Below are 115,343 nucleotides of genomic sequence, written 5' to 3'. Positions count from 1 at the left end.
CTATTAAGTGACATCGGGCGATTATCTGCATACCAGGCACACATGAATCCGGCTTTCTTGGCACCTAAAACGTCCTTTTCTAGGTTATCCCCCACATGCAATATGGATTCACCGGGCAGGTTTAACAGCTTCTTAGCTGCATCGAACATAGCGCTGTTGGGCTTCATGGGAAACGCTAAACTAGCATGAAAGCTCTTTTGAAAGTAATCCGCGATACCGATTTGCTCTAAGTTTACATTGCCATTGGTGATAGCGACTAACGGCCAGCGCTCCCCTAGCTTGCTCAAAATATCAGTGACTTCACTACTCACTTGAAAATTGCTGCGTTCAAAATAGAAAAAGTCGAAGGCTTCATCCACCGCGCTCTTAAGCGCATGGCCGCTGTGACCGAATGCTTGAATGCCGCTGGTAAGCACTTCTCGGCGCAACATGCCCATGTCACTGTGAAGCTCAGGCTTTTGTTTTAATGTGGCGCGTCTATGGTCACGCCAATAGGCTGGATGGCTGTGGGATGGGTCATCTGCAAAGCTACCCAAAAACTCAATCAAGGCGTGTTCAGCGCGGATGATGTAAGGGTAATTGTCGTAAAGGGTGTCATCGAGATCGAACGTCATGGCCTTAATTTGGCCGATATTACGGTAATAAATCATGTTGTCGATTCTGTCCTCTTTTCTTGCATTAATGATCCGCCGAAATGCTATTTTCGACGCTTGGCTCTGGGGTGCGCTGTATCGTATACGCTAGCCAAATGCTGAAAGTTCAGATGAGTATACACTTGCGTAGTGGATAAATTCGCATGGCCGAGTAGTTCTTGCACTCCGCGTAAATCACCGCTTGATTCTAAAATGTGGGTGGCGAATGAATGGCGTAATTTGTGTGGGTTGATATCTTGATCTAAATGCTGCTGCTTGGCCCACAACTGCATCCGTTTCGCAATTTGCCTATGACTGATACGCCTTCTGTGTTTACTTAAAAACAATGCCGGCTCATCACCGTCAGCTAAAACACCGCGCACTTTCAACCATTCGCCAAGGCATTTTAACGCCGTTTTACCAACGGGCAGTATGCGCTCTTTACTGCCTTTACCAATGACCCTTAATTGGCCGTCGTCTTGTAGGCTTTTCAGGTTTAAATCGGCCAGCTCAGCTAAACGTAAGCCGCAGCTGTAGGTCAGCTCGAGCATGGCTTTATCTCGAACCCCAAGGAGAGAGTCATCATCGAAGTCTAGCAGCTGATGCATTTCATCTACATTAAGCTGTTTAGGTAATGGACTGCCTTGTTTAGGCGCTTGTACCGCCTTGGCTGGGTTACTAGATAACACTTCGAGCTCAACCAGATAAGCGCAATAGCCACGTAGTGCAGATAGTCGAAGGGCGATACTACGTGGGCTCAACCCTTGACGACGAGCCTGATTCAGCACTTGGCGCACATGATCGACCGTTAGCTCTGGCCATGCGGTAATGGTGAGGGCTTGGCAGATGCTGGCGAGTTGACGCTGATAATTTTCAATGGATTTAGCGGCCAGATTACGTTCGTACTTAAGATAATCAAAGTACTTGCCGAGTAAGGGTTGCAGACTTGGCTGTTCGCTCATTCGTCAGCCAGGATGTCAGTAAGCCAGTAATTTAGGCAGTAGAATGCTTAAAAACTGTTGTAACTGAGTGATAAGCAAGGTGTCCATGTCAGGGTTAAAGTGCCCAGGATCGTTGCTGCCAATGGCTAAAATACCCAGCTCGCCATTATCACCTAAGCGCAATAAGGCAACAGATTCAGCTTGTTGGTCATTAAATAACAGCTTTTTTTCGTGTTCGCTCAAGCGGCCGAAGAAAAACGCCTCGTCTTTAAAGCGCTTTTCGGCAAACAATTTGCGCTGAATTTCTGGTAATGCAAAGGCACCCTTGTAAGGTTTCAAAGCGACAGATGAAAGGTTTAACTGCTCTTGCATCACGTCTTCGAGCACATATTGCACTGAACTTATGTCAGAGCATTTCAATACGCGTAGGTTTAGATCTGCATAAATACGGTATATGGCTTCGTTTTGTTTAGCGATGCTGATCAGCTGAGTCAGTTTGGAATTGAGTAAGCGTACTTTTTGGCGTAGCTGTTCACTTTGGCGCTCGACCAGAGAGACACTGCCTTTTTGGGCATGGGGCAATTGCAGTTGCTCAAGTAACGCTGGGTGTTTAACGAAGAACTCAGGGTGCTTGGCAAGATAGATAGCCACCTGCTGTTCAGTTAACCCATCCGGTTCAGCAAAGGAAGAGGTGTCGTCTAATGGACTTTTTTGCTGACCAGATGCTTCATTCATAACGTGATATTTCCATCAAAGACATGTTCCGCTGTCCCTGTCATTTTTAAGATTGACCCTGGCCCTTGCCAACGAATTTTCAAGGTACCACCTGGTAAATCGACAGTGACTTCCTTGTTTAACTTTTTCTGCATTTGCCCTACGGCGACGGCTGCACACGCGCCGCTACCACATGCGAGGGTTTCACCCACGCCGCGCTCATAAACACGAAGTTTAATATGACCGCTGTTTAAAATCTGCATAAAGCCGATGTTGGCACCCTCAGGAAAGCGTTCGTGGGCAACTAACGTTTTACCTATGCCTTCTACATCAGCTGTTTCAACATCATCCACTAATAATACACAATGGGGGTTACCCATGGAAACTGCGCCGCAAAAGAAGGTGTGGTCATTCTCGCGGATGATATAAATGTTTTCTTGCTTGTTGGCCTTTAACGGGATTTTAGCCGGTTCAAATATAGGCTCGCCCATGTTGACGGTAATTTGCCCGTCACGCTCATGATATAACACGATACGACCAGCCTTGGTGCTTACCACGATTTTGTTGCGGTTGGTTAGGCCTTTCATCTTAACAAAGCGAGCGAAACAACGAGCACCGTTGCCGCACTGGGAAACCTCAGAGCCGTCTGAGTTAAAAATACGATAATGAAAGTCTTGTTCCGGGTCGTACGGAGGCTCTACGACCAATAATTGGTCGAAGCCGATACCGAAATTGCGATCCGCCAACTGGGAAATCTTTTCTTTACTGAAAAAAACGTTTTGGGTTACGTTGTCAATAACGACAAAGTCATTGCCTAAACCGTGCATCTTTGAAAACTGAACTTGCATGTTTGCCACTTACGTAAAAATCACTTAATCAGACGACGATCGCCCTTGTATCAAGTACCTATAATGATGGTTATATCATTTCAAAGCACGGCTGACTATGGGTTTGCATCGTCTTGGCTAAGGGACGATGCAACTTACAGTGCATTCTATTGTGCAATAGGTAACGCTATAGGTGGAGCGATACTTTTACAGTACGCTTTCACCACGCCACAAGTCTTCAAGGGTTTCTCGTTCACGAACAACCATTACCTGGTCCTTGTCGACCATGATTTCAGCGGCCTTACAGCGACTGTTGTAATTGGACGCCATGACAAACCCATAAGCACCCGCGCTGCGTACCGCGAGGTAATCGCCCGCATCGATCGCCAATTCACGCTCTTTTCCAATGAAATCGCCTGTCTCGCAAATGGGCCCAACAACATCATAAACCGCACTGTCACGCGTCAAAGACGTATCAAGTGGAATGATGCTTTGCCAAGCTGAGTATAATGCCGGGCGAATTAAATCATTCATAGCGGCATCAACAATCGCAAAGTTCTTTTCAGCCCCTTGTTTTAAGAACTCAACCTTGGTCAGTAGCACACCGGCATTGGCCATAATGGCGCGGCCCGGTTCAAAGATGAGCTGTAAATCTTCACGCCCTTGCATGCGCTGCGCGATTGCTTGGGTGTACTCATCAGGATGAGGAGGCGTTTCATCTTTATACGTTACGCCTAAGCCACCGCCTACATCTAAATGCGCCAATGTAATGCCATTTTCGGCAAGCTCATCAATAAGAACCAACAGTTTATCCAGGGCATCAACAAAGGGCGCAATTTCAGTTAATTGCGAGCCTATGTGGCAATCTATTCCTTTGATCTCAAGATTCGGTAAGGACGCAGCGTGGCGATACACTTCTACTGCTTGCTCACGCTCAATACCGAACTTATTGGCTTTCAAGCCGGTAGAAATATATGGATGGGTTTTCGCGTCAACATCTGGGTTTACGCGGATTGAAATCGGTGCAATTTTGTTTTCAGCAACAGCCACTTGGCTGATGCGCTCTAGCTCTGCTGGGGATTCGACATTAAAACACTTGATGTTGTGCTGTAAGCCTAATGCAATCTCTTCAGGCGTTTTTCCCACACCTGAAAACACCACTTTGGTTGGGTCACCGCCCGCTTTAAGTACGCGTAAAAGTTCGCCACCGGATACAATATCAAAGCCAGAGCCGAGCTTAGCAAGCACGCTTAACACGCCTAAATTTGAGTTGGCTTTCACTGCATAGCAAACCAAATGTGGGTGGGCACCAGCTGCTTTATCAAATGCTAACCAGTGACGCTCTATTGTCGCTTTTGAATAAACATAACATGGGGTGCCGTGAGTTTGGGCTATGTCGTGCAGCGATACATCTTCTGCATAGAGTTTTTTATTGTTGTAGCCAAAAAAATCCATATTACTGCTTACCTTCTTGGGAATCTTGAGATGGGGTAGGGGTTGTCTGAGATGACGTATTCTGTTGTGGTTTTTCTGGCAGGATCAAGGGTTTCTTTTGCCCACAGCCTTGCAGCGTTAACAGAGTAAACGCGCTTATCAGCGCTAACAAAAAAGTAGTTTTACGTCGCATCTCAGGCCTCAACTGATAGTGTAGCCGCGTATGATGGCACTCCCAGCGTAAAATGCAACGTGTTAACAGTGCTTTAAGCGTTATATTCTATATTCATTTTAACCAAGGCTAATCTGCCCCACTGCTGTGAAAAAACCGTGTGATCGACCATGTCTTATGAGGTTAGCGACTGGCTTTTGGCAGTTTATCTAACTGAGTGAGGACTGACTGGGGGAAGCGTACTTTACTCCAGAGTTGTTCGCACAACGTGTTAACGGCTTGCCAGTCACGCTTGACCAACCAATCAATAAGAATGTCGGGGTTTTGCGGGTAGGCGATACGCTCGATAGCAGGCTTAGTTAACCATTCCTCTACGATGTCGCTGTCAAGCGTCGGCATGCTTTGAGCTAAACCGAGTTGTTCTAGGGTTTTGGCATTGGATAGTTGTTCAAATTGACCGCTAAGAGGTTTGATCAACAGTTTCTTGCCGAAATGGAGACATTCACTGGCCAGTTCGAAACCCGCGTTAGCTATCACCCCTGAGCAGCTTTGTAAAATACGCACAAAATCGACTTTAGATGGGCGACGCCACTGAATATTCCCTAGGTGTTTGTCTTGCTCTATTTTAGGGTGAAAGCAGATAAAATCATGCTCTGAGAAAGGGTCAAGCAAAGCATTAATGTCGTCTATTTCTTCAAAGGGCAAATACACCAGATAGGTGCGCGAAGGTGGCGATTGGCTGTCGTCTGCTTCAATGAAAGGCGGCATGATCGGATGGCCAAAATGATACCAGTGCACACCTAGGTGCAAATCGGTGGGGGCAAAGTAGCGGGTGATGAATTTATCGAACAGGGTGCCTGGCTGTTGAGGCACAGGGTGCATGAATGCCGCCTGATGACTGATAGATATAGACGGGATGTTATTGAGTTTGGCCGCCCAAGCGCTAATTGGCTCAAAATCATTGATCACTAAATCGTAATCCCTAGCGCGAATGCTCTTGATGTCTTGGTGTAATTCACGCAACTTGGCTGATTTGAAAGTCGCAGACTTACTGATTTTTCCACCCTTGGTTTCAAACGTTAAGCCGCGATAACTGGCAAAGTCGCCGAAGACGTCCATATCAAAGTATTTGTCTTTGTCTCGACCAGAAAATAGGTAGTCGACTTGAATATCGCTGCGCTGATTGAAGGCTTTTGCCATGACTCGGGCGCGCGTAGTGTGTCCATTACCGGTGCCTTGTACACCGTACAATATCTTCAAAGGTGAGTACTCTCTTAGGTTAAGACATGCGTTTTGGTTAAGGTAAACCTTTAGTCAAAGTTAATTTTTCAAGTAAGGGCTGTTTATAGCAAAGACAAACTGAAATAAGACATGCTTAGGCCTAATGCGGCGCCAGCTAGAATATCACTGGGATAATGAACACCCAATAACACGCGAGATAAACCAATGATGCTCGCCCAGCAATAAACCAAAATCAGCATGGATGGGTAAAAACTGGCGATCAACGATGCCATTAAAAATGCGGCTGCTGTATGACCCGAGGGTAAGCTGAATTTGTCGGATGGGGTAATATGGGCGCTGAAATTCTGCAATAAGTCGCAGGGACGTTGTCGGCGTAGGAATTTTTTCAAAATTAAATACACTGGCAATTCAAGGCTGTAAGCGAGTAATGCGCTGTATAGAAACAATGCACCATGCTCTGCTTCAAATAACCAAAGGAATAAGCCTAAGATGAGATACAGGTGACCGTCACCAGTGCGAGACATCCAGATTATCCAGCGACAGTCACGCTTAGCGGTCAGTCCAAAAAGCCAATGAAAAAGCTGGGTATCTGTCTGAGTCAGTGTTTTCATCGTGACACTCCATCAACTCGCATTCTATTCAGTGTTGATGATGTTATTTTTTCTGTGTGAAGCTTAGGTGACAGATTAAAGAACAGTTTATGAAATAAATTTCCCGTACTAGGTTTCATCAAAAAACCGTGTAAAAGCTTGATTAGTGGTAGCATTGCCACTACCTAGCAGTATACTGGTGGTAATTCGTCTGAAGGGGATTAGCAATGGAATATAATACGTCTGCATTATGTGATTTATTTGCTGACAGTGTTGATGTGGTAGAACCCATGTTTGTTAGCTTTGGTGGCCGCGCTTCTTTTGGAGGTGAAATTACCACCATCAAATGTTTCGAAGACAAAGGCGTTATTCTCAAAGCGCTGGAAAAGCCTGGGCTAGGAAAAGTATTGCTAATCGACGGCGGTGGCTCTATGCGCCGAGCGTTAATAGATTCTGCCGCAGCGCAAATCGCTTTAGATAACGGCTGGGAAGGTATTATTTGTTATGGCAGTGTGCGCGAGGTCGATGATTTAGAAGAGATCAACGTGGGTGTGCATGCTATCGCCTCGATACCGGTCAGTGCTGACGACCAAGGCGTGGGTGAAGTTGATGTTGCGGTGAATTTTGGTGGCGTGACGTTTCTGCCAGAAGATCATGTGTATGCCGACCGCACAGGGATTATTCTCTCCCCTGAACCTTTAGACGTCGAGTAAGCTCTGAGCGGTCTTATACCAATTCCATTAAATTTTCGCTAAGTGGCTAATTGTTTAATGGCGTTGGTATTAACTGCAAGTTTAAAAAGCAACAGACATAAAAAAAGCCATCATATGATGGCTTTTTTCGTATTTGATGCAGTCGTTAGTAACGAATAAGTTACTTACCTACTAAAACAGAAACGTTGGCGATGCCAGCTTCTTTAGCTTGGTTAATGACTTCAGTTACAACACCGTGCTTCGCTTTAGGGTGAGCTTGAACAGCAGCAGAATCTGTGTTGTTCTCAGCTAAGAAGCTTTGAATGTTCGCTACGATACGGCGGATATCCACTTCACGACTGTTCATCATGATAGTGCCATCTTCGTTAACGCGGATAGCTAGAGATTTAACATTCGTTTTCGGCGGCGGTGAATTTGAGTCTTTTGGACGCAAAACATCTAAACCTTTTTCTTTTACGAAAGAGGTGGTAACAATGAAGAAAATCAACATGATGAACACGATGTCCAACATGGGGGTCATATCTATTGCTGCTTCGTCATCAGAAGAGCCGTGCTTCTTTCTTTTCATCTGTACTTGTCGCCAAATTGTTGAAATTGAATTCGCCTAGTATAAAGGCACTTTTAGTTGAGAGCATCCACTAATTACATAAATTTATGCAATTGTATTAACGAAATTGTATTGTTTTTCACATTAGCGGTATAAAAAACACCCTTAAAGATTCATCAGCTGACAAATCAAAAGAGGTGAATGGCGTTTTTCATACAACAAACTGTTTATTCAACAAACCGTTTGCTCTCTTTATTGACATATTCCCACGACCAAAACCAAGATAAGAGTGACTCAGATCAACCTGAGGATCTCGCAGATCATTTTTCGGCACGCGCACTATTTGTATCGTAGAACGCTATGTTTTGCAAACCTAGTGCATTTTTTGAGCGCTTGAGGAAATCATAACATTGACTGCTAAGTACTTTTATTCTCTAGCGCTTGACCGAGATAAACAAAGTAATCTAAGAAATGATCCTGCACGTTTTGACGATGTTGGTCCTTAGGGTACACCCCTAACAGTGCTTCTGGACTCTTCTTGGTGCCTTGCACTAGGAATGCGTTACGTATGCCATGATCTTGGATGATCGCTTCAAATGCTCGCGCCGCTAATTCTTGAGGGCGAGCGAAATAATACAATTTCATTTCTTTATCCACTAGGGCGCTGGCCAATACATATTGATTAGGCTCTTCTTTATCAGGCGATAAAAAAATACTCTCGAAGCACAGGCTCAGCTTTTTGTTAAGCGGGTGGGGATGCATCTCATGATCATCTAACCACAGTTCTGAGGCGAAATTATGCGGCTGACAAACAACAAAAAGTTTGTCGCAAATATAATGGTCGAAGGCGTGAAACCATTCGTGAGCCAAGGACCCGCCACCTGCATTTTTGGCTAATGCAAGGCGTTTAGTTTGGGACTCATAATGGGCGCAACTGTGTTTTCGCCCGCCCGTACCAAACGCTAATGACAAGGTGCCATTTAATGAAATAACCGACTCTGGCACCTGCAAAATATCCATTAAGTCGCAAAAGGCATCAAAAAATAGGTTAGCGGCGATTTGCTGTTCTTCCGGGGTGACCCATTTGCCAATATTTACGGTGCGAAAACCGAAGATTTTTACGATGTCTTGGAAGCTGACGTCGGCGCCGCCTCGATGTTCATCACCATTGCGATAATACGGTCGATGCAGTCTTGATTGGCCAGCTGTGGGGATCACTGATCGTCGTTATCCAGTTCTAGTAGTAATTGTTCTGCCCAGCTATCGATACGCTGCTCAGTTCTATCGTACTGGTTTTCATCATCTAGGGATAACCCAACAAAATGTGAGCCATCTTCGGTTAATCCTTTCGATTCAGTGAATTCATAGCCTTCATTTGGCCAATAACCGACCATTTTGCAGCCCAGTATAATGAGCTCATCGTGAAGCATACCAAGGGCATCTTGGAACCACTGGGCATAACCAAGCTGATCACCGAGGCCAAACAAAGCCACTGTTTTGTTTTCAAGGTTAAGTTGACTGATGTCTTGCCAGCAGGATTCCCAGTCTTCTTGTAGTTCCCCAAAATCCCATGTGGAAATTCCGAAAATCAGCACATCGAACTGTTCTGCTTGGCTAAGCGGTACCTCTTTTATATTGAAAATATCCACTACATGAGCATCAAACAACCGGTTAAACGCGGTTTGAATTTTCTCTGCGGCCATTTCGGTGTAGCAAGTAGTTGAACCGTAAAATAAACCAATTTTAAAAGCCGTATCTGACATGGGTACCTTTTAATGCCGCTATTAAGTTGCGCTATTGTCCTTGTTTGCCGTGCAATGGTCTAGGCTTGATGAACTTTCTTCATGCACTTTTACTGCTCTACACCTTTACTGCTTTAACTGGGGGCGTTTTAACACTCAGCCGCTGCATAATAGGTGATACTTGCAATCAAGCCATCGGCTAATTGATAAATAGACATAGCGCATTGAGAGGTTGTTATTTCACCGCGAACAATAAATGCTTCTTCTACGACCGCCACGGTGTTACCTAATTCTATGCTGTTCTTAATGCGTGAGCGGGCATTTGGTTGTGCCTCAAAATGCGCCAGCATCGCCTGCTGCAATTGCTTTTTATCTGCTGTCTCTACGACTAGCTGGTTGTTAGCCACACCCAGCCATTTTACATCGTCTTTCATATTCAACAGCATGCCATCTATATCATGCTCATTGTAAGCAGCCATAAAACTAGCGATGCGGTCAATGTTAGCTGACTGTTGTTGTGCGATGGTTTGCGCGGTAAACACGCTGAGACAAGAAACTAGGACAATGCCGGAGACGAATAAAGAGGTTATCTTGCGTATTCTAGATTTCATATTGATCGCCCTCAAAGGAATTTCGCTAAATACTGAGTCGCAGTATTTCACTGTTTGACCTTCTAGAGCAAGATGTGGAGCAAGGCGATTTAATTGCGCAAATGGGTCGTTAATGTAATGTTTAATATGTAGTATTAATATGATTTTATTCTGTTGGGTGATGTCTTGTTAGGGCATGCCTATACGCGCAGCTTCAACTACTGAGGCATACCCATGAATGCGCTGATAACACAGTTTTTTAAATTTCCGTTAAGTAACTATTTTTGAGCGTTTGATATTGGAGCCGCTTTTATGACATATCCTCAATCTTCTACTGTGCCTGATTGGCAAAACCCCGAAGTATTCGCCATTAACAAAGAGCCAGCGCGTAGCTCATTTTATGGCTTTTCAGATGACCCACAGGGGTACGTAGATTCGCCGTTTATGTCTCAAGACTATTTGAGTCTTAATGGTGAGTGGGATTTTCATTGGGTGAAGGCCCCAAACTTGCGACCATTAGACTTTTACACTCCTGAATTTGACTCCAGTCAGTGGGATAAAATAGCCGTCCCGGGTAATTGGCAATTGTTGGGCTATGGTGCGGCGAACTACATCAATACAGCAGTGGATTTCGCTAAGCACCCGATTGCAGGTGATGTGCCTGAGGACAATAACCCAGTAGGCTCTTATCGGCGTCACTTTGCCTTGCCTGATAATTGGCAAGATAAGCACGTTTTCGTCTATTTAGGGGCAGTGAAATCGGCGTTTTATATTTGGGTAAATGGCCATAAAGTCGGTTACTCACAAGATTCCAAAACCCCTGCAGAATTTGATATTACCCAGTACGTGCAAGCGGGTGATAACGTGATTGCACTGGAGGTGTACCGCTGGTCTGACGGCACTTATCTAGAATTACAAGATATGTGGCGTTTATCGGGCATTGAGCGTGACGTGTATGTATATAGTACACCTAAGGTACGCATACGCGACTTTCATGCTTTGAGCACCCTTGATAACCAATACCTGCATGGGGAGTTTTCATTAGCAGTCAATATACATTCGCATGTAGGGGGCCAAGAAAGTGCGGGAAAAGACTATCAGTTACAGGCGCGCTTATTTGACTCTGATTTAACTCCCGTTTTTGAGCAAACCGTTACATTAGAGAATTGGGAGTCACAATGTACTGACTTGCTTTTGACCGGTAAGATAAAAAATGTGGCCAAGTGGAGCGCCGAAACACCGCACTTATATCAACTAAAACTGACCTTGCTTAACGAAAAGCGTGAACCTTTGCAGTACATATACTCCCGCGTTGGTTTTCGAACTAGTGAGTTGAAAAATGGCAATGTGTTGATCAACGGTCAGCCCGTGCTATTCAAAGGGGTTAACCGCCATGATCACGACCCTGTTACGGGACACGTGATAAGTCGCGATTCCATGCGCCGAGATATGCAGCTGCTCAAGCAGTTTAATATTAATGCGGTACGAACTTCTCATTACCCAAATGATCCTTATTGGTATGCGCTGGCGGACGAATATGGAATGTATCTGGTGGATGAAGCCAATATTGAGTCCCATGGCATAGGCGCAGCGAACCAAGCGATATCTTACGAGCCTAAAGACCATATGGGTAACATGCCTAACTGGAAAGGCGCGTATCTTGATCGAGTCTCCAATATGTACGAGCGAGACAAGAATCACCCGAGTATTGTTATTTGGTCAATCGGTAATGAAACGGGCGATGGGCCGAATATGGAAGCGTTATATGATTGGCTGAAAACCAAAACCAGCATGCCCGTGATGTCAGAGCAAGCCCAATTGCGTCGTCATACAGATATGTATAGCCAGATGTATGCGCCCATCCCTGTGCTTGAGCACTACGCGGAGCTCGGCGAAACCCGCCCGCTCATTTTATGCGAGTACGAGCACGCTATGGGTAACTCCATGGGCAACTTAGCTGATTATTGGCGGGTGATTGAGCACTATCCTCTTTTGCAAGGGGGATTCATATGGGATTGGGTAGACCAAACCTTTGCACTGACGTCAGAAGACGGCACGCCGTACTGGGGATACGGTGGTGACATGGAAGAGCCGGGTATGTATCACGATGGTAACTTCAGTGCTAATGGGGTGATGGCGGCAGACAGAACTCCTAACCCTCATGCATTTGAAGTTCAAGCGGTTTATCAGCACATGAATATTGAGCGGGTTGATTTCGAAAAGCACACCATTGCCGTTAGAAATAAGCGCTACTTTACTGATTTATCTGACGTCTCGCTGCATTGGCGCATCGAGGAAAACGGCCATGTTGTCGAAAGTGGGGTGATTGAGGAATTGGAGATTCCAGCACAATCCACTCGTGAGCTTTCTTTGAGTGTGGCTGTAAAACCAACAGCGGGTGCTGAGTACTTCGCTAACTTTGAGTTTGTTAGTCGGTTTGGCAGCGATATGATCCCAGCTGGGTTTACTGTGGCTCGCAGTCAAATCCCGTTGACGCATTTATCTGAAGCTGTGCATAAATCACAAGACATCACAAAAGAAGCTTGTGCAAAGCACGATATGTTCAGGGCTAATGAAACTGATGCCCAACTGCAATGCAGCGGAGATGATTTCTCGATTGAATTTGATTTAGCAACAGGGCTGTTATGTGCTTACCAATTGCAAAACGAATCAATGTTGCTTGAAGCAATCCGCCCTGAATTTTGGCGAGCACCTACGGACAATGACTTTGGTGAAGGCTTTCCTGAGAAAGCCAAAGATTGGCAGTACGGCGGGCAACATATCGAATTAAGCGCATTTAATTGGCAATCACTAAAGAATGATCAAGGGCAAATTCAGGCTATTGAGGTTTCCACAGAGCACTATTTAACAGACGTACAAAGCCGTTATTTAAGCAAATACACCATTGATGCTGATGGCTGTGTCACCTTTGATATTTGGCTTTATGCTGCACCTCATCAATTTCACAGTGCCTTGCCGCGAATAGGAAGTTTGCTACAAATGCCTAGCCAGTTCGACCAAGTAAGTTGGTTTGGACGCGGCCCGCACGAAAACTATTGGGACCGCAAGACTTCGGCTTTTGTAGGGCGCTACGCTAAATCGGTTGATGAATTGTATTTCCCTTATGTTCGGCCCCAAGAAAATGGTTATCGCAGTGATGTGCGTAGCGTGACCTTCAGTAATGACAATGGACTAGGTTTGACCTTTGATGGATTACCGCAAATCGGTTTTGGCGCACAACGGTATGACGTGCACGAATATGATCAATTCGACAAGCGCGGTTTGCACCCACATGAACTTACAAAACACGATCGCCTGTTTATCAATATTGATTACAAACAGCGTGGTGTGGCAGGTACTGATTCTTGGGGAACTGCGCCATTGTTTAAATACACTTTGCCATGGCGTGATTATCACTATGGATTTATCATGAAGCCGTGTCGAGCATAAAAGACAAAGCTAGTTCAGATTGAACGAGATCAGCATGTTGGCTGATTTTCAACCAATCACTTGTTTTTATTATGAGAACTATTGACCGAGACCCTTTATCTACTTATAAAACATAGCAAAACGGTGAATTCGGAATGTGCATAATGCTTAAGCGTATGGTTTTGGGCCTGGTCATAATGCTGTTGGCCGGCTGTGATCAAATACAGCAGGCCCCAGATGTGACGCCTGTTGTACTAGGTAAAAATGCTGGGATCGCCGGTGGAACCATGACCGTAAAAGGGCAATGGATCACTGAGGTCAATGGGGACGTCATGCTTGATCCGCAAACTTCTGGCTTAACGGTATGGAATGACAAACTCATCTCGTTAAGCGATAGAAGTGCAGATGTATCACAGCGTATGCAATTGCATGTTATTTCGCCGGAAACGGCTCAGCTTGCACCCGACACGATGGTGTTTTCGTTAAGTGACAATTTAAAAGACAGTTGCTTTGCCGCCTATATTCAGGGTAATCCTGATTTAGAAGCACTGGTGGCGGTTCCTGATGAGTCAGGCGTGTTTTTAACCATTACCGAAGATGCGAGTGATCACAAGGGGCTTAGTGGGAAATGCGCCGCACAATATGGTGAGTCAGGCTCCGTGAAATATCCCTTTGTGCTTATTCGCCTAGAAGTACAAGACGATAACTCAGTGACAATGACCCATGCTCGACCTTTAACGTTTGCCACTTCGTTTAATTTGGGTAATTTTCCTAATGACGGCATTGAAGGCTTAGCACTTAGCCGCGATGGACAGCTGTATTTCGGCCTTGAAAAAGATGCCGCGGGTCAGGCACGTATCTTTACTACAAGGATTACTGCCGAAACTTGGCTGCAAGAGGGGTTTATCGCTGTCGAAGATACTCAGGTTAAACTGCCTCTCTTTAAACACGGTAATCACCCTATCAATGCACTGGCGATATATGAGCGCGAAGGCAAGGAATATCTATTTGCTGCAGCGCGAAACGATGAGCAGCTCTGGTTAGTCGATCCTGCCGGTCAACTCGAAACGCTGATCATAGACCTAGGCTTTTATGCGCCAGTGGCGCAGCCTGACGAAAAATGCCCGCCGTGGGAGCCGATGGATAATGGTTCAATCGAGGGATTGGCCATCATTGACGAAACATTGTGGATGGTGAATGACCCTTGGAAGAAGGTGTATTTAAACAATATAAGCTGTGACCAAAATAGCGCCAAATTCGAAAAGATGGCGCCTTTACTGTTTAGTCTGCCCATTCAAGATGCATGGTTTACCCAAGGCAGGGAAGCCAACTAAACGCTTTTTAAGCGGCTGGCGAATGTTTTCTTAAATTTCGCGAGTTTGGGGGCAACCACCATATTGCAATACTGATTTTGCGGATTATTGCTGAAGTAATCTTGATGATAATCTTCTGCTTGGTGATAGTTATTTAGCTCGATAACTTCGGTCACAACTGGGTCGGGCCAAATTTTCTCGTCGCTAATCTCTTGCAATATTTGTTCTGCTGCCTGTTTTTGTTGCTCATCATGATAGAAAATTGCGCTGCGATACTGAGTACCCACATCATTACCTTGGCGATTTAGTTGTGTAGGGTTATGCAAAGCGAAGAAAATTTCTAACACTTCACGATAGCTTAATTTGTCAGCATCAAAATTGACACGCACCACTTCGGCATGGCCGGTTTCGCCACTACATACAGACTCATAGGTCGGGTTCTGGCTTTGGCCTCCAGCGTAGGCACTGACTGCCAGTTCAACGCCCTCGACTGTATTAAATGCTGATTCTAAACACCAGAAACAGCCGCCGCCTAATGTAGCTTGTTGAATGTTCGCCATGACTTATCTCACTTAATTTTGTAGATCATCTTTATTAATCATTAATGTGGTTACATTGTTCTGCGTGTTCAAGGTCTACTGAGTAAACTATTTTTTTACGGCGCGCGTAATAGAACGTATGCATGGCAAAACATAGCCCACAGGTAATTATTAATAGTAGAGGTGAGCATGGCAATTCGTATTTTCTATGATGGCTTTTGTCCTTTGTGCTTAGCCGAAATGAATAAGCTAAAAGCTTATGACGAAGGGCATAATATTCAGTTTGTAGACATACAGATGGCGAGTTTTTCCAAGGACTATCCAAACGTAAACTGGCATGATTTGAATGCGCGTATTCATGTACAAAAAATGAATGGCGAAATGGTGACAGGACTAGATGCAACTTATCTGGCATGGGATACGATTGGCAAAGGTTGGTTGTATGGCTGGATGCGCTGGCCGATTATTCGCTGGTTTGCTGATGGGTTCTACGCATTCTTTGCCCGTCATCGGTACACTATCTCCTATCTGCTTACCGGTAAGAAGCGGTGCGAGACCTGTACTGTTCCGGAAACTATGAGAGACGATTTAAAGGGTAAAGGCGAAGATAAATGACAGCAAGATGCAATGCATTGGTTATTGGTGCGTCGGGCGGGTTGGGTCGTGAGGTCTTCAGGCAACTACTGGCGTCAGGTAAATACGACACCGTGTACGGCGTTTCGCGTCAGATAACCCAAAAGCCCGATGCTGATATTTCACATTTTGTGAAAGGCGCCAAATTAATCCAGCTCGATTACACCAAAGAGTCAGTGGTGGCTGATTTTTGTCACGGTCTTGCACAACAAGGGCAGTTTACGAGAGTTATTTGTTGTAGCGGGGTGCTACATGGCGTGAGTGATAACGATGTTAGCCTGCACCCAGAGAAACGATTAGAAGAGTTATCAGCCGATACATTAAGTGCGTATTTTTCCACAAACACAGTGCTTCCTGCACTGTGGCTGCGATACCTTTTGCCTTTATTTAGAGGTCCGTTGTCTGTCGATGTGAGTTTTTTCAGCGCGCGGGTAGGCAGTATTAAAGATAATAACTTAGGTGGCTGGTACGGTTATCGCGCGAGTAAAGCAGCGCTTAACATGTTGATAAAAACTGCTCAGGTAGAATATCAACGGCGTGCAAAAAATGTCACGCTGGTCTGTTATCACCCTGGAACGGTCGACACGCCCTTATCTAAGCCTTTTCAAAGCAACGTTAGACCGGAAAAACTGTTCACCAGCGAATTCAGCGTATCTCGCTTGTTGATGCATTTATCTACTGTTCAACCAGATAAAGGCCCTTATTTCATCGATTGGGACGGCAAAGAGATCCCGTGGTGAGCAGGGCAATTACCTACTTGTAAATATTTTGTGCACCTCAGACGTTTTGCGAATACATCTGAGCGAAGACTTTTCAATTATCTGCTGTTAACATCCGTGCATTATTATAAAAACATATAACAACAATAAAGGATGTCTTTATGGGCGCACCTCGCGAACAGTTTGGCTCTCGTTTAGGTTTTATTCTCGCGGCTGCAGGCTCTGCAGTTGGTATCGGAAATATGGTTGGTTTTCCGGTTGCGGCAACAAAAAACGGTGGTGGTGCTTTTTTGCTAATGTACGCCATTTTCGTCGCATTTATTTGTTTACCTGTGATGTTAGCCGAGATGTCGGTAGGCCGAGCTAGCCGTAAAGATCCGCTTGGGGCATACAATGTATTATCGGGCGGACAGCGTCACTGGAAGATAGCAGGCTGGCTAGCCACGATTACTCCTTTTATGATTGCCATATTCTACTTGGTACTCACGGTGTGGATTTTCGGCTATTTGGTGCAGTGTCTATTGGGTAACCTTGATGTATTGGCTGACCCTAGCACCTTCGGGGTATTCATTAACGGCTACGAGCTGTTTTACTACATGATCGGTGTGCTGATTATTGTGTACATGATCTTACAGGGTGGGGTGAAACAGGGCATTGAGAAAGCCGCTAAGTTAATGATGCCGACTTTGTTTGTGATGCTAATTGGCTTGGTAATCTTTGTTTTAACCCTAGACAACGCATTTGAGGGAGTGAAGTACTACCTTATCCCTGACTTCAACAAAATTGATGCTGCTGTGGTCAGTGCTGCTTTATCTCAAGCGTTCTTTTCGCTATCGCTGGGGATGGGAATAATGCTGACGTACGGCTCATATCTTGATAAACACGCCGACGTGCCGGGCTCTGCAAAGCTTGTTGCTTTAATGGATACGGCAGTGGCGTTTATTGCTGGTTTATTGATTTTACCGGCTGTGTTTTCATTTAATCCCAATACCGATACACAAAGTTTAAGCGATTCATCCGTGGGCATGATTTTTACTTTCCTACCGAAAATCTTCTTGGCCTTACAAGGCACTATTGGCTACGCAGGCGCGAGTATTGTCGCTAGCTTGTTTTTCTTGTTAGTGTTTTTTGCTGCAATTACGTCTTTGGTCTCTATTTTTGAAGTGCCGGTTTCAGCCTTGATGGAAGATAAAGGCTATAGCCGTAAAAAGTCACTGGCGATCTTAGGCGGATTACTTGTGGTGATGTCGATTGCAGCCGCCACTTCTTTCGGTATTTCTACTTTCTTCACAGAGTTTCTGACCTACGCAGGCCAAACTAAATCTGTGTTTGATGTGATCATTGATGTGTTCTACGACACGATATTGCCGTTTAATGGTCTGTTAGTGTGCCTGTTTGTAATTTACCGCTGGAAGAAAAGTAACTTGAACACTGAGTTAGATTTAGGTGCGCCACAATTCGCCAATAGCTGGTTCGAAAAATACGTTAACTTTTCTTTGGGTACCTTTATTCCGGTTATTTTACTCTTGGTCTTTATTAATACCGTGGCGCTTAAGTATTTTGGCAATGCGTTAATCGGTTAAGCAAGGCAGCCAAACACGTACTCAATATTTCATTCTTTAAAAGCTATAGCACTCGCCGATTGGCGAGTGTTATAGCATGTCGTAAGGACTAGGATAGTTCAGCTGCATATCGAGTTTTCGCAGAGTATATTCTGGGTTGAGTCGCTTTCCTGAGCATGCTTTTTGTTCCTCTGAAAACACCGGTGGTGTTAGCGCTAGCTGCTTTGAAGCCCAGCTGTAATACTCTTTTCGGGTGGGGTGTGCTTGCGCTGACAGATGCAGTATCTCTCCCCATATCTCACGATTAATGATGTGCTCAATAGCGTGGATCACGTCCTGCTGATGGACCAGATTTACTACTTGGCTTGCTCCGCTTAAATCTAATTTACCCGCTAAAAACTTGGCTGGATGCCGTTTTGGGCCAACCAATCCTGCTAGGCGTAATATAGTCGCGGCTTGAGGTATGTTTTGTTGTATAAATTGCTCTATCGCGCAATGGGCGCGCGCCGATTCAGTACTCGGGTTTAGCTGGCTGTTTTCCGTTATTTCCCCTTCAACATCGCCGTAAACAGCACTGGTGCTAATGAAAATAAGCTTAGCGCTTTGTTCAATGCAGGTTTGACGGATGAGGGCAGACATGTCGCTGACAAACTGTTCGCTGGCTTGTGGATTGTTCGCTAGATTTCTGCGCCCAGGAGGAATGTTTATTACGACTATATCACTATGCAGTAGAGGGCTGCCGGCAGCTTTATCTTGTAAAGAGCCGCCTAGAATAAACTGACGGGCTTGCAGTCCTTGGGCGCGGATGGTTGCCATGGATGCTTCGCTGCGACAGGTGACTTGAACCTCAGGAGCAGTTTCGTTGGCATTTGCAGAATTTTTGCTTAGCGCGACAGCGAGCGGCTGGCCTAACCAACCGCCACCAAAAATGGTTATTTTCATAGTGCTCTTTGTTCTTCGTTTTTGTGTTTGCCTTTGCGGCCTAGCCTATACGAATTCGTCTCGAAATATATACCAACTTGGTAAATTTACATTGCGTAGCCTCTTACCTGAAGTACGTCCATGTCTGCAAGTTGCGGTACTTCATTTTGCAGTTTTTCTTCCAAGCGGTCGATGTTGGCTAAACTAGCACAAAGTATCTCGGTGCGAGCTTCTAATGCTCCACCATCTTTATCAAACTTGTTCTCGATATTGTGTGCAAAACTTTCCATGCGTTGCTCAAAGTCATCGACATCGCCACCATTGAACATTAACTCACTGCCAATTGTGATCATGATTTGGCCTATCGAGTGGGCAACAATGGTTTCTATCGCTTGCTCAAACTTTTCTTCAAACCCCTCGCTTAAAAACTGGCCATCGTTAAAGTGGGCTGAATTTAAACGTACTGAACCATCATCGGCATAAAAGCTTTGGTCGAGTTCATGCTTTAGCGCGTCGAGTTGTGCGGTAATGTCCGCTACAACGGAGTTGTTCTCACCGAGTAACTGGGTGAATGTCTCGTTAAGGGCGTAACTTGCGAGCTCGATAGCATCTGATGCGATATTGGCGGCCATGGGAACGGCGGATGCAATGCCGTCGTAAAATTCGTCCAACTGTTGTTGTTGGTCGTCAGAAAGGTGGGTTTGCGTGCCATTGACATAAAGCTGCTTGCTGTGATCGATGACTATCGTATTTTCTTGCTCAGTGGTTAATGTCAGCACTTGGTTTTCTAACTGTAAACCACCGTTAAACTCAACATCACACTGTTGCTCTGCAGCAACCGCACTACCACCAACCAACATTGCTGTACAAAAAATAAGATTACGCATCGCTTTGTTCCTTTTATTTACATTCGGCTTTTTAAATGGATTAATTAGCATCCTTCTTGGCATGGGTACAGCAAAGGCCGCGCCAGTTTATAAAATACTAATTTAAACAATTAGTTATGTAATTCACCGAACTCTTACTTGCTTGGCATTTGTTATTTTATAAGTGAAAACACTAATAGTTAGGCAATTTCACCAGCCTATGTTTTCTGTCGTAATTTGGTATATAATTCCGCCATTATTGGTGTGGGCTTTTAGATTGATTTTATTATTTTGAGGAAGAGTAATGGGTAATTGGACTGATGCAATCTTGTTTGGTTTTGGTTTGGTGGCGTTTGTATTGGGTGTTACCAGCATTATTATGGGCTTTATTGCCCAGCCAGTTGACCAAGGTGATGTGATGAAATCACGTGTTGAATATGGTTTTTTCGGTGTATCTGGTGTGGTGTTGTTCTTACTATTCTTATACGCATTGACCGTAGGTTAATTACCTACAGTCAATGTAGATTGATACCTTACGTCAACTTAGGTAAACACGAAAACTTAGTGAGGCCTATCACTTATACGCTGATAGGCTCTTAATCCAAAGACTGGCAGCATCGCCAGGGCATGATCAAATATATCCCCTTGAATACCTTCGTAGGCTATCCAATCTTTGTTAGCGCTAAAGCAATATATCTCTAATGGTAAGCCTAATTCAGTGGGCGGCAATTGACGCACCATTAATGTCATATCCTGATTAACGCTAGGGTGATGGCGTAAGTAGGAAACCAAATAAGCGCGCAAGGTACCTATGTTGGTTAAACGGCGGCTGTTTAGTAAGTCTTGAATATCAATTTTTTGCTCTTGATTATAGGCGTCTAATTCGGCACGTTTCTTTTCTATATACTGATTGATGTAGCGAATTTTACGGAAGTCGTCGAGCATTTCTTGATCGCAAAATTTAATGCTGTTTACGTCTATGTATATGGAGCGTTTGATCCTGCGACCTGCAGACTCTGACATGCCGCGCCAGTTCTTCATTGAATCTGTTATCAAACTGTAAGTCGGGACGGTGGAAATCGTCTTGTCCCAGTTTTGTACCTTTACTGTAGTAAGGCCGACCTGTAAAACCGTTCCGTCAGCACCATATTTAGGCAGTTCTACCCAGTCTCCGTTATTTACCATGCGGTTGGCCGCAATCTGAATACCCGCTACAAAGCCTAAAATGGTGTCTTTAAATAACAGCAACAGGATCGCGGTGACAGCACCTAAACCGGAAAGCAGTAATAGCGGTGACTTATCCAGCAAGTTAGAGATAATAAGCAAACCGGCAACAATAACCACGAACAACTTACCTACCTGAATAAAACCGGTAACAGGAGCTCGCTTTGCTAATTCAGAGGCGTTGTAGATGTCTTCAACTGTGTTAAGTAATGCACTGCTCGCCGCTACGGCTGCAATAAGCATATAAATAATAGCGATTTTTTGTAACGCAGAAAACAGAATGGGATCCTCTACCAACATGCTGCTGCATAAGTAAATCACCATGGCTGGGACGATATGGGCGATACGTCTGAACACACCGTGTTCGTGAAGCTCATCGTCAATAGTATTTTTGCTGTTAAAAACCAAGCGCGTTAACCGGCCTGTTAAGGCTATACGTACTAATCTGAAACTGAGCCAAGCTAAGCACATCAACAGTGTGACTGCGGTAATCGCAAATATCGCACCATCGTTTTTCACAGAGAGGCCAAGATATTGATAACCTTGAATGATGTATTCACTTAATTGCGCGCTTCTCTCCACTTACTTACCTCCAGATAACAGGTTTATTTGTGTGTCTTTGTGCGTCCATCGTGCATTCAACCAGGTTTGAAAACCTTGCTTAAAGTCTTCGTCATTGAAGTAGTCGCCGATAATGTCTGCTTGTACAGGAGCAACAGTTACGCGAAGTATTACTCTTCCTAGGCGCCCGGTAAGCATGTCGAGCATGGGCTTTTGGGGATTATCCGGGTACATAAGCGTGACATCTAAAATCCCGGTAAATAACTCCCCCATAGCGGCAAGAGTAAAAGCGATCCCTCCGGCTTTTGGCGGTAACAGATGGGTGAAAGGACTTTTTCGGTACAGGTGCTTTTGTTGAGTAAAGCGACTGCCCTCTACAAAATTAATCACAGTGGTGGGGCAGCTTCTGAATTTCTCACATGAACGCTTAGTCGTTTGAATGTCTTTGCCTTTTAGGTGCGGGTTTTTCTCCACAAATTCTCGACTGTATCTTTGCATAAAGGGCATGTCTAACGCCCACGCGCCTAAGCCGACAAAAGGTAACCAAATTAACTCTTTCTTCAGGAAAAATTTAGGTGCAGGGATTTTGTCCGCGGCGAAGTCGACCAGTAAGATAATATCTAGCCAACTTAAGTGATTTGGCATCATTAAATACCAATGCTCTTTACTTAGCTCTCCGTCGATTTGGACATCGAATTGTACAGGATTGAATAAGCGGATTAGGCGCACACTGATAACGCCAAAGGCGCATAACATGAAATCGAGCACAGGATTAAAAGCGCGTGATATGAATGCAAATGGTAAAACGAATTTGAGCAGCCCTAAGCAGATGATCAGTATCGCCCAGAAAGACAAATTAATAAGCTGAAGGCTAAGGTGAAGCGGAAAAACAAGCATTCCGCGCAGTATAGAAAACATCCTTTACTGCTCCGTCGATAATTGTTCGATTCGTTTGTCTTTTTCTATCCACACACTGTTAAGCCAGCGCTGGAATATGACGCGTTGCGCGGGATTGTCAAAATAGTCTTGTGCGAACGCGTCACTTTGCAATAAGTCGCTTATAGGGGTAACTGAAACATGAACCTTAATGGTTTTAACCTTGCCGCTCACAAAGTCCCAAAACGTTGGGATGCCTTGGGGATAGTAAATAGTGACGTCTAACAATTTGTGTAGTTGGCTACCCATAGCGCTTAACACAAATGCCATTCCACCCGCTTTTGGCTTCAATAAATGTTGAAACGAGGGAGACTGGCGCTGGTATTTCTGTGGGGTGAAGCGTGTGCCTTCAACGAAGTTCATGATACTGACAGGCTTAGTGCGAAATTTTTCACAGGCTTTTTGTGTGGTTTCTAGATCTTTCCCTTTAAGGTGAGGGTTTTTCGCTAGAAATGATTTGGTGTAGCGGCGCATAAAGGGGAAATCGAGCGCCCACCAAGCAATCCCTAGAAAGGGTACCCAGATTAATTCTTGCTTCAAAAAGAATTTAAGAAACGGGATTTTTCGGTTGAATACCCTTTGCAGAATGAGAATATCCACCCATGACTGATGGTTCGCTATGACTAGGTACCAATCATTTCGAGTAAGGGTTTCAACACCGGACACTTCGACTTTGGTACGACTGAATATGTTTTGGTTAACATTGTTGATTGTGATCCAAGATGTGGCACAGCCATCGAGCAGATAAGAGAGCCCAGTGCGCCATATTCTGATTGGGATCAGCTTTAGAAATGACAGTAATACAATGGGAATAACCCAAAATACTGTGTTGATAAAATACAAAATAACCGACAGAACACCCATCAAATTGCCAAACAACAACGTCACAACCTTTACTCCAACCCAACGCAATATCAAACAAAGGAGTAGTGTAAACTAAAGTAGAAGTAACCTAATAGTGAAGTATCACTATTTTGCTTAATTTGTGCCTTAAGTCTGGCTAAATAAGCGCTATTTCGCTGTTATCTGTCGTTTCCCAAGCACGGTTTTTTGAAAAGTGACTGCCTAGAAAAGCCATTTGGTCGGTCAGAATACGTCGGTTCATCAGGTAGAATCGCTCATATATATTTGGTGTAAAGGGCACGGCGATAAGAGAAAGCCCGGCTTCTTCTGGGGTACGATCCGCCTTGAAACAATTACAGCGATTACAGGCTGAAGCGCAATTGGTCCAAATGTCACGACCGCCTTTTGAGCGCGGAATAATGTGATCACGGGTGAGTTCAGGTATACGAAATTTTTGTCCGCAGTACATGCACAAGTTATTGTCTCTGCGAAATAAGTAGCGATTATTTAGGGGTACCTTACCGGAAGGAGGGGTGACTTTTCCGTCGCAGCCAATAATTGAAGACAAGGTTAAGCGGCTCTGCAGGCCATGCTTATTCCAGCCACCGCGCAGCACTCGCTTGCTGTCACCTAACTCAAATAAAACGCGATCTTGGGTATAGTACTTAGCCGCTTCTTCTAAAGTGATCCATGCCTGAGGTAGGCCAGATTTGTTCAATCTTAATACCAACATACACTTGCCTCGCTAAAGGTAGAGATAATAGATTTAACTGGGTAACCCTATATGAGCAGCGTTAACCCATAGAAATCTATCCTACTGCTCTACTGTGTACTTATTTTGACCAACTGTCATTAATTGTTGATTTTTTGACTAATCCCCTTGAAACATGCTTGCTCAACTTTGGCAGGTCGTTTTTACGGTACAGCAGCTTCTGCTTGCCAATTTTCGCTAGCGTCTAGGTGGTAAATAACACGTAAGTGAGGCAGGGGAGCAAGGCGTAAATAATCCACTCGGGTGATGTGTAGGATCAGCAAAACAAAATTCTCATCAGGTTGGGCAATATCATAGTTTGGCCCATAACTTTCTCGTAGCGCGTCACTCAGCTTTTGCCAATGCGCAAGACGTAAATGCTGGGCTTTTGGCGAACCGCTCGTCGTTTCTGACTTTTCGCTTTGGCCGATACACTCTATGTGACCGCTGAAGCGAAACTGTTCTCGGGTTTCGCTAAAGTACCAACACGCTTCTACATGTTTTTGTATCTCAAGTTGCGACATTTTCTCGCTTCGATTATCTGTGTGCAGATACAACTGATTTTTATCTTGGTTTAAGCCTCTAAAAACCAAGGTACGACAACGTGGGTTGCCTTGGTTATCAACCGTGGCAAGCTGTAAGTAGCGACTCGCTGGTATTTTTTCATGCGCTGACAGCGACTGATAAAATATGGCGTGCCAGGGTGAATGATGCTCCATTAACGCTCCTCATTTATTGAGTGATGTGAACTAGGTTCGAACCGAGTAACCCGACCATAGCACAACTGGATACTCACAATCTGATTGAATATTTACGACTCGAACACCTTAGGTGAACAACACTAGCGCCAGCAAGTAGGACAAGTATTCGATGATGCTATTTCGAGGATGGACGTAACAGTTAAGCTATTTTTGAACAGTCGTTCATATTTAACTTGAACGATCGTTCATGATGATATACATTGCTTTCACTGACTTAGAAAAGTCACCACATCAATCCTAATATCTGGAGAACATTCGATGACAGATTTTACCTTCCACACAGTAGAAACAGCGCCAGAAAAAAGTAAGTCGATTCTAGAAAAGTCACTAAAGACCAATGGCATGATCCCTAACTTGCATGCTGTGATGGCCGAAGCGCCAGGATTGCTTGAAGGTTACCAAGTGCTTCATAAGTTATTCATGGATTCTTCATTCGACGCTGAAGAGCTAACGGTTGTATGGCAAACGATTAACGTTGAGCACAATTGTACTTATTGTGTACCCGCTCACACCGCAATTGCCAATTCAATGAAAGTGTCAGCTGAGCTAACAGAAGCACTGCGTAATAGAGAAGCTATGCCAACCGAAAAACTACAAGTGTTACACGATACAACGCTAGCTATGGTGCGCGAGCGCGGTGCAGTGTCTGATGATGTAATACAAAATTTCTTTGCAGCTGGTTACGGGCAAAGACAACTGCTTGAAATCATTCTAGGTTTGTCGCAAAAAGTGATGAGTAACTACACTAACCATGTAGCGAATACACCCGTTGATGAGCCGTTTAAAACGTTTGCTTGGAAGTAAATAAAAGCATTTACACTGACTTAGTTCACGTCATCAAGGGCCGTTAAATAAGCGGCCTTTTTCTGATCATCAACCTGACGTTTATCGACGCGCGCACTAATGCTATAATTCGCTGCTTATTTATGCTCTCAGTCTCGAAGGGGCATATTGATAATTACCAGTGACTGGTTGTTATTAATAAATTTTAACTATCAAAGGTTTTCAGTGAATAATCCGTCTGTACCCCTCAACCGCACTATCTCTGTCGCACCAATGCTTGATTGGACCGATAAGCATTGTCGATATTTTTTGCGTCAAATTTCCAAACATTCCCTGCTATATACAGAGATGGTTACCACGGGAGCTATTATCTTTGGTAAAGGGGATTACCTTGCTTTCAACGACACTGAGCACCCTGTTGCACTGCAGTTAGGTGGGTCTGATCCGGTGGATATGGCGCGTTGTGCCGTCCTGGCCCAAGAGCAGGGCTATGACGAAGTCAATATTAATGTTGGTTGTCCATCTGATAGAGTACAAAATGGACGTTTCGGCGCATGCTTGATGGCAGAACCCGAAACCGTAGCGGCTTGTATTCAGGCGATGCAAAAAGAAGTCGATATCCCTGTTACGGTGAAATCCCGTATCGGAATTGATGATATGGACGAATACAAAGACTTAACCGATTTTATTCAGATTGTTGCTGATGCTGGGTGCGACATATTCACGGTGCATGCTCGTAAAGCTTGGTTGAAAGGTCTCAGCCCAAAAGAGAATCGTGATATTCCTCCTTTGATGTATGACCGCGTTTATGCGCTAAAAGAAGAGTTTCCACAATTAAACCTTAGTATCAATGGTGGAGTGAAAACGCTGGATGATGCAACCATGCATCTAGAGAAGCTTGACGGTGTAATGATAGGGCGTGAGGTCTATAGTAATCCTTATATTCTGGCTGACGTGGACAAGCTTTTTTATCAAGATGACAGCCCAGTACCAAGCCGAGAAGAGATAGTACACGCTATGCTGCCTTATGTTGAAGCTCAGATGGCAAGTGGTGCGCGAGCATGGAATATAGCTCGTCATATGTTGGGTTTATTTCAAGGTCAACCTGGGGGGCGTATTTGGCGACGTTATTTGAGCCAGCATGGCACTGGGCAAAGTAAGAATGGTTTGCAGGTCGGCCCAGAACTACTTATTAACGCATTGGCAGCGGTTGAAGAAGCGCGCGCCACCGCTAAAGCGTATCAAGATAGTAGGGTTAGCTAATTTAACCACTTAAGTGGTGGTTTTTACTAACCTGTTGCATTTTTAACCTATTTTGATTTTCATGATCACATTGATTTTTAAATTAATCTTTATATATCAATTTCTTATAAAATATTTTGCACTTGGCACAACTCTCGCAATATTTCACTCGACTTAACTAAAGTGTTCAAAAAAATCAAAACACTTAATCATTTAACGAAAAGAGGAAATATTATGTTTACTAAATCAACTATCGCAGCGATCGCCTTAACGTCTACCTTTGCATTTAGCTCACATGCATCAGCAGCCGAAGTGAACTTAGAGCAATTTGTTAGCGGCATGATGGTGAAAACCATAGAGACAACTAAAACTGAACTTCAGTATGGTATTCAAGAAGCAGTACTGACAGCTAGCAACATGTTTAGTATTAATAGTAATGAGCCTGTATATGCAAGCAAAGTCACTATTACTGATTTAAATGTAGATGAAGAAGATAAAAACCAAGCAGAATAAGGAGATGATTATGTTCGACCATAACACTCTTATCACGCTCTTGTTTGCACCAGTTGTCGCGTACATCGCGGGTGCTATTTTGTTTTCCGTCATCGTATCGTTGCAGGAAAACGTAGGTACACCTTCTAACCTTAATAGCTCAAGCATAAACAGCGGTCACTCTTTGTAGTATTGATCGCTGTAGAGATTTTAAGGTTTAGCCAGCTTTGGCACAAACTGCGTTATTTTTTCCCATCCCCACTTTTTAATAGAGTCCACTTTTATCCATTTGTGTAGTAATTCAGACAGCCAAGATAGTCCGATGTACATGATAAGAACAATACACAATCGTTTTGGCCAACCACTGGGAAATACGAGCCGGACAATAGGTTCAAGAACGAAGTAAAGCGGCATATGACCTATAAAAACAATAATGGTATTACGCGAGAAGAATCGCACTATCCGACCGGCCTTAATACGACTGAATACAGCAATACTAAATAAGGTATTGGCTAGATATACGACTGAGACGGCGACAGAGGTAAGCACTGCATTTACTGAATGCGAGATAATTTCGATATTTTTGAAAGGAAACCTTTGGGTCACGTTAAACTCGTTTAAAACAAGCGCCCATGAAACCAGAAATACTGCCCAAATCACGCCGATCACTGTTAATCCTTTCGAGTTAGGTTGATCTTTTCGCTGACACATATACATACCTAGCAAAAATAGCGTAAGCCAATTTGGGACCGTCATGTACGCAATAAAAATGGTTTCGTTACCGATAAAATAGCTGCGAATAATGATTTCTATCAGCAGGCTACAAAAAAGTATTTGAGGGGTGACGTGAATGCGATGAAAAAGAATCGCCCAAAGCAAAATTATATGAAAATACGTGCCAATAAACCACGTCGTCGGGTTCGCTGGGAAACCATCAAAAATGACATTTACCCCAAAAACAAAAGGCGAGTAATTACTTATCGAAGGGTTGTCTATAGCCAGTAGGCTAATTCCACTAATGAACACCGCAATGATAATTCCCCAAAAGAACATAGGAAATAAGCGACTGTAGCTAACCGATAATTTGTCTTTCGTTACCTTGCCTAAACCCCAGCCCATGATGAAAACAAACATAGCGACACCTAACTGTTTAGGCAGGATCGGTTGGGTAAATTGATTAAACGGGTCGCCAAAAAAGTGTCCGAACACAATGAGGAACATGCCTACTGCTTTCATCCAGTCTACAAAATCACAGCGTTTCATCTTTTACTTTCCTAACATCATGGATTCAAAACGGAATTTTCTACTGTCGCAGAGGGGGTCTCAACTGTTGAAGTCTGGGTGAAGCTTTTAACAAACCTTGCAGGATTGCCTGCAACAATAATATTTGCTTTTACATTGGTATTAACGACAGCACCGGCGGCTACCAAAGAGCCTCTTCCTATATTGGCGAGTATAATGGCGCCTGCGCCTACCCAGACATTTTCTGCGATTTCTATTCGATTGATGTTGTCTTTAGAAAATGGCATCCATTCACCATTTTCTTCGTTACGCTGGTGTTGGGTGTTTCCGCTTAACAAACTGGCATGACTGCCGATTAAGCAGTTCTTTTTTAAATATGCAGAGCCTATTGAACAATAAATTCCAGTATAGACATTGTCTTCTACGATGGTGCCTCGATGAGCAAAAATAGTGCCAAAACCAATGTGACTATTAAGAGAACATTTTTCTAAGGTCAGTGAATAGAATGCTCTTCGTAAAAATACGCCTGGCAGTCCAGGTAATATTGAAACGATGTGCGTCCAAAACGCAAAAACGGCTTCAGAACGCTGGCTTAATTTGGTTTCTAACCAGCAAGTGATAGCCAGAGGTAAAACAATAAGTTGGCAAATACGATTTATGATTAATTTGATAGTGCTATACATGGTCAATATCCTTGTTGGGTCGTAATATCGTCATTGAATATCAATTATTACGATCGTTTACGCATCCTTTTAAAGCGTGCATTGTGAGTATAGTTATCAATTAAAGTTATTTTTCTAGGAATTTTGTATTGCTGTAAGCTAGCAGAGCAATATTTGCGCATTCTGACTTTAAATTCTGATAATGTTTCTTCAGTGCTCAGCTTCACCTCGATAGCGACGAGCATTCCTGTTATCGCGTGAGGAATAGAATACACGGCGGCGTCCTCTACGCCATCCATTTCCAAAACGACACTTTCGACTTCGGCGGGATAGACCTTCTCACCGCCTACGTTAATGATTTCACTCTGCCGGCCCAATATTTTTATCCACTCACCATCTTGCTCAACTTGGTCGCCAGTGTCTAAAAAGCCGTCTTCATCAAAAGGAGAGGGGGCATTAAGATAGCCTAGCATGGCGGATTCTGATTTTATCCAAAGACGCCCATCTAGGATTTTGGTCTCAAATTCAGCACCGCCCACTTTGACCCACAGGGATTTCGAATCTCTCGATTTAGAGCGCAGAATACCGACTTCGGACAGACCATAGGTTTGCAGTAGCTTCGTTTCAGGAAATCTTGCGGTAATTGCTGCAAGTGTACTGTCAGGCATGGTTTCAGTGCCGTAAGTAATCAGTTTAAGTGAGCTAAGGTCAGCGTCGTCTGCCGCGCCAGAGAGCAACAGTAAATTAATAAAGGTAGGCGAAGTAGGCAACACTTCCACTTGATGAGTATCGATGGCTTCACACACGGATTCTGGGGTTCGTTTAGCAGGCACCACTGCCGTACCGCCATTTGCCAAGGTATAAAGTAACGTATTCACCCCTCCAATATGGTCAAATTGCAAAAAGGCCAGTGTGCGCATCATTTTCCGCGGTACGGTAAACTTATTGAGGAGCTGTGATAAGTCGTGAAATATTGCTTTGCTTTTTCCCGTAGAACCTGAGGAAAATAATACTAAACCGGGTTGATTTCTTTTGTGCAGAACCTGGTATAGCTCGTGGTTCGGTTGATTATTGGTTCTAACTAACGTAACAGGGCCATTGCCGAGGATGATATCGTACTGATTTTGAGCGATATCACAGAAGGTATCAAAATGGGCCTTTGAGTCATTTGATAGCGGCACAATAATATTGCGATTATGCGTCAATGCCAAAAACAGAGAAATACTATCAGCGCTATAGTCAGATTTGATACTAACGACTTCTCCGGGCTGTATTTGTTCTTCTTTTATCCACTTAAGCCAAGCATGATATTTGGTTAGTAACTCTGCATATGTAATAACATTGCTGCCAACTGCGACGGCTTGTTGGTTTTCGAGTTCTGCCATTTTGTCCAATAGAAATTGTACTGTCATGATATCCCTCCTAGATAAATGATCTGACCTGTAATCATTTTGCTCTGTGGCTTGATGAAAAAGTCGATTAAGTTGAGTACATCTTCCGGCTGCGCCATTTTCTGTATCGCTTGTTGCTTGACTAAGCGTGCTATTTTTTCTTCACCCACGCCGCGTATTAAGTCTGTGGCTATTGGCGAAGGTCCGATTGCGTTGCAGGTTATATTGAAGCTGCTTAGCTCTTTGGCGAGTACACGTGTTAAGGATTCCACCGCACTTTTAGACGCAGCATAAGCCGCTTCTCCCTCTAGGTTCATCGGCACTGCGACGGTACTCATATTGACGATACGAGGGTTTGCTGATTTTCTAAGTAGACGGATTGCTTTTTGGCAGCACATAAAAGTACCCGCATAATTCACGTCTATGGTCTCGCGCATATTTTTAACAGGAGTCAGGGCGAACGCGTTCATTCGTGCGACTCCCGCGTTATTAATCAACACGTCGATGTACTTAAATGACTTTCTTATCTGAATAAATAAGTTGCTGACGTCTTCTTCCCTCGAAACGTCCGCTTTAAAGTGATGATAATTTTTGTGTGAAAAAGTGCTCTCACCACGAGCGCATCCAAATACGATATTCCCTTGCGCTAATAAATGTTCAACCATTGATAACCCAAGGCCACGACTCGCACCAGTAACAAGTATGTGTTGCATCGGGTTATTTCCCTGATAAAAGTTTGTCGATATGATCAACGAGAGAACTGACGTTTTTAAAAGGACTATTGGCGGCCGACATGGCGCGTTCGTCACTTAAAGACACTTGAATATCTTGGTCGAGCAACATGTCTTCTATATCGATGAGCAATGCGACTAGCCCCATAGAGTCCAAGTGACCTTGCTTACCAAAAAGAGGCGTGTCGGGTGATATGGGGACTTGCGCGTCGTCTTCGCGAGATTGATTTGTGAGTTCAAGTGCTGCAAAAATGAGTGATTGAATTTCATCGTGGGTCATACAGTTCTTCCTTGGTTATAGATGATAATAATTAGCATTCCTGCTTAAAAATCGTGCTGTAGATGATTATCATACGCTCAAAAAATATCAATCTGCAAACTCTAAATAGCCCTCTTTTAGAAAAATAACGTGTTTCACAATCGTTAATCTCACTAACTCATTGGTCAAAATAACCACTTGTTATCAAAGGTAGGATCCTACTCGATTGTTACAAGAATAAATAAGCTATAAATTTCATAAGGTTAAGTCTTATTCTTCATGTGGCACAACACTTGTAACAGGCTAGTAAATAGATAACGGTTGGTTGCATAACACGTACAACCAATAAACCTAACCAAGTGGAGATTTATTATGGGTTTACTTTCAAGAATGTCAGATATCGTGCAATCAAACATTAATGCATTATTGGATAAGGCTGAAGATCCGGAAAAAATGATTAAGCACCTCATTTTAGAGATGCAGGATACATTAGTTGAGGTACGTTCCGTTGCCGCGACGGTGTTGGCTGATAGGAAGCAGATTGAGCGTCGTATCAGTAAACTTGAAATTGAAAGTGCGAATTGGCAGAACAAAGCGCAGATCGCTTTACAAAAAGAGCGTGAAGATCTTGCCCGAGCAGCGCTAGGTGAAAAACAGCGAGTAGATCAGGCTTTAGATAGTCTGCACGAACAACTAAACGAAGTTCAAGAGTCTATTAATAAACTACAAAGTGATAGTAGCCAGTTAAATGACAAGCTAATTGAAGCTAAAGCGAAACAAAAAACGTTACTGATAAGACAACGTACTCAAAGTTCACGCTTAAAGCTAAGACATTCAGATGCATACAACAAAGTCGACACCGCTATCGTGAAGTTTGATCAATACGAGCGCCGTATCGATGACCTAGAAGCGCAAGTTGATGCCTTTGACTTGGTCAGTGAAACAAAAAGCCTGAATGCTGAATTAGCTGAATTAGAAGCAAGCGAAGAAATAGAAAAACAGCTTGCTGAGCTGCGAAAAAAAGTCGCATAAGCACAGAGAACCGATTGAGTAGTTAGAGGTGTAAGCAGAAACGGAAAGTTGCTCACCTCAAATTTGGAGAATGACATGAGAGATTACATAAATATAAACAGGCTTCACAGAGATGCATTGCACGCTAAAATTTCAGGTGTATGCGCAGGATTAGCAAAACATTGGGATCAGCCGCGCTGGGCAATACGTATTGCAGCAATTTTGAGCCTGCTGTTGCTACCGGTTCCCACAGCCGTTGCATATGGTATGGCAGTACTTTTATTGCCTACACGCCCATGAATGTACTCAAGAACCTAGCGCTGGCAGTGTTAATTGCTATCTTGATAACTTACAGCCTTGGATATGCAGCGTCAGATTTGCTCGATATTCGTCTGCAACTCGACAGTGATTTTGTAGAGCCGGTAACGTCGTTAATTTTGTTAGTGATTGTGGGGGTTGTATTAGTGATGATTGGATTTGCTGTTGCGCTCAGTGTTGTTGCCGCTATTGGCTTCACCGTATTTGCTATATTGGGCGCACTGATATTTGCAGGTTTGAGTAGTATCTGGCCAATATTGCTAGGTGCAATCATCATAATATGGTTACTAAAAGATAAAAAAAGCAACGATAGTTATTCGTGATTCTCGGTTAATCTTTCCCGTATAAACGTGGGACATGGAAGCCCATCTACTGGAATGGGTAGCATCTTGTTGAAATTTACTGAATAATTCTGTTTTCACTTAAACGGAAGAGTAGATGCCAGTGAATATAGTAAAATTAACGGCTATGGTTCTGATTTTTTTAGCGAATGCAGCCTTTGCCGAAGTAGAAATTTCTGATGCCACGATAAGATTGTTACCGCCGAGCGTACCTAATACATCTGCTTATTTTACCGTATCCAATACCAGTGACCAGGATATATCTTTAGTCGGTGGTTCAGCCGAGATTGCTAAAAAAATAGAACTGCATAATCACATTATGCAAGGTGAAGTCATGCGTATGGAGAAACAAGATGCTGTTATTATTCCTGCCGGAAAAACAGTTAAGTTTGCGCCCGGAGGCCTACACATGATGATCTTCGGCTTGAAGCAGCCTTTGAAAAAAGAGCAAATCGTACCTTTAGTGTTAATCACAAAGGACGGTCAACAGATCAATTTTAATGCAGTTGTCGTATCACCCAATCAACATCGTCATCACTAGGAGGTGAGCATGCAAAAGTACCTAACCCCAAAATGGTTGCTGAGTATTGCAGCAATACTGTTTTTAATTTTTTGGCTCATTGCGATTTATTGGAGCTTTGAACCTGCCACGTTTGATCCTAAGCAAACCGCTCAAGAATACGCCCAGCAACATAACGAAAAACTAGTCCCCGGATATACCTTGACGACTAGCTTGATTACCGTAACAGAGACCCTGTTGAATAAATCTGGTGGATACTTGTCCAATGATGTTATGCCGCCAGGATTGTTTATGGACAACATGCCAAGTTGGGAGTTTGGCGCGTTAGAGATGACGCGAGACTTGGCTTTATCCATGCGTAAAGATATTAGCCGCTCTCAATCACAATCTAGCGAAAATCCATTTTTGACCGATGCACAGCCAAAACTAAATATTGATCACCGCAGTTGGCTTTTACCTTCTGCTGAATCTCAATATCAAGATGCTATCGATAAGCTGTATCAGTACCGCGCAAGTTTATCTACTAGCCGCCAGGGCACGGCACAATTTTATGCGCGCGCCGATAACTTGCGTGATTGGGTAAAACAAGTTGAAAAAAGACTAGGCAACTTGTCACAAAAATTAAGTGTCAGCGTAGGGCAGGACAGGCTTGATACAAGCTTTGCGGGTGACAGTAGTGCAGGAGCTATCCCTGCTGAAGAACTGCGTGAGCAAACAAGCTGGTTTCAGTTAGACAACAATTTCTATGAGGCGCGCGGCGCAAGTTGGGCATTAATTCATTTTTTAAAAGCGGTTGAAGTTGATTTCGCAGATGTATTAGACAAGAAGAATGCGCGAGTCAGCGTCCAGCAGATTATTCGTGAGCTTGAATCTACCCAAGAGTCTATTTTCAGCCCCATGATCTTAAATGGCAGTGGCTTTGGCATGCTAGCAAATCACTCGTTGGTGATGGCGAACTATATTTCCCGCGCGAATGCTGCTCTAATTGAACTTTCAGAACTACTAAATCAAGGATAACGAATGAACAAATCACTCTGTGCTGGTGCACTGGTATTGGCCTTTTCAAGTTTTTCGAGCCAAGCCGACACTCTTTTAGGCGTATATGCGGGAGCGCAAGCATGGGATATGGAGACAACCGGTGGGTTTTCTGATAGCAATAATAACGTTGATTTTAATTTTGAAGATGAAACCAAGAGCAGCTTTTATGTTGCGCTTGAGCACCCTGTGCCATTCGTACCAAATATTAAATTACAACGTACAGGGCTAGATACCAATGGGGAAACCGTGCTGTCCTCTAGCATGACCTATGGTTCAGAGTTGTTTTCAGCGAACACCACGGTCAATACTTCACTTGATTTAATCAGCACTGATTACATTGCTTATTATGAGTTGTTTGATAATGACCTAATAAGTTTTGACTTAGGTATCAACGCTAAGCATGTTGACGGCGATATTTATGTAGAAGAACAAGGTGATGCAACACAGAATGCCTCACAAGACTTCTCTGGATTTGTGCCAATGCTTTATTCTCGCGTTGCTGTAGGTGTACCATTTACAGGATTGGGTGCATATGTAGAAGGAAGTTTTTTAGCGTTCGACGATAACACCATTTCAGATTATCAAGCGGCGATCACTTACGGTTTGCTCGATAATATCGCTATTGACGCTACAGTACAGCTTGGCTATCGCCAGTTAAAGATGGAATTAGATGACTTAGACGGTATTTATACCGACTTTGAATTCAGCGGCGCGTTTGTTGGCGTTGAAGTACATTTTTAAACTATTTTGGCTGTAGCGATTTGTTGACTTTTCGCTCAGTCCATTAAGTAATAAAAAATTAGTATTTATTCTTTCCGGTTATGAAGATAGATCGCTAACCTAGTGCCATAGCATTCGAGGTTAGCGATATTATGTCATCAAATACACAGCAAAATTTAGGTTCTACTACTGCATTAAGTGATACCCAATGGGCGCAGCTTAATCAATTGACGCCGTCACTCACACCATCTCAGTTAGGTTGGTTAAGTGGTTATCTGGCTGGGCTAGCTCAGACTCAGGTCGGTACAACGATCCCTCAAGCAAACCCAGCAGTTGGCGAGGCAGCGGGTGCGGATAAATTCATTACCATTCTTTACGGCTCTCAAACGGGTAACGCTAAGGCATTGGCCCAAGGCTACAAAGCCAAGCTCGATGCAGCAGGCATTGCAGCCAAGTTGGTCAATATGGCTGACTACAAAGCGAAACAACTGAAGAATGAATCACATATCGTGGTCATTGTTAGCACCCATGGTGAAGGGGATGCGCCAGATGATGCCATTGAGTTGCATGATTTTCTTTCAAGTAAAAAAGCCCCTAAATTACCAAATTTGAGCTTCTCAGTTTTAGGCCTAGGAGACAGCAGCTATGAGTTTTTCTGCCAGACCGCCAAAGACTTTGACAAAAAGCTTGATGAGTTAGGTGCCAAGCGTATTGCCGATCGCGTTGACTGTGATGTGGATTACGATGACGCTGCGCAAGCCTGGGGTGAACAAGTTTTAAATAAAGTTCAAGATGAGCTGAAAGCTAAAAGCAATTCACATGTGGTAGCCATGCCTCATGTTGGTAAGCCCAGCCTGTCAGTGGCCACGGCTCAGTATTCTAAGAAAAACCCTTTTACAGCGAGTTTGTTAGAAAGCCAAAAAGTAACTGGCCGTGATTCAGTCAAAGACATCAGGCACATTGAAATTTCACTTGAAGACTCAGGCATTCAATATCGCCCAGGTGATGCATTAGGTGTTTGGTTCAAAAATGACCCTAGCATGGTAGACGAGTTGCTTAGCTTGCTTGGCGTTGAAGGTGAGGCGGAAGTTACCTTAAGCGGTGAAGCTATTGCCCTGCGTGATGCACTGATTGAAAAGCGTGAGTTAACCCAGAGCTATCCGTCATTTGTGACCGCGTATGCTGAGATTGCGAATAATCCTGAATTGAATGCCTTACTCGAAGACAAAGCAGGCTTGCGGGCTTTCCTAGGCGAACGTCAAATTATTGATATTGTGCGCCAATATCCAGCAAAAGTAGATGCTCAAGCGTTAGTTGATATGCTGCGGGGTATGACTCCGCGTCTCTATTCTATTGCTTCGAGCCAAGCTGAAGTAGAAGACGAGGTGCATTTAACTGTGGCATTAGTTGAATACGATGCACATGGCCAGATTCATCAGGGCGGCGCGTCAAGTTACCTCGCTCAGCGCTTAGAAGAGGGCGGTGAAGTACAAGTTTTTGTTGAAAAGAATGACAACTTCCGTTTGCCTGAAAGTTCAGATACCCCTGTCATCATGGTTGGGCCAGGCACCGGCATAGCCCCTTTTAGAGCATTTATGCAAGAACGTGAGGCGCAAGAAGCTGAGGGTAAAAACTGGTTGTTCTTTGGCAACCCAAATTACACCCAAGACTTTTTATATCAAACAGAGTGGCAGCGTTTCGTAAAAGACGGCGTGCTCAGTAAAGTCAGCTTGGCGTTTTCACGCGATCAAGAAGATAAAATATATGTTCAGCATCGATTATTAGAGCAAGGCGCAGAAGTATTTGCATGGCTTGAACAGGGTGCGCATTTTTATGTGTGCGGTGATGCGAATCATATGGCTAAAGACGTGCATGCCGCACTGGTCGAAATCGTACAAAAGCACGGTGCTAAGAGTGCTGAAGCTGCCGAAGAATATTTAACTGCATTGCGCAGAGCAAAACGTTATCAGAAGGACGTTTATTAATGACGACAGACAATAAATTCGTTGTAGAGGGCAAGCTTGCCGACAACGAACGCCTTAAAGGCGAAAGCAATTTTTTACGTGGCACTATTGCTGAAGATTTAAAAGATGATTTAACCGGTGCATTTGTGGGTGACAATTTCCAGTTAATTCGTTTTCACGGTATGTATCAACAAGACGATCGTGACTTGCGCGCCGAACGCGCTAAGCAAAAGCTTGAGCCATTACAAAATGTCATGTTACGTGCGCGTTTGCCAGGAGGCATTATTAAGCCTCAGCAATGGTTAGCAATTGATAAATTCGCCGAAGAAAAATCACTCTACGGCAGTATTCGTTTAACGACGCGCCAAACATTTCAATTTCACGGTGTACTTAAACCCAATATCAAATTGATGCATCAAACGCTTAACCAAGTCGGTATTGATTCAATTGCCACTGCTGGTGATGTTAATCGAAATGTGTTGTGTACCTCGAATCCTATTGAGTCGGCAGTGCATCAAGAAGCCTATGAATGGGCCACTAAAATCAGTGAACATTTACTGCCTAAAACGCGTGCTTACGCGGAAATATGGCTTGATGGCGAGAAAAAAGAAACCACAGATCATGAACCGATTTTGGGCGCCAACTACTTGCCGCGTAAATTTAAGACAACGGTGGCCATTCCTCCTTTAAACGATGTGGATGTGCACGCTAACGATCTTAACTTTATTGCCATTTCTAAAGACGGAAAGTTAGTCGGGTTTAATGTGTTAGTCGGTGGTGGTCTTGCTATGACCCACGGCGACCACGCTACATTCCCCCGTAAGGCAAGCGACTTTGGTTTTATTAAAGTGGAAGACACCTTAGCGATTGCTGAAGCCGTTGTCAGCACGCAGCGTGACTGGGGTAACCGAGTTAACCGTAAAAACGCAAAAACCAAATATACCCTTGAACGAGTAGGGGTAGAAAACTTTAAAGCCGAAGTCGAAAAGCGTTCAGGCGTAACGTTTGGTGAAAGTCAGGCATATGAGTTTACTGAGCGTGGAGACCGCATTGGTTGGGTTGAAGGTATTGACGGTAAGCATCATTTGACCCTATTTATTGAAAATGGCCGAATTTTAGATTACCCAGGTAAGCCTTTGAAAACAGGCTGTGCTGAAATCGCCAAGATACACGACGGTGATTTCCGTTTAACCGCTAATCAAAACCTAATTGTGGCGGGCGTCAGCGAACAAAATAAAGCGAAAGTGGAAGAAATAGCCAGAGCTCATGGTTTGATCGAAGATGACTTGTCAGCTCAGCGCAAAGATTCCATGGCTTGCGTTGCTTTGCCTACTTGTCCTTTGGCAATGGCAGAGGCTGAGCGCTATTTGCCTGAAGCCGTTACTCAGTTAGAGGGCATATTAGCGAAACACGCAATTGCGCAAAAGAGCATAATTTACCGTGTTACTGGCTGCCCGAATGGTTGTGGACGTTCCATGCTGGCTGAAATCGGTTTAGTGGGTAAAGGGCCGGGCAAATACAATTTGCACTTAGGCGGAAACCGTCAGGGCACACGAATTCCGAAAATGTACAAAGAGAACATCGGTGAGCAGCAAATCATGGACGAGCTAGATGTATTGATCGGCCAGTGGGCAAAAGAAGCTCAAAGTGATGAATCATTTGGTGACTTTGTTATTCGCACAGGTGTTATCGCAGAAGTGGTGAATTCCGCTGAGGATTTTTATGCGTAATGTAACGTTGCAGTCGTCGCAAAATGCCGAGCCAAACGACGGTACACCTAAGATTTTAACGCAGGTTTCGTTAGAAGAGCTGAACCAGCAGTTGGAAGCGAAAAGTGCGGTTCAGCGCGTGACCTGGGCACTGGAAAATCTGGAACCAACTTTTATGTTGTCTTCAAGTTTCGGTGCTCAAGCTGCAGTAATGTTACATATGTTGACTCAGCAATTTCCTGATATTCCAGTGGTATTGACGGATACAGGCTACCTATTTCCTGAAACCTATCAATTTATTGATGAGCTAACTGAGCGTTTGAACCTCAACCTGCAAGTGTACCGAGCGCCTATGTCAGGCGCGTGGCAAGAAGCACGCTTTGGCAAATTGTGGGAAAACGGTGCCGACGGCATTGAGCAGTACAATAAGCTGAATAAAGTGCAACCCATGCAGCAAGCGCTTGCTGAGTTAGATGTAAAAACGTGGTTCGCTGGGTTGCGTCGTAGTCAGTCGGAAATGCGTGAATCGCTATCAATATTGCAAAAGTTGACGCGACAAGTGAAAGTCTATCCTATCCTGGATTGGAGTAATAAAGATGTTCACTATTACTTAAAAGAGCATGACATGCCCTATCATCCGTTATGGGAGCAGGGCTATGTTTCGATCGGCGATTGGCACACTACGCGCTCCTTGCAAGAAGGAATGGACGAGAAAGATACTCGCTTCTTTGGCTTAAAACGTGAGTGCGGCCTACATGAATTTGGTGATGGTGACGGTATTTAGTCGACGACAAATGCGTTGAGCAAAATATGTTTCAACGCTTCTATATAGTTTGCTTGCTTGTTAACTCCCACCAAAGTAAAAAGCTCCGCCCCTGAGGTGGTAAACTTATAATACTTTAAAGTGGTACCAGGTTTTCTTGCGCTCAATTGGAAAACTTGGCCATTACTCCTCCATTCCACCACTGAATTAACTGGCCATTCACCTGATTCTATTTCAGTTTGGTGTATTAGCCCTAAATCCATCAAAGAGAGCAAATCGGGATAGCTAAGGCCAAAGGTCGCAAGATTGAGTTGTTGCTCTTTGCGCAACCTAAACATGGCGAGTATGGAAGGCTGCTGATAAAACCCTGTAAGTAATTTAGGTGTTGTGTCACCTTTTCGTCTGCTCGACAAAGCGACTGCGCGGCGAAATGTCTGAGCATCTTTTTGTGTTAATTGTTTTAAAATGAGCAGTGTGCGAAGCGAGAAACTGCCTGGTCGGTTTGTTTCTACTGCAAAAATTTTCCCCCATAATTCCTGCATGGCCGGCGAATGTATTTCCTCTGCCATATTGGCAAAGTTATAAAACCAATCGGGGTCGAGACGCTCATTCTCCCCTTCCTCAATACAGTATTTTAGCGCCTTTTCGAGCACACTTTCTATATTACTTAGCTTACGTTGGGCTGCTATTTTCTGCCGCCTTTGTACTCTGGTTTCTATGCTATTAGCACGCATACCTTGATAAGGCAGTGATACACCAATTTGTGCAAACCATTGTGTCATCCGTGCTGCAGTGCCCCTAACATCTTGAGGCCCCTTGTCTGGGGTCTCAGCGTTAGGGCTCACCGGAGTCGAGGGCTTACTTTTGACCTTTTCAATAGGCGCCGGGGACGGTGTATGTTGGTTGTCTATTTTCATAGGGTATTTATACAAATATCTTATCTAGTAAATATTATTTACCATAGTATGCTTGTTCCTAGTAGCATGGCGTCTGGTAATATATTGAGCGAACTAATTTTGATTTAGTCAGGATTTAGCTAAACTTAAGAAATACTGCTGTAGTGGTCAGGTAAACTCAAGAGAAATGTAAATTAAATGTGTCCAATGGAATATGAGAATGATGAGCTAATTTTTCTCTCTGAGGAGAACACGGCTGACAACACTGAATTCGCAGGAAGCTGGAATATACTGGTGGTTGATGACGATGAGGAAATCCACTCGGTAACACGTTTGGCCCTTTCTGATTTAGTGCTTAATGACCGAAACTTGACCTTTTATCACGCCTATTCCAAGGCTGAAGCCCTTGAAATTATACAGTCTCTAGGCTCTACTTTAGCGATTATTTTGCTAGATGTCGTTATGGAAACGGACGACGCAGGCCTGCAAGTGGCCCAAACTATGCGAAATGAACTGAAGTTGACAGAGCCCAGAATCATTTTGCGTACAGGGCAACCGGGTTATGCTCCTGAAGAAAGTGTAATCAAAGAATACGACATCAATGACTACAAGACGAAAACAGAGTTAACGCGTAGCAAACTTGTCACAACCATTATCGCCTCGTTACGCTCATATCAACAGATTCTAACGATCAATCAAAGTCGTATTGGTTTAGAAAAAATCATCCATTCGGCCGCAAATTTACTTGAAGAGCACTCAGTCAATCGATTTTGTGAAGGTGTGGTGACCCAAATAAGCTCGCTTATTGGTTTGGACTCCTCAGGGGTTGTATGTGCCAGAGCTGGTTCCGTTATCGATAAAGATGAAAATGCGGTCTATGTATTGGGTGCTGCAGGAGAGTTCGCAAGTTATATCAATAAAAAAATTGATAATCTGCACGATGAAAAGATAGTGCAATCGGTTAATCAGTGTCTTCAAAAACAGCATCACATATACGGCGATAACTTCACCGTGCTTTATTTGAAAAGCTCTGAATATGACGCAGCTGTATTCTTAAAAATTGGTCGACAAATATCGGAAGCTTATGAGCAGCTGATCGAGGTGTTTTTAGCAAGTATTTCAGTGGGTTATGAGAATGTTAATTTATTCCATCAACTACACACTGCCGCGTTTAAAGATTGGCTAACCAAGCTGCCAAATAGAATCGAATTTATTAACCGCCTAGACGATATCAGTAATGATGCAGAGCACGCTAATGATGTGGTTGCTTTGATTGATATTAATCATTTCGCCGATATCAATGACGGGCTAGGCCAGGATACTGGTAACGACACCTTATTGGCCTTAGCTCAACGTATTGAATCCACTTTTCCGACAGCGGCAGCGCTGGGGCGAATCGGCTCGGACGTATTCGCCGTTGTCGGTACAGAGCGAGAAGTCAATCCTGCTACGCTTCAGGGTTTGTTTAATAATGCATTTGAGGCTGGCGACCATATGCTACCGCTGAGCGCGGCATTTGGTTTTTGTCGGTTTAATGGTAAAAAAAATACGGGTATCAATATACTCAAGCACGCCAACATAGCGTTAAATAGGGCGAAAAAAAGTCTAAAAACGAATTTTGAGTATTACGCCCCAGAAATGGAAGAGCAAACGACGTGGCGCTTAGAGATGATCCGTCAGTTGCGTACAGACTTCGCTGAGCGAAAATTGCAATTGTGGTATCAGCCGCAAATTGACTTAGTGACTCAAGATATCATTGGTATGGAAGCGCTACTTCGTTGGCCTTCTTCTGATGGGGGATTCGTCTCTCCCGCGGTATTTGTACCACTGGCAGAATACTCAGGCTTAATCATAGATATTGGTGCGTGGGTTATGCAAGAGTCATGTGAAAAGCTGCGTTTGCTAACAGAAGCAGGATTCAAAGGCTTGCGCATGGCAGTCAATATATCTATGCCTCAATTTCGTGATCCTGCGTTTATAAACTTGGTTAAAAAAGCAATTATAAACAATGATTTAGAGCCTGATTGCATAGAGTTAGAAATCACTGAAAGCATTGTGATGGATGAACCCCAATTGGTGGTTGAAGCACTGAATGAACTCAAAGAGTTTGGCGTTAAGGTAGCCCTTGATGATTTTGGTACAGGCTTTTCGTCAATGAGTTATTTACAACAGCTACCGCTTGATCGCTTGAAAGTTGATAGAGCGTTTGTTAGTGAAATAAGCCCCAATAAATCGGCCTTTATTGCTGAAACCATCGTCACACTTGGGACAAAACTCGGTCTGAGGACGATTGCTGAAGGTATTGAAAAGCCAGAGCAAGCCAACTATTTACTCAAGCTTGGTTGTGATGAAGCCCAAGGCTTTATGTATGCTAAACCAATGCCTTTTGGTGAATTGCTGACATTTATAGGGCAACGCAAAAGAGGACAATCCCTGTAGATACTAGATAATCTTAGCAATGGCGTGCTGCATCGCTGATACTACTTGCTGCTCAAACCAAGGGTTTTTCTTCAACCATATGTTATTCCTTGGAGACGGATGGGGCAAAACGAAAAACCTTGGTTGGTACGCCTGCCAATCTTTTACTCTTTCCGTCAACGATCGCTTATCCTGTAAGTAATAGTTTTGAGCATATTGACCAATCAATAAAACATGTTTGATTTGCATGGAGTTTATGAGGCGCTCATGCCAAAGGGGCGCGCATTCTTTACGCGGCGGCTTGTCACCACTTGACGCTTTTCCAGGATAACAAAATGCCATCGGCAGAATTGCAATATTGTCTGGATTGTAAAAGTGCTGAACGTCTAGATTCAGCCATTTCCTCAAGCGTTCGCCCGAAGCATCATTCCAAGGCTTGTTCGTTTCGTGTGCTTTGATACCAGGAGCCTGACCTACGATAAGTATCTTTGAGCGCTGATTTCCTTGAATGATTGGACGAGGGCTCAGGGGCAAATGTGCTTTGCATACTTGGCATTTTTTAGCGTCGTCAAAGTCGGTGATTTAATATTCCTTCCAAAAAATACAGTTTTGTCATATTATTGTCATAATCCTGTGGTTTAAGAGTTGATTTGTTTCCACGTTGGATTGCGATGCTTAGCGCTTTGTTAAGCGATTTATCGAGGAAATCATTATGTTAAGAATCAAATCATTTATCATTGTTGGCATTTTAAGCGCATTCGGTGCGGCATCAGCGCAAGCTGAAACTCAGAACAACAGATTATTTGACTGCATGGAATCTACCACATTTGCTATTGACGGTTCATGTATCGCTAGCAAAATTCAACAAAATGTTAAGTTTCGTGAAATGCAGTCAGACATCACTCAAAGAACGCAAGTGCAAGATGCCAATGCAATTGCGACAATCCAATTTTTTGAAAAAGACATGCGTATCAATGTCATAGCCCACAAAGATGCATTAGCTGAGTCAGAGTTATTAGTGCTCAACGTCGCTGAGTAATAAGGCTGTGCTAGGTTAACCAAATACCTGAATCGTTCAATGTAGGGATAAGCTCACATTGAACGGTTATTTTTAGCCCTTAACTTACTGTTTGGCTAAGTCAATTTTTTAATACTTCAGTTATTCCACTTCTTATAAAACCACTTTATCTATCATACAAAAAAGCCCCCTTGTGGGAGCTTTAGAATACTAAGCCATTTGATATTTTACTTGATACAGCTGCAGCCATTTTTGCTTTCGTAACTCTAAATTGTATTTGAGTTCGCGGTATTTAAAATCTAGTTCTAGTTTCTCGTAATTACGCTTCAATTTATGTTTGCGAATTTCCATTAAGCGTTTTTTAGTGGCGTACATTTCGCCCATTTTATGCAAGATTGCATCATATTCCTGCTGTAAACTATGTAATATCTCATCGGCATTTGGAAGCACAGATAACTTCTGTTGTGCGCGCTGCAATTGCATCGCCATCTTCGCTTTCTCAATACGTTCTTCTGGGCAGCGGCGTAAGTTTTTGGTCCAGCCTATAAACGACAGCCCTCGTATTAGCCATTTAGTTGGATCAAACTGCCACCATTTAATGCCATTGCGGTAATCATATTCAAATATGTGGTGGTAATTATGGTACCCCTCACCAAAAGTGAAAAAAGCTAAAATGTCATTATCGCGGGCTGTATTTTTATCTGTATAAGGTTGACGTCCCCAAATATGGGCAAGAGAATTAATAAAAAACGTCACATGATGGACAACCACTAGGCGGAAAAAACCAGCAAGCAACACCATACCAAGCACATCACCATTCAACCAACCTAATGCCATTGGAATGCCAAAGTTAGAAATAAGCATGATGGGAAGGTAGTACTTATGCTGCCATACAACGACCTTGTCTTTTTGAAGGTCTTTACAATTACTATAATCAGAATAGCGGTGTATCTGATATTCGCGAAGCATCCAACCCATGTGTGAATACCAAAAGCCACGCTTGGCCGAATACGGGTCTTTATCGTTGTCGTCCACATGCCTGTGGTGGATCCTGTGATCAGAAACCCAATGTAATATGCTGTTTTGAAGGGCCATTGCTCCGCCAATAGCCAGTACGACTCTGACAAAGGTATTCGCTTCATAGGCTTTATGCGCCCACAGCCTGTGGTATCCAGCGGTGATAGACATCCCTGAGAAGTAAATAAGAATAATACACGCAGCGATCTCTGCGCCATCAAACCCTTGGGTTAGAGCAACGTAAGGCACAAGAAAGAGTGCGACTAGTCCAGTAATCACAAAGACTAAAACATTAGTGAGAATTAAACGGGGTTTTTCCATTACAAAAAGCAGTACTTTATTCAGCTTACACTTGTACGCTAATTTATCTAGCAAACGCGTATTTAGCAAGCTATTTCTTGTATTGAACCTTATTACTTCGTGCTGATTCGCGTTAAATATGGATAATATAAAGGAATTAATATTCAAAAGGGGCGTAACGTGAGTCGTCAAGAACAAAAGCTTAAGACGAGACGAACCATTATAGATGCAGCTTTTAGTTTACTGGACGAGCAAAGAAGTTTGTCTAGCATCAGCTTGCGTGAAGTAGCTCGCGCGGCTGGCATCGCACCGACCTCATTTTATCGACATTTCAAAGACATTGACGAGCTTGGTTTAACATTAGTCGATGAGGCTGGCTTAAACTTAAGGCAGTTGATGCGTCAGGCTCGATTGCGGATTGCCTCAGGTGGGGGAGTGATAAACACGTCGGTGGATACGTTTATGGAGTTCATTTGCGCCCATAGCAATGTTTTCCGGTTGCTGCTTCGTGAGCATACCGGAACGTCTTTGGCATTTCGTGCCGCTGTATTACGGGAAATTCAGCACTTTATTGTTGAGCTAACAGATTACACTATGAGCACAACAGGGTTGCCCTATCAGTATGCGAACTTACAAGCAGAAGCTATGGTTAAACTTGTTTTTAGTGCGGGTGCAGAAGCGTTGGATTCAGGCGCTGAACAACAAGCAGTGTTGGCTCAGCGCGTTAAGTTGCAGTTGCGATTTATCGCTAATGGGGCGAAAGAGGCCGCCGGCGTTTAGCGCTTTTGCAAGTAAACTCCTGATTCCACATGATGTGTATATGGAAATTGATCAAAAAGAGCAAATCGAACTACATTATGTGTTTCGCTCAATACTGCCAAATTATTATTGAGTGTCTCAGGATTACACGAAATATACACAATGTTTTGATACTCTTTGATCATGTCTAGCGTGTCGTCATCAAGGCCAGAGCGTGGGGGATCCACTAAGACTGTTTGGCAATCGTAATCCTGCAAATTGATACCTTCTAAACGCCTAAAGCTGCGTTCATTGTTTAGTGCTTGCACAAATTCTTCGCTCGACATCCTTAAGATAGTCACGTTTTCTATGTTGTTTAAACGGATATTATCTTGCGCAGCAGCAACCGAAGATTTAGATATTTCGGTTGCTAATACTTGTCGAAAGTTTTGTGCCAGAGGAAGACTGAAATTCCCTGCACCACAATACAATTCGAGTAAATCGCCTTGGCAATCTTGAGTAACATCTAACGCCCACTCAAGCATTTTGCTGTTTACCCCAGCATTTGGTTGCGTGAAGCTATTTTCAATTTGCTTAAACGTGTAGAGTCGGTCATTCACTGGTAGCGTTTCTATCACATAATCTTTGTCTAACAGCACTTTTTGCTTTTTCGCGCGGCCAATTATGTCGATTTTAAATTCATCTCTTAACAATGCGCGCAATGCTTTTGCTTCTTTTAGCCACTCATCTTCCAAAGGTTTGTGATACACCAAGGTGACTAATATTTCATTGGTTAGGGTACTCAGATAATCGATTTGGAATAACTTTCTACGTAATACTTCGTTCTTTTTTACTAATGACAATAACTTCATCATCACTTCATTGATAACGATACTGGCAGGGGGAAACTGATTTACTGCATACTTTTGCTTTGTTGATTGGTCAAACATGACATGATCTAAGTTATCTCCGTCGTGCCACATCCTGAATTCCGCACGCATCCTATAATTCAGAGGTGCTGATGAAAACGCCTCTAATGCTGGCATCGAAAATGTTTTGAAAGCCTGTTGCACGCTATTAACTTTTTGAGCGAGTTGTTGTTCATAGTCCGCAGGGTTAATTTCGGTTGGGCGCACGGCAATTCTCCAGATGATGTTATTAACGAGCGCGGGATTGTAAGTGTTTTCAGCGCTTGTGCAATATTAGTTTTTGATTGCGATGAATTGTACTAAATTTAGCCAGCATGCGGCCGATAACCTAGTTGAGGAAAGTGAGGTGGCACAAATGAATATTAATGAAATTAAGGCTTTCATGCGTGAAAAGCCGGCGCACTTGGGGGAGGCAAATAGCTTTCAGAACCAATTGCGTGATTCAGGTCTTGAGCAAGCAAGCACACTGGCGGGTGATAAGGCGTCCTTGAGCGGCGCATTATCATCTCATAGTTTTTTTGCAGGCCAAGTATTAACTAATTCCATGAACCACAGTGTATCGGTTGGGGCAAGCAAACTTCAGCTTAGAGTACCCCAGCAAGCTGACGAGGAAGAGACGAATAAAAGTTTATTCGACTTTGAAGAGGTCGCTCGCAATGTGTTGAATTTTGTAGGTGGTGCAATCAAAAATGCTCAAGGAAAAGGCGCTGACGACGATGCTTTGAATGCTCTTTTTGAGCAAGCTCGTTCGGGGGTATTAAAAGGCATTGGCATGGCTGAAAAAGATCTCGCCGGAGTGATGAATGATGACATCAAAAATGGGATTAGCCGAAGCCAAGAATTAATAGATACGGGATTGCAAAAGCTAAGAGATTCGATTTTCTCAGAAACTCAAGAAGCGAGCGATGTCGGCACGTCTAACGTTTCGTTGGAGAATCAAGTGAACTATCAACGCCGTGACACGGGTGAGTTACGTATTCGTACGTTGGATGGTGACGAAGTTAACATTCGCTTTGAAGACTTGGAAAGCTTTGAGTTAAACCAAAAGTTGCTGGTAAAAGTTGAAGAAGAACAAGTGTTTCAGCAGCCAGTAGAGCCATCGAAACCTCAATCGGTAAACAATGCACAAGATATAGCCGAAAACGACGTGGCTGATGAGCCGAACCTTGATAGCGCTGAGCAAAAGGGCGTAACGCAATCTTCAGTACAAGAAAGCGATGATGCAAGTAACAACGTGACAGCTAAAGTCACTTCAACGCAACGTTATGAGCACATTAGCAGTAATGCACTGTCTTTCACTTTGCAGGGGGAGTTAGACGAAGACGAATTAAAGGCGATAGGTACATTGGTTGCTGACGCCAGCGATTTAGCTGATGAATTCTTCAACGGTGATATTGAGTCAGCATTCAATCAAGCATTAAAGTTGGGATATGATGAAAAAGAGCTAACCGGTTTTGCTTTACAATTAACTAGACAAGAGCAAACCCAATCTATTCAGGCGTATGAATCGGTTTCTCATTTCAGTGAAGATGACCCTAGAGGAGACCCTAATAAGACGGTTAAACCGGTCGCGCATTATCTAGATAAAATGCTGGATGTTTTTGAGCAATCGAGGCAAAAGCTTGAAAGCGGTGAACAGTATGACGATTTGATTAATGGATTGATTAATCAAATGGGCGATGTTCACACACCAGATTTAATTTCTGCAATTCAACGTTTTCATAGTTTTAATCAAAAGCTATTGAATGGTTTACCGTTAAACTTCTCAGGAACTAACCAGAGTGAATAACTCGCTGGAGCGATAAAAGTTCGGAACAAGATAACGTTAGTCACTAAAGGTGACTAACGTTATTTAGAGGTGGGGACTAATCTTCTAAATTTAACTTTTTAAGCAGCAATACTGCTTGAGTTCGAGTATTAACTTCTAGTTTTCTAAATACTGCACTGATATGCGCTTTAACGGTCGCTTCAGTGACATTTAATTCGTGAGCAATTTGTTTATTTAATAAACCATCATGGATTAGCTTTAACACCTGAAATTGCTTAGGCGTTAATTCTGCAATTCGTTGCGCTAAGTTGAGTTCTTCACCGTCAATTTGGGCAATCTGTGCTTTTAACTCTTCAGTTAACCAAATTTCACCGCTCATGATTGTTTTCAAGGCATCAGCAATCATCAAAGTAGGGCTGGACTTAGGTACAAAACCTTTTGCGCCGAAGCTCATCACGTACGAAACAACTTCAATAGAGTCACTAGCCGAGACTACTGCGACAGGAATTTCAGGATAATCCTGAGTGACTCGAATTAAACCATAGAAATTCTCACATCCAGGCATGTGCAGATCGAGTAATATTAAATCGATATCTGGGTTTTCATGGAGCGTCATTAATGTAGAGTCGAGCGAGTCGGATTGCAAAATCTCAATATCTTCAAACAGTGGACTTAGTGCACCCACTAAAGCTTCGCGAAATAGCGGATGATCATCTGCAATTAAAAACTTTGCCATTTATTTGCCTTCAATAAATAATTCAATATTAAGTAACAAGACTAATACTTTAGTCTTGATTAATGAAGGGATTAATTAACTTCCCTGCAATTTATGTGACACATTCTATCAGAAGGCGTAAGTATGATGTAACAAATACCTCATGCAGTTTGTTTATATCAGAAAAATTTTTACGATCCTCTTAATCCATGGTGCAAATAGACAAGAGAATTGCGTGGTTTAGTGGCTGCGGGTAGAATTACGCTAATTTTCCACAATCATTATCAATTACATGCAATCAAGCAAAGACGCCATTTATTCACAACCTCAACAGGTAAGTGATTTCCGCTTCGATGATACCGTAGCAGAGGTTTTTCCAGATATGATCCAGCGCTCTGTGCCGGGTTATAACACCATCGTCGATGCAATTGGGCAATTGGCTGGACGCTACGCTACAAACAATTCCAATATATACGATCTCGGTTGCTCCCTCGGCGCAGTTAGCTTAGCAGCGGCAAAATACGTAGTGGCTGATAACTGTAGTATCATTGCAGTGGATAACTCTGAAGCTATGGCTCAGCGGTGTGCCCGGCACGTAAAAGCGTATAAAGCGAATACTCCCATAGAGGTGATTTGCGATGATTTACAAAATATCCACATCGAAAATGCATCAAGTGTGGTAATGAACTTCACATTGCAATTTATCGACCCCACTCAGCGTGATCAGATTATTCAGAGCATATACGATGGCTTAGCACCGGGTGGAATTTTCATACTTTCAGAGAAGCTTCGCCACGCATCAGAGCAAGGGAATGAGTTACTAATTGACCTTCATCATGAGTTTAAAAGGCGCAATGGTTATAGCGAGCTAGAGATAAGTCAAAAGCGTGAATCAATTGAAAACATTTTGCGGGCTGAAACGTTTGAGGCGCATCAAACCAGACTACAAAATGCTGGTTTTGACGATGTCGTATTGTGGTTTCAGTGTTTTAACTTTGCCTCCATTGTCGCGATCAAAAGCTAACACTTTTTTATTTATTTACTTTACAGGCGCCGTTCATGTCAGTCCCTTGGTTCAACCAGTTTTATAAAGAAATTGCCGACTCCCCGCTAAGTGCTTGGTTAGAGCTTCTTCCCGGGCAAATTTCTACCTGGCAAAAAGAGCAGCTACACGGTGATTTCAACAAGTGGGTAAAGCTGCTTGGCAAGCTGCCTCAGACTCATCCTAGTGAAATTGAGCTCAAAGAGAGGGTTGAATTTGGGCTGCAAAGCGAGATAAACGAGTATACGCAGAAGCAAATTATAGGCTTACTTAAGCAGTTTATGCCATGGCGTAAAGGGCCATTTCATATTCATGGTATTCATATTGATACAGAGTGGCGGTCCGACTGGAAATGGGAAAGAGTACAACCGCATATACAGTCGTTAGAAAATCGTTATGTTCTTGATGTTGGTTGCGGCAGTGGCTACCACATGTGGCGTATGCTAGGAGAAAACGCCAAAATGGTGGTGGGCGCGGACCCTTCTCAGTTATTTTTGATGCAGTTCCAAGCCACTAAGCATTTTAACCCCGACCCACGCATTCATTTATTGCCCGTAGGTGTTGAGCAGCTACCTGAAAAAAATGCCTTTGATACGGTTTTTTCAATGGGGGTACTGTATCACCGAAAAAGTCCACTCGATTTTTTACAACAGCTAAAAAATCAGTTGCGACCCGGTGGCGAGCTCATTCTCGAGACACTTGTAGTTGAGGGAGATGAAAATACTGTATTGATGGCCGGGGACAGGTACGCTCAAATGCGCAACGTATGGTTTTTGCCTAGTACAGATGCCTTGTGTTTATGGATGAAACGACTGGGCTTTAAAAATGTGCGCGTGGTAGATTTAGCAAAAACTACGATAGAAGAGCAGCGCGCAACGCAGTGGATGGACAGTCAATCTTTGGTTGATTTTCTTGACCCGAATGATCACTCAAAAACCATTGAAGGCTATCCTGCGCCCCTGAGGGCCGTTGTTGTGGCTGAGCGATAGCATATGCGCTCAATTTACTCGTTAATAAATACCCGTTTGGCGCGCGTTGGCATTCGGGTGACTAATTCATAGCCTAACGTATCCGCCCAAGCGGCCACGTCATTAACCGGTATATTCTTGCCCCAAAGCTCGACTGGGCTGCCTTCACTTATATCGGTTAATTGAGTGACGTCAACGCACAACATGTCCATCGAAACACGACCCGCTAACGGCGCTATCTGGCCATTGACCATAACAGGGGTGCCAGATTTAGCCGTTCGAGGGTAACCATCACCATAACCTGCCGCCACAGTGGCGATAATGCTTGGTCGCTTCGCTGTCCATATTGCGCCGTACCCTACTGACTCGCCAGTTGCGACGCGTCTCAATGCAATCACTTTTGAGCTAAAAGTCATCGCCGGAATGAGTGGTAGAACGTTGATATCACTTTGGTTGAAGGGACTAATACCATACAGCATGATCCCTGGGCGGTTCCAAGTGCTGATGCTTTTCGGTGTAGCAAGTAGGGCAGCTGAATTGGCTAAGCTACAACCTGCGTATGACGGCTCCGCCGATACTTTTTCAGCAAGCTTTTGTATTGACTGTATTTGACTCAGCAGTAAAGGGTGATCGGGGTGATCAGATGTAGCAAAGTGCGTCATAAGCATAACCGAGCACACATTCTTACTGGATGCGAGTTGAGTATAAGCCTTCAATGCATCTGAGACAGGTATGCCTAGGCGATGCATACCAGTATCAACTTTCAACCATACTTTTATGGGCTTCGTTAATACTTGGGCCAGCAGATCTTCAATTTGCTTTTGGTTGTGAATAACAATTTGTAGGTTTAATTCATTTACAACACTCAATTCACTAGGACAAAAGCAGCCTTCAAGCAATAAAATGGGCGTCTTTATATGGTGTTGGCGCAAACTTACGGCTTCTTCAATACTCGATACCGCAAGTAGAGCGGCTTGGCCATTAAGAGCGCGCGCTGTTGCTACTGCGCCGTGGCCGTAAGCATCAGCTTTGATGACCGCAAGAGTATTGCTCTGACGGTCGTTGATGGAACTTTCCAAGGCGTTAACACCCAGAGCATTTGCATATGCGAAGTTTTGACGGATAGCATCCAGATCTACCGTAATCGAAATAGGGCGTGGCATTAACGGCCTTTAATATTGATATTTATATTGGCTAAACAAGGCTTGTGCTTGCAACCATACATCACCGACAGAACCGTTACCCACCGGAGTACCATCAAGCGTTACAATAGGAGCCACTTCTTTGGATGAGCTGGTCAGCCATAATTCATCCGCATCACGTACCTCGTCCATCGTGATAACACGTTCTTCAACCTTAAATGAGCTGTGCTCACGTAAAATGGCTAACAGCAACTTTCTAGTAACACCTGGTAGCAGTTGGTTATCCAAAGCGGGAGTAGCGATCACGTTATTTTTGACCATAAATACGTTGCATGAGCTTGCTTCGGTAAGTTCCTGTTGTTGATTAAACAGTATGGTTTCTTGCATACCAAGATCTTGGCTTTGTTGATAATGCATAACATTGCCGAGTAACGAGGTCGATTTAATATTGCATCGCTTCCAGCGCAAATCTTCACTGCTGGTAACATTGAACGCTTTTACACCTTCTTTGTCTGGTGTCGGCGCAGGCGGTATCTCGAATGAAAAGGCAAATACCGTTGGTTCGACGCCTGTCGGATATGCATGAGCTCGTTTGGTGTCAGTGCCGCGACTAACATGAAGATAAATTCCGCGGTTACCGGTCTCGTTCTTTGCGATCAACGTATGAATGATTTCTTGCCAGTCTTCTACTGTGTAATCAAGTTGAATGCCGATAGACGCCAAACCCGATTGCATACGTTCAATATGAGGCATAAAGCCAACAGCTTCACCTTGATAGGTAGGTACCACTTCATAAATGCCGTCGCCGAATAAGAACCCGCGGTCCATAGGTGAAATTTTAGCTTGTTCTTGGGGGAGATATTCCCCATTTAAAAATACGATGCTCATAGTTAAGACTCAAAAAAATAGCATTGGAAGAAGGGCTGTTGAATGCGGATTATGCCACGAATTTTTATAATGAATTAAGCTACTTTGTTAGCAAATTTGAATTTTTACCGTGAATATCCTTCATATCAGGTACAATAAGGTTCGCTTCTATTGCTCAACACAGACAGGTTTTATGCTGCAAATTGGTAAGTTCAACTCATTAAACGTAATTAAACAGGTACCCTTCGGATTTTACCTTGATGGTGGAGACGATGGTGAGGTTCTGCTCCCCACTAAGTTTGCTGCCGAAGATTGTAAGATTGGTGATACCTGCCACGTCTTTATTTATCACGATAGCGACAGTCGCTTGATCGCCACCACGCAAACACCTTTGGCTGAAGTAGATGAATGCGCCTTCTTAAAGGTGGTGAGTGTAAATAATGTAGGTGCGTTTTTAGATTGGGGTATCGATAAAGACATTCTGGTGCCCTATAGCGAGCAAGACTTCCCGATGGCAGAGGGCGTGTCTTACGTAGTATTTGTGTATTTTGATGATGAAACAGGGAAGGTTGCTGCTTCCACGCGTTTACGTGACTTTTTATTTGAAGAAGGTCAGAACTTTGCGCCTAAGCAAGAAGTCGATTTATTGATTTGTGGCCGCACTGATATGGGATACAAAGCGGTGATAAATGGCAGTCACCTAGGTTTGATATTCAAAGATGAAGTGTTTAAACCTTTGCGTATGGGTGAGCGCACTAAAGGGTTTATTAAACGTATCCGTGAGGACAACAAAATTGATCTGTGTTTTCAATTTCACGATGATGGCGCACGCAAAGATTTGGCAGAACAAATTATTGACGATCTCGAGGCCCATGGCGGTATATCAACTTTAACGGATAAAAGCTCAGCGCAAGAAATATCAAAGCGCTTCAATGTCAGTAAAAATGTATACAAGAAGGCGCTAGGCGCTTTATACAAGCAAAAACGCATATTGCTTGATAAGAGCAAAATCACCTTAATTAAATAGAATGTAAGCAGTAGTTATTTGCAGTGGAGTAAAAAATGAAAGCGACCGTTAGTTGGCAGTCAGATATGAAATTCGTTGGTGAAACTGACACAGGAAAAACCATCGAAATGGACGGTGATGGCAGTCAGGCGACCCCTATGGAAGCCGTATTATTGGCCGTTGGCGCGTGCTCATCTATTGATGTAGTAGAAATTCTTAAAAAATCACGCCAAGGGATTACCGGCTGCGAATGTCAACTCGATGCTCAGCGAGCAGATGAAGCCCCAAGAGTGTTTACTGAGATTCATGCCCATTATGTTGTCAGTGGCGAAAACCTAAGTGAGAAGCACATTCAACGTGCCGTTCAACTGTCAGCTGAAAAATACTGCTCAGTCATGTTGATGTTAGAAGGAAAAGTTAAGATCACGACCAGTTTTAGTATACAGCCCTAGTTAGAAATCCGAGTACCGTAAACGAGTTGAACAAGGTCGCTATGTTCAACTCGTCATTTATTCATCTCACCAATAAAGTCAGCTGAGACGATTTACACCAGTGCGGTAAAGGCTTGTTCGAAGTCCGCAACAATATCGTCTACATCTTCAATACCGATCGAAAAACGCAGCATATTATCATTAATACCCATATCGGCTCTTTGCTCGGCAGTGTTCTCAAAGTAAATAGTTTGGGCGACGGGTAAACCTAAAGTACGGGTGTCCCCTAAATGTGTTGCGCACAACACTAACTTAAGCTCATTTAAAAATGCGAGCGGGTCGATATGCTCAGCTAGGTCGATACTGACTATTCCCCCATAACCTGTGAATAGCTCTCGCGCTATATAATGTTGTGGGTGGTCCGCTATACCCGGATAGTAAACGTGCTGAACGTGTTCATGACCATGTAAGTACGTCGCCAGACGCAGCGCATTTTGGCAAATTCTCTCTACCCTCAAAGCCAGCGTTTCAAGACCTATGGATATGCTGTGGGCCGCATCAGGAGATAACGTTGCCCCCATGTCTCTAAGGCCGCGTTTCTTAATTTGCGTCAGTCCCCATTGCTGGGTATCCGCTGTGCGGTAAATAGGTAATATGTTGTTAAACCCACTCCAGTCGAATAAACCAGTGTCGACAACGACACCGCCCAGCACATTAGCGTGCCCTGATACATACTTAGTTAATGAAGCGATAGTCAGTGAAGCCTTGACGCTTTTGGGATCAAAAATATTGGCAGGCGTCATGGTGTTATCAACGATAAACAGCAATTTTTGTTCGTTACATAACTGACCTATGGCACTTAAATCAGATACTTGGGTGGCAGGGTTGGCTATGGTTTCGGCATACACTAATTTGGTATTTGGCTTTATAGCTGCAATCACGTTTTGCACATCTGTTGCGTCAACGAAGCTGATCTCTATACCCAGTCCTTGTAATGTGCTGGCAAGGCTGCTGGTATTGCCAAACAAAAATTGGCTCATAATGATGTGGTCGCCAGCGCGAAGCAAACTTAAAAACGTTGCACTGATGGCTGCCATTCCCGTAGAAAAGGTAATGGCACCCACGCCACCTTCTAATTCATTAAGAATATTTTGCAATGACACACTTGATGCAGAGGATGAGCGTGAATATACGTGACCTGCTGCTTTGCCTTGAAATACATCGACTAGGTCTTGCGCGTTATCAAATGCAAACAAAACGGAATTATTTGTTGCTTGATGCACCGCTCCGTTTTGCGGTTTATTGATTACTCTATCTGCGTGTACTAAACGGGTGGTAAAACCTTTGTCTTTCAATCTTTGTCTCCGCTTGGGGGCGTTAAGTTGGTCGCTACTTCATCAGGGAATTTAGCATGCACAGTGTGATAATGCTGATAAATGCGTTGTAGTTCTAATGGTATATTTTCACTTATTGTTAGCACAGGGCCTAATTCAATTCGCTTTTTCTTATAATCAAATGCGACTAAGAACACGGGCATGTCAGCTTTATAAGCGATGTGTAAAAAGCCTGTTTTCCAATTTTCGCGTTTACCGCGCGTCCCTTCAGGGGCGAGGCACAGAATCATGTTATCTGCTTGGCGAGCTTCTTCCGACATTTGTTCTACCATGCCATGTGCTTTTTGGCGCTTTATAGGTAGCCCACCCCAGCGACGGAGTAACACCGAAAATGGTGGAATAAATAAGCTGCTTTTCGCGAAGAAAGTAATTTTAAGCTTTAGTGTAAACGCGACGGCTATTCCGATCACGAAATCCCAGTTCGAAGTATGTGGAGCCACGGCGATTATCATCTTTTTGTGTTTGGGAAATTCACCACTAAATTGCCAACCCATAAGTTTAAGTGTTGCTCTGCCGATCGAACAACTAAAGGCGTTACCAATGCGCGGTAAATCTTCACTTAACTCAGGAGTATTTAATTTGCTAGCCATTTCTTTCTTAGCTGTACCACTTTACACTAGATGAATGATCCGTCATGTCATCGGCATTGTCGAGTGCCAATCCTACTTATGCACTCCTGCGGCTCCAAGATATAATAAAAAAGGAATATAGAATTTTGAGATATATGTTTTTCGCGCTGGCCTTATACAGCGCAATGGGCTTTGCTCAGCAGACGGCGCAAAATCTTTTTAGCCATTACCAAAGTGCACTATATCAAATTCGAATTATTGAATTGGGTTCAGGTAACAAGTCTTCAATTGGCTCTGGGTTTCAAATAAATGACTCAGGTGTGCTGGTAACGAATTACCACGTTGTCTCTGAATTCGTTTATTTTCCTGAAAAATATCGTATTGAGTATCTCGCTGCTGATGGCTCTGTTGGTGATTTGTCGCTGGTTAACATTGATGTGGTTAATGATCTTGCGTTAGTGCAGGTCAAAAGTGGAAGTAGCAGCGCGGGTTTCTTCTCATTATCTGCCTCATTACCCGAGCAGGGTAGCAGCATATACTCACTTGGTAACCCGCATGACTTAGGCATGATTGTGGTACCAGGTACCTTTAATGGCATTAAAAAGAACAGTTTCTATCAGCGTATTCATTTCACTGGCTCGATTAACCCAGGCATGAGCGGCGGTCCTGTTGTGAACCCTGAAGGCCAAGTTGTTGGTGTCAATGTCGCAACAGCGGGTAACCAAATCGGCTTTCTAGTGCCCTTGACTAAAATCCACACATTAATTGACGCAGACGATTTCACCCCGTTAGCGCCAGACGATTACAAGAAGGTTATTGCCTCTCAGCTAATGGTGAATCAACAACGTTTGTTTGAACGCCTTGAACGGGGTGTATGGAAATCAAATGAATTAGGCGGCGCGAAAATACCTACCCTAGAAGGCGCATTACTTTCTTGTTGGGGAGACTCAAACAGCGCGGATCAAGAAGCGTTATATTTGTCAGTAGAAAATAGATGCAGTTTAGATGAAGAAATATTCCTTCATGGCGGTCTTCGTACTGGCGGTATAGAAATAGAGTTTGAATGGCTTGAAAGTGGCGAATTTGGTGCACACCGCTTTTATGACTTCTTTAGTGGCAGCATTTCAGGTGCTGGTGCGGGTAATCAAGCTAGCAAAAATGATGTGAGCAACTATCAATGCAAACAGGATATTGTAGCCAATACTCACGATGTTAAAACCAAAAGTATTTTATGTTTAAGGGCATATAAAGAATTCGCACATTTGTACGATGTTTTATATATAGGAGCCACATTGAACCACGAGTCTCAAGGGTTGATAAGCCACTTTACCCTAGCTGGGGTGAGTCAGGAATCGGCTACGCGGTTTACTAAGCAATTTGTGGGAGCAATAGCATGGCAATAGTGCTTGAGTTGCTTTCACGTAAAGACCAAACATTAAAATACTTTAAATTTAATAAGTCAGAGATTTTGGTGGGTCGTGATCATCATTGTGATTTGCGTTTGGAAGACCCTTATATCAGTGCCGAGCATGTGCGCATAACGCAAGACAGCCAAGATCAATCTATCTTCTTTGAAGATTGCCAAACGATAAACGGCACGTTGGTAAATAAGCAGTCAATGACGAGCGGTAAACTGCACGGTAACGATATTTTAAAACTGGGTCGTACACGCTTAAAAGTCGTCAATACGAATCAGCCAGTGTCAGCCGCTTTACCATTGAGCCAGTTAGAAGAGAGTTTGAATTGGTTGTCCAGTAGTGCAGTGGCGATTTTGCTTACGTTAGCTTATTTAGTGTTGTCCATGGTGTTTGAGTTCACCAATAGCGTTGAAGCCTACAATGTATTTGACATGTTACCTAAAGAGATGGGGCAAATGGCTTTGTTAAGTGCTTGGCCTATCGGCTTCGCTGTAATGGGCAAGGTTTTTAACAAAGAAAGCAGAGTAGTGAGTCAGTTTTCTATTCTCTGGCTTACATTGTTTATATTTTACGGCTTATATTTGTTAGGAAAATTACTTTCTTTTAACTTTAATGCGCCTGAAGCATTGATATGGGTAGAGCTAATTGTGTATTCACTGGTGTTGTTTGGTTTTATTTGGTTGTCTTTGTTTTTTGCTTTTCACCAAACCAATACACGGCGCAATCTCGTGGGTTCAATGATGACCTTAGTAATAGTAGTACCAGTGGTCAGTATAGGTATGTTAGGTAGCAGCGACTTTAGCGCTAAGCCTGATTACAACAGTATCATGTTGCCACCTATCTATCAGCTGCGCCCAGCATCAGATGTAACGACATTCGTTGAAAATTCACGGACCTTATTTACGGAACTTGATGAACGTATCGAACGTGAAGGCCTAGCTGAGCAAAGCGCCAATGATTAGCACATCAAACAAGTAGTATATTTTTATGTGTATTTTATTTATTGCTGTAAATCAGCACCCTGATTATCCTCTTATTGTTGCAGCGAATCGGGATGAGTTCTTTGAGCGACCAACACGCGAGTCGTGCTTTTGGGAAGGGCAGCCGAACACTCTAGCTGGAAAAGATCTGCGTGCTGGTGGCACTTGGATGGGTATTAATACCCAAGGTAAACTTGCAGCACTAACCAATATTCGCGATCCCAAGCGTAATCTAGCCAATGCAGTGAGTAGGGGGGAATTGGTTAGTCAGTATCTGCAACACTCCCCTAGAAGCGATGCTTATCTTTCCAAGATGTTAGCGGATGCCGAGAACTATAATGGCTTTAATTTATTATATGGTGATTGGAATAACTTACATGTATTTAACAACCATACGCTTCAATCTGAGAGATTAACAACGGGAGTTTACGGCTTATCTAACGCAAAATTAAACACCCCTTGGCCGAAAACTTTACATGGCATGGCACAGTTAACCGAATATTGCCAAAACCCTCATACGTTAGAAGTTGAAAGCTTATTTGCTTTACTTAAAAACCAGACCAAAGCCCAAGATGATATATTGCCGCAAACCGGTGTGCCTATTGAGTGGGAGCGTAAGTTATCCTCGATTTTTATACAAAGCCCAGAGTATGGCACTCGTTCATCCACGCTACTTTTAGTGGATAAGCAGCAGCGTGTATCATGGCAAGAACGAACCTTTAATCATGAGGCTCAATGTATTGCTGAAAATAGCTATCATTTCGATATAAATTAGCAGTATTTTAAGTTCGAAAAATCATCAGTCGGTGGCATAATGTCTGCCGTTTAGCCTATCCAACATAAATTTAGAGGAACATCATGTTTGAAGTATTGCCCCAGTTACCCGCCGATCCTATTTTGGGATTATCAACTGCATATAAAGCGGACCCTAATCCACTGAAAATTGACTTGGGCGTAGGCGTTTATAAGGACGAACAAGGGCATACACCTATTTTATCTTCTGTAGCAAAGGCTCAGCAGATATTACTAGCCAAAGAGGACTCTAAAACCTATATCACACCTCAAGGGGTGCCAGGGTATATTGACGGTATGCTGCAATTGTTACTAGGCAAGGGCAGCAAGGTGATGCTTGAAGATCGCGTAGCAGCGGTTCAAGCGCCTGGTGGTTGTGGTGCACTGCGTATTCTGGCTGAGCTTATCAAACGCTGTGACAGTGAACTCACTGTTTGGGTAAGCGATCCAACTTGGGCAAACCATATTCCGCTCATTGGTAATGCTGGCCTTAAAATTGAGACTTACCCCTACTTCAATAAAGCGGATGCGAGCATCAATTTTGACGGTATGGTCGAAACTTTAGCGCAAGTGAAGTCAGGTGATGTAGTGTTATTACATGGATGCTGTCATAACCCAACGGGTGCCGACTTAACACCAGAGCAATGGAAAACGGTATTAGAGCTCGCACAAAAAACCGGTTTCATCCCATTTGTAGATGTTGCCTATCAGGGATTCGGCGATGGTCTTGAGCAAGATGCTTATGGACTTCGTTTACTAGTCGAAAATTTACCAGAAGTGATAATCGCCGCTTCATGTTCTAAAAACTTCGGTTTATATAGAGAGCGTGTAGGTTTAGCTGCGATGATTACGGCCAACACACAAACGCGTAAAGCGATTCAAACTCAAATTCAGTCAATTGCTCGTGGTATATACTCTATGCCACCTTCATATGGTGGGGCACTAGTTGATATCATATTGAGCGACGAATCTTTGCGCACAGAATGGCAAACAGAAGTAGAAGCAATGCGCACGCGAATGAAAACACTACGTGGCTTATTGGTAGACAAGCTCACAGAGAAAGGTGCCCAGAGAGACTTTAGTTTTGTGAATCAACAAAAGGGCATGTTCTCTTATTTGTGTATTACTCCTGAGCAAGTTCAAGAGATGCGTAATAAACATAGTGTTTATTTCGTTGATTCAAGCCGGGTGAATATTGCAGGTATCAGTAAAGGTAACGTTGACGCATTAGCCACTGCATTAGTATCAGTACTATAAGTATCGATAGTCAGTTACGTTAAAACACAAAAAAGCCGATGCATGCATCGGCTTTTTTATTATCTACGTATTATAGCAGTGGCTTATTCTTCGACTTTGTCTTTAGCCATGCGTACTTTCAACGTTCTTTCTTGAAACTCAGAATCATTCAAGTTTTGAATCGCTTTCTCAGCACCAGCAGCTGTCATCTCTACAAAACCATAGCCCTTGCGTTTACCTGTGCGGCGATCTTTCATCAAACGAACGGAGTGAACCTGTCCTTGCAATTCAAAATGTTGTTGAACAGCTTGTTCATTTGCACGATAAGGCAAGTTGCCAACATATAGAGTTTTACTATTTTCTTCATCGGCCTGTTGTGCAACAGAAGAAGTACCAGAAAATTGGCTACCAATGATGGGGACGAGAATACCGCCAAGCAATAAACCAATAGCTAGCGCGAGGCTAGGATCAAGGTTAGCCGCCATGACAGGTAGTAGTAAATAGCCTGCAACAGCAAGAACGACGGAAAGAATTATATTTATTATAGTGGGTGAGTTCATGTATCTACCTAAAAGATTGTGTGTTTGTAAGAATATAAGGCTTAGCTATGTTAACCATTTATTACAAAATCGCCAACTAATAAGCCTTTACATTTATCCATATAGAGTTAAATACCATCATATAGGCCTAAAGTTAGTCAGTTCGTTTGTTAAATCAGCAGTTGAACATTTTTTTGAAATAAACACTTGCGATCAAAAAAGGGATCTCTATAATGCGCCTCTCGCTTCGGGACAGCCGCTAAAACAGCTGCACCGACACTGGTTTCCACCAGGTGATGTAAGCCTTTTATAAAGACTTTAATCAGCGTGATGTAAGGCAGTTTAGTTTGGTTTTTCAGTTTGTGATCCACGTCAAAAATTGATTTAAAATTAAATAAAAAAACGCCTTGACATCGAAACTTGAGAGCGTATTATACGCCTCCCGCTTAAGAGGGTCCACGGACAGCATCTTAAGCCGCTTCCAAGGAAGTACGCTACTTCGGTAGCACTGTTCTTTAACAATTAATAACAAGACAATCTGTGTGGGCACTCACTTGATGAGTGTCTACCAAAAAAAATTCATGTTCGATAAATATTTAATTGAAGAGTTTGATCATGGCTCAGATTGAACGCTGGCGGCAGGCCTAACACATGCAAGTCGAACGGTAACATTTCTAGCTTGCTAGAAGATGACGAGTGGCGGACGGGTGAGTAATACTTAGGAATATGCCTTTGTGTGGGGGATAACTATTGGAAACGATAGCTAATACCGCATAACGTCTTCGGACCAAAGGGGGCTTCGGCTCCCGCGCAAAGAGTAGCCTAAGCGAGATTAGCTTGTTGGTGAGGTAAAGGCTCACCAAGGCGACGATCTCTAGCTGTTCTGAGAGGAAGATCAGCCACACTGGAACTGAGACACGGTCCAGACTCCTACGGGAGGCAGCAGTGGGGAATATTGCACAATGGGGGAAACCCTGATGCAGCCATGCCGCGTGTGTGAAGAAGGCCTTCGGGTTGTAAAGCACTTTCAGTTGTGAGGAAAGGTTGGCGGTTAATACCCGTTAGCTGTGACGTTAGCAACAGAAGAAGGACCGGCTAACTCCGTGCCAGCAGCCGCGGTAATACGGAGGGTCCGAGCGTTAATCGGAATTACTGGGCGTAAAGCGCACGCAGGCGGTTTGTTAAGCTAGATGTGAAAGCCCTGGGCTCAACCTGGGAATTGCATTTAGAACTGGCAGGCTAGAGTTTTGGAGAGGGGAGTGGAATTCCAGGTGTAGCGGTGAAATGCGTAGATATCTGGAGGAACATCAGTGGCGAAGGCGACTCCCTGGTCAGTAACTGACGCTCATGTGCGAAAGTGTGGGTAGCGAACAGGATTAGATACCCTGGTAGTCCACACCGTAAACGCTGTCTACTAGCTGTTTGTGGATTTAATCCGTGAGTAGCGAAGCTAACGCGATAAGTAGACCGCCTGGGGAGTACGGCCGCAAGGTTAAAACTCAAATGAATTGACGGGGGCCCGCACAAGCGGTGGAGCATGTGGTTTAATTCGATGCAACGCGAAGAACCTTACCTACTCTTGACATACTAGAAACTTTTCAGAGATGAATTGGTGCCTTCGGGAATCTAGATACAGGTGCTGCATGGCTGTCGTCAGCTCGTGTCGTGAGATGTTGGGTTAAGTCCCGCAACGAGCGCAACCCCTGTCCTTAGTTGCCAGCCTTAAGTTGGGCACTCTAAGGAGACTGCCGGTGACAAACCGGAGGAAGGTGGGGACGACGTCAAGTCATCATGGCCCTTACGAGTAGGGCTACACACGTGCTACAATGGCGAGTACAGAGGGAAGCAAACTTGCGAGAGTAAGCGGATCCCTTAAAGCTCGTCGTAGTCCGGATTGGAGTCTGCAACTCGACTCCATGAAGTCGGAATCGCTAGTAATCGCAAATCAGAATGTTGCGGTGAATACGTTCCCGGGCCTTGTACACACCGCCCGTCACACCATGGGAGTGGGTTGCAAAAGAAGTAGCTAGTTTAACCTTCGGGAGGACGGTTACCACTTTGTGATTCATGACTGGGGTGAAGTCGTAACAAGGTAACCCTAGGGGAACCTGGGGTTGGATCACCTCCTTACTATTAGGTTAGGCCTCATCAGGCTGAGTGTTCACACAGATTGTTTTGTTGTTAGTAAAGAAGAACCGAGAGACTCTTTAAAAAGACTGATGTCGATTTAAGAGGGGCTATAGCTCAGCTGGGAGAGCGCCTGCCTTGCACGCAGGAGGTCAGCAGTTCGATCCTGCTTAGCTCCACCAAATTGCTTGCGCAATAATAGGCTTGTAGCTCAGCTGGTTAGAGCGCACCCCTGATAAGGGTGAGGTCGGCAGTTCAAGTCTGCCCAAGCCTACCAAATCTTTCCTACTCTGCGTTATGTAGTTCGTCGTTTAGCAGGCTAAACGTCCTCACTACATGCCTTGATTAGAAAAGATTGCAGCGGCATAGGAGACTCGGTTTTAGTAGAAAAGATTAGCCTTAATCAATGTGTACTGATTCAGTATTTATTGATTAGGGTTTTTTAAACCCTACGTGAATGCGTGCAAACGCAAACACCTGTTCTTTAACAATATGGAAAGCTGATAAAAGTAATCAAAACTAAGAGAACTCTTTAAGAGCTTACTCTATCTGATTTGAAAATGAATACTTGTCACGCATACACAGTAGATACGCTGATAACTTCGGTTATGAGTAACGTCTATACGTCAAATATTAAAGGTTATTTGGGGTTGTATGGTTAAGTGACTAAGCGTATACGGTGGATGCCTAGGCAGTTAGAGGCGATGAAGGACGTGTAAGTCTGCGAAAAGTTGTGGGGAGCCGACAAAATGCTTTGATCCACAAATGTCCGAATGGGGAAACCCACCGCTTCGGCGGTATCATACAGTGAATACATAGCTGTATGAGGCAAACGAGGGGAACTGAAACATCTAAGTACCCTTAGGAAAAGAAATCAACCGAGATTCCCCTAGTAGCGGCGAGCGAACGGGGATTAGCCCTTAAGCTAATGATAAGCGAGTGGAAGGTGTTGGAAAGCACAGCGATACAAGGTGATAGCCCTGTACACGAACGCGAATTTTAAGTGAAATCGAGTAGGTCGGGACACGTGTTATCTTGACTGAACATGGGGGGACCATCCTCCAAGGCTAAATACTCCTAACTGACCGATAGTGAACTAGTACCGTGAGGGAAAGGCGAAAAGAACCCCTGTGAGGGGAGTGAAATAGAACCTGAAACCGTATACGTACAAGCAGTGGGAGCAGACTTGTTCTGTGACTGCGTACCTTTTGTATAATGGGTCAGCGACTTATATTTTGTAGCAAGGTTAACCGAATAGGGGAGCCGTAGCGAAAGCGAGTGTTAACTGCGCGTTTTAGTTGCAAGGTATAGACCCGAAACCCGGTGATCTAGCCATGGGCAGGTTGAAGGTTGAGTAACATCAACTGGAGGACCGAACCGACTAACGTTGAAAAGTTAGCGGATGACTTGTGGCTGGGGGTGAAAGGCCAATCAAACCGGGAGATAGCTGGTTCTCCCCGAAAGCTATTTAGGTAGCGCCTCGGACGAATACCACTGGGGGTAGAGCACTGTTAAGGCTAGGGGGTCATCCCGACTTACCAACCCTTTGCAAACTCCGAATACCAGTGAGTACTATCCGGGAGACACACGGCGGGTGCTAACGTCCGTCGTGAAGAGGGAAACAACCCAGACCGCCAGCTAAGGTCCCAAAATTATTGCTAAGTGGGAAACGATGTGGGAAGGCTAAGACAGCTAGGAGGTTGGCTTAGAAGCAGCCACCCTTTAAAGAAAGCGTAATAGCTCACTAGTCGAGTCGGCCTGCGCGGAAGATGTAACGGGGCTAAGCAATATACCGAAGCTGCGGACGCAAAGTTTACTTTGCGTGGTAGGGGAGCGTTGTGTAAGTGGCTGAAGGTGAACTGAGAGGTTTGCTGGACATATCACAAGTGCGAATGCTGACATGAGTAACGATAATGCGGGTGAAAAACCCGCACGCCGGAAGACCAAGGTTTCCTGTCCCATGCTAATCAGGGCAGGGTAAGTCGGCCCCTAAGGCGAGGCAGAAATGCGTAGTCGATGGGAAACGGATTAATATTTCCGTACTTGGTATATCAGTGATGGGGGGACGGAGAAGGTTATGCAAGCATAGCGTTGGTTGTCTATGTGAAAGTGTGTAGGGTTGAATCTTAGGTAAATCCGGGATTCTACATGCCTGAGACACGAGACGAGATTCTACGGAATTGAAGTTGCAAATACCCTGCTTCCAGGAAAAGCCTCTAAACTTATGATATATCGAACCGTACCCCAAACCGACACAGGTGGTCAGGTAGAGAATACTAAGGCGCTTGAGAGAACTCGGGTGAAGGAACTCGGCAAAATCGTACCGTAACTTCGGGAGAAGGTACGCCCCTGTTTGTGATGAGACTTGCTCTTTGAGCGAATGGGGGCCGCAGTGAAAAGGTGGCTGGGACTGTTTATTAAAAACACAGCACTGTGCTAAATCGAAAGATGACGTATACGGTGTGACACCTGCCCGGTGCCGGAAGGTTAATTGATGGGGTTAGCGCAAGCGAAGCTCTTGATCGAAGCCCCGGTAAACGGCGGCCGTAACTATAACGGTCCTAAGGTAGCGAAATTCCTTGTCGGGTAAGTTCCGACCTGCACGAATGGTGTAACCATGGCCACGCTGTCTCCACCCGAGACTCAGTGAAATTGAAATCGCAGTGAAGATGCTGTGTACCCGCACCTAGACGGAAAGACCCCGTGAACCTTTACTATAGCTTGGCACTGAACATTGACCCTACATGTGTAGGATAGGTGGGAGACTTTGAAGCGTGAACGCCAGTTTGCGTGGAGTCAACCTTGAAATACCACCCTTGTACGTTTGATGTTCTAACGTTGTTCCCTTATCGGGAATGCGGACAGTGCCTGGTGGGTAGTTTGACTGGGGCGGTCTCCTCCCAAAGAGTAACGGAGGAGCACGAAGGTTGGCTAATCCTGGTCGGACATCAGGAGGTTAGTGCAATGGCATAAGCCAGCTTAACTGCGAGACAGACACGTCGAGCAGGTACGAAAGTAGGTCATAGTGATCCGGTGGTTCTGTATGGAAGGGCCATCGCTCAACGGATAAAAGGTACTCCGGGGATAACAGGCTGATACCGCCCAAGAGTTCATATCGACGGCGGTGTTTGGCACCTCGATGTCGGCTCATCACATCCTGGGGCTGAAGTCGGTCCCAAGGGTATGGCTGTTCGCCATTTAAAGTGGTACGCGAGCTGGGTTTAGAACGTCGTGAGACAGTTCGGTCCCTATCTGGTGTGGGCGTTGGATGATTGAGGGGAGCTGCTCCTAGTACGAGAGGACCGGAGTGGACGAACCGCTGGTGTTCGGGTTGTTTTGCCAAAAGCATTGCCCGGTAGCTACGTTCGGAATCGATAACCGCTGAAAGCATCTAAGCGGGAAGCGAGCCCCAAGATGAGTCATCCCTGGCAGTTTAACTGTCCTAAAGGGTTGTTGAAGACTACGACGTTGATAGGCAGGATGTGGAAGCGTTGCAAGGCGTTAAGCTAACCTGTACTAATTGCCCGTGAGGCTTAACCATACAACGCCCAAATGACTTTTTATATCGTTCTAGCGAACGAGTCGTGCTAAATGGCTTAAACGGAAGGAAACCTTCCTGACCATTTACCTACTCGCTAAAGTTAGAGCTAAATAAAATGTTTGAGTATTGCATGTATGACAAGTATTTAATCAAGAGTAAGACTAAAGAGATTTAGCGATGATTACAGCCAGACCTTAATAGGCGCGGCATCAGCTTTTACATATTGATTTATTAAGCTGCGGCTTGATAGATAACAGTTTATGTCTGGCGGCCATAGCGATGCGGCCCCACCTGATCCCATCTCGAACTCAGAAGTGAAACGCATTAGCGGCGATGGTAGTATGGGGTTTCCCCATGCGAGAGTAGCACACTGCCAGACTCCCATTTAGAATGAAGCCACCTATATCGGGTGGCTTTTTTCGTTTCTGCGCTGTAGAAAAATCAACTGTAGTCGAAATCGCATTTTAAAGCTTGTTAACGAACTAGACGCCTAGGTGTCATACTTCCCTGTAGCTCAGCCCAGCCCGACATCCATGTCGGTCGTTCAAACGGCTGGAGCGGTGCTCCAGAGAGCCCCGTTTTCACCCATCAAGGGCATTCGACTCTAGTGCTTTGCATGAAAGCTGAAGAACAACCCATCCCTGGTGTTGCGCACCAGCCACGCCATCCATGGCGTGTCGTTCGGTCGGGCAAAGCTGCGCTTCGCAAAAGCCTCCGCCTTCACCCCCATGCGAGAGTAGCACACTGCCAGACTCCCATTTAGAAAAAGGGCTATCCGTAAGGTTAGCCCTTTTTTGCATGTGCAGAATAAAGTAATGCAAGGTTGATACGGCATCAACGGATAGCCCTTTCCCTTAAGCGCTGTCGCGCAAAGCGAATCAGCAATAAACCTCCAAGGAAGTATCAAATACGGTATAGACACGTCCATGATGAAGATCACCCAGCCACGCCTTCCTTGGCGTGTCGTGCGGCTGGACGTTGCTGCGCAACTAAAGATACTAGCCTTACCCAGACTCCCATTTAGAATGAAGCCACCCTAATCGGGTGGCTTTTTTCGTTTCTGCGCTATAAAAAATCAACTGTAGTCGAAATCGTATTTTAAAGCTTGTTAACGAAGTAGACGCCTAGGTGTCATACTTCCCTGTAGCTGAGTCCAGCCCGACATCCATGTCGGTCGTTAAAATGGTTGGGGCGGTGCTCCACAGAGCCTCGTTTTTCTCATCAAGCGCAGCCGCGTTGCGTCAATTGTATTCCAACAATTGCACTGTGCAATCAGCGTTGCAGCATCACTTGATGCGGGGAATCAAATTCGCGAGGGGCGAGATTTTCGTACAGAAAGCATCAAAGCCCGTTTTTCAACTCGTCTGAAAGTATGTATGTCAGAGAGTATGAACCTCAACCACGTGGCTCAGTCGGGCTTTTATGATCCGTCTGAAACGATCAGCAAGTTCTCGAAAGAACACTCGTGACGGTGAAGTGTTTCGCCAAGCGAGGGCGTGTTGGCGTAAAATAGGCTTGTTTTTTATTTCACATACGTGAAGTGATTCAGGTACGTGCATTTCTGAGTGTACATACAAACCCGGTAGAAAAGCTGCCCCCATACCCATAACCACCATTTGCCTTAGGGTATCTAGACTGGTTCCTTCATAATCACGTTGAAGCTCTGCACCCAATTCATTGCAAATATCTAATACCTGATGATGAAAGTGATGTTTATCTTCAAGCGTTAAGATCCTCTGTCCTCGCAGATGCTTGGGTTCAATAAGTACATCCTTGCTCATGGGGTGCTCACTCGAAAGCACTAGTTTTAGCGGCTCTGTAAATAAAGGCTCCACGATGAAGTCGTTTGGCATGCCTGCAAGGGGAGAAATAATTAAGTCGTAATCCCCCTTATATAAACCTGTGTGCAATTCGCTAGGGGCTGATTCTCTTACATAGAATTTTAATTTGTCGTATAGCTGATGCAATTGCGGTAACACGAAGGGTAATAAATAAGGCCCTAAAGTGGGAGGAATGCCTAGTTTGAAGGTCGTTTTGGGACCTTGAGCGAGCTCTCTAGCAACACTTTGGAACTCTGTCATCGTTTGCAGAATATGCTCTGCGTGATTTAACAGCTCACGACCATCGGGCGAGAGCATAGTGCCATTTCGTGATCGTTCAAACAGGGTTAGCCCTAAACTTTCTTCGAGCTTAACGATCTGATTCGTCAATGTGGGTTGACTGATATGCAATTGATAAGACGCTCGTCTAAAATTCAGTGTGTGGGCGACTGCGACAAAGTACTTCAGCTGTTTCAAGGAAGGCTGTAGATGAGAATTCGGCATAATCAGGATGTCCAAATGTGTCTTTGATAGAAATAGGCTATCACGAGCCTATATATTTTTCTATAAAGCTATCAGGCAATATGGCCTGTATATATTGTGATAACGGGTTTTACCGAATTTTAACATTAGGAGTTGGTTATGGATCATGTGATCTCAGGTGTAGCGAAGTTTCAACGTGATGTTTTTCCAAAAAACAAAGAAGTCTTTCAGAAACTAGCGACGAGTCAGAATCCAGAAGTTTTATTCATTACTTGCTCTGATTCACGTATTGACCCGAACATGGTCACGCAAACAGGTCCCGGGGATTTATTTATCTGCAGAAATGCGGGTAATGTAGTGCCCCCTCACAGCAATCAAACTGGTGGCATGACCGCCTCAATTGAATTTGCTGTGGCTGCATTGGGCGTTGAGCATATTGTTATTTGTGGTCACACAGACTGCGGAGCGATGAAGGGGGCTTTAGCGCCAGAAGCATTAGATGAATTGCCACATGTAAAAGAATGGTTGGGTCATTGCCGTGGTGCAACTGAAGTCGTTAAACACAAGCATGGCAGTGTGGGCAGTGAGCATCTCGACGAAGTCACCAAAGAAAACGTCTTGTTGCAGATACAACATCTTAAGACACACCCCTCTGTTGCAGGGCGACTAGCGTGTAAGGAAGTGCAAATTCACGGGTGGGTCTATAGTATCGAAACGGGAGAAGTCCTCTGTTACGACAATAAATCAGAAAGCTTCAAGCCTATGGTTGAATGTTACGCTAGCGAAACAGCGTTTAAATCGGCCATTGGTCTTTAGTAAACTGCAGGATATTTAAATAGATGAAATTCGATTTATCAAATTTACGAGGTGATGTAACGGGTGGTATCACCGCCGGTATCGTTGCTTTACCGTTGGCTTTAGCGCTAGGTGTTGCTTCAGGATTAGGTCCTTTGGCAGGCTTGTACGGCGCTATCGCAGTGGGTTTCTTTTGGAGGTACACCTTCACAAATTTCTGGCCCTACAGGGCCGATGATTGTTGTGCTTGCAGGACTATTTGCAAGCTTGTCTGGTAATGTTGAGCTTATATTTACCGCGGTGATGTTGGCCGGTGTTTTACAGGTGCTATTTGGGTTCTTAGGCGTAGGTCAATATATTCGCTTGGTACCCTACCCAGTGATATCTGGTTTCATGTCAGGTATCGGTGCGATCATTATCATTTTACAGTTCGGTCGTTTACTTGGTCATGAGCCTCCTGGTGGCACATTAGGGGCATTATCATACTTGCCGCACGCGCTTGCCAACACCAACTTTGTCACGCTAGCACTGGGTGGCCTTACACTGGCTATAGCATATTATTGGCCAGCTAAATTAGGTAAGTATTTGCCTGGCGCACTTGCCGCGTTGATCATTGGCACGCTTGTGAGTTTAGCAGTAGCCAGCGTACCAGTTCTAGGTGCAATACCAAGCGGGCTTCCTAGTTTACACCTGCCGGTGTTTGAGCAAAGCCATTTTTGGCTAGTGCTGGAAGCCGCGTTTATTCTTGCCGTATTAGGCGCGATTGATAGCTTGTTGACGTCTTTGGTGGCTGACAACATGACGCGTACACGCCACGACAGTAGCAAAGAGCTAATTGGCCAAGGTATTGGTAATACGATTGCTGGCTTGTTTGGTGGTATTGCAGGTGCTGGCGCTACCATGCGCACGGTAGTAAATATACGTTCAGGAGGTAAAACGAAGATATCGGGCATGGTACATGCGCTAGTGCTTCTTGCTGTGGTACTAGGGTTGAGCCCACTTGCAGCTAATATACCTCACGCTGTATTAGCAGGTATTTTGGTGAAAGTAGGTCTGGATATTATTGATTGGCGTTACATCAAGCGCGCGCACAACGGTCCGCGTTGGGATTTCGCATTAATGATATTAGTACTGGGTTTGACAGTCTTTGTTGACCTAATAACGGCTGTTGGGGTCGGTGTTGTACTCGCTGCGCTAGCGTATGTACGCCAGATAGCACAGATTCAAATTACTGAATTACGCGCATTGCCTGAAGCTTCTAACAAGCCAGAAGAAAAAGCGTTGCTGGAAGAAGGGCATGGCAGAGTCAATGTGTTCAACTTCTCTGGCCCATTAAGCTTTGGCGCTGCTGCTGACTTAGGGCATCACGTTCGTCAGCATGTCGAACCTGGGTCTGAAGTTCTAATACTCGACTTCTCTAGAGTGCCGGCAATGGACGTATCAGCGGCGATGGCCGTGGACACTATCGCATCAGATAGTCATGCTGCGGGTAAATTACTGTATATTTGCGGTATGAATGAGGAGGTCAAAGAGGTGTTAATTGCAATTAATGGTAGTACCCTTGCTGACTTCGAAAGTGATACCTTGATTGATGCACTTAATACTGCGCTCAAAGCGATAGAAAAATAGCCTCTGTAAATGGTCAGTAAAGCGTCGAATATGCTTATAAATTGATCATCCTAGCCGTCTCCTTCGAGGCGGCTTTTTTCATTTTATAACCCACATATTTAGAGCATTTAATGCAATATACTCGTCCGGTTAGTATATTATACATATGTATTTCATATAGTTACGACTAAAGTTTAGTAACGCCTCTGTTTTTTGTAAGTGTATTATATCTGTACAATAATAAAAAAAGTCTAATACCAATGAAAACTATCACCTTAATAGCACTTTGCCTTTATTTGTCTATTGGCCAAGCTCAAGCTGGATTAATTCAATGGGATGCTTTCAACGCTGGTGACGAGTTGGCGGTGAAAGATGAATCAACTGGCATTGTTTGGTTAGACTTAACTCTGACAGCAGGCAGGCATCACGACACTGTTAGTTCGCTTTATGAAGGATGGGAGCTGCCAAGCTTTAATATTGTTGAAGAGTTACTAGTGACTGCTTTCTCAACAATCAACATAAGTGGTTCGTTGGGTGAAAGAAACAAGTTTGAACAAGAGTGTTCAAATACGAGTGTCTGCTTTAATAACGCAGAAATATGGCAAGGTTTATTTGGTTCAATATCGGGCGTGAACCGAAGCTATCAGCAATATTCTTACGGATTATATTCAGACAGCGAGAATGTATTAAGAATGGGCGGCACATTCAAAAACGGCAGTGGTAGTGCCAACCTCTACAGCACTGAGTTCAACGTGGGTTATAGCTCAGACTATGAAAGCAAGTACGCTAATGGCGATTTCAACTATTTCGGTTTTTTCTTAGTCAAGAGTGAGCCCAACCTTAGCGCTCAGCCTAAATTACTGCCTATCAATGAAGCATCTGCGCCAACTACATCTTCACTCTTTCTTGGGTTGAGTGGATTGCTAATATTGCTGACGAGAAACGTGAGAGCTAAATTTTTCAGTTAACGATGACAGTTAAGTACGCATTTTTAAGTGCTAAATAACCCGAATACCATGATATTGTAAGCCTCACTGTGTTTCCTCTAGTAGATCAAATTAACGTTAATCTACCGCGTACCACGTCGTTTTTAACAACGTTTACCAAAAGTAGCGGTTTGAACGAACAGTCATCTCATTTGATTAAGAAGTTTATGGTCACCTTTCTTTTATACTAATCCAATTAATAAGCTGTAGCTCATTAACGTGGAATGGTTTTAACGCCTTACAAGTCTGCGAAAATTACGCTCTATAGCAAAGTAAAATGCAGCTTTTAGAGATCGATATTCGACACTTAGTTGGCGACCAAACTTACATATAAGCACATGTCTATACTACTTAAGTAGATTTGCTTTGAATTAGCTATTCGAGCATGATGGAAAAATAATAATAAGAAGAAAAATATCAGTAGTCGTATGTCATCCAGTTTGGCAAAAAATTCGAGCCTAACGCTTTTAGCTAATTTGTCGTTCTCGCTAACGAATTGGTTGCTGTTAGTGGTGATTGCCAAAGTTTATGATGCCGCATTCTTAGGGCAATTTGTACTTGCTCTATCTATCGTCTCCCCCGTTTTCTTATTGTCTAGCCTAAAATTACGCACCCTCATAGTTGTAGATGTCGATAACGAATATAGCCTCGAGCAGTATTTAGGCACTAGGTTATTACTTAGCTCTATCGGTTTGACACTTTCAATACTCTTAGGGATTAGCTTTTTTGATAATGTGCCCTTTTTGCTAATGTTACTAATCGGAATATATAAATGGTGCGATAGTTGGTGCGAATTATTTTATGCTTATTACCATCGAACTGGTCGGTTCGATACAGCGACCTTTTCACAATGTGGGCGCTCAGTGCTCAGTATCTCCGTCGTTATAATTATCGCGCTGCTAAGCGACTCTGCCATTTTAATGGTGAGCGGTTGGGTAGCGACAACGGTTATATTTAGCGTTGTCGATACAGTGGTTTTCACAAACCTTCGACGAAGAAACGAAACCGTAAGTACCAATTGGATTTCGCTTTTATCGGTGCAATATGCAATGCGCACCCCGCTACGTATTCTGAAAAAGTATTACACCCTGAGTTTATCTCTTGTGGTCGGTGCTTTATTCGTCTACATACCCAATTTTGTGATAGAGAAATATTCGGGCGTAGAGGCTGCAGGGGAGTTTGCTGCCGTGAGCTACTTTCTAATTGCGGGAGGCCTTCTCATTCACAGCGTATCGCAAGCGAGCTCACCTCGACTTGCCGCTTTAGCGAAGCAAGGAAACGGGAAAGGACTCATTAACCTTACGTTTAAGATGTGCCTTATTGGAGCCGCTATCGGTGTATCTGGTGTGATCGTGGCGTTGGTTGCTGGTGAGTTTTTCCTCGAATTATTTTATAACCCTGAAATAGCTCTTTTATCTGAGGAGCTAACTTGGGTGTTGGTCGCCGCTGCAATTCGATATATCTATATATTCATTGGTACCGCAATGAACGCACTAAAACAATTTCATACGCAAACATATATTTATGCGGTTGGTACTCTATGCGTATTAGTCGCCTGCTTATTTTGGGTGCCCGAATACGGCTCATTAGGGGCGGCAAAAGCAATGGTATTCGCTACCTGCATAGAATGCGTTTTGTTCGGTTTTTTCTTTTGGAGAAACGTGAGAATAAAGGGAAAAACTCATGACTAAAAAAGTATTGCACGTGTTTGGCATTATGAACCGTGGCGGGGCTGAGCTTAGGACCTTATCTACGCTAGAAAAAATGCGCAAGCTGGGCGTTGAATACGAGTTCCTAGTGCTAAGTGGTCAGAAAGGTGTACTTGACCAAGAAATTACTGAACGAGGTAGCAAGGTTCACTATTGCCCTTTAAGTCTCACTTTCTTTTTTCAGTTCATGTCTATTTTAAAAGCGGAAAAGTATGACGTTGTGCATTCTCATGTTTCACTCGTCTCGGGAGTTATATTGTTTATCTCGTGGTTAGGCGGAATAAAAAGGCGCGTTGCACATTTTAGAAGTACTCATGATGTAGAGAATCCAAGTGTATTAAGGCGTATAAGGGACAAGCTTCTTAGGAGATTACTGCTGACTTTCTCGCACTATATTGCTGGTGTATGTGAAGCAACGTTAGATGCATTCTGGCATGTTGACTGGAGAGCAGATAGCCGTTTTAAAGTGATCTATAACGGCTTTGAGCAGCATAATGTCGTGCACCGAGAGAATTTTTGGCAGGATGATTTAGGTATCAGCGCTGATAATAAAATTATTATCAATGTGTCTCGGATGCATGAGCAAAAAAATCATCCTCGGTTAGTCGAAATTTTTTGCGAATACTGCCAAAAAAATAATGACGCCGTTCTAGTCTTGGTAGGAAAAGAAGACCCAGAGATAAAACAGCAACTACAAAGAATGAGTGCTTTGAATAACGTAGACGAGCGCATTTTTTATTTAGGCGAAAAAGCTCAAGTATTACCATTTATGAAGCACGCAGACATAATGCTTTTTCCGTCGAAATGGGAGGGATTGCCAGGTGCGGTATTAGAAGCGGCTAGTTTAGGTGTTCCTGTTTTAGCATCAGACATCCCGGGAGTACTAGAGATCGCGCAGCAGCTTGATGTGGTGCATTACTTCCCGTTAGCACAAAGCGATCAGAGCTGGGCGCAGCAGGTTACACAGTTGTTGTCACAACCTGTGGATCACGAGGTAGGACGACAGACCTTTAAAAGTAGTATGTTCCAGTTAGATAACAACGTTAAACAACTGCATGCACTCTACGCTTGATACGGGATTAATTAAAAAAATAGTCGGGATTTGGGTTCTCGCTATGGGCAGTGTGTTTGTGTTCGCTGGGTACATTGACGTTTTTGAAACACCTCGGGCCGAGTTGGAGTCTTTTACCACTTTTACATGGTTGTTAGTGTCAATCATTTTGGCAAATACTTTGCCTAAAGGTATATGGTCTATTTGCTATATATATTTCATTGTCTTTGGCATTTTTCACGGAGGCTTAATATTAGTTAACTCAGTTAACTTGATTACCGATCACGATACGCTTTATCAAATTAGTTTCTGGTTCAATAGTAACCAAACTGAAAATGCTATTCATATGATAAATCTAGCTTTTTTGGGATTTGGCATTGGCGCAATGGTGTTTTCTAAGGTGGTTAGAACTGAGCAAAATGTTAGCCCAGGGGACGAAGAGTATAACCGTCGTTTGTATCATATCGGTGGGGGCATATTAGTTGTTTTTATTGTTCTGTTTTTTCTCGTCGCTATCGCAACAGGGGCGATATATTCATATGGCGCTTATCTTCGGGTGGTAGACAGCAACCCACTGGTTGGAATTATCTTCACTTACATTTATGTGTTCATATCTTTGGCCTTAGTTTTAGTGGCAGTGGCGCATGACAAAGCGTTTGGTTATCTATATTTTGCTTTTTTTGGTGTATGGGCCTTGTTCGCATTCAAACTGGGCTTACGTGGTGAAGTCATGTTCCCCAGTGCCGTAACAGCATGCATGTTAGGCAGAAAAGGTCGTGTAATGAATGGTTTTTTGTTGCTAGCAATGATTGTCGTATTTTTAGTTGCAGCAGGTATCGTTAAGAACGCTCGTGTCTCAGGAAGTTATGAAGGAGGTGCGGATTTTAATCCTCTAAACGCTGTTGCAGAAATGGGCTCAAGTTTACGGGCCGTACAAGAAGTGATTAGCTGGCGTGAAAAAGGAGATGATCTATTACTTGGTGCAAGTTACTGGGCGCCTATTGAAAGGCAACTTGCACTCGTTATTCCGCAATTAGATAGAGTAAAAGCTGAAGATGATGATCGGCTTCTAAATGTCAAAGTCATCAAAGTGGCTGGACCGATCGGCTTTTCACCCGTAGCGGAAGCCTATCTCAATTTTGGCGAAAAAGGGGTACTGATTATATTCTTCTTGTTTGGCGGTTTGATGGCCAAGTTAGACAATATGCCCTCTAGTATTAAAACTGATATATTGATTGGTGTTGGCTTGGCGCCGCTATTTATCATGATTAGAAATAGTTTCGCTCATGTACCAGTGCAGATAATATTTGGCTGTGCATTTGCAATGTTTTTTATGTTTTTAGCCCACAAAAGAAAAGAATAATAATAATGGAAGTAGTGGTGACTTGTGAGTTTCGTTTTTATCGAACACCTGATCAAAAGGTTTGGACGAGCAGCGCGTTTTTATATCATTTTTGGCAGAGATACTTAGCTACGTTCAAAAAAGTGATTGTAGTTGCACGTATTCAAAATGTTGACGCTCCTCAGCAAAGTTGGCACTTATCCAGTGGGCTTGACGTTACCTTTGTAGGGCTACCCTACTATGTAGGTTTTGCCGGGTTACTAAGAAACTTTCGCAAAATTCGAATGACAATTAACGCTGTTGTCACCCCTCAAAGAGCTGTTATCTATCGAGTCCCCTCCCAGTCAGCAATGTTAGCGAGCTTTGGAACCGCTGCCAAACAAGGGTTTGCATTAGAAGTCGTTGGTGACCCTCTTGACGTATTCAATGCTGGTATAACAAACGGCCCATTAGACAAAATCTTAGGTTGGGTTAGCTACATTGGCCTCAGGTATATGGCAAAAAACTCACTTGCCGCTTGCTATGTGACGAAGGAATACTTGCAACGTCGCTACCCAGTATCAAATGGTGCTCTGAGTGTTGGCTGTTCGGATATAGAATTACCAGCTGCTAGTTATGTCACCCAAGCTAGGGTGTTTAATACTCCAGGAAAACAGTTAGTTTTCGTGGGTTCTTTTTCGCAAATGTACAAAGGGCCCGACCTTCTCATCCACGCTATTTCGCATCTTAAAAAGCAGGGGCTGACCTATAACGTCACTATGCTAGGTGGCGGGATTTTTTTGCAAGAAATGCAAGCTTTGGCGGAAAAGCTCGAATGTAGCGAACTCATACATTTTGCCGGCGAAGTGGGGCATGCCGACGTTATTCAATATTTGGATAATGCAGATGCCTTTGTGATGCCATCTCGCACTGAAGGCTTACCAAGAGCCTTAATTGAAGCAATGGCTCGTGGCTTGCCTTGCATCGCCTCAAATGTCGGTGGGATCCCCGAGTTACTCGATAACGCCTCTTTGGTTGAAAATAACAACTGGTCGCAACTAGCTGAAAAGATTCAAAGATTACTATCATCGCCAGAATCAATGTCTCAAGCTTCTCAGCGGAATTTGGAACGTGCAAGACGTTATGAAATGGAATTATTAGCTAAAAGACGGGGGGACTTTTATCAATCATATTTTGATTTAAAGTCTAATTACTCATGAAAGTTCTTCATTTATTAAAAACTGCGGTGGGCGCTAGTTGGGCCTTACGCCAAACTTCCGAGTTGGTAAAGCTAGGTATTGAGGTACACCTTGTTTTACCAGAGGGACCGATGGTTGGGCGTTATAAAGACGCTGGGGTCGTGGTGCATATATTCGATCCTTCGATAGTGCTTAAACAGCCATGGAAAAATATCGCAAGGGCTAAAAAACTGCGCCAAATAGTCGAGGAGGTTAAGCCTAATATCATTCATAGTCACTTTGTCGCTACTACGCTACTGATGCGTTTAGCGCTTCGAGGCTACGCTATTCCGCGTATTTTTCATGTACCCGGGCCGTTGCACCTTGAGCATTGGGGCTTTCGCCAAGCCGAGTTAGCCACTGCCAATAGTGATGACTATTGGTTGGCATCCTGCCTTTGGACAAAAAATGCATATAAGTCATACGGCATTGATTCACAACGGGTAGGATTAGCGTATTACGGTGTAAATGCGGATGATTTTTCATTTACCTCGCCAGCTAATGACAACCTCGCATCTCAATTAGGGTTGGCACAAGATACCTTTATAGTAGGGATGGTGGCTTATTTTTACGGACCTAAAGCGTACCTTGGGCAAAAACGTGGGTTAAAAGGGCATGAAGACTTAATTGATGCTATCGCCATTGTTCGAAAGCGTTATCCGAATGTGAAATGCCTATTTGTTGGTGGGCCATGGGCTGGTGCTGACAAATACTTCACGCAAGTGCAACAGTATGCACACCAGCAAGCTCCTGATGGCTGCGTATTCATGGGCTTACGAAACGATGTGCCTAAGCTGTATCCGCAATTTGATTTAGCGGTTCATCCCTCGCATTCTGAAAACGTCGGCGGTGCAGTAGAGTCAATGTACGCTGGGGTAGCAACGCTGACTTCAAATGTTGGTGGCTTTCCTGATTTAGTTGAAGATGGCGTTACTGGTTATATGGCACCAGCAAAAGCACCTGAACTGCTTGCGCAGAAAATAATACAGGCCATTGAGCACCCTGAGGAGCGAAAAAGTCTGATTGCAAATGCCAGTATTCGTGTCGCTAATATTATGAATGTGCAGCTTAACGCTAAGCAGATCACTGAGTTTTATCAACAAGTATTGTCTCAAAGAACTGAGCCTGTGGTATTGCCTGAGCGGGGCGACCGCAATGCTTAAACGATTGCTAGATGTACTGCTGGTGTGCATGGCTTTACTGCTGCTTTGGCCTGTTATTCTGACCATTGCTTTACTCGTGCGTGTACTTTTAGGCGGTCCTGTGTTCTTTAGGCAACCACGACCCGGGCGCAACGATCGTGTGTTCAATATGATTAAATTTCGCAGCATGACCAATGAAACCGATGCGAATGGCCAATTGTTACCCGATGAAGTCAGGTTAACGTCGTTCGGACGATTTTTGCGCCGTAGCAGTTTAGATGAGCTCCCCGGATTACTAAATGTACTTCGTGGGGACATGAGTTTGGTCGGCCCTCGGCCACTGCTCGTTGAATATTTACCGCTCTATAATGCAGAGCAAAAGCGTCGCCATGACGTGCGTCCAGGCATTACTGGTTGGGCACAGGTCAATGGGCGTAATAATTTGTCTTGGGAAGATAAGTTCACACTCGATGTGTGGTACGTGCAAAATCGCAGTGTTGCACTGGATATTAAAATTCTATTTTTAACCATTCTTAAGGTCTTACAAAGGGCTGATATAGAACAAGATGGGCACGTTACCATGGCCAAATTTACTGGCTCTGGAAATACTAGGGGCGAGCAACATGATCAATAAACTCATTATTATAGGAGCAAGCGGTCATGGCAAAGTCGCGGCGGACTGCGCTGAAGTGAGCCGCCGATTTAGCGATATCCGCTTTTTAGATCAAGCCTACCCGCAGCAGCAAGCGAATGCCCACTGGAACGTGGTAGGGCATGCGGATGACGCTGCGAAATATGTGGCAAGCGATACGTTATTTTTTGTGGCTATTGGCAATAATGCCATCCGTGCGAAAGTAACGGCCGAATTACTAGCGCAGCATTGCTCCTTTGCAACGCTGGTACACCCAAGTGCGCACGTCAGCCGGCACAGTGAAATTGGCTTGGGTTCGCTTATTTGCGCCAATGCGACAGTCAATATCGCCAGTAAAGTAGGTCAAGGGTGCATTATTAATACAGCGGCCAGTATTGACCACGACTGCGCGTTAGGCGACTTCGTGCATGTTGCCCCTGGCTCACGGCTGGCGGGCAATGTGACTGTAGATGAGCAAAGTTTTATCGGCATCGGTAGTGCTGTTATTCAAGGTTGCACTATTGGCCAACGCAGTATAGTGGGAGCCGGCTCCACTGTGCTTTCAAATGTTTCTGACCACACGGTTGTAGCTGGTAGTCCAGCTAAGAAAATTAATAATAATAATTAAGCATCTTCGATGATGCGAGGTAACACTATGTTAAACGGACCTTTTTCCCCTTGGCCGAACTACGATGAAGCTGAGAAGTCAGCGGTGTTGTCAGTCCTTGACTCTAATAAGGTAAATTACTGGACGGGGCAGCAGTGCAGAGAATTTGAGAACGCATTTGCGCATTATACTCATTGTGAATATGCGGTCGCAGTGGCAAATGGGACCGTCGCATTAGATTTAGCATGGCAGGCGCTGGATATGCCAAAAGGCAGCGAAGTCATTGTTACCTCACGCACGTTTATTGCGTCTATTTCATCCATTGTTTTGGCCGGTTTAGTGCCTGTTTTTGCAGATATAGAGCTTGACTCTCAAAATATCAGCGCCGAGACCATACGTCAGAAAATTACTCGCAACACCAAAGCTATTCTGTGTGTACATCTGGCTGGTTGGCCTTGCGAAATGGACGATATTTTAGCCTTAGCGAATGAGCATGACCTCTATGTGGTAGAAGACTGCGCGCAAGCGCACGGCGCGACCTACAAAGGCAAGCCGGTAGGCAGTATCGGTGATATCGGCGCGTGGTCTTTTTGTCAGGATAAAATCATGACGACGGCCGGCGAAGGTGGCATGGTAACGACCAACAATAAGTCACTCTGGGAAAAAGTCTGGGCATTTAAAGATCATGGTAAATCTTGGTCAGCGGTATATGAAAAAGAGCATCAACCTGGCTTTCGTTGGTTACATGAAAGCTTTGGTACTAACTGGCGAATGACTGAAATTCAGGGGGCTGTTGGCTTACAACAACTGAAAAAAATGCCAACTTGGATGCAGCAGCGCCAAGCGTACGCTAAACAAATTTTTGCAACCGCCGGAAAGTCTGATGCCTTGTATGTTCCGCAAATTCCCGCGTACATCGAACACGCGTTTTATAAGTGCTATGTGTACGTGCGCCCTGAAAGTCTCAAACCCGAGTGGAGCCGTGATCGTATTATCGATGCAATTAACAAGCTCAATGTGCCGTGTTTCTCCGGCTCCTGCTCAGAAGTTTATCTAGAAAAGGCCTTTGATGATTCAGGCTATCGCCCAGCACAGCCTTTAGTCAATGCAGTCACTTTGGGCCAGAACTCGTTAATGTTTCTAGTGCATCCCACATTAACCGACGATGAGATTTCGCGCACTTGCCAAGCCATTGAGCAAGTGATGGACGAGGCTGCCCAATCATGAAACTCGATAGGCTGTTTTCACTGAGCTCTCGAGCTAAATTTTCACTGTCTGTTGGATGGGACTTAGGCGCATTGTTTGCAAGTATTTTGGTGGCATATTGGTTACGAATCGGTATCGAAGACTGGCATTTTGCTGCAAGTGAGTGGTTGGTCATCATTTTGAATTGTATTTTCGCCTTGAGTCTTATGACGTTTTTCGGCCATTATCAACAAATGGTACGTTACATCGACTTACGCGCGATTTACCTTATTTTTATCGCGCTGAGTTTATCCGCCTTGTATTTATTTGCGGCGCGCTATGCCTTTCAGGCTTTTGTTCCCACCACGGTACCTTTCATCTATTTGACCTTGGCGATGTTCTTAATTGTCGCTCCACGGTTGCTGATACAAACCACTGTTCAAACACAAAATTATAAAATTCGTGAAAAATGTATTATCTTCGGCGCCTCTCAAGCAGGGCGCTCTTTAGCCCAAACGCTGCGTACGGGTAATGATTTGTTGCCCGTTGCATTTGTCGATGACAAGAAGCTTTTTCAAGGGAAGCAGGTGATGGGGTTGCAGGTGTTTGCTCGAGAAGATATCCCCGAGCTGGTTCGAAAGTATGGCGTCAACAAGATGTTGCTAGCCGTAAATAACTCATCCCATGGGCGCCGAAAAGAGCTTATCGCCGAGTTAGAACCCTTTGCCATTGAGCTGTTGAGTATCCCAAATATTCAAGATATTTTGTCGGGCAAACGAAAAATCGATGAGCTGCGGGAAATCAAGATTGAAGAACTGCTGGGACGCGAGCCTGTGCCACCGATCGTTGAGTTACTGGATACCAATATCCGTCGCAAGCGGGTTATGGTGACGGGGGCTGGTGGGTCTATTGGCAGTGAACTGTGCCGACAAATCGCTATGTCTAACCCCGAGTCTTTAATATTATTTGAGTTATCAGAATTCAACTTATACCAAATTGAAGGTGAGCTTTCTAAGCTTTACCCTGATATTAAGATTGTTCCTATTTTGGCCAGTATTCAAGACAACGAAATACTACGAAGCGCCATTGACGCCCATAAAATACAAACTATCTACCACGCGGCAGCGTATAAACATGTGCCTATGGTGGAGTCGAATCCTTTGGCTGGGCTGCGTAACAACGTATTTGGCACCGCGAATGTAGCGCTAGCAGCCATAGAGTTTGATGTGGAAAAATTTGTACTGATTTCAACGGACAAAGCGGTGCGCCCCACCAATGTAATGGGCGCCACTAAGCGCTTTGCGGAATTGATCGTACAAGGTATTGCCGATCTCGAGTCTTCCACTCAGTTCGCCATTGTCAGATTCGGTAATGTCCTTGGCTCATCAGGCTCGGTTGTGCCCTTATTCACTCGGCAGATACAAGCAGGCGGTCCTATCACCGTTACCCACCCGGATATCATTCGCTTTTTTATGACCATTCCAGAAGCCGCTCAACTGGTGATCCAAGCTGGGGCAATGGGAAAAAAAGGCGAAGTGTTTGTGTTGGATATGGGCGACCCAGTGAAAATAGTCGATTTAGCGCAAAAAATGGCGCATTTGATGGGACATACGTTGAAGACTGAAACGCAGCCAGATGGAAATATAGAGCTTAAATTTTCCGGTTTACGACCAGGTGAGAAGCTCTATGAAGAATTATTAATTGACGATGCTGATACCACTACAAAGCACCCCAGAATTATGGGCGCCGATGAGAGTAAATTGCCTTTCGAGGAAGTAGTGATGCTGCTAGACGAGTTGAATTATGAGTTGACCCAGCAAAATGAAGCTAAAGCGAAGGAAATCTTAATTGATGCGCCACTTGCTTATGCGCCAGCGGCGCATTAATTGTCATGGATGCGGTTCTATGGTCGATACAATCAAGATGTGCTCATTATCTCACTGCTAAGGCCTAGATTTTTGCGAATACGTATTTTATTCATAATCATGCTGTGTATCTCAACGCTCTCGCAGGCTCAGGAAAGTACGTTTTTCATGGGCACTGGAGACGTTATCGTGATTAATATTTATGGTGAGCCAGATCTGAATCAACGTGTGCGCATTGATAAAACGGGTGACATACGTATGCCTTTTATCGGAATGGTAAATGCCATCGGTAAAACCGCCAGTCAACTCGCCGCTGAAATAGAGGCTGCCTACCTCGATGGTTACCTTGTTGAGCCAAATGTGAATGTGGTAATCGAGCGTTTTCGCCCTTTCTTTATCAAAGGAGCGGTAAAAAACGTGGGTGCTTACGATTTTCAGTTTGACCTCAGTATTGATGAAGCAATTGCTGTTGCGGGTGGCCTTAAAGAGCGAGCGTCTAAAAGTAAATGGTTCATTATCCGCGGCGCAGATAAAAAACGTATCCCCATACAAGCAGAGCAAATGGTGCACCCAGGTGACATTATTATTATCGAAGAAAGCCTATTTTAACCATGGATGCGAATCGAGACTTTACCTTAAAGCAGGAACGTTCATTAGATATCTTCGATATCTTGACTTTCTTGTGGCGTAAAAAGTTTCGAATCATCATCACTGCTGGGCTGCTGGCATCGTTAGGTGCTTACTACGTCATCCATCTACCAAAAATTTACGTTGCCAGCAGCATCCTGTTATTGAGCGCCAAAGACAGTGGATTGACCTTACCCTCAAGCCTATCTGCCATTACCAGTGGTGAAGACACTCGCCAAGATACCTACATTGAATTCATGCGCTCTCGCCAATTCGTGCAAACTGTTGTGGATGATTTAGCTCTGTACAATTTGCATGAATATCAACAGTCGACCGACGGCGGCTACGTCTCAGAGAAAGACTATGCGACTACCAAGTTACTTAAACAATTCAGCGTTTCAAAACTAAGCAATACTGATATGTTGAAGATCACGGTTGAGTCGTTAACACCCAGCAGTGCCGCTGAGATTGCTAATCACATAGGGCCGGCCTTTTTCGCTTATTATGCGCTTATTAATCGTCAAAAAGCAGACTCGAAATCCCAATGGTTAAATGACCAATTAAATGAGTTAAAAACCAGTTTAAGTCAGTCAGAAGAAAGGCTACTGACGTTCTTGCGCGATAATGAATTGGTTGATGTAGAGAGCCAGGTGGACCTAGCAAAAAGTGAGATTGCAGGGCTTATCTCTCAGAAAATTCATATTGATAGAGCGGTCGCTGAATCACAAGGCAGTATGGTGCAATTAGCGACTATCTCGGGAGGGCAACAAGATTATTTGCAGATACCCGCTATTCAAAACAACGCTCTCATCCGTGATTTGCGTATTCGCCGAGGGCAACAGCAATTACTCATGGAAGGGGTAACGAAACGGTATTTACACAAACACCCTAAATATATTGCCGCAAAAGCAGGACTAGAGGCGATTGATACTGAATTTACTATGCTGATAAACCAATTGGTTAACGGTTTACGCAATAGCAATGAAACACTCAGAGCGCGGCAACGCGACATACTCGCGCAAATTCAAAAGACCAAAGAGCGCCACGCCAATTTAGGTAAGCATTCCATGCAGATATCTCGCATGCAGCGTGAAATCGAGTCAACACAGCATTTATATGAAATGTTTCTGTCGCGCTTGCAAGAAACTGAAATTCTAAAAGATCTAGATGACGGCGATGACTTTGCCATTGTCGACTCCGCATCGGAGCCAACGTTTCCCGCTAAGCCAAAAGTGGTTATGGGTATCGCGCTGTCAGTTATATTTTCATGTGTATTTAGTTTTGGCTTTTGGCTTATTTTGCACTTGATCAGTGACAAATATACACGTTTCAAAAGTATGTTATCTAACTTGGATGTGCCCATTTTGAGTATGGTGCCAAGAATTAAGCAGACCAAAGCCAATAAAGGTAAACCATTTGCACTGTCAATGCATTCAGAGGGGGAGCGCAATTATCAATATTTCGAAGCTATACGCTCATTACGTACTGGACTGCTGGTAAAAAATAATCAGCATAAAAATGCGGTTATTGCCGTAACAAGCATTGGCGAGCGAGACGGCAAAAGTGAAATATCGACCAGCTTGGCTGATTCATTCAGCAGGATGGAAAAAACCTTGTTAATTGATGTGGACTTACGAAAGCCTAAAATTGCTGAAATGTTTGACATTGATGCTAATTTACCGGGGCTCACCAGCTTTTTGGGGAATAAAAGTAGCTTCAGCAAATGTATTCATGCCGTTCACAGTAGTCCATTGATGTTAATGCCCAGTGGCCCTCTACCGCCAGATCCATTAGCCTACATCTCTAAACCCCGATTTGCGGCATTTTTACGTAAACTAAGAGGGTATTATGAGCGCGTGGTAATAGAAACGCCGCCAATTAACACTGTCAGCGATGCAATCGCTGTCGGTAAGTTTGTCGATGGTGTCATTATTGTTTGTGACGCGGAAAGGAATGAGGGGGCCGATTTATTATTAGCCTTGCAAAGAGTCCACGAAGCCGAATTGCCTTTACTAGGCGTGGTGTTTAATCGAGTAAAAGACTTGCGTTCGAACATGAATAAGCGGCAAGGTCTTGTTAGCCGGCTAAAACGTGCTTTTGGCATACGCTAGTGGCATAAATTAGCGAACTGGATCACGCCTTTGTTTTTTGCTCGCCCTTGGCTAAAATAGCGCAAAATCGCCAATCGGTTGTTATATTGAAATCTCTGCAACAGCTCCACACCTTTGGGTTACCCGCACACTGTACTGACTTTGTCAGTATTAAAAGTGTGCACAGTGCACACACCTTTATCGCTCAACACCAAAAACAGCCCTTTTACCTGTTAGGACAGGGCAGCAACACCGCCTTTGTGGCTGATTATAAAGGCACGGTGGCAGAAGTAGCGCTTAAGGGAATTGGCGTGCAAGAGAATGAATCGCACTACATCATTAAGGCAGCCGCGGGGGAAAGTTGGCATGAACTGGTCGTTTATTGCCTGAAACACACCATGTATGGATTTGAAAATTTAGCACTTATCCCAGGTACTGTCGGCGCAGCGCCAATTCAGAATATTGGTGCTTACGGTGTTGAAGTTGAGCGCTTTATTCAATCTGTCCAATATATCGACTTGAAGACGAATCAAGTTCACAGTATTGCAGCAAAAGATTGCGAGTTTGGTTATCGAGACAGTATTTTCAAGCATGCCCTATGGCAAAAGGCCATGATTGTGGGGGTAACCTTCTTATTGCCAAAAGCGTGGCAGCCCGTTGTTACTTATGGTGAATTAGCTGCTTTACATGCCCCAAGTGCACAGGACATATTTAACAAGGTAGTAGAAGTACGCCAAGCAAAATTGCCCGATCCAAGTGTATTGGGCAATGCTGGTAGTTTCTTCAAAAATCCCATTATCAGTTGCGATAACCTTGCAGCATTGCACCAGCAGTTCCCATCAATGCCTTTCTATCCCTTAGATACTAGGACAGTAAAAATACCCGCGGCATGGCTAATCGATCAGCTAGGTTTTAAGGGGCAGTTTGAAGGCGGGATTCGTTGTCATCCCAAACAAGCGCTCGTATTAACAAATGCCGAGCAAGGCACAGGCGAGCAACTTTTATCGCTAGCTAGGCGGATTAAAAATGCTGTTGCAGAGCAGTTCAGCATTGACTTAGAGCACGAAGTACAACTTATTGGCGCCAAGGGAAGGGTTTTATTATGAAGCAGGGCACGAGCAAACAGTCAGATATCTTTCGTAATCATATAGTCCAAGCATTGGCAAATGGGCAGTTCTGCTCAGGGGAATTGTTGGGAGAGCAGCTTGGCATATCCAGAGCGGCGGTATCTAAATATATAAAATCTCTCACAGAACTTGGATTAAACATTTTTAGCGTCACGGGCAAAGGATATCGACTCGCGGAGCCAATACAGTTGCTTGATGAAGCGTTAATCAGCAAACATTGTGAGCACTTTGTTCCTACTCAACTAACGCTGTTAAACGTGGTCGACTCCACTAATCAATACCTAAAGGAGCGTATTGGGTCCTTACATAATGGTGATGTGTGCTTGGCGGAAGCGCAAACCGCAGGGAGGGGAAGACGAGGTCGCACTTGGGTTTCCCCTTATGGAGCGAGTTTGTATTTATCGCAGTTTTGGCAGTTTGCTGGTGGTTATCAATCGATTGGAGGTTTGAGCTTGGCAGTCGGCGTGGCCATCACTCAAGCATTAGAAACCGCAGGCTACCAAGATGTGCAGTTGAAATGGCCTAACGATATTTACGCCCAAGGCAAAAAATTAGCGGGGGTATTAATTGAAGTGGAAGGGCAAATGGGCAGCGCCTGTGATTGCATCATCGGTGTTGGACTTAATATGGCACTTGATATGGGCAGTGAGCGCATAGACCAACCTTGGATTGATTTAGCCACTCTAAACCCAGACGGCTTTGATCGTAATCGAGTCAGTGCGCTGCTATTAGATGAACTTACCCGCTGTGCTGACCTCTTTAGCCAAGCTGGGCTAGAGCCTTTCCTTGAAAAGTGGCGAAACAGAAACGTGTACCAGGATAAACCCGTTTATTTGATAATCGGTAACAAAACCGTGCATGGCATTTGTAAAGGTATTGATAAAACCGGGGCACTTTTATTAGAGCAAGAAGACGGCATTCAAGCGTACAGTGGTGGAGAAATAAGTGTCAGAGCAAGCTAACGCGCTTTTATTAGATATAGGCAACAGCTTTATTAAAAGCGCTCACGTCAAAATCAGTGAGCGGGTATTTGAGCAGCCGCTTATTGTCACTCGGTGCAATGAGGTGAGCAAACTTCGCGAGCAGATTAAAGCAAGTCAGCGGGTCGTTGCTGCAGCCGTCGGTCAGGGTCAACAAGTCAAATTACTGGAATCGCTGTGCGCCGAGCTTCATGTGCCTCTGATCTTAGCTAAATCTCAAGCTCAGGCTTTTTCGATGCGGTGTGCATATCGCAATTTTTCGACATTAGGGGTGGACCGATGGCTAGCGGTAATTGCAGCGCGGCGAATAAGTAACACAGATGCGTATTGTGTTATTGACTTAGGCACCGCAAATACCTGCGATGTAGTGATTGGGCATCAACATCTAGGTGGCTGGATTGCTCCTGGTTTTAGCTTAATGCGCGATAGCCTGATTAAAAATACTGAATTGGTGTTCGCCAACGATGACTTTCCAAATGATTTAACCCTAGGTGAGCAAACAGTCGATTGTGTGAATATGGGGTGTGCCGCAGCCGTAAATGGATTTATTTACGCCGCTGAACAAAAAATGCGTGAGAGAAAAAGCGAATATACAGTGATCATCACAGGTGGTGGCCAAGAGCTAATCAAAAAAAACGCACCTAAACATTACTATTTTCATAAAAATTTAGTTTTATTGGGCTTACTCGAATATTTATTTACCTAAATATCGCTTATTTATCTGCTGTAAAAACAAACAAAAAGGCCTTATAAAGGCAAATTAGCTGCAATTTTAGCCAAACGATACAAAAAAAGTAATTTTTTAATAATTGCCTCTTGCGTGATCGGAAATGTTGCTCTAATATCCGCACCCACTTGATGACGTGCCGACTTAGCTCAGTTGGTAGAGCAACTGACTTGTAATCAGTAGGTCACCAGTTCGACTCCGGTAGTCGGCACCATCAATCTGGAGGGGTACCCAAGCGGTCAACGGGATCAGACTGTAAATCTGACGGCTCAGCCTTCGCAGGTTCGAATCCTGCCCCCTCCACCACTTTTTCAAAAGTGAAGTGGCTAGAGAGAATGTGATGTGCGGACATCGTATAAAGGCTATTACCTCAGCCTTCCAAGCTGATGATGAGGGTTCGATTCCCTCTGTCCGCTCCAATCAGTGCTGATATGGCTCAGTTGGTAGAGCGCACCCTTGGTAAGGGTGAGGTCGGCAGTTCGAATCTGCCTATCAGCACCACTTTCTCTCCCCAGTTCAAAAAGTAAACACAATTTCTTATCACAATTTGCTGGGGAATAGACAATGGCAAAAGCAAAGTTTGAACGCACTAAACCGCATGTAAACGTCGGTACAATCGGCCACGTTGACCACGGTAAAACCACTCTAACAGCAGCAATTACTACTGTACTAGCAAAAACGTACGGTGGTGCAGCATCTGCATTCGATCAAATCGATAACGCTCCTGAAGAGCGCGAGCGTGGTATCACAATTTCAACGTCTCACGTTGAATACGATACGCCTACTCGTCACTACGCACACGTTGACTGTCCTGGACACGCCGATTATGTAAAAAACATGATCACTGGTGCTGCTCAAATGGATGGCGCGATTCTAGTAGTAGCAGCGACCGATGGTCCTATGCCACAAACACGTGAGCACATCTTGTTAGGCCGTCAGGTTGGCGTACCTTTCATGGTTGTTTTCATGAACAAATGTGACATGGTTGACGACGAAGAATTGTTAGAATTGGTAGAGATGGAAGTACGTGAATTGCTTTCAGAATACGAATTCCCTGGCGACGACTTACCAGTAATCCAAGGTTCAGCGCTTAAAGCCCTAGAAGGCGAAGAGCAATGGGAAGCAAAAATCATTGAGCTTGCAGAAGCCCTTGATAGCTACATCCCAGAGCCAGAGCGTGACATCGACAAGCCTTTCCTACTTCCAATTGAAGATGTATTCTCAATTTCAGGTCGTGGTACGGTTGTAACAGGTCGTGTTGAGCGTGGTATCGTAAACACAGGTGATGCAGTAGAAATCGTTGGTATGAAAGATACAACGACTTCAACGGTAACTGGTGTTGAAATGTTCCGTAAATTGCTTGACGAAGGTCGTGCTGGTGAGAACATCGGTGCATTGCTTCGTGGTACTAAGCGTGAAGATGTTGAGCGTGGTCAAGTACTAGCTAAGCCTGGTTCAATCAACCCACACACTCAATTCGAAGCTGAAGTATACGTACTAAGCAAAGACGAAGGTGGCCGTCATACTCCATTCTTCAAAGGTTACCGTCCACAGTTCTACTTCCGTACAACTGACGTAACAGGTGCTGTAGAGCTTCCTGAAGGCGTAGAAATGGTAATGCCTGGTGACAACTTGAAATTCGTAGTTGAATTGATTGCTCCTATCGCGATGGACGAAGGTTTACGCTTCGCAATCCGTGAAGGTGGCCGCACAGTAGGTGCAGGCGTTGTTGCAAAAATCATTGCTTAATAGCTAGCAAATTGATTTGAAAGAAAGGTCACTTCGGTGGCCTTTTTTTATGTCCAGACAAAACGGGGTTTAACCCGTCCCTGGTGATGCGGCCAGCCCGATATCCGTATCGGTCGTTCAACCGGCTGGCGCAGTGCGCCAGAAAACCTCCGGTTTCACCCTTTTTTGTGCCTGCACGTATTGTGTGGCTCCAAGCGGATTATTCCGTGACAAAATCGTCGGGAACAATTTTGAACATGCGAAGCATGGCCCGTAGGGCGTAGGGCAGGATGCCCGGAGTAACGTGGCCGCACAGTAGGTGCTGGCGTTGTTGCAAAAATCATTGCTTAATTACTAGCAAATTGATTTGAAAGAAAGGTCACTTCGGTGGCCTTTTTTTATGTCTATACAAAACGGGGTTGAGCCCTTTCCTGGCAACGCGGTCCGGTGCACACAATCCTGTGTGCCCGTTCAGTCAGGCGGCGCAACGCGCCTAAATAAACTGATTTCACCCTTTTTGGTGTTTGTCATAAAGTTAAATGTAGAGATTCGCGCCTTCCAGATTGATAATTTGCCTGTACTTTGAAGCGGTGTTAAGTATTATCCGATAAGTAACACCAAGTGGCAGACGTGATGATGAAGCAGGTAATGGTAGTTCTCTTTTTAAGCTTGCTATCACCTATCATATTGGCAAAAGCCACCCAGCAAAATATTACTCTGCGCGTTGGCGTCCCTGGGGTTCCTCCTTTCGCTTATATAGATGAAGACCAACAGCACGTTGGCTCTGTTGTCGGCTTAGATGATAACCTACAAATGATAGGTAAAGATTTCAGTGATTTTGGAGAGCGATTTGAATTAATCGAGCAAGAAACTTGCTTGCATTTCTCTAAGCAATCACAATCTAGAAGTACCATTAGTAAACTTGAAGCAGCAATAAAAGCTCATTACAAATCAGACCGTCTGTACGATATTTATGCGGGAGCGTATCCATTAAATAGGTATGGTGGTTCACTAGTTATGATAGATAATGAAAGTACACATTGCTGACTGCTTTAAAATGCCATGTCATGGCAAATGTGAAAACCAAATAAGGAATTTAGATGAATTATTCAGCGTTAGGTCGCAGTGGCCTATCCGTTTCTCGCGTGTGCTTAGGATCAATGACATGGGGCGTACAAAACACCCAACAAGATGCAGATGAGCAGATTGAATATGCGCTATCTCAAGGTGTAAATTTTATTGATACCGCCGAGTTGTATCCTGTGCCGCCATCAGGAGACAAGTACGGTCATACAGAAATAATCATCGGGGATTGGTTAAGGCGTAATCCATCGAAGCGTAAGGACATTATTTTAGCGTCTAAAATTGTTGGTCCAGGTCTGAGTTATATTCGTAGCGGTAGCAAAATATCTGCGGAGTCAGTTGTTCAAGCTGTTGATGCATCCTTGAAGCGCTTAAACACTGATTATATTGACCTTTATCAGTTGCATTGGCCGAATCGTATCTCTCCACATTTTGCTAAACATGCTGTGGGTTGCGTGCGGTTTTCTGATACAGACAGAGCCGCTGAAACCGCGCAGATGCTCGCTATCCTAGAAGCACTTAACACCTGTATTAAACAAGGAAAAATCCGCCATTGTGGACTATCAAATGAAACGCCATGGGGCTTGCAGCAGTACCTGAATTTAAGCAAAGAACACGATTTGCCGCGCATGGTTTCCATGCAAAATGAATTTAGTTTATTACACGCTAAAGATTGGCCATACCTGATTGAAAGCTGCGTGGCAGAAGATATAGCGTATTTGCCTTGGTCACCTTTGGCTGGAGGTGCACTAAGTGGTAAATATTTAAATAACCAGCGCCCCGAAGGCAGCCGTTGGACGTTCGAACAACGCAACGGTATTTTCAGAGACACCAAAGGTACAGAAGCCGCTATTCGTGGTTATGTTGAGGTGGCCAACGCCCATGGCTTAACCCCCTGTGAATTGGCCTTAGCTTGGTGTGACAATGTGGAAGGTATTACATCAACCATCATTGGTGCAACGAGTATGTCTCAGTTAAAGGAAAACATTGCAGCCTTCGCCAAGCCTTTAAATGAACAAGCATTAAAGGATACCAGCGATGTCCTTAGGCAATACCCTGCGCCCTTCTAGTCGTTGTAAACGTCCCGCAGCGCTAGCGACATGGCTTTTAATAAGCAAAAATTAACGAGGTACTATGAGCAGACAAGCTACCCCTATTTTTAACTGGCAAGATCCGCTTGCGCTGAACTCACTTCTGCATGAAGACGAAAAGCTGATTGCAGATACAGCGCATGAGTACTGCCAGCAAAAACTCATGCCCAGAATATTACATGGTAATCGTGGTGAACACTTCGATCGTGACATCATGTATGAAATGGGTGAGTTGGGTTTGCTAGGAAGTACTTTGCCTCAAAAATACGGCTGCGCTGAGGTAAACCATGTGAGTTATGGCTTGATAGCCAGAGAAGTCGAGCGAGTCGACAGCGGTTATCGTAGTGCCATGAGCGTGCAATCTTCTTTGGTGATGTTTCCTATCTATGCTTTTGGTAGCGAAGCGCAGAAGCAGCGCTATCTGCCAAAACTAGCTAGCGGTGAATGGGTGGGCTGCTTTGGTTTGACTGAGCCGAATTCTGGTTCTGATCCCGCAAGTATGTTGACGCAAGCTAAGGAGGTCGATGGTGGATATTGTCTCAATGGCAGTAAAATGTGGATCACTAACTCACCGATCGCTGATGTGTTTGTCATTTGGGGCAAGCTCAATGGCGCGATCCGGGGCTTCATATTAGAGAAAAATATGCAGGGTTTGAGTGCACCAAAAATAGAAGGTAAGTTTTCATTGAGGGCGTCTGTGACCGGTGAGGTTGTGATGCAGGATGTGTTTGTTCCCGTTGAGAACATCTTGCCAGACGTGGAAGGCCTCAAAGGGCCGTTCAGCTGCCTAAATAAGGCACGATATGGCATTGCGTGGGGCAGTTTAGGAGCAGCTGAATTCTGTTGGCATCAAGCAAGGCAATATTGTTTGGACAGAGAGCAATTCTCGCGCCCATTGGCGGCCAACCAACTGATACAAAAAAAGCTGGCTGATATGCAAACAGAAATATCAATTGGTCTCTTGGCGTGCTTGCAGGCTGGCCGGTTAATGGACACAAACGCCTTACCCCCTGAAGCGATTTCATTAATCAAACGCAACTCGTGTGGTAAGGCCTTAGATATTGCACGTACGTCAAGAGATATGCACGGGGCTAATGGCATTTCTGATGAGTTTCACATTATTCGCCATGTACTCAACCTTGAAGCGGTGAATACCTACGAGGGGACTCACGATGTGCATGCGCTTATTCTGGGAAGGGCGCAGACGGGGTTATCAGCTTTTGCGTAGGGCTGGCACTTAGGTACTCACAAAATTGGGCAAAGGGTAACGGGCGGCTGAACAAATAGCCCTGGGCAAGATTACAGTGATTGAGCTGTAAAAAGTTACGTTGCAGCTCAGTTTCAACACCTTCGGCAATAACATTCAACTTCAAGCTATGGGCCATGGCGATAATCGCTAAAATAATGGCTTTGTCGTTTTCGTCACTAACCAAATCCTGCACGAATGAGCGATCAATTTTTATATGATCAATAGGCAGCTTTTTAAGATAGGAAAGTGAACTATAGCCAGTGCCAAAATCATCTATCGACACGCTGACACCGAGTTTTCTTACCTCGGTCAGTAAGTACTGCACCTTGTCGTAATTATCAACTAATACACCTTCTGTTAACTCTAGCTCCAATTGATTCGGCAGGATATGACTGTTCTGGATCGAGCCTCGAATAAACTCTAATAAATGGCGATCGCTGATTTGCCGAGGCGACAAATTCACGGATAACTTACAGCTGTAACCCCTATGGTTTAGGGTGCTTATCATTTCACATGCCCGAGAGATCACCCATTTACCAATAGGCACAATGAGACCCGTTTGCTCTGCAATCGGGATAAACTCATCAGGCCCGATGCGCTCGCCGTCTAAACGGTTCCAGCGTAGCAATGCTTCTGCTTTTAGAATGGTGCCGCTTGTTAGGTCCAACATAGGTTGCAAAAATAGCTCGAACTCATGATTAGTGATGGCGCTTTGCAAAGCGTTCTCTAATTCAATGATGCGCTGAGAGGCTTCTTTCAATTCTTGAGAATAAAATTGAACGCTGCTTTTAGAGGCTTTCTTAGCGTTGAAAACCGCAAGATCAGCAAACTTCATCAAGGTTTCAGCGTCATCAGCGTCTCGGGGGAAGCTAGCAGCACCAATGTTTAAACCGATTTCACAATGTGTTCCGTTAGGCAAAAAGAAAGGCTGAACAGCGGCGTCAATCAGCTTGTGACCAAGATCAATACATTGCTGTTCAGTAACAGTTTTTTGCCTAATAATCGCAAACTCGCCTCCGCCGATACGGGCAAACATGTCACCTTCGCTAATATGCGGCGTAATGCGCTCAACCAATTCTTTAATAATTTGGTCACCTCGGGAGTGACCGTGAATTTCATTAATACGCTTAAAGTTTTTTATGTCCAAATACAGGACATAGAAAGGCATCGCATTATTAACTGACTGCTCCAATTGCATCCAAAAATATTGGCGATTCGGAATATCGGTCAGGGCATCATAATAGGTTAGCTTCTCATTATTCTGCAGAAGATGCTTCACCTGAGAAATATCACTCAGCATAAACACCCAGTGGGTAATTTGTTGAAAGTCGGCTTTTACTGGGTAAATGGATAACTTAATCCATTTGCCTGTGCCCGGTGGTTTTAACCAAAATAGCTCGCCGCTCCAGCGACTGCCTGTACTAATGACCCTTTCAAACTCGGGGTATTGCTTCTCGAATAGCTGCAAAATAATTTCATAAGGCTGGGTTTCTGGCTGCGTTATATGAGTATCAAAGAGACTGTATAAAGCAGGGTTTTGGCTTATAGGTTGCAAATTGGGTGATAATATTGCGACCCCTATATCGGTTTTTTCGATCACTTCATTGATTGGTTGCTGAATGCTTTTTAGATCAGAAGATTGATTCAGCATGTCATCCAAACGTTGATGAACATATTCTTGCTGGGCGACAATTTTATCATTTGACAGGAGGAGTTCACGGGCTGACTGAAGTGTTTGTTGGCGCTGCTGAAATTGCTCAATTACATTATGAATTACGATATAGCAATCCCCCTTGTCCATGCTCGCGTAGGCATTGAGCTTAAGCTCGTTATCTTCTATTTCTTCGTTCCAAATGCCTGATTCAATTTTTCCATAATCAGCGTACTCCCAAAACTCTTCTGCTTGCATCAAAAAATCGTCTAAAAAGGGGCTGTCAGTAGGTGTGGTGAATGCTTTGCTATCTCTTGCACCTGGAAGCAGTAAATCTATCCATGCATTTTCTGCGTAAACGGTTTCGAAATGTTGTGCGTTGATACGTTTAAAAATACAACAATCGATAATTCCAAGTGCTTTCAAAAGAGATAATTTCATTGTTCAGCCTCACTTAGTAACTGTTGAGCCAACGTTGAAAATAGAAGCTCTACATTGTCTCCCGTCTTCGCGCTTGTCCGGAATGTATGACTGAACGGGCTAGATAACTCTGCTAACTCATCTTCTTCCCAATGCCACGCAGTACTTAAATCCGCTTTGTTAATGGCCAAAATGGCCGGTATGTTGGCGACGTCTTTTGCTAAATTGTAGATTTCTATGCCTTCAATCAGTGATTGCGAGCGCGTATGATCGACCACAATGATGATAGCAGCTGCGCCTCTGAGATACTTAGGCTGAAAGCCGCAATAGCGGTCGATTCCTTCAATGTCCCACAGCATGAACTGAACTGTGTTGCTTTCGCACTGCACTTGCTTCTTGTCTATCTTGACGCCAATCGAAGTGAGGTATTTTTCAGAAAAAATACCCTCAACGTATTGTTTTATGAGGCTAGTTTTCCCCACTCCAGAGGCACCGAGTACACATATTTTTTTTTGGATCATAATTGTCTAGCTGTCCATTACGGCTGTGTTGCATGAGTTTTTATAACATTAAACAGCACCTTACGAGCACCATTGCCTGCTGCGGGCACGTCAACAATGCCAATACCGATAGCATTTAACTTATCGGCTGGGATCCCACGCATCTGCAATGCATTTTTTACTGTCTGGGCACGTTTAATACTCAACACTTCATTATAGGACCGTGAACCTTGTGCGTCACTGGCGCCAATAACGATGAAGCTCATCTCTTGCTCTGTTTGCTTGGCAAGATTCAATAGTGTTTTACCAATCTCTGCGACAGTGCTGATACCATCTTTCGCTTCAGGTGTCAGTTGTGAGCTATTGATGGCAAACTCAATCGAAGCGCCGTTAAACTGGTTAATTTTGAGGTCGATAAGCGTCTGGATGCTTTCAACGTCATCCATTTGTAGCGTGAGTGGGTCGGTAACACTAATTTGCCCTAGCACACTCTCGCTATCCAGCATCCCCGGCAACTGCTGAACACGATTTCGTAAGTCAAAATACTGCTGTTGATCAAGCTCACCACTGATTGAATTGTTCGCTAAAGTTAAGCTCGGATATTGCACCAATACGTTACTAAGGCGACTTTGTATGATGGGCTCTTCAAGAGACAGATAAGGCTTTTCAGTCACACGCACCATCTCCTGTGGAATATTTTGCTCAGCCAACCAACTGTTGATTTTTTCGGCGTTAGGGTCTCGAAGTATATCTATTGATATGTCTTTAATGCCGTTCCGTTGGGCCTGTACGAGCATGATCCCAGCCTCTTGATTGATACTAGATATTTTCTGTACGTAGTTTTGTATTTGCCACAGTTTGTAACTGTAATAGCCAGCCCCAATCGCGATAAAAAGTAATATCCCCCATGCCATCCAAGGTTTTGACTCTTTTGCTTTCTCGCTGTCTTTTAACTCAGAGACCAAGCAGTCAGCAAGTTGTTGGTCGCAATCGGCAAAGGCTGACGCGTCGCCCTTGAATTCCCTCAACTGAGGCTCATATAGCGTGTGAATTTCTTCAATCGTTTGCTGTAATTGGTTCGCTACTCTTTGCGGCATATTTCCCGTTACCGCAGCAACTAAAATGGCACTTGGTCCTGCTTTGAGAACTAAGGTGAAATCGTCGGTTTTGACAATATCTAAGCCTTGCTCTTGACCGTCTTTATTTGGCCTGAAGGAGTCTGAAACGAAATCATTAATGGCCGTTAGCATGGACGATATCAAGTCTGCATCAGCAGACGATTGCTGGTTGTAGGCAAGGGTATTAAGCAGTAAACCAGTTTCCCTATGGATTAAAAAGACCTGCTCAACACGGTAGTTAAATGTTTGACTGGCAATATAAGTGGCGTAGGGTATCCCTGCTTGCCGAGCTTGGAAGCGCCATGTGAGCCCTTTGATGGTTAGACTGTTTTCAAGTAGTTGGTTGGTTCGTTCGATAAACTCGGTCAAAAATGCCGTAACGGATTTTCTTACTACACTGCCAACTATGGGGTACAGATAACCGACAAATTGCTCTTTACGATTGGAGACAGAGTATTCTACTGATTTGTCGACTAACGGCGCCATCACTTTTTTTACACTACCGTCTTTGTCTTGGCGATCTTTGAAGGCTTCTGAAAAGACCTCACTGACAATCGTTCTAGCATTTTGACGAAGGGCTTGGGTGATGTGTTGATTATCTCTACCAAACAGAATTCTCCGCAGCTCTTGAAGTTGCGGGTCGTGTTCAGACTCGTTACTACTTCCCTGAGTCGACATGATAAAGGTTACTCATCATCGCCAGTTTCTAAGTTTGAAGCTACAGTAGACAGTAATTTAGCCAAGGTTTTGCGATCTGTTTTGCTGGCATTGAGCTCATTTGAGACTTGAGTAAGCTGAGCCAAAGCTTGTTTGAGTTGCTCAGAGAACTTATTCGATAATGTCGCTAAGTCGTGATCGATACGCTTATGTATTTCATCTGTTTCTTGCTTGTTGGCTGCCTCTGCCATTTCCAATTCACTAGAGAGATTCTTGTTCAGTGTGAACAACTCGCTTGCTTTGGCATCTTGGTCTTTATCCGCGTTGAGGAGTTTATCTTCCAACTGATGAACATGCTTTTCTAAAGCAGCTTGAAGTTGCGAAAATTGACGAGAGGTTTGTTGTTCTAGGTGTTTTAGTTGGGCTTGTAAGCTTTGTCCTAACTGGTCGATTTTTTGCTCTAAGTCCTGTTGAGCATCACCAAAAACGATTTGCCGAAGTTGCGCTAATTCAGTTGCAGGATTTTGCTTATCAGTTTTGTCTTGGGACTGCTTATTTGTCATCTGAATTTCCTTGTGGCAGCAACAATAAAAAGTCTAATTTTTTATACAACAATAAAGCGTTCTGTCTGATATACAAACACTTTTTTATCAAAAAGTAGACGTTATGGCTAATAAAACAACAGTAAATGACTGCCTTTGCCTGAACTCTAACGTTTGTTTAGCGAATTAGGTACTATATGCGTGTAACTGTGAAAGCAGATAAGAATAATTAAGGAGTCGGTTTGCAAGACGCTAACGATCAGAAAAAACAAACAAGCCAAGAGAACCCGACAGGGTGGTTTTCGAGGTTTCTCGCAACAGTGGAATGGCTTGGAAATCTACTACCACACCCTATTACATTGTTCGCTTTACTTGCTACAGCGATTGTCATTATCAGTGGTGTTTTAGGCTACTTTGACGTCAGTGTAGTCGACCCTCGCCCGCTTGATGCGAAAGGGCGTGCACCGGATGGCATGATACAAGTGGTATCGCTGCTTAACGCAGAAGGTTTGCAAAGAATAGTCACTCATTTAGTCACCAACTTCACAGGCTTTGCCCCGTTAGGAACGGTGTTAGTGGCCTTGCTAGGGGTGTCGGTTGCTGAACATTCAGGCTTATTGTCAACCGCAATGCGTGCCATGGTCATGAATGCCTCTAAGCGCATGGTAACCGTGGTTATTGTACTGGCGGGTATTTTGTCAAACACGGCTTCAGAGTTGGGTTATGTGGTGTTGATACCGCTGGCGGCAATGATATTTCATTCTTTGGGGCGTCACCCTCTTGCTGGTCTTGCGGCTGCATTTGCTGGTGTGTCTGGTGGTTATAGCGCCAATCTATTGCTCGGTACGGTCGACCCCCTCTTGTCAGGTATCACTGAAGCGGCAGCCCATATGATTGATCAAGATTATGTGGTGGGCCCAGAAGTGAATTGGTACTTTATGTTTATCAGTACTTTCTTAGTGGCGGGCCTAGGGGCATTTGTAACGGAGAAAATCGTAGAGCCGCGTTTAGGCCAGTACGACCCAAGTGAAGCCTCAATCGAGTTGGGCAAACAAGAAATGAGTGCACCAACAGCCTTAGAGAAAAAAGCGTTGCGCTGGGCAGGTGTAAGTTTTGCGCTACTGTGTGGTGTGTTGGCGCTGACCATAGTTCCAGAAAATGGCATTTTAAGACACCCTGAAACTGGTGCCGTTGCTGGCTCGCCATTTTTAAAAGGGATTGTTGCTTTTATTTTTATTACCTTTGCTGTGCCTGGATTCGTGTATGGGAAAATCGCTGGTACCATGAATAATGATAAAGACGTCATCAATGCGATGTCTAAAAGTATGGGAGCGATGGGGCTATACATCACCTTAGTATTTTTTGCCGCGCAGTTTGTGGCTTTCTTCAATTGGACAAATTTGGGGACTGTACTTGCCGTCAAAGGTGCTGAGTTAATTCAAACGATTGGTCTTGACGGCCCTGGCGTATTTATCTTCTTTATATTGATGTGTGGCATGGTGAACTTGTCCCTTGGCAGTGCTTCGGCCCAATGGGCGGTTACTGCTCCTATTTTCGTTCCCATGTTGATGCTGGTGGGTTTTGCTCCAGAGGTAATTCAAGCGGCGTACCGGATAGGAGATTCAGTGACGAATGTGATTTCACCCATGATGAGTTACTTTGGGTTGATATTAGCTATCGCCGCGCAGTATAAAAAAGACTTAGGCATGGGTACGTTAATTGCCACCATGTTGCCTTACAGTCTTGTATTCATGGTGGGTTGGACCTTGTTATTTTATGTGTGGGTATTTCTTTTAGGCATGCCGGTAGGGCCTGGGGCAGAGACTTATTACACTGGGTAAGTGGCATTTATGTCGCGGTAATAATTACAGCGCATTAAGTCTAATTTGGTGCTTGCAACGTACTTGATGCATTGACGTATTTAACACAAGTAGAGTGAAGAAATGAAATACCGTTCTAATGAAACGTTTACCCATAAGCAGGCTGATAAAATTGGTGTACTGATCACTAATTTAGGTACACCAGAAGCGCCCGAAAAAGGCGCTTTGAAACGCTATTTGCGCGAGTTTTTATCAGACACAAGAGTGGTTGAAGTGCCTAAACTAATTTGGTGGATGATTCTTAACTTAGTGATCCTAAACATTCGGCCTAAGCGATCGGCCCATGCTTATAGCACTGTATGGACCGATCGCGGCTCGCCGCTTATGTTTCATACGCAAGATCAAACCAATGCGCTTGCCACAAGTATGCAGCAAAAGTACGGCGACAAAGTAGTGGTAGATTTTGCTATGCGCTATGGCTCGCCGTCGATTGAATCAGTCACTCAGAACATGCTTGAAAAGGGGGTGCGTCAATTGCTGGTGTTGCCGCTTTATCCTCAGTATAGCGGGGCAACGAATGGTTCGACTTTTGATGCCTTGGGCGAGGTATTGCGCAAAACCCGTTGGATACCAGACGTTAGGTTCATCAGTCACTACCATGATTTTACGCCTTATATCGACGCGGTAGCAGGCAGCATTACCGAACACTGGGCCACTCATGGACGAGCCGATAAACTCATATTTACCTACCATGGGATCCCAAAACGGTATCTGACCGCTGGCGACCCGTACCACTGTGAGTGTTATAAAACCTCGCGTTTAGTGGCGGAAAAGCTTGGTCTTGGTAAACATGAGTATATGGTGACGTTTCAATCTCGCTTTGGTCGAGAAGAGTGGTTGCAACCTTATACCGATCATACCCTTAAGTCTTTGCCAGAGCAGGGTGTTAAGTCAGTGCAAATGATTTGCCCTGGTTTCTCCGCTGATTGCTTAGAAACGATTGAAGAAATCGGCATTGAGAACAGAGACTATTTTCTGGAAGCTGGTGGGCAGCGCTACGAATACATCGCTGCGCTCAATGCACAGCCACAACACATTGCCGCGCTTGAGAGCTTGATTGAAAAGAACCTAGGTGGCTGGGAGTGCCCAGACCGAAATAGTCAATTAAGCGCTGACTTAGCCACCGCCATGGGGAGTGATAAATAATGACTACCCCACAAACACTTAAAGCGCCAGCCGCCTTACGTAAAGCACAAAAAATGGCACATTTGCTTGATACTGCTGTGGGCATACCCTTCACTAAAATCCGTTTCGGCTTAGACAGTATTTTAGGACTCGTGCCTGGTATGGGTGATTTAGCAACTGCGGCGATGTCTGCACATATTATTCATTTGGCTGGGCAAATGGGTGCGCCCAAAACACTTCGTATAGCCATGGTGCGCAATGCCATCTTCGATTTCCTGATTGGTTTAATACCATTCGTTGGAGATATTAGTGATATCTTTTATAAAGCGAACCGCAAGAATATCCGCCTGTTAGAAAATTGGTGGGTTCAAACCCATCATCAGACACTTAAATCCCTGGCTGCTGAGCACCTAAGTCGCTGGGAGAACGAGTCAAACTGATGTAAATACGACTAAAGTTAGCGTTAAACCACTTTTGTAGTGTAAAAAATCGTCTTTTGTCTAATGTGCAAAATCGGTTAAAGTATTTAGCATTAGTAAGTATTATTTGCGGTTTTGTAGGGATGAATTAGCAGCGCGGCGCTGTATATCTTTGAAGCCCTTTACAACTTGCTTGAGCTGGACATGTATTTATATGAGTAACATCATTAACATCCTATGGGGAGTTTTATTCTTTCTTAGCTTTTCGGCGATTGCTCAAGCACAGCAGGTACTGTCTGTAGCGGTTTTGACCACAAACGAACGTCAAAGTGATATATACCGCGGGGCGTTTAACGACTTTTCAACCCAATCTATTCAATACGATGTCAAGGTAACCTTCTTTAGCGATAAAGAATTCAAACGCTTATTACCTCGGTGGCTTGAAACGGGTGAATTCGACTTACTTTATTGGCAGGCAGGAGAGCGCCTTCGCTCGCTGATTGCACAAGATGTGATACAGCCAATAGACTCTTTACTGCCAAGGAAAGAGTTACAAAGGTCTATTCAACCCGCGGTATTGCACAGTGTCACGCAGCAAAGCGTTTCCAATGAAGACGCTGTAACTTACGCGCTTCCAATCGCACAATACGGCTGGGGTTTTTACTATAACAAAGCCGTTTTTCAGGAACTCAACGTAAAACCACCCAATAACTGGGAAGAATTCATAGCCCTTTGCCAGCGCATAAAAGAGCAAGGTGCAAATCCATTGGTCCAAGCAGTGCAAGAAGGCTGGCCCGCCCTTGCGTGGTTAGATTATTTGTCATTAGACGCCGGCGGACTCGAATTTCGTCAGCAAGTCATTGATGGGCAAGCATTGGCAGGCCCAACGACAGAAACGTTTTTAAAACAATTTGAGCAGCTACTTTCAAAGGAATGGTTTTTTGCGCCGCAGCGTCACTGGACTTGGCAACAAGTAATGAAAGTAGTCGAAGCTAAGCAAGCAGCAATGACATTAATGGGACAATTTGCAGAAGGGACTATCGACCCTTTGCGGAACAAAGATATCGGCTTTTTCTCGTTCCCTAAGGCTAATCAAATGAACCAAGCCGAGGTCGCTCCGCTGGAGATATGGGTGGTGCCCCGCTCAGCTAAAAACAAGGCTCACTTGGCGCCATTGCTACGATTTCTGTTGGCTAATAACAAAGAAATGGCCATGGGGTTTGATTCACTGCCTGTGGTAAATACTCAATTTACTCAAGATTTGCCCAGCGACCGAGTTAAGACTGCGGCCAATTCACTAGCAAACTCAAGTACATTGGTGCAGTTTTTTGATCGTGAAGCCAAGGATGATATTGCGAAAAATGCTGCGAGAAGTATCGCTAAAAGTATTTACGAAGATAACTCAGCCCCCTTGCGTGAGGGAATATTGAAGCGCACTCATATCGATTTTAAAATGAATATTTATGCGCAAGCCGCTGAACTTCCTCAACTATATTTTGCTTCAGTCACTGGATTGAAAGAGTCGTTTTTTGCCTCAAACTTGATGCAAGATATTTATCAGCAATTGGGCTATGGCATATCAGTCACGCGGTTTGGCTCCCTTGAAGCGTCACTTAACGCTTATCGATTTGGCGGGGATGGAGAGTTAATCCGAGTTGATGGTTACAAACATCTTGCTCCTTCTTTGCAGCAAGTACCGGAACCTTTAGCCAATGTATCGTTTTACTTGGTATGTAAAGATCTCGATATGTGTGCCACTAGCCTGCCAAAAGCGAGTGAAGTATCAGTTATTAATGATTTACTGGTCGTTAATAACTGGGCCAACGAGAATCAGGTTAAGCTCAAAAAGTACGATACGGTCGAGACCTTATTTCGTGCGTTCAATGACAATGAACAAGGGTTAATGGTGCTCGGTGCCAGCGAGATTATCGACAACAAATTGCTCATCAGTAACAGCTCCTACAGAACAATTATTACTGTACCCCTTTATCACTATGTGCATAATAAACATAAGGAATTAATTCCTTTGATTGACAGTGCACTAAAAGAATATAAAAAAACTGAGCAATACCAAACGCTGAAAAACCGATATTGGTTACAGCATAACTGATTACATGTGTTCATTGCCCAGTGCAGCAACTGACACTGGAGCCGTGAAATGAAAATATACGAAACGCAAACCGCACCTACGCCCCGTCGAGTGCGTTTTTTTCTGGCCGAAAAAAACCTTCCCATGGAGTACGTTCAAGTCGACATACAAGGCGGTGAAAATTTAAGCCCTGCTATGCGCGCCCGTAATCCCATGGCCAAAGTGCCCGTGCTGGAACTAGACGACGGCACGTGCATCTATGAATCTGTCTCAATTTGTCGTTACTTCGAAGAGCTGCATCCAGAAAGCCCCCTAATGGGCAGCACGCCATTAGAAAAAGCACAAATCGACATGTGGCAGCGCCAGTGTGAATTCGGCCTTTTCATGCAAATCGGCATGTGTTTTCAACACTCTACGGGATATTTCAAAGATCGTATGACGCCTGTGCCTGAGTATGGAAAAATCGCCGGGCAAGACGCCGCTAAGTTTCTCGACATTTTAAACAATCGGTTAGCTGAGTATGAATTTATCGCGGGCGATAGATTCAGTATTGCGGATATCACAGCGGTATGTTCAATCGATTTTGGTCGAGTGGTTAATGTGCGGATTTCACCAGAGCAAACACACTTACAGCGTTGGTACGATGCCGTTAGCGCACGCCCAGCCGCTAAAGCATAAAAAAGGATACTTCATGTTTGATTTGTATACCTCGTCTACTCCTAATGGCTGGAAGGCCTCTGTCGCACTTGAAGAAATGCAGTTGCCTTACCAAGTGCACAACATCAACTTAATGGAGCAAGAACAGAAAACTCCAGCATTCCTAGCGCGTAACCCCAACGGAAGAATTCCGGTGCTGGTGGACAAAGGCGAAGACCATTTCGCCGTGTTCGAGTCCGGCGCGATCATGCTGTATTTAGCTGAAAAAACGGGGCAGTTCATCCCCAGAGATGCCAAAGGCCGTTCGCAAGTTATCCAGTGGTTAATGTTTCAAATGGGCGGGGTAGGGCCAATGATGGGTCAAGCCAACGTGTTTTATCGTTATTTCCCTGAAAAAATTCAACCGGCTATCGAGCGTTACCAAAAAGAAGGCCGACGTCTGTTCGAAGTATTAGACGGACAATTAGCGAAGCATGAATTCCTCGCAGGGGATTACAGCATTGCCGATATGGCAAATTGGTGCTGGGTACGCACGTACGAATGGTCAGGCATCGATATTTCAGGCCTGGATAATTTAGTACGTTGGAAGAACAGCATCGAAGCCAGACCATTGGCCCGTAAAGGCACCCAAGTACCGGATAAAATTGACAAAGAAAATTTGGTCAAAGGGGCACAAACCATTGTCACTCGGTAATTCCTTTGACGTAGAACAATGCTTATATCAAAGAAAGCACGAGGGACAGCGTAATGTCTAAATTACGCTCGTCTTTTGATATCACCAGTTATGGCATATACAAGCACTGGGATGAACAAGAAAAAGCCTTGCCCAAGATAAAAACCTTCACCACGGACATTCCAGCCGAACTGGATATAGAATTCGGTTTTATTATTAACTGTAAAAAAGCCAAGGGCAAAAAGCTTACGTACTGGATTTATCATCCAGAAATTCCTGACGACACAGGAAACATCATGTCCCCGTTCCAAGGCGAGGTGTACGTAGACAACAACGACTGGGACTTCTATCTAGGGGACACCATCTGGCCGCCTTTAGAAAATAAAGTGGGAGACTGGCGAATGGCGATAGAACTAAATGGCAAAGTATTAGCAGAAAAAACCTTCAGCGTACTAATAGAACACGGTGATGGCGAAATTCAATTCTGGAAACGTCGGGGGTATTGAAGAGGAAAAATAAAGCCGTATATACCCAGAGAGTATTTCTGAGATTCCCTCCTATAGACTTCACTCTTTTCTAAACGAGGAGCATTGTCCCAATTCGCTGTTTGCGCACAGCTAATTCGCCCTTTTACGGCCAATTGTTTAGGTGAATGTGACAGCCGCTTGATATAGCACGATTTTCTTCTTCGGTTACGTTTTCGGATATAAAGCACCACAATAAGTAAGCAGCAAAGCTGTGCGCCGTGGGCAAAGGCGATAGGTGTCCGCAGGACATGAGAAACAAGCATAAAAAAAGCGCCAAATTGGCGCTTTTCACGTTTTTTTCAAAGAGCCTTTTATACAGCTCTTATAAATAGATTAGTTTTGGCCTGTTTCGTTCTTCATGTACTTAAAGAAGTCACTGTCAGGCTCAAGCACGATGACGTCTTGCTTGTTGCTGAAGCTGTTCTTATATGCATCCATACTACGTAGGAAGTTATAAAACTCAGCGTCTTTGGTATAGGTTTTAGCGTAAATTTCAGCGGCTTTTGCATCCCCTTCACCACGTAATTTACGGGCGTTACGTTCTGCGTCAGCAAGCATTACGGTCACTTTTGCGTCCATATTTGCTTTGATGAATTCAGCTTTCTCTTTACCTTCAGAGCGATGCTCACGGGCAACCGCGTCACGTTCAGTACGCATACGTTGGAAAATGTAGTTACGTACTTCCAGCGGTAAGTTGATTTGCTTAACACGTACGTCAACAATTTCGATACCGAGTTCATCTGAGCTATCTGATGCTTGCGCCATCGCTTCGTCCATCAACTCTGAGCGCTCACCAGATACGATTTGCGAAATGGTACGAGTACCAAATTCAGAACGTAGTCCGTTGTTTACTTTTTGTTGTAAAAGGATTTCAGCGTTGTCTTTAAAGCCACCTGTTGCCAAGTAGTATTTAGCAAAGTCTTTGATTTTCCATTTGACGTATAAATCAACGATTAAGTCCTTTTTCTCTGACGTAACGAAACGGTCAGCTACTTCATCCAATGTTTGAATACGTGCGTCTAGGGTTACAACGCGGTCAATTAGCGGTAGCTTAAAGTGTAAGCCGGGCTCGAAAACCACGGTTTCACCGCTGTCGCTATCACGTTGAACTTTACCGAATTGAATCACGATGGCCTTTTCACCTTCGTCCACGACAAACAGTGAGCTAAGGACCAATGCACCTAGTGCGATAATGATGACGATTAAGAAATTTTTCATCGCTTAGTTTCTCCCACTACGTGAACTGCCACTACGAATGCCGTTATCTTGTGAGCCACTATTTGATACTGGATCTTGATTACGTAAACCTTCTAGCGTTCTACGGTTTGTTGATGGCGATGTGCTGGAGGCTTGTTTCTCCAGGATTTTGTCTAGCGGTAGATAAAGCATGTTGCCACTACCTTTGGTGTCTACCATGATTTTGCTGGTGTTAGCGTACACTTCTTCCAATGTTTCCAAGTAAATACGGCTACGCGTCACTTCAGGGGCTGCTTTATATTGAGGAAGCAACTCTTCGAAACGTGCAACTTCACCTTGCGCCTGCAGGATAGATTGCTCTTTATATGCTTGCGCTTCTTCAGCCATACGATTGACTTGACCACGAGCACGAGGCTCGATTTCACGAGAATAAGCTTCTGCTTCATTGATAAAGCGTTGCTCATCTTCTTGGGCGGCAATAGCGTCATCAAATGCGGCTTTCACCTCTTCTGGAGGGCGGGCATCTTTAAAGTTCATATCAACTATTGAGATCCCCATATCGTAGGGTTCTAAAATTGCTTGAAGTTCGTCACGTACATTTTGACGTGCCACTTCACGGCCGCTGGTGAGGATGTCATCCATTTTTGAATGACCCACTACGTAGCGAATGGCACTGTCAAACGCTTGGCTCAAGCTTGTTTCTGGGCTAGTCACCGAGAAGCTGTACTTATACGGTTCAAGAATTCGATATTGTACTTCCATCTCTACCCGCACCACGTTTTCATCTTCGGTCAGCATAGAGCCAGAAGAAGGCAGTGAACGTACCGTTTGCACGTCAACGGGTAACACACTATCAACGAACGTCGGTTTCCAGCGTAGACCAGGCTCAACAAAGTGGCTGAACTCACCGAAACGCAATACCACACCGCGCTCAGCTTCACGTATGGTGTAAAAACCACTGATGAACCAAACGATAACTAAGAGGCCAACAACCAAACCAAGACCCAAACCGAAGCCTTTGCCGTCAGAAGAGCCGCCTTTGCCACCACCGAACTTTCCGAATTTATTTAAAATATTTTTAAATACTTCGTCTAAATCAGGTGGACCTTGATCGCGACCACCGCGGTTCTTCCACGGATCGTTATTGTTACCACCGGGCTCATTCCAAGCCATCTTTACTCTCCAAATAGTTAATCATATATATTCTGTTTATAAATTCTACGTACCGGATAACCGCTATGCTTCAGTGCTTTTCACAATAAGGGCTGCTAAATCAGCATCAGAGTGTTTTGCCAAACGCTGCCAATCTGCAAGAGGCATATGTATCTCTACTAACCAGTCACCATTATCGGCATAAGATTCTTCAGAGATGCAGTTTAAATTAAACAAATCACCTCGTAGTTTACCTTCTTGCGGCGGAATGCGTAACTGATGCCGCACCATATTCTGTGCTAGGCAATCGCTCAGTGCTTCGAACAATAATTCAGTTCCTAAGCCTTGCTGTGCCGACATCCAGACGCGAGTTGGTACGCCGTTTTCATCTCGATCGATCCGTGGCTCAACGCCGTCCATGCGATCAATCTTGTTACAAATCATTAATTGGGGTATTTCGTCAGAGTCAATCTCGTCCAATACCTCATTAACCTGATCGATATTCTCACGAAATTGGTCATCGGAATAGTCAACCACGTGGAGCAATAAATCTGCCTGCTGCGTTTCTTGAAGTGTTGCCTTGAAAGCGGCGACCAAATCATGAGGAAGATGGCGAATAAATCCAACCGTGTCAGCCAATATTGCTGGGCCAACGTCCTGTAACTCAATTCGTCTCAATGTTGGGTCTAACGTGGCAAATAGTTGATCCGCTGCGTATACCTCAGACTGAGTGATCGTATTGAACAAGGTCGACTTACCGGCATTGGTATAACCCACAAGCGCTAGGGTCGGAATTTCAGCCCGCACTCGCGCGCGCCTGCCTTGTTCACGCTGTTTTTGTACTTTGCGTAACCGCCCCTGAATACTTTTAATACGCGCACGCAGCAAACGTCTGTCGGTTTCTAATTGTGTTTCGCCTGGACCACGCAAGCCTATCCCGCCTTTTTGACGCTCAAGGTGAGTCCAGCCGCGGATAAGACGTGTAGAAATATGTTTAAGTTGGGCGAGCTCTACTTGTAACTTACCTTCGTGGGTACGTGCACGTTGCGCAAAAATATCTAAAATCAATCCGGTGCGATCCAGCACACGGCATTTACATAATTGCTCTAAGTTACGTTCTTGAGAGGGCGATAAGCTGTGATTAAAAATAACCACATCAGCTTCAGATGCTCTAACGGTGTTCGCTATTTCTTCTGCTTTGCCACTGCCGACAAAATAGCGCGTATGAGGAGCATTACGGCTGCCAGTAACGACATCAACCGCGTTTACTCCCGCAGATGTGGCCAACAACTGAAGTTCTAGTAGATCTTCTTTGCTGTTGTCATCAGAAAAATCTATATGTACTAATACAGCCTGTTCGCCTGCTTCATAACGGTCAAACAAGCCGTTCTCCTGGAACCTTCACTAACTATTGGTTCTCGTCAGCATCCGCATGAGGATTAGTAGCAGCAACCGGTAACGCCCGTGAAGGAACGACGGTAGAAATTGCATGCTTATATACCATTTGGCTGACGGTGTTTTTTAGCAAAATGACAAATTGGTCAAATGACTCAACTTGACCCTGCAATTTAATCCCGTTGACAAGATAAATTGATACAGGAATACGCTCTTTGCGTAGCGCATTTAAAAATGGGTCTTGTAAAGACTGCCCTTTAGCCATCATCTATCCTTTCTTTTTATTATCAAACTCGCCTTTTTGCCCAGTATACAGAATTTAAAAAGGCTGTATAGCTCGCGGCTCACGTACGAATTCTGCTGAGTTTCATCACATTAGTCAAATTGTCTTTTGAAAAGGTATCTAACCAATGTAGGTTTTGCCAACTGCGTAACCACGTTAGTTGGCGTTTAGCCAGTTGTCTGGTGGCTGCCAAGCCTTTTTCGCGCATTTCTTGGTAAATATTTTCACCGTCTAAATACTGCCACATTTGTCGATAACCCACACAGCGCATAGACGGTAAATCTAAATGTAAATCTGCTCGAGATTTTAATTCTATAACTTCATCTTCAAAACCAGAATTCAGCATAATATCAAAGCGTTGTGCGATTCTATCGTGCAAAATATGTCTGTCTGATGGTGCTATAGCAAATTGTGAAAATTGATATGGGGCCGAAGGTTGTTTATTCAAACTTAATTCGGTCATAGATTTACCACTGATGCGATAAATCTCTAAAGCACGGCTCAAACGCTGAGGATCATTAGGGTGAATACGCTGTGCTGAAACCGGGTCTATGCCTTGTAATTCCTGATGTAGCGCTTGCCAGCCATTTTTCTCGGCTTGCTTTTCAATTTCTGCTCTGACCAGTGGATCTGCTTGAGGTAAAGTGGATAAACCGTCGGTTAATGCCTTGTAATACATCATGGTGCCACCGACCAACAATGGAATACGCCCGCGCTGAGTAATATCTTGCATGGCTGCTAAAGCATCGCGTCTAAATTCAGCCACAGAATAACTTTGTACTGGGTCGAGTATGTCGATGAGTCGATGGGGGGCTTGAGCAAGCTCTTCGGCCGTGGGCTTGGCGGTACCAATATCCATCCCTTTATAAATTAACGCTGAATCAACACTGATTATTTCACAGGGAAGGGCCTGACAAAGCTCAATGGCCAGTGCGGTTTTACCGGAAGCCGTAGGCCCCATGAGTAAAATAGCAGGTGGAAGCTGTTGATTGTCAGTGTGTTGATTCAATATGGGCGCTTACTAAAGTTGCCAGCGGTAATAACACCGCTGTATTCATCAAAGTTTCAAACGTACGTGGGTAAGCAATGAGTGCTGTCCACGTTTCATGAATCTGAAGTGGGGTAAGTTTTGGTGAATGCAATGCGATGCAATTAAATAAATGTGTTTTAACCTCGTTTTCACCTGAAACGGCGTTATCAAGTAACTCGGGCAGTATGTTTGCCCAAGGTAGATGGCGCATACCAGATGGTACCTTTTTCAAGATAACGCGCTTTTGACTCCAACCGATTTCTACACGGTTATTCAGTAGCGCTTCATACATGGCTTGTGCTCGCTGAAGCGCGGGCTGGTCAGCGACAATTGAAACTGGCATCAGCAATGGTTGTGACACACAGTTATCTGTATCAAAGGTGGTACTGATATGCGCCGCCACAAGGGCACGGATAGTTAACACATAGTGCTGAGCTTCAAACAGCACCAATAGTCTTTCTTCGTCCACCGGCACGCATAAGTGCTCATTCTGGGCGGAGTGTGTCACGTCACTGTTAAGCACATGCTGGGCGCTCATGAGTTGTTGGTAACCTTTTACCGCCTGTGCCGATAAACTATTGCCAGAGCCAGAGCCAGAGCCAGAGCCAGAGCCAGAGCCAGAGCCAGAGCCAGAGCCAGGAGCTTGAACGCGCCCAGCTGTATTGTTGAGTGGGTGGTTGTCAGAGGTTAATGACTCGCTACTTAGGGCCGACGAATAATCTGGCGATGAAGAATGCATCTGGGAAGCTGGCTCCCCTTCAGCAACACCGGTAGATGATTGCTGGGCCGATTGAAGAGGGGCAATGTAGTCGTGTTGCAGCGCCACCTCTGCCAACTGGCTGGGCCCAGATTGCGCTGGTGTGTTGCTAAAGTATTGATGGATGCCATCAGCAAGCGCACGAAAGATAAAATCATGGACTAAACGAGCTTGATGAAAGCGTACTTCATGTTTGGCTGGGTGCACATTTACATCCACTTCGTGGTGCGCAATGTTTAAGTACAGCACGTAATTTGGCGATGAATCAGGGCTGATAACGCCTTCAAACGCTTGGCGAATGGCGTGGTTAATCAACTTATCGCGCATCATGCGACCGTTTACGTAGAAATACTGCACATCGGATTGCTGGGTCGTTGCATCAGGCGGGGTTATCCAGCCGATTAATTCCATATCTTGATAGTGGCTGTCTAAAGCGATGGCCGTATTGGCAAAATCCTTATTACAAATCGCCCCTAAGCGTTTAAGGTGATCGGTTTGCTCAGTAAGCGCAGGGTATTTGCGCAGTAATTTACCATTGTGCTTTAAGCTAAAGCTCACATCGAAGCGACTTAACGAAATACGCCTGATGACTTCATCAATATGATTGAACTCAGTTTTTTCAGCCCGTAAAAATTTACGCCGAGCAGGGGTGTTAAAGAATAAATCAATCACCTCAACACTGCTGCCATCAGGATGAGCCACAGGGTTTAATTGTACCTGCATGTCGCGTCCTTCTGCGTGGGCTTGCCATGCCTGTGGCTGATTTATGGGTTTTGAGGTCAATGTTAAGCGTGCCACTGAGCTAATACTGGCTAAAGCTTCTCCGCGAAAGCCCAAACTGTGAATGTGCTCTAAGTCGTCTAGGGAGCTAATTTTACTGGTGGCGTGGCGACTTAAAGCAAGTGCCAGCTGGTCTTTTTCGATACCACCGCCATTGTCGCGAATACAAATGCGTTTATGCCCACCTTTGTCTATTTCGATATCAATTTGACTGGCCCCAGAGTCGAGACTGTTTTCGACTAACTCTTTAACAACAGACGCAGGTCTTTCCACCACTTCACCTGCGGCGATTTGGTTAGCAAGTTGAGCGGGTAAAATACGTATCGTTGCACTGGTGGCTGACAAAAAAAGACCTTAAAAAGATAATTGAGCTGTGGCGTTATTGTATAACGGACTAAGTGCGAGGAATAGTCAGCACTTGTCCTATGCGTACTACATCGGAGCTTAAGTTATTCGCGGCTTTAATATCACCTACGTCTACATTGTAGCGCTGGGCAAGTAACGATAGGCTTTCGCCGCTGCGCACTCTGTGAGTACGATTATGACGTTTCTGTTTTGCCCATAATGAATCATCAGGCGGGGAGTCTAAAAAGTGGGTTTTCACCGCTGTAAAGATTGAATCGGCCAGTTGCTGACGGAATTTGGACCAATTCAAATTCTTCTCTTCGCTTGGGTTTGAGATAAAACCCGTTTCAACCAAAATGGACGGAATATCAGGCGCGGTTAATACCGCTAAGCTAGCCGCTTGGGGGATTTTTTTGTGCATTCTGGTGATGCCCCGCAACTTGCCTATGACCTTACGGCTTAAATCGTAACTGGTGGTGAGAGAGTGATCCATAGACATATCTAGCAAGGCTTGTGTTAAGTAGCGCTCGCTTGCGGTGTCTTGAATGACCTCTGCAGCCCCTCCAAGTAGCTCAGAGTGGCGTTCAGATTTTTCCATCCAACGGCCTAACTCTGAATTAGCGCGGCGCATAGATAATACCCACACCGAAGCCCCTCGCGGTTGAGGTGTAGTAAAGGCGTCGGCGTGTATTGATATCAGCAAGTCTGCCTTGTGCTTGCGGGCGATGTCGGGGCGTTTATTAGGGGAAATATAATAATCGCCT

The 115,343-nt window shown here is 44.3% G+C and carries 105 protein-coding genes, 6 tRNA genes, 3 rRNA genes and 2 pseudogenes (2 of these 116 only partly in view); 69 read left to right on the top strand and 47 right to left on the bottom strand.

Going from position 1 to position 115,343, the window contains the following annotated elements; genetic code table 11:
- From PATL_RS20905 to PATL_RS20875, 8 genes are all read right to left on the bottom strand, one after another.
- Nucleotides 1-650, bottom strand: the 5' portion of a protein-coding gene (locus PATL_RS20905; protein ID WP_011576771.1) for an HAD-IA family hydrolase. Its footprint begins 67 nt before the window's first position; the window shows 650 of its 717 coding nt (coding positions 1-650); the start codon lies at nt 648-650; the stop codon falls past the left edge of the window.
- A gap of 47 nt (nt 651-697) precedes the next feature.
- Nucleotides 698-1,594, bottom strand: coding sequence for a tyrosine recombinase XerC (locus tag PATL_RS20900; protein ID WP_011576770.1), 897 nt, complete (start codon nt 1,592-1,594; stop codon nt 698-700).
- 15 nt (nt 1,595-1,609) lie between these two features.
- On the bottom strand, nt 1,610-2,308 hold the full coding sequence (locus PATL_RS20895; protein ID WP_011576769.1) for a DUF484 family protein: 699 nt from the start codon (nt 2,306-2,308) through the stop codon (nt 1,610-1,612).
- Entirely contained in the window at nt 2,305-3,135 is an 831-nt protein-coding gene (dapF, locus tag PATL_RS20890; protein WP_006991618.1) for a diaminopimelate epimerase, read from the bottom strand. Before dapF ends, PATL_RS20895 begins: the two co-directional genes overlap by 4 nt.
- Nucleotides 3,136-3,321: 186 nt before the next feature.
- Nucleotides 3,322-4,569 (bottom strand): diaminopimelate decarboxylase, encoded by a 1,248-nt coding sequence (lysA, locus tag PATL_RS20885; RefSeq protein WP_011576768.1) that lies wholly within the window; start codon nt 4,567-4,569, stop codon nt 3,322-3,324.
- 1 nt (nt 4,570) lies between these two features.
- Nucleotides 4,571-4,741, bottom strand: coding sequence for an LPS translocon maturation chaperone LptM (locus tag PATL_RS22750; RefSeq protein WP_157043430.1), 171 nt, complete (start codon nt 4,739-4,741; stop codon nt 4,571-4,573).
- 162 nt (nt 4,742-4,903) lie between these two features.
- Nucleotides 4,904-5,980 (bottom strand): MJ1255/VC2487 family glycosyltransferase, encoded by a 1,077-nt coding sequence (locus tag PATL_RS20880; RefSeq protein ID WP_011576767.1) that lies wholly within the window; start codon nt 5,978-5,980, stop codon nt 4,904-4,906.
- Between the two features lie 83 nt (nt 5,981-6,063).
- On the bottom strand, nt 6,064-6,573 hold the full coding sequence (locus PATL_RS20875) for a phosphatase PAP2 family protein (protein ID WP_011576766.1): 510 nt from the start codon (nt 6,571-6,573) through the stop codon (nt 6,064-6,066).
- Between the two features lie 206 nt (nt 6,574-6,779).
- On the opposite strand from PATL_RS20875, the gene rraA reads away from it, so the two are divergent.
- On the top strand, nt 6,780-7,265 hold the full coding sequence (gene rraA, locus PATL_RS20870) for a ribonuclease E activity regulator RraA (RefSeq protein WP_006991623.1): 486 nt from the start codon (nt 6,780-6,782) through the stop codon (nt 7,263-7,265).
- Between the two features lie 160 nt (nt 7,266-7,425).
- Here the strand turns inward: rraA and PATL_RS20865 are convergent, their stop codons facing one another.
- From PATL_RS20865 to PATL_RS20850, 4 genes are all read right to left on the bottom strand, one after another.
- Nucleotides 7,426-7,833 (bottom strand): ExbD/TolR family protein, encoded by a 408-nt coding sequence (locus tag PATL_RS20865; RefSeq protein WP_011576765.1) that lies wholly within the window; start codon nt 7,831-7,833, stop codon nt 7,426-7,428.
- Nucleotides 7,834-8,229: 396 nt separating this feature from the next.
- On the bottom strand, nt 8,230-9,030 hold the full coding sequence (locus PATL_RS20860; RefSeq protein ID WP_011576764.1) for a CLCA_X family protein: 801 nt from the start codon (nt 9,028-9,030) through the stop codon (nt 8,230-8,232).
- Nucleotides 9,027-9,575 carry a flavodoxin FldB gene (gene fldB, locus PATL_RS20855; protein ID WP_011576763.1) on the bottom strand — a complete coding sequence of 183 codons (549 nt, stop codon included), beginning with the start codon at nt 9,573-9,575 and terminating at the stop codon, nt 9,027-9,029. Before fldB ends, PATL_RS20860 begins: the two co-directional genes overlap by 4 nt.
- 128 nt (nt 9,576-9,703) lie before the next feature.
- Entirely contained in the window at nt 9,704-10,165 is a 462-nt protein-coding gene (locus PATL_RS20850; RefSeq protein WP_011576762.1) for a nuclear transport factor 2 family protein, read from the bottom strand.
- A gap of 291 nt (nt 10,166-10,456) precedes the next feature.
- Here PATL_RS20850 and PATL_RS20845 point away from each other — a divergent pair, with 291 nt between their 5' ends.
- Both PATL_RS20845 and PATL_RS20840 read left to right on the top strand, forming a co-directional pair.
- The gene (locus PATL_RS20845) at nt 10,457-13,594 is read left to right on the top strand and encodes a glycoside hydrolase family 2 TIM barrel-domain containing protein (RefSeq protein WP_011576761.1); all 3,138 of its coding nucleotides are present in this window, start codon (nt 10,457-10,459) and stop codon (nt 13,592-13,594) included.
- Nucleotides 13,595-13,737: 143 nt separating this feature from the next.
- Nucleotides 13,738-14,907, top strand: coding sequence for a hypothetical protein (locus PATL_RS20840; protein ID WP_041714133.1), 1,170 nt, complete (start codon nt 13,738-13,740; stop codon nt 14,905-14,907).
- Here the strand turns inward: PATL_RS20840 and msrA are convergent.
- Nucleotides 14,904-15,446, bottom strand: a complete 543-nt coding sequence (gene msrA / locus PATL_RS20835; RefSeq protein ID WP_011576759.1) for a peptide-methionine (S)-S-oxide reductase MsrA — start codon at nt 15,444-15,446, stop codon at nt 14,904-14,906. The genes PATL_RS20840 and msrA overlap by 4 nt on opposite strands.
- A gap of 168 nt (nt 15,447-15,614) precedes the next feature.
- Here msrA and PATL_RS20830 point away from each other — a divergent pair, with 168 nt between their 5' ends.
- From PATL_RS20830 to PATL_RS20820, 3 genes are all read left to right on the top strand, one after another.
- Entirely contained in the window at nt 15,615-16,040 is a 426-nt protein-coding gene (locus PATL_RS20830; RefSeq protein ID WP_011576758.1) for a thiol-disulfide oxidoreductase DCC family protein, read from the top strand.
- Nucleotides 16,037-16,798, top strand: a complete 762-nt coding sequence (locus tag PATL_RS20825; protein WP_011576757.1) for an SDR family NAD(P)-dependent oxidoreductase — start codon at nt 16,037-16,039, stop codon at nt 16,796-16,798. Before PATL_RS20830 ends, PATL_RS20825 begins: the two co-directional genes overlap by 4 nt.
- Before the next feature lie 140 nt (nt 16,799-16,938).
- A complete protein-coding gene (locus tag PATL_RS20820; RefSeq protein ID WP_011576756.1) occupies nt 16,939-18,360 on the top strand; it encodes a sodium-dependent transporter in 1,422 nt (473 codons plus the stop codon).
- 69 nt (nt 18,361-18,429) lie between these two features.
- Here PATL_RS20820 and PATL_RS20815 read toward each other — a convergent pair whose 3' ends face one another.
- On the bottom strand, nt 18,430-19,281 hold the full coding sequence (locus tag PATL_RS20815) for a sugar nucleotide-binding protein (RefSeq protein WP_011576755.1): 852 nt from the start codon (nt 19,279-19,281) through the stop codon (nt 18,430-18,432).
- Between the two features lie 86 nt (nt 19,282-19,367).
- Entirely contained in the window at nt 19,368-20,147 is a 780-nt protein-coding gene (locus tag PATL_RS20810) for a DUF2884 family protein (RefSeq protein ID WP_011576754.1), read from the bottom strand.
- 283 nt (nt 20,148-20,430) lie between these two features.
- Here PATL_RS20810 and PATL_RS20805 point away from each other — a divergent pair, with 283 nt between their 5' ends.
- Entirely contained in the window at nt 20,431-20,631 is a 201-nt protein-coding gene (locus tag PATL_RS20805) for a hypothetical protein (protein WP_041714132.1), read from the top strand.
- 56 nt (nt 20,632-20,687) lie between these two features.
- On the opposite strand, the gene PATL_RS20800 is transcribed toward PATL_RS20805, so the two are convergent.
- The 5 genes from PATL_RS20800 to PATL_RS20780 form a co-directional block, all read right to left on the bottom strand.
- The gene (locus PATL_RS20800) at nt 20,688-21,932 is read right to left on the bottom strand and encodes a mechanosensitive ion channel family protein (protein WP_011576753.1); all 1,245 of its coding nucleotides are present in this window, start codon (nt 21,930-21,932) and stop codon (nt 20,688-20,690) included.
- The gene (locus PATL_RS20795) at nt 21,933-22,829 is read right to left on the bottom strand and encodes an acyltransferase (RefSeq protein ID WP_011576752.1); all 897 of its coding nucleotides are present in this window, start codon (nt 22,827-22,829) and stop codon (nt 21,933-21,935) included.
- Between the two features lie 3 nt (nt 22,830-22,832).
- Nucleotides 22,833-23,735 (bottom strand): acyltransferase, encoded by a 903-nt coding sequence (locus PATL_RS20790; RefSeq protein WP_011576751.1) that lies wholly within the window; start codon nt 23,733-23,735, stop codon nt 22,833-22,835.
- 112 nt (nt 23,736-23,847) lie between these two features.
- Nucleotides 23,848-24,423, bottom strand: a complete 576-nt coding sequence (locus PATL_RS20785) for an HNH endonuclease (RefSeq protein WP_011576750.1) — start codon at nt 24,421-24,423, stop codon at nt 23,848-23,850.
- 182 nt (nt 24,424-24,605) lie between these two features.
- Nucleotides 24,606-25,160, bottom strand: coding sequence for a pyridoxamine 5'-phosphate oxidase family protein (locus tag PATL_RS20780; protein ID WP_011576749.1), 555 nt, complete (start codon nt 25,158-25,160; stop codon nt 24,606-24,608).
- Between the two features lie 300 nt (nt 25,161-25,460).
- Here PATL_RS20780 and PATL_RS20775 point away from each other — a divergent pair, with 300 nt between their 5' ends.
- From PATL_RS20775 to PATL_RS22840, 4 genes are all read left to right on the top strand, one after another.
- Entirely contained in the window at nt 25,461-26,006 is a 546-nt protein-coding gene (locus tag PATL_RS20775; RefSeq protein WP_011576748.1) for a carboxymuconolactone decarboxylase family protein, read from the top strand.
- A gap of 204 nt (nt 26,007-26,210) precedes the next feature.
- On the top strand, nt 26,211-27,248 hold the full coding sequence (gene dusA, locus PATL_RS20770) for a tRNA dihydrouridine(20/20a) synthase DusA (protein WP_011576747.1): 1,038 nt from the start codon (nt 26,211-26,213) through the stop codon (nt 27,246-27,248).
- 213 nt (nt 27,249-27,461) lie between these two features.
- Nucleotides 27,462-27,740: a hypothetical protein gene (locus PATL_RS20765; RefSeq protein ID WP_011576746.1), complete on the top strand. Its 279-nt coding sequence runs from the start codon at nt 27,462-27,464 to the stop codon at nt 27,738-27,740.
- Nucleotides 27,741-27,750: 10 nt separating this feature from the next.
- Entirely contained in the window at nt 27,751-27,909 is a 159-nt protein-coding gene (locus tag PATL_RS22840; protein ID WP_198136254.1) for a hypothetical protein, read from the top strand.
- 20 nt (nt 27,910-27,929) lie between these two features.
- On the opposite strand, the gene PATL_RS20760 is transcribed toward PATL_RS22840, so the two are convergent.
- From PATL_RS20760 to PATL_RS20740, 5 genes are read right to left on the bottom strand one after another with little or no spacing between them, the layout of a single operon-like run.
- Nucleotides 27,930-28,982, bottom strand: coding sequence for an acyltransferase family protein (locus PATL_RS20760; protein WP_011576745.1), 1,053 nt, complete (start codon nt 28,980-28,982; stop codon nt 27,930-27,932).
- A 17-nt stretch (nt 28,983-28,999) separates the two neighbouring features.
- Entirely contained in the window at nt 29,000-29,644 is a 645-nt protein-coding gene (locus PATL_RS20755) for an acyltransferase (protein WP_011576744.1), read from the bottom strand.
- Nucleotides 29,645-29,691: 47 nt separating this feature from the next.
- Nucleotides 29,692-31,035: an ANL family adenylate-forming protein gene (locus tag PATL_RS20750; RefSeq protein WP_011576743.1), complete on the bottom strand. Its 1,344-nt coding sequence runs from the start codon at nt 31,033-31,035 to the stop codon at nt 29,692-29,694.
- The gene (locus PATL_RS20745; protein ID WP_011576742.1) at nt 31,032-31,727 is read right to left on the bottom strand and encodes an SDR family NAD(P)-dependent oxidoreductase; all 696 of its coding nucleotides are present in this window, start codon (nt 31,725-31,727) and stop codon (nt 31,032-31,034) included. The genes PATL_RS20750 and PATL_RS20745 overlap by 4 nt, the downstream gene beginning before the upstream one ends.
- Before the next feature lie 4 nt (nt 31,728-31,731).
- Nucleotides 31,732-32,025, bottom strand: a complete 294-nt coding sequence (locus PATL_RS20740; RefSeq protein ID WP_011576741.1) for a hypothetical protein — start codon at nt 32,023-32,025, stop codon at nt 31,732-31,734.
- A gap of 351 nt (nt 32,026-32,376) precedes the next feature.
- Between PATL_RS20740 and pspA the strand changes: the two genes are divergently transcribed.
- From pspA to PATL_RS20695, 9 genes and pseudogenes are all read left to right on the top strand, one after another.
- Nucleotides 32,377-33,036: a phage shock protein PspA gene (gene pspA, locus PATL_RS20735; RefSeq protein ID WP_011576740.1), complete on the top strand. Its 660-nt coding sequence runs from the start codon at nt 32,377-32,379 to the stop codon at nt 33,034-33,036.
- A gap of 75 nt (nt 33,037-33,111) precedes the next feature.
- Nucleotides 33,112-33,246, top strand: a pseudogene (locus PATL_RS20730) (PspC domain-containing protein); the annotation flags it as partial.
- Entirely contained in the window at nt 33,198-33,656 is a 459-nt protein-coding gene (locus PATL_RS20725; RefSeq protein ID WP_232283266.1) for a hypothetical protein, read from the top strand. The pseudogene PATL_RS20730 and the gene PATL_RS20725, both read left to right, overlap by 49 nt.
- A gap of 115 nt (nt 33,657-33,771) precedes the next feature.
- Nucleotides 33,772-34,215, top strand: coding sequence for a copper chaperone PCu(A)C (locus PATL_RS20720; protein ID WP_011576738.1), 444 nt, complete (start codon nt 33,772-33,774; stop codon nt 34,213-34,215).
- A 9-nt stretch (nt 34,216-34,224) separates the two neighbouring features.
- A complete protein-coding gene (locus PATL_RS20715; protein WP_011576737.1) occupies nt 34,225-35,211 on the top strand; it encodes a DUF2333 family protein in 987 nt (328 codons plus the stop codon).
- 3 nt (nt 35,212-35,214) lie between these two features.
- Nucleotides 35,215-35,973 (top strand): TIGR04219 family outer membrane beta-barrel protein, encoded by a 759-nt coding sequence (locus PATL_RS20710; RefSeq protein ID WP_011576736.1) that lies wholly within the window; start codon nt 35,215-35,217, stop codon nt 35,971-35,973.
- A gap of 131 nt (nt 35,974-36,104) precedes the next feature.
- Complete coding sequence (locus PATL_RS20705) at nt 36,105-37,937, top strand: assimilatory sulfite reductase (NADPH) flavoprotein subunit (RefSeq protein WP_011576735.1); 1,833 nt, start codon at nt 36,105-36,107, stop codon at nt 37,935-37,937.
- Nucleotides 37,937-39,646, top strand: a complete 1,710-nt coding sequence (gene cysI / locus PATL_RS20700) for an assimilatory sulfite reductase (NADPH) hemoprotein subunit (RefSeq protein WP_011576734.1) — start codon at nt 37,937-37,939, stop codon at nt 39,644-39,646. Before PATL_RS20705 ends, cysI begins: the two co-directional genes overlap by 1 nt.
- Complete coding sequence (locus PATL_RS20695; protein WP_011576733.1) at nt 39,639-40,409, top strand: phosphoadenylyl-sulfate reductase; 771 nt, start codon at nt 39,639-39,641, stop codon at nt 40,407-40,409. The genes cysI and PATL_RS20695 overlap by 8 nt, the downstream gene beginning before the upstream one ends.
- On the opposite strand, the gene PATL_RS20690 is transcribed toward PATL_RS20695, so the two are convergent.
- Complete coding sequence (locus tag PATL_RS20690) at nt 40,406-41,305, bottom strand: TIGR03899 family protein (protein ID WP_011576732.1); 900 nt, start codon at nt 41,303-41,305, stop codon at nt 40,406-40,408. The two genes, PATL_RS20695 and PATL_RS20690, sit on opposite strands and share 4 nt — an antisense overlap.
- Before the next feature lie 177 nt (nt 41,306-41,482).
- Here PATL_RS20690 and PATL_RS20685 point away from each other — a divergent pair, with 177 nt between their 5' ends.
- The gene (locus PATL_RS20685; RefSeq protein ID WP_011576731.1) at nt 41,483-43,723 is read left to right on the top strand and encodes a bifunctional diguanylate cyclase/phosphodiesterase; all 2,241 of its coding nucleotides are present in this window, start codon (nt 41,483-41,485) and stop codon (nt 43,721-43,723) included.
- Nucleotides 43,724-43,726: 3 nt separating this feature from the next.
- On the opposite strand, the gene PATL_RS20680 is transcribed toward PATL_RS20685, so the two are convergent.
- Nucleotides 43,727-44,236: a uracil-DNA glycosylase family protein gene (locus PATL_RS20680; protein ID WP_011576730.1), complete on the bottom strand. Its 510-nt coding sequence runs from the start codon at nt 44,234-44,236 to the stop codon at nt 43,727-43,729.
- Nucleotides 44,237-44,414: 178 nt separating this feature from the next.
- On the opposite strand from PATL_RS20680, the gene PATL_RS20675 reads away from it, so the two are divergent.
- Nucleotides 44,415-44,741 carry a hypothetical protein gene (locus PATL_RS20675; RefSeq protein ID WP_011576729.1) on the top strand — a complete coding sequence of 109 codons (327 nt, stop codon included), beginning with the start codon at nt 44,415-44,417 and terminating at the stop codon, nt 44,739-44,741.
- A gap of 189 nt (nt 44,742-44,930) precedes the next feature.
- Here PATL_RS20675 and PATL_RS20670 read toward each other — a convergent pair whose 3' ends face one another.
- Entirely contained in the window at nt 44,931-46,058 is a 1,128-nt protein-coding gene (locus PATL_RS20670; protein WP_011576728.1) for an acyl-CoA desaturase, read from the bottom strand.
- A 159-nt stretch (nt 46,059-46,217) separates the two neighbouring features.
- Between PATL_RS20670 and fabR the strand changes: the two genes are divergently transcribed.
- Complete coding sequence (gene fabR / locus PATL_RS20665) at nt 46,218-46,817, top strand: HTH-type transcriptional repressor FabR (protein WP_006991694.1); 600 nt, start codon at nt 46,218-46,220, stop codon at nt 46,815-46,817.
- On the opposite strand, the gene trmA is transcribed toward fabR, so the two are convergent.
- Nucleotides 46,814-47,911 carry a tRNA (uridine(54)-C5)-methyltransferase TrmA gene (gene trmA / locus PATL_RS20660; RefSeq protein ID WP_011576727.1) on the bottom strand — a complete coding sequence of 366 codons (1,098 nt, stop codon included), beginning with the start codon at nt 47,909-47,911 and terminating at the stop codon, nt 46,814-46,816. The two genes, fabR and trmA, sit on opposite strands and share 4 nt — an antisense overlap.
- A 148-nt stretch (nt 47,912-48,059) precedes the next feature.
- Here trmA and PATL_RS20655 point away from each other — a divergent pair, with 148 nt between their 5' ends.
- Nucleotides 48,060-49,493: a DUF5610 domain-containing protein gene (locus PATL_RS20655; RefSeq protein WP_041714640.1), complete on the top strand. Its 1,434-nt coding sequence runs from the start codon at nt 48,060-48,062 to the stop codon at nt 49,491-49,493.
- Between the two features lie 76 nt (nt 49,494-49,569).
- Here the strand turns inward: PATL_RS20655 and PATL_RS20650 are convergent, their stop codons facing one another.
- Nucleotides 49,570-50,208, bottom strand: coding sequence for a LuxR C-terminal-related transcriptional regulator (locus tag PATL_RS20650; RefSeq protein ID WP_006991697.1), 639 nt, complete (start codon nt 50,206-50,208; stop codon nt 49,570-49,572).
- Nucleotides 50,209-50,479: 271 nt separating this feature from the next.
- Between PATL_RS20650 and cmoA the strand changes: the two genes are divergently transcribed.
- Both cmoA and cmoB read left to right on the top strand, forming a co-directional pair.
- A complete protein-coding gene (cmoA, locus tag PATL_RS20645) occupies nt 50,480-51,211 on the top strand; it encodes a carboxy-S-adenosyl-L-methionine synthase CmoA (RefSeq protein ID WP_011576725.1) in 732 nt (243 codons plus the stop codon).
- Between the two features lie 35 nt (nt 51,212-51,246).
- A complete protein-coding gene (gene cmoB / locus PATL_RS20640; protein ID WP_011576724.1) occupies nt 51,247-52,218 on the top strand; it encodes a tRNA 5-methoxyuridine(34)/uridine 5-oxyacetic acid(34) synthase CmoB in 972 nt (323 codons plus the stop codon).
- 14 nt (nt 52,219-52,232) lie between these two features.
- Here the strand turns inward: cmoB and alr are convergent, their stop codons facing one another.
- Both alr and PATL_RS20630 read right to left on the bottom strand, forming a co-directional pair.
- Nucleotides 52,233-53,360, bottom strand: coding sequence for an alanine racemase (gene alr / locus PATL_RS20635; RefSeq protein ID WP_011576723.1), 1,128 nt, complete (start codon nt 53,358-53,360; stop codon nt 52,233-52,235).
- Between the two features lie 9 nt (nt 53,361-53,369).
- Nucleotides 53,370-54,227 (bottom strand): D-amino acid aminotransferase, encoded by an 858-nt coding sequence (locus tag PATL_RS20630; protein WP_011576722.1) that lies wholly within the window; start codon nt 54,225-54,227, stop codon nt 53,370-53,372.
- Between the two features lie 172 nt (nt 54,228-54,399).
- Between PATL_RS20630 and PATL_RS20625 the strand changes: the two genes are divergently transcribed.
- On the top strand, nt 54,400-55,233 hold the full coding sequence (locus PATL_RS20625; protein WP_011576721.1) for a CvfB family protein: 834 nt from the start codon (nt 54,400-54,402) through the stop codon (nt 55,231-55,233).
- A gap of 35 nt (nt 55,234-55,268) precedes the next feature.
- The gene (locus PATL_RS20620) at nt 55,269-55,664 is read left to right on the top strand and encodes an OsmC family protein (RefSeq protein WP_011576720.1); all 396 of its coding nucleotides are present in this window, start codon (nt 55,269-55,271) and stop codon (nt 55,662-55,664) included.
- Nucleotides 55,665-55,756: 92 nt separating this feature from the next.
- Here the strand turns inward: PATL_RS20620 and PATL_RS20615 are convergent, their stop codons facing one another.
- The gene (locus PATL_RS20615) at nt 55,757-56,998 is read right to left on the bottom strand and encodes a cystathionine gamma-synthase family protein (RefSeq protein ID WP_011576719.1); all 1,242 of its coding nucleotides are present in this window, start codon (nt 56,996-56,998) and stop codon (nt 55,757-55,759) included.
- Nucleotides 56,995-57,627, bottom strand: coding sequence for a lysophospholipid acyltransferase family protein (locus tag PATL_RS20610; protein WP_011576718.1), 633 nt, complete (start codon nt 57,625-57,627; stop codon nt 56,995-56,997). The genes PATL_RS20615 and PATL_RS20610 overlap by 4 nt, the downstream gene beginning before the upstream one ends.
- Before the next feature lie 125 nt (nt 57,628-57,752).
- Between PATL_RS20610 and PATL_RS20605 the strand changes: the two genes are divergently transcribed.
- From PATL_RS20605 to PATL_RS20590, 4 genes are all read left to right on the top strand, one after another.
- Nucleotides 57,753-59,009 carry a S1 family peptidase gene (locus PATL_RS20605; RefSeq protein ID WP_041714128.1) on the top strand — a complete coding sequence of 419 codons (1,257 nt, stop codon included), beginning with the start codon at nt 57,753-57,755 and terminating at the stop codon, nt 59,007-59,009.
- A complete protein-coding gene (locus PATL_RS20600; RefSeq protein WP_011576716.1) occupies nt 59,000-59,986 on the top strand; it encodes an FHA domain-containing protein in 987 nt (328 codons plus the stop codon). Before PATL_RS20605 ends, PATL_RS20600 begins: the two co-directional genes overlap by 10 nt.
- 25 nt (nt 59,987-60,011) lie before the next feature.
- Nucleotides 60,012-60,779 (top strand): NRDE family protein, encoded by a 768-nt coding sequence (locus tag PATL_RS20595; RefSeq protein ID WP_011576715.1) that lies wholly within the window; start codon nt 60,012-60,014, stop codon nt 60,777-60,779.
- Nucleotides 60,780-60,862: 83 nt separating this feature from the next.
- Nucleotides 60,863-62,053 carry an aromatic amino acid transaminase gene (locus PATL_RS20590; protein WP_011576714.1) on the top strand — a complete coding sequence of 397 codons (1,191 nt, stop codon included), beginning with the start codon at nt 60,863-60,865 and terminating at the stop codon, nt 62,051-62,053.
- An 83-nt stretch (nt 62,054-62,136) separates the two neighbouring features.
- On the opposite strand, the gene PATL_RS20585 is transcribed toward PATL_RS20590, so the two are convergent.
- A complete protein-coding gene (locus tag PATL_RS20585; protein WP_011576713.1) occupies nt 62,137-62,592 on the bottom strand; it encodes an RNA recognition motif domain-containing protein in 456 nt (151 codons plus the stop codon).
- 576 nt (nt 62,593-63,168) lie between these two features.
- On the opposite strand from PATL_RS20585, the gene PATL_RS20575 reads away from it, so the two are divergent.
- From PATL_RS20575 to rrf, 5 genes are all read left to right on the top strand, one after another.
- Nucleotides 63,169-64,701 (top strand): 16S ribosomal RNA (locus PATL_RS20575).
- Nucleotides 64,702-64,804: 103 nt separating this feature from the next.
- Nucleotides 64,805-64,880, top strand: a tRNA-Ala gene (locus PATL_RS20570).
- An 18-nt stretch (nt 64,881-64,898) separates the two neighbouring features.
- Nucleotides 64,899-64,975 (top strand) — tRNA-Ile (locus PATL_RS20565).
- Between the two features lie 379 nt (nt 64,976-65,354).
- A 23S ribosomal RNA gene (locus tag PATL_RS20560) occupies nt 65,355-68,239 on the top strand.
- Between the two features lie 263 nt (nt 68,240-68,502).
- Nucleotides 68,503-68,618: ribosomal RNA gene (rrf, locus tag PATL_RS20555) — 5S ribosomal RNA — on the top strand.
- Together the 16S, 23S and 5S rRNA genes with 2 tRNA genes alongside form the textbook arrangement of a ribosomal RNA operon.
- Before the next feature lie 1,000 nt (nt 68,619-69,618).
- Here the strand turns inward: rrf and PATL_RS20545 are convergent.
- On the bottom strand, nt 69,619-70,563 hold the full coding sequence (locus PATL_RS20545; protein ID WP_006994785.1) for a hydrogen peroxide-inducible genes activator: 945 nt from the start codon (nt 70,561-70,563) through the stop codon (nt 69,619-69,621).
- Between the two features lie 138 nt (nt 70,564-70,701).
- Here PATL_RS20545 and PATL_RS20540 point away from each other — a divergent pair, with 138 nt between their 5' ends.
- From PATL_RS20540 to PATL_RS20420, 25 genes and pseudogenes are all read left to right on the top strand, one after another.
- The gene (locus PATL_RS20540) at nt 70,702-71,358 is read left to right on the top strand and encodes a carbonic anhydrase (protein ID WP_011576712.1); all 657 of its coding nucleotides are present in this window, start codon (nt 70,702-70,704) and stop codon (nt 71,356-71,358) included.
- A gap of 23 nt (nt 71,359-71,381) precedes the next feature.
- Nucleotides 71,382-72,966 (top strand): annotated as a pseudogene (locus PATL_RS20535) (SulP family inorganic anion transporter).
- Nucleotides 72,967-73,205: 239 nt separating this feature from the next.
- A complete protein-coding gene (locus PATL_RS20530) occupies nt 73,206-73,913 on the top strand; it encodes a hypothetical protein (RefSeq protein WP_011576711.1) in 708 nt (235 codons plus the stop codon).
- Nucleotides 73,914-74,359: 446 nt separating this feature from the next.
- Entirely contained in the window at nt 74,360-75,622 is a 1,263-nt protein-coding gene (locus PATL_RS20525; RefSeq protein WP_011576710.1) for a lipopolysaccharide biosynthesis protein, read from the top strand.
- Nucleotides 75,615-76,712, top strand: a complete 1,098-nt coding sequence (locus PATL_RS20520) for a glycosyltransferase (RefSeq protein ID WP_011576709.1) — start codon at nt 75,615-75,617, stop codon at nt 76,710-76,712. Before PATL_RS20525 ends, PATL_RS20520 begins: the two co-directional genes overlap by 8 nt.
- On the top strand, nt 76,696-78,054 hold the full coding sequence (gene wzy, locus PATL_RS20515) for an O-antigen polysaccharide polymerase Wzy (protein WP_011576708.1): 1,359 nt from the start codon (nt 76,696-76,698) through the stop codon (nt 78,052-78,054). The genes PATL_RS20520 and wzy overlap by 17 nt, the downstream gene beginning before the upstream one ends.
- A 5-nt stretch (nt 78,055-78,059) precedes the next feature.
- Nucleotides 78,060-79,232 carry a glycosyltransferase gene (locus PATL_RS20510; protein ID WP_011576707.1) on the top strand — a complete coding sequence of 391 codons (1,173 nt, stop codon included), beginning with the start codon at nt 78,060-78,062 and terminating at the stop codon, nt 79,230-79,232.
- A complete protein-coding gene (locus PATL_RS20505) occupies nt 79,229-80,413 on the top strand; it encodes a glycosyltransferase (RefSeq protein ID WP_011576706.1) in 1,185 nt (394 codons plus the stop codon). Before PATL_RS20510 ends, PATL_RS20505 begins: the two co-directional genes overlap by 4 nt.
- Nucleotides 80,406-81,026: a sugar transferase gene (locus tag PATL_RS20500; protein ID WP_011576705.1), complete on the top strand. Its 621-nt coding sequence runs from the start codon at nt 80,406-80,408 to the stop codon at nt 81,024-81,026. Before PATL_RS20505 ends, PATL_RS20500 begins: the two co-directional genes overlap by 8 nt.
- Entirely contained in the window at nt 81,016-81,651 is a 636-nt protein-coding gene (locus PATL_RS20495; RefSeq protein WP_011576704.1) for an acetyltransferase, read from the top strand. The genes PATL_RS20500 and PATL_RS20495 overlap by 11 nt, the downstream gene beginning before the upstream one ends.
- A 27-nt stretch (nt 81,652-81,678) precedes the next feature.
- Nucleotides 81,679-82,857, top strand: coding sequence for a DegT/DnrJ/EryC1/StrS family aminotransferase (locus PATL_RS20490; protein ID WP_011576703.1), 1,179 nt, complete (start codon nt 81,679-81,681; stop codon nt 82,855-82,857).
- Entirely contained in the window at nt 82,854-84,701 is a 1,848-nt protein-coding gene (locus tag PATL_RS20485; RefSeq protein ID WP_011576702.1) for a polysaccharide biosynthesis protein, read from the top strand. Before PATL_RS20490 ends, PATL_RS20485 begins: the two co-directional genes overlap by 4 nt.
- Nucleotides 84,702-84,800: 99 nt before the next feature.
- On the top strand, nt 84,801-85,289 hold the full coding sequence (locus PATL_RS20480) for a polysaccharide biosynthesis/export family protein (protein ID WP_041714124.1): 489 nt from the start codon (nt 84,801-84,803) through the stop codon (nt 85,287-85,289).
- Between the two features lie 2 nt (nt 85,290-85,291).
- The gene (locus PATL_RS20475) at nt 85,292-87,418 is read left to right on the top strand and encodes a GumC family protein (protein ID WP_011576700.1); all 2,127 of its coding nucleotides are present in this window, start codon (nt 85,292-85,294) and stop codon (nt 87,416-87,418) included.
- A gap of 86 nt (nt 87,419-87,504) precedes the next feature.
- Complete coding sequence (murB, locus tag PATL_RS20470) at nt 87,505-88,503, top strand: UDP-N-acetylmuramate dehydrogenase (RefSeq protein WP_041714638.1); 999 nt, start codon at nt 87,505-87,507, stop codon at nt 88,501-88,503.
- Entirely contained in the window at nt 88,500-89,486 is a 987-nt protein-coding gene (gene birA / locus PATL_RS20465; protein WP_011576698.1) for a bifunctional biotin--[acetyl-CoA-carboxylase] ligase/biotin operon repressor BirA, read from the top strand. The genes murB and birA overlap by 4 nt, the downstream gene beginning before the upstream one ends.
- Complete coding sequence (locus PATL_RS20460) at nt 89,470-90,210, top strand: type III pantothenate kinase (protein ID WP_011576697.1); 741 nt, start codon at nt 89,470-89,472, stop codon at nt 90,208-90,210. Before birA ends, PATL_RS20460 begins: the two co-directional genes overlap by 17 nt.
- Nucleotides 90,211-90,369: 159 nt before the next feature.
- Nucleotides 90,370-90,445: transfer RNA gene (locus PATL_RS20455), tRNA-Thr, on the top strand.
- A gap of 7 nt (nt 90,446-90,452) precedes the next feature.
- A tRNA-Tyr gene (locus PATL_RS20450) sits at nt 90,453-90,537 on the top strand.
- Between the two features lie 38 nt (nt 90,538-90,575).
- A tRNA-Gly gene (locus PATL_RS20445) sits at nt 90,576-90,650 on the top strand.
- Nucleotides 90,651-90,656: 6 nt separating this feature from the next.
- Nucleotides 90,657-90,732: transfer RNA gene (locus PATL_RS20440), tRNA-Thr, on the top strand.
- Nucleotides 90,733-90,795: 63 nt separating this feature from the next.
- Nucleotides 90,796-91,980: an elongation factor Tu gene (gene tuf / locus PATL_RS20435; protein WP_011573501.1), complete on the top strand. Its 1,185-nt coding sequence runs from the start codon at nt 90,796-90,798 to the stop codon at nt 91,978-91,980.
- A gap of 600 nt (nt 91,981-92,580) precedes the next feature.
- Entirely contained in the window at nt 92,581-93,006 is a 426-nt protein-coding gene (locus PATL_RS20430; RefSeq protein ID WP_041714123.1) for a hypothetical protein, read from the top strand.
- Nucleotides 93,007-93,059: 53 nt separating this feature from the next.
- Nucleotides 93,060-94,112: an aldo/keto reductase gene (locus PATL_RS20425; protein ID WP_011576695.1), complete on the top strand. Its 1,053-nt coding sequence runs from the start codon at nt 93,060-93,062 to the stop codon at nt 94,110-94,112.
- Nucleotides 94,113-94,176: 64 nt separating this feature from the next.
- A complete protein-coding gene (locus PATL_RS20420) occupies nt 94,177-95,361 on the top strand; it encodes an acyl-CoA dehydrogenase (protein WP_011576694.1) in 1,185 nt (394 codons plus the stop codon).
- Here PATL_RS20420 and PATL_RS20415 read toward each other — a convergent pair.
- Genes PATL_RS20415 through PATL_RS20400 form a run of 4 tightly spaced genes read right to left on the bottom strand, consistent with a single transcriptional unit; the run spans nt 95,318 to nt 100,291 of the window.
- Nucleotides 95,318-97,474 (bottom strand): putative bifunctional diguanylate cyclase/phosphodiesterase, encoded by a 2,157-nt coding sequence (locus PATL_RS20415; protein ID WP_011576693.1) that lies wholly within the window; start codon nt 97,472-97,474, stop codon nt 95,318-95,320. The genes PATL_RS20420 and PATL_RS20415 overlap by 44 nt on opposite strands.
- On the bottom strand, nt 97,471-97,974 hold the full coding sequence (locus PATL_RS20410) for a Rab family GTPase (RefSeq protein WP_011576692.1): 504 nt from the start codon (nt 97,972-97,974) through the stop codon (nt 97,471-97,473). The genes PATL_RS20415 and PATL_RS20410 overlap by 4 nt, the downstream gene beginning before the upstream one ends.
- Nucleotides 97,975-97,991: 17 nt before the next feature.
- Nucleotides 97,992-99,749, bottom strand: a complete 1,758-nt coding sequence (locus tag PATL_RS20405; RefSeq protein WP_011576691.1) for an OmpA family protein — start codon at nt 99,747-99,749, stop codon at nt 97,992-97,994.
- 8 nt (nt 99,750-99,757) lie between these two features.
- Nucleotides 99,758-100,291 (bottom strand): hypothetical protein, encoded by a 534-nt coding sequence (locus PATL_RS20400; protein ID WP_011576690.1) that lies wholly within the window; start codon nt 100,289-100,291, stop codon nt 99,758-99,760.
- 221 nt (nt 100,292-100,512) lie between these two features.
- Between PATL_RS20400 and PATL_RS20395 the strand changes: the two genes are divergently transcribed.
- The 7 genes from PATL_RS20395 (at nt 100,513) to PATL_RS20365 (ending at nt 107,619) form a co-directional block, all read left to right on the top strand.
- The gene (locus PATL_RS20395; protein ID WP_011576689.1) at nt 100,513-102,111 is read left to right on the top strand and encodes an AbgT family transporter; all 1,599 of its coding nucleotides are present in this window, start codon (nt 100,513-100,515) and stop codon (nt 102,109-102,111) included.
- A gap of 102 nt (nt 102,112-102,213) precedes the next feature.
- Entirely contained in the window at nt 102,214-103,296 is a 1,083-nt protein-coding gene (gene hemH / locus PATL_RS20390) for a ferrochelatase (protein ID WP_011576688.1), read from the top strand.
- Nucleotides 103,296-103,715, top strand: coding sequence for a DUF4112 domain-containing protein (locus PATL_RS20385; RefSeq protein ID WP_011576687.1), 420 nt, complete (start codon nt 103,296-103,298; stop codon nt 103,713-103,715). The genes hemH and PATL_RS20385 overlap by 1 nt, the downstream gene beginning before the upstream one ends.
- A gap of 193 nt (nt 103,716-103,908) precedes the next feature.
- Nucleotides 103,909-105,804, top strand: coding sequence for an ABC transporter substrate-binding protein (locus PATL_RS20380; protein WP_011576686.1), 1,896 nt, complete (start codon nt 103,909-103,911; stop codon nt 105,802-105,804).
- Between the two features lie 48 nt (nt 105,805-105,852).
- Nucleotides 105,853-106,461, top strand: coding sequence for a glutathione S-transferase family protein (locus PATL_RS20375; protein ID WP_011576685.1), 609 nt, complete (start codon nt 105,853-105,855; stop codon nt 106,459-106,461).
- A 13-nt stretch (nt 106,462-106,474) separates the two neighbouring features.
- Nucleotides 106,475-107,134 (top strand): glutathione S-transferase family protein, encoded by a 660-nt coding sequence (locus PATL_RS20370; protein ID WP_011576684.1) that lies wholly within the window; start codon nt 106,475-106,477, stop codon nt 107,132-107,134.
- Nucleotides 107,135-107,187: 53 nt separating this feature from the next.
- Nucleotides 107,188-107,619, top strand: a complete 432-nt coding sequence (locus PATL_RS20365; protein ID WP_011576683.1) for a DUF3859 domain-containing protein — start codon at nt 107,188-107,190, stop codon at nt 107,617-107,619.
- A gap of 354 nt (nt 107,620-107,973) precedes the next feature.
- Here the strand turns inward: PATL_RS20365 and hflC are convergent, their stop codons facing one another.
- From hflC to PATL_RS20330, 7 genes are all read right to left on the bottom strand, one after another.
- Nucleotides 107,974-108,858 (bottom strand): protease modulator HflC, encoded by an 885-nt coding sequence (gene hflC, locus PATL_RS20360; RefSeq protein WP_011576682.1) that lies wholly within the window; start codon nt 108,856-108,858, stop codon nt 107,974-107,976.
- Nucleotides 108,859-108,861: 3 nt separating this feature from the next.
- Nucleotides 108,862-110,010: an FtsH protease activity modulator HflK gene (gene hflK / locus PATL_RS20355; RefSeq protein ID WP_011576681.1), complete on the bottom strand. Its 1,149-nt coding sequence runs from the start codon at nt 110,008-110,010 to the stop codon at nt 108,862-108,864.
- A 63-nt stretch (nt 110,011-110,073) separates the two neighbouring features.
- On the bottom strand, nt 110,074-111,372 hold the full coding sequence (hflX, locus tag PATL_RS20350; protein ID WP_011576680.1) for a ribosome rescue GTPase HflX: 1,299 nt from the start codon (nt 111,370-111,372) through the stop codon (nt 110,074-110,076).
- 25 nt (nt 111,373-111,397) lie between these two features.
- Entirely contained in the window at nt 111,398-111,649 is a 252-nt protein-coding gene (hfq, locus tag PATL_RS20345; RefSeq protein WP_006994043.1) for an RNA chaperone Hfq, read from the bottom strand.
- Nucleotides 111,650-111,728: 79 nt separating this feature from the next.
- Nucleotides 111,729-112,676 (bottom strand): tRNA (adenosine(37)-N6)-dimethylallyltransferase MiaA, encoded by a 948-nt coding sequence (gene miaA / locus PATL_RS20340; RefSeq protein ID WP_011576679.1) that lies wholly within the window; start codon nt 112,674-112,676, stop codon nt 111,729-111,731.
- Nucleotides 112,660-114,579, bottom strand: a complete 1,920-nt coding sequence (gene mutL / locus PATL_RS20335) for a DNA mismatch repair endonuclease MutL (protein ID WP_011576678.1) — start codon at nt 114,577-114,579, stop codon at nt 112,660-112,662. The genes miaA and mutL overlap by 17 nt, the downstream gene beginning before the upstream one ends.
- A 49-nt stretch (nt 114,580-114,628) precedes the next feature.
- A protein-coding gene (locus PATL_RS20330) for an N-acetylmuramoyl-L-alanine amidase (RefSeq protein ID WP_041714122.1) crosses the window boundary here: on the bottom strand, nt 114,629-115,343 show its 3' portion. 623 nt of this gene lie beyond the right edge of the window; only the last 715 of its 1,338 coding nucleotides appear in the window; the start codon falls outside the window, past its right edge; it ends in the stop codon at nt 114,629-114,631.

It is taken from the genome of Paraglaciecola sp. T6c, assembly GCF_000014225.1.
GTDB lineage: Bacteria > Pseudomonadota > Gammaproteobacteria > Enterobacterales > Alteromonadaceae > Paraglaciecola > Paraglaciecola atlantica_A.
Note: the sequence above shows the minus strand (reverse complement) of the source record. Positions and strands in the feature narration are given on the sequence as shown.

Excerpts from the sequence above, each read along its gene's own strand:
- PATL_RS20900 (WP_011576770.1), bottom strand. The coding sequence starts at position 1,594 with ATGAGCGAACAGCCAAGTCTGCAACCCTTACTCGGCAAGTACTTTGAT.
- PATL_RS20895 (WP_011576769.1), bottom strand. The coding sequence starts at position 2,308 with ATGAATGAAGCATCTGGTCAGCAAAAAAGTCCATTAGACGACACCTCT.
- dapF (WP_006991618.1), bottom strand. The coding sequence starts at position 3,135 with ATGCAAGTTCAGTTTTCAAAGATGCACGGTTTAGGCAATGACTTTGTC.
- lysA (WP_011576768.1), bottom strand. The coding sequence starts at position 4,569 with ATGGATTTTTTTGGCTACAACAATAAAAAACTCTATGCAGAAGATGTA.
- PATL_RS22750 (WP_157043430.1), bottom strand. The coding sequence starts at position 4,741 with ATGCGACGTAAAACTACTTTTTTGTTAGCGCTGATAAGCGCGTTTACT.
- PATL_RS20875 (WP_011576766.1), bottom strand. The coding sequence starts at position 6,573 with ATGAAAACACTGACTCAGACAGATACCCAGCTTTTTCATTGGCTTTTT.
- rraA (WP_006991623.1), top strand. The coding sequence starts at position 6,780 with ATGGAATATAATACGTCTGCATTATGTGATTTATTTGCTGACAGTGTT.
- PATL_RS20865 (WP_011576765.1), bottom strand. The coding sequence starts at position 7,833 with ATGAAAAGAAAGAAGCACGGCTCTTCTGATGACGAAGCAGCAATAGAT.
- fldB (WP_011576763.1), bottom strand. The coding sequence starts at position 9,575 with ATGTCAGATACGGCTTTTAAAATTGGTTTATTTTACGGTTCAACTACT.
- PATL_RS20850 (WP_011576762.1), bottom strand. The coding sequence starts at position 10,165 with ATGAAATCTAGAATACGCAAGATAACCTCTTTATTCGTCTCCGGCATT.
- PATL_RS20845 (WP_011576761.1), top strand. The coding sequence starts at position 10,457 with ATGACATATCCTCAATCTTCTACTGTGCCTGATTGGCAAAACCCCGAA.
- PATL_RS20840 (WP_041714133.1), top strand. The coding sequence starts at position 13,738 with ATGCTTAAGCGTATGGTTTTGGGCCTGGTCATAATGCTGTTGGCCGGC.
- msrA (WP_011576759.1), bottom strand. The coding sequence starts at position 15,446 with ATGGCGAACATTCAACAAGCTACATTAGGCGGCGGCTGTTTCTGGTGT.
- PATL_RS20830 (WP_011576758.1), top strand. The coding sequence starts at position 15,615 with ATGGCAATTCGTATTTTCTATGATGGCTTTTGTCCTTTGTGCTTAGCC.
- PATL_RS20825 (WP_011576757.1), top strand. The coding sequence starts at position 16,037 with ATGACAGCAAGATGCAATGCATTGGTTATTGGTGCGTCGGGCGGGTTG.
- PATL_RS20820 (WP_011576756.1), top strand. The coding sequence starts at position 16,939 with ATGGGCGCACCTCGCGAACAGTTTGGCTCTCGTTTAGGTTTTATTCTC.
- PATL_RS20815 (WP_011576755.1), bottom strand. The coding sequence starts at position 19,281 with ATGAAAATAACCATTTTTGGTGGCGGTTGGTTAGGCCAGCCGCTCGCT.
- PATL_RS20810 (WP_011576754.1), bottom strand. The coding sequence starts at position 20,147 with ATGCGTAATCTTATTTTTTGTACAGCAATGTTGGTTGGTGGTAGTGCG.
- PATL_RS20805 (WP_041714132.1), top strand. The coding sequence starts at position 20,431 with ATGGGTAATTGGACTGATGCAATCTTGTTTGGTTTTGGTTTGGTGGCG.
- PATL_RS20795 (WP_011576752.1), bottom strand. The coding sequence starts at position 22,829 with ATGTTTTCTATACTGCGCGGAATGCTTGTTTTTCCGCTTCACCTTAGC.
- PATL_RS20785 (WP_011576750.1), bottom strand. The coding sequence starts at position 24,423 with ATGTTGGTATTAAGATTGAACAAATCTGGCCTACCTCAGGCATGGATC.
- PATL_RS20780 (WP_011576749.1), bottom strand. The coding sequence starts at position 25,160 with ATGGAGCATCATTCACCCTGGCACGCCATATTTTATCAGTCGCTGTCA.
- PATL_RS20775 (WP_011576748.1), top strand. The coding sequence starts at position 25,461 with ATGACAGATTTTACCTTCCACACAGTAGAAACAGCGCCAGAAAAAAGT.
- PATL_RS20765 (WP_011576746.1), top strand. The coding sequence starts at position 27,462 with ATGTTTACTAAATCAACTATCGCAGCGATCGCCTTAACGTCTACCTTT.
- PATL_RS22840 (WP_198136254.1), top strand. The coding sequence starts at position 27,751 with ATGTTCGACCATAACACTCTTATCACGCTCTTGTTTGCACCAGTTGTC.
- PATL_RS20760 (WP_011576745.1), bottom strand. The coding sequence starts at position 28,982 with ATGAAACGCTGTGATTTTGTAGACTGGATGAAAGCAGTAGGCATGTTC.
- PATL_RS20755 (WP_011576744.1), bottom strand. The coding sequence starts at position 29,644 with ATGTATAGCACTATCAAATTAATCATAAATCGTATTTGCCAACTTATT.
- PATL_RS20750 (WP_011576743.1), bottom strand. The coding sequence starts at position 31,035 with ATGACAGTACAATTTCTATTGGACAAAATGGCAGAACTCGAAAACCAA.
- PATL_RS20745 (WP_011576742.1), bottom strand. The coding sequence starts at position 31,727 with ATGCAACACATACTTGTTACTGGTGCGAGTCGTGGCCTTGGGTTATCA.
- PATL_RS20740 (WP_011576741.1), bottom strand. The coding sequence starts at position 32,025 with ATGACCCACGATGAAATTCAATCACTCATTTTTGCAGCACTTGAACTC.
- pspA (WP_011576740.1), top strand. The coding sequence starts at position 32,377 with ATGGGTTTACTTTCAAGAATGTCAGATATCGTGCAATCAAACATTAAT.
- PATL_RS20720 (WP_011576738.1), top strand. The coding sequence starts at position 33,772 with ATGCCAGTGAATATAGTAAAATTAACGGCTATGGTTCTGATTTTTTTA.
- PATL_RS20715 (WP_011576737.1), top strand. The coding sequence starts at position 34,225 with ATGCAAAAGTACCTAACCCCAAAATGGTTGCTGAGTATTGCAGCAATA.
- PATL_RS20710 (WP_011576736.1), top strand. The coding sequence starts at position 35,215 with ATGAACAAATCACTCTGTGCTGGTGCACTGGTATTGGCCTTTTCAAGT.
- PATL_RS20705 (WP_011576735.1), top strand. The coding sequence starts at position 36,105 with ATGTCATCAAATACACAGCAAAATTTAGGTTCTACTACTGCATTAAGT.
- cysI (WP_011576734.1), top strand. The coding sequence starts at position 37,937 with ATGACGACAGACAATAAATTCGTTGTAGAGGGCAAGCTTGCCGACAAC.
- PATL_RS20695 (WP_011576733.1), top strand. The coding sequence starts at position 39,639 with ATGCGTAATGTAACGTTGCAGTCGTCGCAAAATGCCGAGCCAAACGAC.
- PATL_RS20690 (WP_011576732.1), bottom strand. The coding sequence starts at position 41,305 with ATGAAAATAGACAACCAACATACACCGTCCCCGGCGCCTATTGAAAAG.
- PATL_RS20685 (WP_011576731.1), top strand. The coding sequence starts at position 41,483 with ATGTGTCCAATGGAATATGAGAATGATGAGCTAATTTTTCTCTCTGAG.
- PATL_RS20675 (WP_011576729.1), top strand. The coding sequence starts at position 44,415 with ATGTTAAGAATCAAATCATTTATCATTGTTGGCATTTTAAGCGCATTC.
- PATL_RS20670 (WP_011576728.1), bottom strand. The coding sequence starts at position 46,058 with ATGGAAAAACCCCGTTTAATTCTCACTAATGTTTTAGTCTTTGTGATT.
- PATL_RS20655 (WP_041714640.1), top strand. The coding sequence starts at position 48,060 with ATGAATATTAATGAAATTAAGGCTTTCATGCGTGAAAAGCCGGCGCAC.
- PATL_RS20650 (WP_006991697.1), bottom strand. The coding sequence starts at position 50,208 with ATGGCAAAGTTTTTAATTGCAGATGATCATCCGCTATTTCGCGAAGCT.
- cmoA (WP_011576725.1), top strand. The coding sequence starts at position 50,480 with ATGCAATCAAGCAAAGACGCCATTTATTCACAACCTCAACAGGTAAGT.
- cmoB (WP_011576724.1), top strand. The coding sequence starts at position 51,247 with ATGTCAGTCCCTTGGTTCAACCAGTTTTATAAAGAAATTGCCGACTCC.
- alr (WP_011576723.1), bottom strand. The coding sequence starts at position 53,360 with ATGCCACGCCCTATTTCGATTACGGTAGATCTGGATGCTATCCGTCAA.
- PATL_RS20630 (WP_011576722.1), bottom strand. The coding sequence starts at position 54,227 with ATGAGCATCGTATTTTTAAATGGGGAATATCTCCCCCAAGAACAAGCT.
- PATL_RS20625 (WP_011576721.1), top strand. The coding sequence starts at position 54,400 with ATGCTGCAAATTGGTAAGTTCAACTCATTAAACGTAATTAAACAGGTA.
- PATL_RS20620 (WP_011576720.1), top strand. The coding sequence starts at position 55,269 with ATGAAAGCGACCGTTAGTTGGCAGTCAGATATGAAATTCGTTGGTGAA.
- PATL_RS20610 (WP_011576718.1), bottom strand. The coding sequence starts at position 57,627 with ATGGCTAGCAAATTAAATACTCCTGAGTTAAGTGAAGATTTACCGCGC.
- PATL_RS20600 (WP_011576716.1), top strand. The coding sequence starts at position 59,000 with ATGGCAATAGTGCTTGAGTTGCTTTCACGTAAAGACCAAACATTAAAA.
- PATL_RS20595 (WP_011576715.1), top strand. The coding sequence starts at position 60,012 with ATGTGTATTTTATTTATTGCTGTAAATCAGCACCCTGATTATCCTCTT.
- PATL_RS20590 (WP_011576714.1), top strand. The coding sequence starts at position 60,863 with ATGTTTGAAGTATTGCCCCAGTTACCCGCCGATCCTATTTTGGGATTA.
- PATL_RS20585 (WP_011576713.1), bottom strand. The coding sequence starts at position 62,592 with ATGAACTCACCCACTATAATAAATATAATTCTTTCCGTCGTTCTTGCT.
- PATL_RS20545 (WP_006994785.1), bottom strand. The coding sequence starts at position 70,563 with ATGCCGAATTCTCATCTACAGCCTTCCTTGAAACAGCTGAAGTACTTT.
- PATL_RS20540 (WP_011576712.1), top strand. The coding sequence starts at position 70,702 with ATGGATCATGTGATCTCAGGTGTAGCGAAGTTTCAACGTGATGTTTTT.
- PATL_RS20530 (WP_011576711.1), top strand. The coding sequence starts at position 73,206 with ATGAAAACTATCACCTTAATAGCACTTTGCCTTTATTTGTCTATTGGC.
- PATL_RS20525 (WP_011576710.1), top strand. The coding sequence starts at position 74,360 with ATGTCATCCAGTTTGGCAAAAAATTCGAGCCTAACGCTTTTAGCTAAT.
- PATL_RS20520 (WP_011576709.1), top strand. The coding sequence starts at position 75,615 with ATGACTAAAAAAGTATTGCACGTGTTTGGCATTATGAACCGTGGCGGG.
- wzy (WP_011576708.1), top strand. The coding sequence starts at position 76,696 with ATGCACTCTACGCTTGATACGGGATTAATTAAAAAAATAGTCGGGATT.
- PATL_RS20510 (WP_011576707.1), top strand. The coding sequence starts at position 78,060 with ATGGAAGTAGTGGTGACTTGTGAGTTTCGTTTTTATCGAACACCTGAT.
- PATL_RS20505 (WP_011576706.1), top strand. The coding sequence starts at position 79,229 with ATGAAAGTTCTTCATTTATTAAAAACTGCGGTGGGCGCTAGTTGGGCC.
- PATL_RS20500 (WP_011576705.1), top strand. The coding sequence starts at position 80,406 with ATGCTTAAACGATTGCTAGATGTACTGCTGGTGTGCATGGCTTTACTG.
- PATL_RS20495 (WP_011576704.1), top strand. The coding sequence starts at position 81,016 with ATGATCAATAAACTCATTATTATAGGAGCAAGCGGTCATGGCAAAGTC.
- PATL_RS20490 (WP_011576703.1), top strand. The coding sequence starts at position 81,679 with ATGTTAAACGGACCTTTTTCCCCTTGGCCGAACTACGATGAAGCTGAG.
- PATL_RS20485 (WP_011576702.1), top strand. The coding sequence starts at position 82,854 with ATGAAACTCGATAGGCTGTTTTCACTGAGCTCTCGAGCTAAATTTTCA.
- PATL_RS20480 (WP_041714124.1), top strand. The coding sequence starts at position 84,801 with ATGCTGTGTATCTCAACGCTCTCGCAGGCTCAGGAAAGTACGTTTTTC.
- PATL_RS20475 (WP_011576700.1), top strand. The coding sequence starts at position 85,292 with ATGGATGCGAATCGAGACTTTACCTTAAAGCAGGAACGTTCATTAGAT.
- birA (WP_011576698.1), top strand. The coding sequence starts at position 88,500 with ATGAAGCAGGGCACGAGCAAACAGTCAGATATCTTTCGTAATCATATA.
- tuf (WP_011573501.1), top strand. The coding sequence starts at position 90,796 with ATGGCAAAAGCAAAGTTTGAACGCACTAAACCGCATGTAAACGTCGGT.
- PATL_RS20425 (WP_011576695.1), top strand. The coding sequence starts at position 93,060 with ATGAATTATTCAGCGTTAGGTCGCAGTGGCCTATCCGTTTCTCGCGTG.
- PATL_RS20420 (WP_011576694.1), top strand. The coding sequence starts at position 94,177 with ATGAGCAGACAAGCTACCCCTATTTTTAACTGGCAAGATCCGCTTGCG.
- PATL_RS20415 (WP_011576693.1), bottom strand. The coding sequence starts at position 97,474 with ATGAAATTATCTCTTTTGAAAGCACTTGGAATTATCGATTGTTGTATT.
- PATL_RS20410 (WP_011576692.1), bottom strand. The coding sequence starts at position 97,974 with ATGATCCAAAAAAAAATATGTGTACTCGGTGCCTCTGGAGTGGGGAAA.
- PATL_RS20405 (WP_011576691.1), bottom strand. The coding sequence starts at position 99,749 with ATGTCGACTCAGGGAAGTAGTAACGAGTCTGAACACGACCCGCAACTT.
- PATL_RS20400 (WP_011576690.1), bottom strand. The coding sequence starts at position 100,291 with ATGACAAATAAGCAGTCCCAAGACAAAACTGATAAGCAAAATCCTGCA.
- hemH (WP_011576688.1), top strand. The coding sequence starts at position 102,214 with ATGAAATACCGTTCTAATGAAACGTTTACCCATAAGCAGGCTGATAAA.
- PATL_RS20385 (WP_011576687.1), top strand. The coding sequence starts at position 103,296 with ATGACTACCCCACAAACACTTAAAGCGCCAGCCGCCTTACGTAAAGCA.
- PATL_RS20380 (WP_011576686.1), top strand. The coding sequence starts at position 103,909 with ATGAGTAACATCATTAACATCCTATGGGGAGTTTTATTCTTTCTTAGC.
- PATL_RS20375 (WP_011576685.1), top strand. The coding sequence starts at position 105,853 with ATGAAAATATACGAAACGCAAACCGCACCTACGCCCCGTCGAGTGCGT.
- PATL_RS20370 (WP_011576684.1), top strand. The coding sequence starts at position 106,475 with ATGTTTGATTTGTATACCTCGTCTACTCCTAATGGCTGGAAGGCCTCT.
- PATL_RS20365 (WP_011576683.1), top strand. The coding sequence starts at position 107,188 with ATGTCTAAATTACGCTCGTCTTTTGATATCACCAGTTATGGCATATAC.
- hflC (WP_011576682.1), bottom strand. The coding sequence starts at position 108,858 with ATGAAAAATTTCTTAATCGTCATCATTATCGCACTAGGTGCATTGGTC.
- hflK (WP_011576681.1), bottom strand. The coding sequence starts at position 110,010 with ATGGCTTGGAATGAGCCCGGTGGTAACAATAACGATCCGTGGAAGAAC.
- hfq (WP_006994043.1), bottom strand. The coding sequence starts at position 111,649 with ATGGCTAAAGGGCAGTCTTTACAAGACCCATTTTTAAATGCGCTACGC.